The sequence below is a fragment of the Piscinibacter sp. HJYY11 genome (assembly GCF_016735515.1).
Taxonomy (GTDB): domain Bacteria; phylum Pseudomonadota; class Gammaproteobacteria; order Burkholderiales; family Burkholderiaceae_C; genus Rhizobacter.
In genome coordinates this window covers 4,284,511-4,395,869 of record NZ_JAERQZ010000001.1, presented here as the reverse complement: position 1 = coordinate 4,395,869, position 111,359 = coordinate 4,284,511, and the positions used below count along the sequence as shown (strand labels likewise).

The following is a 111,359-nucleotide window of genomic DNA, read 5'->3' as shown; positions in this document are numbered from 1 at the left end:
TGAATTTTCGGTAACCGATCACTACTAACGGGACGAGGACAAAAGTCTCCTCGCAAACACCATGGCAACTGCAGCAGCAACCGCAGCACGGAACGTCAAGGAATTTGTCTTCGAATGGGAAGGCAAGGACAAGAACGGGAAGGTGGTCCGCGGTGAGATTCGCGCAGGGGGCGAAGCCATGGTCAGCGCCAGCCTGCGCCGGCAAGGCATCCTGATCACCAAGGTGAAGAAGCGCCGCACGTCGGGCGGCAAGGCGATCAAGCAAAAAGACATCGCCATTTTCACGCGGCAGCTGTCGACCATGATGCGTGCGGGCGTGCCGCTGCTGCAGGCGTTCGACATCGTGGCGCGTGGGAGCACCAACGCAAAGTTGACCAAGCTTCTGCTGGACATTCGCAACGACGTGGAAACCGGTACTAGCCTGTCGGCTGCATTCCGCAAGCACCCGCTCTACTTCGACGCGCTCTACTGCAACTTGGTCGAGGCCGGAGAAGCTGGCGGTATCCTCGACACACTGCTGGACCGCCTGGCCATCTATCAAGAGAAGACGATGGCCATCAAGAACAAGATCAAGTCGGCCTTGATCTACCCGGTCGCAGTGATGGTCGTGGCCTTCGTGGTGCTGGCCATCATCATGCTGTTTGTGATTCCGGTCTTCAAGGATGTTTTCAAGTCCTTTGGAGCAGAGCTGCCGGCACCAACACTCTTTGTGATCGGGATGTCGGAGGTTTTCACAAAATACTGGTGGGCCATCTTCGGCTTTCTCGGCGGTGGCATCTATTTCTTCTTCGAATCTTGGAAGCGATCTGAAAAGATGCAGCGCACCATGGACCGCCTGCTCCTGAAGGTTCCCGTGTTTGGTGACCTCGTCAACAAATCGTCAGTGGCTCGTTGGACCCGCACCTTGTCCACCATGTTTGCAGCCGGCGTCCCGCTTGTGGAAGCGCTTGATTCAGTAGGCGGGGCATCAGGCAACGCGGTCTTCAAGGACGCGACTGACCAGATCCAGAAAGACGTGTCCACCGGCGCCAGCCTGACGGCATCGATGCAAACGACCGGCGTCTTTCCGACGATGGTGATCCAGATGTGTGCCATCGGTGAAGAATCCGGCTCACTCGATGCCATGCTGGGCAAGGCCGCGGAGTTTTACGAGGATGAAATCGACGAAGCCGTGAAGGGTCTGTCGGCTCTGATGGAGCCGTTCATCATCGTGATCCTGGGCACGCTGATCGGCGGCATCGTGGTCTCGATGTACCTGCCCATCTTCAAGCTCGGCGCGGTGGTCTGACGGCGTGGCCGGGGTGCTGTCGCTGTTCGGGGCGGAAGCATTCCTGTCGCCGTGGGTGCTTGGGCTGTTCGGGCTGTGCATCGGCAGTTTCCTCAATGTGGTGATCCACCGATTGCCGCTCATGATGGAGCGCGAGTGGTGGGAGGAGATCGCTCGCTTCCTGAGTGATCCAGCAACCCAGACCAGAGCGCTCGGCTCGGCCCCTGGGCTTTCTGCCGCGGAGTTGGCGAGTACCGGCAAATCGATCGAAGGAGCGCTCCAGGCACAACCTGCGCTCAACCTCTCGCGCCCTCGGTCGCGTTGCCCGTCCTGCGGTCACATGATCCGCTGGTACGAGAACATTCCCGTCCTCGGCTGGCTGCGCCTGAAAGGTCGCTGCAGCGCTTGTGGCACGCGAATCTCTTTCCGATACCCCGCGATCGAACTCCTCACCGGCGCCCTTTTCGCCGCGAGTGCCGTGAAGTTCGGCCCTGTCCCCGGCGCCCTCGTGTATTGCATTGCTTCCGCACTGTTGATCGCGATGGCGTTCATCGACCTCGATACGCAGCTTTTGCCCGACAAGCTCACCTTCCCGTTGGCAGGCCTCGGGTTGGCGGCGGCGGGAGCCGGGTGGACGGGGGTTTCGCTGCAGGCGTCGGCGTGGGGCTTGCTGGCAGGCTATCTTTCGCTCTGGTCGGTGAACTGGCTGTACAGGATCGTGCGCAAGACCGAAGGCATGGGCGAAGGTGACTTCAAACTCCTGGCCGGGCTCGGCGCCTTGATGGGCTGGCAGGTGTTGCCCTCGATCATCCTTCTGTCGTCCCTCGTGGGAGCTGTCGTCGGCGTCGGCCTGATGCTGTTCCGCGGGCATGACCGGAACGTGCCGATTCCGTTCGGCCCCTACCTCGTGGGCGGCGGGATCGCGGCCATGTTCTTCGGCCAGACCTTCACCCGCGCGCTGTGGTCGATGTCCTGATCCCGTTTCGCATCGGGCTCACCGGCGGCATCGGCAGCGGCAAGAGCACGGTTGCTCGCCTCTTGGTCGAGCGCGGCGCGGCACTGATCGACACAGACGCCATCGCGCGTGCGCTGGCATTGCCCGGTGGCGCAGCCATCGAGGCGATCCGCTTGGAGTTCGGCGCCAGCGTCATCGATCCTGAAGGCGGCCTCGACCGCGCCCGCATGCGCGAGTTGGTCTTCGCCGACGCCAACGCAAAGAGCCGCCTCGAAGCCATCCTTCACCCGATGATCGGCCTGGAGTGCAACCGGCAGGCCCTGGAAGCTGCCGGCAAGACCACCGTCTTCGACGTTCCGCTCCTGGTCGAGTCTTCGCACTGGCGCACGCGGGTCGACCGCGTCCTGGTGATCGATTGCTCGAACGAGACGCAAGTCGCCCGGGTGATGAGCCGCTCGGGCTGGTCGCGCGAGGCGGTACTCGCCGTCATCGGCCAGCAGGCCAGCCGCGAGCGCCGCCGAGCCTGCGCCGACGCCGTCATCCACAACGACGGCCTCACGCTCGACGAGCTTGCACAGCAAGTGGACATGCTGCTGGCCCGGTGGGCCCCTGTGGAACAATCCCGCCGGTCGAGCGGAGCGCGTCCAACTTGATCCTCTACGAGTACCCCTTCAACGAAAGCATCCGCACCATGCTGCGGCTCGAACACCTGTTCGACCGGCTGGGCCGCCTGATGCCGCGTGACGAGACGGTCGACCACCACTACGCGCTCGCCACGTTGTTCGAGATCATGGACGTCGCCTCGCGCGCCGATCTCAAATCCGATCTGCTCAAAGACCTCGAGCGCCAGCGCAGCCAGCTCAACAGCTACCGCGGCAACCCGTCCGTGTCCGACGCCATGCTCGATCAGGTCATCGGCACGATCGACCACGCCTTCAACGGTCTCAATCAACTGCCCGGCAAGGCCGGACACGCGCTCACCAGCAACGAATGGCTGATGAGCGTGCGCAGCCGCATCAGCATTCCCGGCGGCACCTGCGAGTTCGACCTGCCGGCCTACTACGCCTGGCAACAACAGCCCCCGGCCCGCCGCCGTGCCGACCTCAACCAGTGGGTGAGCACCTTGATGTCCCTGGCGGAAGCCTTGAAGGTCCTCCTGAGCCTGCTGCGTGACGCGGGCACGCCGCACAAGGTCGTGACGCAAGGCGGCCAGTTCCAGCAGAGCCTGCCTGCCGGCCGCGTGTTCAATCTGCTGCGCCTGCGCATCGATCCGGCTGCGCAGCTGATTCCCGAGATCAGCGGCCACCGCCTGATGGTGCTGGTGCGCCTGATGCGGCAGGACGCCGAAGGTCGCTTGAAACCCGCCGGCGTCGACACCAGCTTCGAACTCACCCTGTGCTCTTGAGCATCGAGAGATGAGTTCCGACACGCCTTCTTCTTCGGCGAAGCGCCGAATCGTCACCTGCCCGACCTGCGGCGGCGAAAGCGTCTATTCCCCTGAAAATGCCTACCGGCCTTTTTGCAGCGAGCGCTGCAAGAACGTCGACTTCGGCGCTTGGGCCAGCGAAAGCTACCGTGTGCCCGCCCGCCCGCCCGCGCCTGGTGAGCCGGGGGAGGACCTCCCGGCCGAACCCGGGGCGACGCCTCGCCTGCCCTCTTGAAAGCGCTTCGCGCGCCCCTATAATTCCGCCTGCTAGCACTCGACGAACTCGAGTGCTAACGAAATTGCCGATCCCGCCCCTGGCGGGCGCGCAGGCAAAGTACATGAGCACAAACTTCCGTGCTCATCCCATTCAGAACTCGGCTTTGAGTCCTCAAGGAGATGCTATGAAACTTCGTCCGTTGCACGATCGCGTGATCGTCAAGCGCCTGGAAAACGAAACCAAGACCGCCTCGGGCATCGTGATCCCCGACAACGCCGCCGAGAAGCCCGACCAGGGCGAAGTGCTGGCCGTCGGCCCCGGCAAGCGCAACGAGAAGGGCGACTTCGTGGCCCTGAACATCAAGGTGGGCGACCGCGTCCTGTTCGGCAAGTACAGCGGCCAGACCGTCAAGGTCGATGGCGACGAGCTCCTGGTGATGCGCGAGGAAGACCTCTTCGCCGTGGTCGAGAAGTAATCCTTCTCCCTGCACCAGCCCAACCAACATCCCAATTTCGGAGAGATAAAACATGGCAGCAAAAGACGTGGTCTTCGGCGGTGAAGCCCGTGCCCGCATGGTCGAAGGCGTGAACATCCTGGCCAACGCGGTCAAGGTGACCCTGGGCCCCAAGGGCCGCAACGTGGTGCTCGAGCGCTCCTTCGGCGCGCCCACCGTCACCAAGGACGGTGTGTCGGTCGCCAAGGAAATCGAGCTCAAGGACAAGCTTCAGAACATGGGCGCCCAGATGGTCAAGGAAGTCGCTTCCAAGACCAGCGACAACGCCGGTGACGGCACCACCACCGCGACCGTGCTGGCCCAGGCCATCGTGCGCGAAGGCATGAAGTACGTGGCCGCCGGCATGAACCCGATGGACCTGAAGCGCGGCATCGACAAGGCGGTGACCGCCCTGGTCGAGCAGCTGAAGAAGGCTTCGAAGGCCACCACCACCAGCAAGGAAATCGCCCAGGTCGGCTCGATCTCCGCCAACAGCGACGAGTCCATCGGCAAGATCATTGCCGACGCGATGGACAAGGTCGGCAAGGAAGGCGTGATCACGGTCGAAGACGGCAAGTCGCTCGACAGCGAACTCGAAGTCGTCGAAGGCATGCAGTTCGATCGCGGCTACCTGTCGCCCTACTTCATCAACAACCCCGAGAAGCAGGCCGCCCTGCTCGACAACCCCTTCGTCTTGCTCTACGACAAGAAGGTCAGCAACATCCGTGACCTGCTGCCCACGCTGGAGCAAGTCGCCAAGGCCGGCCGTCCGCTGCTGATCATTGCCGAAGAAGTCGAAGGCGAAGCGCTGGCCACCTTGGTGGTCAACACCATCCGCGGCATCCTGAAGGTCGTGGCCGTCAAGGCCCCTGGCTTCGGCGACCGCCGCAAGGCCATGCTGGAAGACATCGCCATCCTGACCGGCGGCAAGGTCATCGCCGAAGAAGTCGGCCTGACGCTTGAGAAGGTCACGCTGGCCGACCTCGGCCAGGCCAAGCGCGTCGAAGTGGGCAAGGAAAACACCACCATCATCGACGGCGCCGGCGCCCCTGCCGACATCGAAGCCCGCGTCAAGCAGATCCGCGTGCAGATCGAAGAAGCCACCAGCGACTACGACCGCGAGAAGCTGCAAGAGCGCGTCGCCAAGCTGGCTGGCGGTGTGGCCGTCATCAAGGTCGGTGCGGCCACCGAAGTCGAGATGAAGGAAAAGAAGGCCCGCGTCGAAGACGCCCTGCACGCCACCCGCGCTGCCGTGGAAGAAGGCATCGTCGCCGGTGGCGGCGTGGCCCTGCTGCGTGCTCGCCAGGCGGCCGGCACCATCAAGGGTGACAACGCCGACCAGGAAGCCGGCGTCAAGCTGATCCTGAAGGCCATCGAAGCCCCGCTTCGCGAGATCGTCGCCAACGCTGGTGGCGAGCCGAGCGTGGTGATCAATGCCGTGCTGAACGGCAAGGGCAACTACGGCTTCAATGCCGCCAACGACACCTACGGCGACATGATCGAGATGGGCATTCTCGACCCGACCAAGGTGACCCGCACTGCGCTGCAAAACGCCGCGTCGGTCGCTTCGCTGATGCTGACGACCGAAGCCATGGTCGCCGAGTCCCCGAAGGACGACGCACCGGCCGCCGGCGGTGGCATGGGCGGGATGGGTGGCATGGGCGGCATGGGCATGGACATGTAAGACGTCCAGGCCTGGCGGCTGCTCTTCAAGAGCAACGCCTCCTGCAAAGGGCTGCTTCGGCAGCCCTTTTTTCTTGGGCTGCAAGTTCGGGCAGTGGCACCGCTTGCAGCCGCGGAGGCGGCCCGGGTGCCGCACATGCCGCGTGCGGCACGCACAGGTCGATGCGGCGCAGGTTGGCCACGCGATCGTACGGCGCGGTCTCAAAACTCGGGGCGCAGCCGCCAGCGCTCACCTGCACCACCAGGTCCGGCGAGGTTTCGCCCCGCCGCTGGCGGAAGCGAAAGAGATACCGCCCCTGCGCGTCCGTCATCGCCTGTCCGAGTTGCTCGCGCAGACCCGTGCCGCGGTACGCCCCGCCGGCCGATTCGCTCGCACTGCGGTGGTAGCGCTCGAAGCGCAGCAGCACCGACGCGGCCGGCGCCGTGTCGCAGGTCTGCCGCATCAGCTGGTCGCGCAGCTGGGCGATGGCACCGAGCTCCGTACGGGTCAGGATGGTGGCGCCTGCCTCCATCGCATGCGCGTGAAAAGGCACCCGCCCCACCGACGCCTGCAGCATGCGCACTGCCGTCTCCTGGTCCGCCTCGCATCGGTCGGCATCGTCGAGCCGGGATTCGAAGCGCAGCCCGATCGCCGCGCCCGGCAGGCCGTTGGGCAGCACCAGGGGGCTCAGGTCGGCATGCAGGCCTGGCGTGTGCCGCCAGCGCTGCGGGTAGAGCTTGCCGATCACCGCCTCGAGCGCTGGGTAGCGCGCGCACACCGCGGGCACGTCGACCGGGGCATCGATCACCAGGTAGTCGTCGCGCCGCGGGTTGAAGGGCGTGGCCGCCTCGTGCGTCGTCACCTCGCCGTACACCACATGTTCGCAGCGACTGATCGGCATCGAGCAGTCGAGCACGAGGTCGTCATAACTTTCATCGAGCCCGCCGTCGTTGGAGCCGATCTCCACACGCAGCAGCCCGGCCTCGACATTCGGCAGGCCGAGCCGCAGCATCGACTCGCGCCAGCCCTGCCGCGTCGGACGGTGCTGCACCTGCAGCGTCCATTGCGCACCTCTCACATACAGGCGCTGCCCCACCACGCCGTCGTGCACGCCGTTGCCCACGTCCGCACCCTCGACGACGACGCGCTGCGCGTAGGCCGCGTCGCGCGCACGCACCCGCACCGTCCAGCTGCCTTGCATGGTGATGGCCATGTCTGAGTCCTCCTGAAGCTGACCTGAAGCACCGGATGGGCGTGCTCCAAAGACGCCCCACCCGGGGCTTGCACCATGGTCACGGGCCGCCACGGCCTTGTCCTTGAAGCGAGCTGAAACGTCCTGAATCGGCTCGGGACGGCCCGGGTTTGACAAGCACCCCCCGGGCCGCAAAATGGGACATGTCCGTCCCCCCGCTTCTCCAGCGCTTCGTCGACGACGAACTCCACCGCGCCGCGGACCTCATCTCCCGAACTTGCAGCGCCACGCTCGAGCAGCTGCGCCAGCCCCGCGACCACCTGCTCACCAGCAGCGAGCGGCAGCACTATTTCGAGCTGGTGCAGGTGCTGCAGTCGCAGCAAGGCGTCTACCAGAAGGCCTTCGTCGAAACCCTGCGCCGCCTGGTGCTGGCCGACATGGGGCCGGCGACGCAGGCCGAGGCCGGCAACGTCCGCCCCAGCGGGCTGCAGCTGATGGACGAGACCCGCGTCGAGTCCGACATCGAGATCTCGCGCGCCATCCAGCAGATCGACAGTGCCGCGGAATGGGAGCTGCGCGAGCTGCAGACCTTCACCTCCACGCTGCGCGGGCAGCCGCACGTCACGGCCGAGTCCAACCCCTTGCGGCCGCAGTCATATGCACGGGCCTTGTGGGAGGCGGGCACTGCGCTCCCGATCACGGCGGTGCAGCAGAGCATCCTGCTGCGGGTGGCCGCCACGGTCATGGGCGGACTGCTGCGCACCGCCTTTGCGGCCGCCAGCAGCCGGCTCGAAGCGCAAGGCATCGAGCCCGGCATCTACCGCACCGTGGTGATCGCGCCCGGCGCAGGCCGCGACGCACCGCCCGAGATGGACGTCACCCGCCCGGGCGCGCTCGACGGCCTCATGCGCAGCATGCCCGGTGGCGGTGACGCCGGCCCCATCACCGGCAACGAACCCAAGCGGCGCGTCCTGCCCACCACCACCCCGGCGCTCGAGCAGGCGCTGTTGCGGGTCGAGGAACTGCTGCGCCGCATGCCCACCGGCGACGCCGCCGCCGTGGCGGCCTCGCCGCCCCCGCTGCGCCTGGCCCAGCACCGCGCCGCGCTGATGGCCACGGCCGGCGAGACCGTCGACCGGCAGATCATCGAGCTGCTGTCGCGCCTGTTCGAGACCATCCTCTCCGACCGCAGCCTCTCCACGCCGCTGCAAGGTGCGATCGCCCGGCTGCAGGTGTCGGCCCTGCGGATCGCGCTGCTCGACCCGAGCATGCTCGACGCCTACGACCACCCGGTGTGGCAGCTGCTCGACCGCATCGTCACCGCGGCCACCACCTACCCGCACCCGTACGACACCCGCCTGATCGCGTTGCAGGACTTCTGCGACAAGCTGGTGCAGCAGATGGCCGCCGCACCCCAGCAGGACAGCGCCCTCTACCGCCACAGCCTGGGCCGGCTCGACGCCTTCCTCGCCGACCAGTTGCGCCGCCAGCAGCGCGATGCCGAGCCCAATGTCGAGGCCCTCGTGCGTGCCGAGCAGGCCGAGGCCTTGCAACGCACGCTCGCCGGCCGACTGGTCGAGCAGATGACCCAGGTGCCGGCGAGCCCGACGCTGCGCCGGTTCATCACGGGAACTTGGTCGCATGTGCTGACCCAATCGGTGCAACAGCACGGCGACCAGAGCCCGCAAACCACGGGTTACCTCAAGACCGTCGACGAGTTGCTGTGGAGCTTGAAGCTGCCCGACCACCCCAAAAGCCGCCAGCGCCTGCTCGAGCTGCTGCCTGGCCTGCTACAGCGCTTGCGCGACGGCATGGCCCTCGTGCAGCTGCCGCCGGCCGAGCAGCAGGCGGTGTTCGATGAGCTGATGAAGGTCCATTCCGAGGCCCTGCGGCCGGGCACACGCGCGGCGCAGGCGCGCAAGCCCGACGAGCAGCTGACGCCGGAAGAGATCGTGCAGCGCATGCGCGAGGAGCCGCAGCCGGAGCTGCCCGAGCCGGACCCGCTCGACGGCTCCGCCTTCAGCGACTCGCTGATCGACCTTGCTTCATTGGAAACCGTGCCCGCCGCGCTGATGGACAGCACCGAGCCCGGCTCCTCCGCCGACGAAGCCAGGCAATGGGTGCAGCGCATGGCGCTCGGCGAGCGCTACCGGCTCTTCCTCCACGGCGCCTGGACCTGCGTGCAGCTGCTCTGGCGCAGCGACCAGGGCCACTTCTTCCTCTTCGCGGGGGAGCTTCCGCAGCAGACGCATTCGGTCAGCCTGCGCGCGCTGGAGCGCCTGCGCGCCGAAAAGCTCTTGCGTCCGCTGCACGAGCAACCGCTGATCCAGCGCGCGGTCGACGGCCTTCTGCTCAACCTCGCACGGCCGATCTGAGCTGGGAAGCTCAGCCCGCGTCCACCCCGTCGTGCACCCAGTCGAAGAGAACGCAGGCCGCATCGCCCACGCCCGATTTCTTCAGCGCCGAGAAGAGCGACATGCTCACGTCGGCTTCGTCGGTGGAGATCTCGCCCAGCACCGCCTGCGCGGCGGCCAGGGCATCGTTGGCTTCGCGGCGATTGAGCTTGTCGGCCTTGGTCAGGAGCACCAGCAGCTTCACCGAGCCATTGCCCACGCGCGATGCGACGAACTCCAGCAGCTGGCGGTCGAGGTCGGTGAACCCGAGGCGCGAGTCGACCATCAGCACCACGCCGGAGAGGCTGCGCCGCAGCTCCAGGTAGTCGGCCATGACCTTCTGCCAGCGCCGTTTGGCGTCCTTGGCCACTGCGGCGTACCCATAGCCGGGCAGGTCGGCGAACAAGGCGTCGGGCGCCGTCTTCGGCCCCAGTTCGAAAAGATTGATGTGCTGCGTGCGGCCGGGCGTCTTGGAGGCAAACGCTAGCCGCTTCTGCTGCGTCAGCGTGTTGATCGCGGTCGACTTGCCGGCATTCGAGCGGCCGACGAAGGCGATCTCGGGCAGCTCGGTGGCGGGCAGCTGGTGCAGCTGGCTCGCGGTCGTGAGGAATCGAGCGGTGTGCGTCCAGGCCAGCGCGGCCTTTTCGGCGTCCTCGGGCGCGACGACCGAAGGGTTGGAATTGTTTTGTTCGGTCATGGCGGGGCCCAAAGCCCGGCATTGTAAAATCCCCGGGTTTTGCATCAAAAGACCGAGCCCATGAAGCCCTTCGCCACCTTGTCCTCGTTGCTGATTGCTTGTGCTGCCGTTGCCTCGTTTGCGCCCGCCCTGGCCGCGACCCCGGCAGCCCCTGCCAAGCCCGATATCGCCAAGGGCCAGGAGCTTTCCACCAAGGTCTGTGCCGCCTGCCACACCGCCGACGGCTCGCGCGGCGCCCCGGCCAACCCCATCATCAGCGGCCAGCACCCCGAATACATCGTCAAGCAGCTGGCCGAGTTCAAGGCCGGCAAGCGCGCCAACCCCGTGATGCAAGGCATGGCCGCCCCGCTGAGCGAAGCCGACATGAAGAACGTCGCCGCCTTCTATGCCGGCGTGCAGCCCAAGCCCGGTTTCGCCAAGAGCAAGGACACCGTCGCCCTGGGCGAGAAGATCTACCGCGGCGGCATCGCCGAGCGCAACGTGCCGGCCTGCTCGGGCTGCCACGGCCCCACGGGCAGCGGCATTCCGTCCACCTACCCGCGTCTGCGCGGTCAGCATGGCGACTACACCGAAGCCCAGCTCAAGGCCTTCCGTGACGGTGGCCGCAAAAACAGCCCCATCATGACAGGCGTGGTCGCAAAGATGAACGACAAGGAACTGAAGGCCGTGTCGGACTACATCGCCGGCATGCGCTGATCGCCGCTCACCGCCAGACGAAGGCCGGTCCATCGACCGGCCTTTTTGTTGGCCGTGCCATTTGCCGCGGCGCAGCACCTGTGCCTATAGTGTGGCCACCGACACTCCTGTCTGCGCCATGCCCTACATCCGCCGCGGCCCTGATGGTTCCATCGAAAGCCTGCACCGCCGCGACCACGGCGGCATGGAGTTCCTGCCCGAGGGCCACAGCGAGCTGATGGCCTTCGTGGGGCACAACACGCAGACCAACAGCGAGTTCGGCCGCCTCGACGCCGATTTCGTGCGTGTGATCGAAGACGTGATCGACACGCTCATCGTCAAGAACATCATCAACATCACCGATCTCCCCGGCGAGGCCCAGGCCAAGCTCTTCGCCCGCAAGAGCTTCCGAGAGCGGGTGTCGCGCAACTCCCTGCGGCTGTTTTCCGACACCCAGTTCGGCTCGGTGATCGACGACACCAACTTCAGCGATCTCTGAGTCGAGGCAAGGCCCGCCAGCGCCTTGTGTGAACCAGCTGTAAGCTCGACCGCTCCAAGAGCGACCGAGTTGCATCTGCACCAGGAGCTGACATGCATTTCCGCCCCGACCGAGGCTTCAACCACAAGATTGCCTCCGAGATCACCCCCCGTGACGTCTACGAGCGCCGCCGCGAGCTGCTCAAGCTGATCGCCATCGGCGGCGGCGGCATGGCGCTCGCCGCCTGGGCCGCACGCGACGCCCACGCCCAGACCGCGCGCCCCGGCAAGCTGGCCGCCCTGCCCGGCGCCCGCAGCACCATCGCCGGCGGCGTGACCATGGACAAGCTCACCCCCTACAACGACGTGACCAGCTACAACAACTTCTACGAGTTCGGCACGGGCAAGGGCGACCCGGTGAAAAACGCGCAGAAGTTCAAGACCCGCCCCTGGACGGTGGCCGTCGAAGGCGAGGTGAAGAAGCCCAAGGTCTATGACCTCGACGAGCTGCTCAAGCTCGCGCCGATGGAAGAGCGCATCTACCGCCTGCGCTGCGTCGAGGGCTGGTCGATGGTGATCCCGTGGGTGGGCTACTCGATGTCTGAGCTCATCAAGCGTGTGGAGCCCACCGGCAATGCGAAGTTTGTCGAGTTCACCACGCTCGCCGACGAGAAGCAGATGCCCTACCTCGGCTCCAACGTGCTCGCCTGGCCTTACGTCGAAGCCCTGCGCCTCGACGAAGCCATGCACCCGCTCACGCTGATGGCCTTCGGCCTCTACGGCGAGGTGCTGCCCAACCAGAACGGCGCCCCGCTGCGCATCGCGATTCCCTGGAAGTACGGCTTCAAGAGCGGCAAGTCCATCGTGAAGATCCGCTTCACCGAGAAGCAGCCCACCACCTCGTGGAACCTCGCCGCGGCGCAGGAGTACGGCTTCTATTCCAACGTGAACCCCAAGGTGGACCACCCGCGCTGGAGCCAGGCCACCGAGCGGCGCATCGGCGAAGACGGCGTGTTCGCTAAGAAGCGGCCGACGCTGATGTTCAACGGCTACGAAGCACAGGTGGGGCAGCTCTACGCCGGCATGAACCTGGTCAAGAACTACTGACCCTCGCATGCCCGCTGGTCGTTCACCCTGGCTGCACCCTGCAGCCAAGCCGCTGCTGTTCGTCGTCTGCGCCCTGCCCTTCGCCTGGCTGCTCTACGGCGCCTTCGCCAACACGCTCGGCCCCAACCCGGCCGAAGCACTGATCCGCGGCACCGGCGACTGGACGCTGCGCTTCCTGTGCATCACGCTGGCCGTCACGCCACTGCGTGTGATGACGAAGCAACCGGCGCTCGCGCGCTTTCGCCGCATGCTGGGGCTCTATGCCTTCTTCTACGGCGTGCTGCACTTCCTGTCGTACGGCTGGCTCGACATGGGCTTCGACGTCGAGGCGATCGCACGCGACATCCCCAAGCGCCCGTTCGCGCTCGTCGGCTTCCTCGCGCTCCTGCTGATGGTGCCGCTCGCCGCCACCTCGTTCAACCGTGCAATCAAGGCGCTGGGGGCGAAGCGCTGGCAATGGCTGCACAAGCTCGTCTATGGGGTCGTGCTGCTCGGGCTGCTGCACTTCTTCTGGATGCGGGCCTCGAAGAACAACCTCGCCGAGGTCGGCGTCTACGCCGTGGTCATCGCGCTGCTGCTCGGCTGGCGTGTCATCCACACGCTGGGGCGCAAAAAAGCGGGCTGATCACAGCCCGCAAACGCACACCTCTGACAAATCTCAGTACTTGCGGTTCGGGAATTCCTTGGCCGCCACCTCGGCGGGAAACACGCCCTCGATCGTCTTGATCCATCGCGGCAGCGGCTCGCCGGCCGCAGCCTTCTTCGCCGCTTCCATCAGCTGCGGGCCGAGCAGCGGGCTGCATTCCACGCTCACGTTCATCTTGCCGGCGATCATGGCCTCGAAGGCGCCCTTCACCGCGTCGACGCCGATCACGAGGATGTCCTTCGCGGGCTTGAGACCCGCTTCCTCGATGGCCTGGATGGCACCGATCGCCATGTCGTCGTTGTGCGCGTAGAGCACGTTGATCTTGCGCCCCTCCGCCTTCAGGAAGGCTTCCATCACCTCCTTGCCCTTGGCACGGGTGAAGTCGCCGGTCTGCGAACGGATGATCTTGTACCGCGGGTTGCCCTTGATCACCTCCTCGAAGCCCTTCTTGCGGTCGTTCGCCGGGTCGGAGCCCACCGTGCCCTGCAGCTCGACGATGTTGACGTCGCCCTGCGTCGACTTGGTGTGATCGAGCAGCCAGCGCGCCGCGCGGCGGCCCTCTTCCACGAAGTCGGATCCGACGAAGGTGGTCCAGGTGGAGGTGTCCTTCACCTCGACGTTGCGGCTTTCCAGGATCACCGGGATCTTGGCGCGCTTCGCCTCCATCAGCACCGTGTCCCACCCCGTGGTGACGAGCGGCGCGAGGATGATCACGTCAACCTTCTGCGCGATGAAGCTGCGCAGCGCCTTGATCTGGTTCTCCTGCTTCTGCTGCGCGTCCGAGAACTTGAGCTCCACGCCGGCGTCTTTCGCCGCCTGCTTGATGGACTCGGTGTTGGCCGTGCGCCATTCGCTCTCGGCGCCGGTCTGCGAGAAGCCGATCACGAGTTTCTTGGCCGCGAACGACACGCCGTGCGCGCCCAGGGCCAGGGTGGCCGCCATCGCCAGCATGGTGCGGCGATTCGGGTTCAAAGTCTCCATTTCCAGTCTCCTTCTGTCGTCTTGGGGATGAACACCTCATCCGGGGTACCACACCACACGCGGGTCGTCGGGTGAACGCTCGAAGGACCACGCCGCCTCGACCATGCGCGCCAAGTCGACTCTTGGCCGCCAGCCCAGCAGCAGCCGCGCCTTGCGGTTGTCGAGCCAGGTCGAGTGATAGGCCGTGCGGATGGGCACGAGCGGCAGGCCGCGCGTGCGCGCGAGGTAGTTGCCGAGCTCGCCGTAGTCGACCGGCTCGTCCATGCACACGTGCATGAGCTGCTGGTGCACGCGGGGGTTGTCGAGCGCGAGCAGCAGGGCCGACACCAGGTCGTCCACGTGCACGAAGTTGCGCTTCACCGGCCGGCCTTCGGCGTCGAGCATCACCGGCACCGCACCGGTCTGCCGATGGCGCTCGGCCTCGGCTTCGCCGACGAGCTCGCACCAGCGCGGCCCGCCGAACACGTCGTCGCCGAAGGAGAGCTGGTACTTGAAGTCGTCCTTCTCCATGATCCACGGCGCGCGCAGGCAGCAGCCATTGAGGCCGTACTGGATCTGGTATTGCTCGAGCATCACCTCCTCCAGCACCTTTGAGAGCGCATAACACCCGGGGTAGGCGCTGTGCGGTACCTCCTCGGTGACGGGAGTCCCGCGCGGGTAGAAGAAGTGTCCGATGGCGGCGTCGCCGCCCACCAGCACGAACTGCTTCAGGCTCGCACTCGTGCGCGCCGCCTCCAGCAGCCAGAACATGCCCTTCACCGCCACGTCCATCACCTCGTCGGGCGTTTCCTTCGAGGTGGCGAGGTGCAGCACGTGGGTCACTCCGTCCATCGCGCGGTTCACGTCGGCGCGCTCCTGCATCGCGCCCTTCACCACCTCCAGCCGCGGCTTCGGCGGCAGCGTGCGCCTGTGGCACAGCGCCCGCACGCGAAAGTGCGTGAAGGCGGGATCGTCCAACAGGCGTGCGATGAAGGCCTGGCCCACCTTGCCGGTCGCGCCGGTGACGAGCAGAAGAGATTCGGTGTGTGCCATCGCTCAGATCCGTTCGCCAGTGAGGGGGTCGAACACGCTTGCCCGCGCGGTGTCGACCACCATGCGCACGGTGTCACCCGGCAGGACCGGCGTGTTGGGGTGGGTGCGCGCCACCATGCGCACGCCGGCCCAGTCGAAGAAAACCATGGTGTCGGTGCCGGTGGGCTCCACCACGTCGACGCGGCACTCGAACTGCGCCGCATCGGCCTGCCCCGCCTCGGCCGGCGCCAGGTGCTCGGGCCGCAGGCCCAGCACCACCTCGCGACCCAGCCGGTCGGCGTGGCGGCCGTTGGGGCGCGGCAGCGGGAAGAAGGCACGCTCGCCGCCCTGCTCGCCGACGTGCACGCCCAGCGCATCGCCCTGCTGGATGAGCGTGGCCGGCAGGAAGTTCATCGCCGGCGAGCCGATGAAGTCGGCCACGAACATGTTGGCCGGCGTGTCGTAGACCGTCTTCGGGTCGGCGCACTGCTGCAGCACGCCGTCGCGCATCACCGCGATGCGGCTCGCAAGCGTCATCGCCTCGATCTGGTCGTGCGTCACGTACACGGCCGAGGTGCCCAGGCGCTGGTGCAGACGCTTGATCTCGGTGCGCATCTCCAGGCGCAGCTTGGCGTCGAGGTTCGACAGCGGCTCGTCGAAGAGAAAGATCGACGGGTCACGCACCATCGCGCGGCCCATCGCCACGCGCTGCCGCTGGCCGCCCGAGAGCTGCCCCGGCTTGCGGTCGAGCAGCTGCTCGATCTGCAGCAGCGAGGCCACGCGCTTGAGCGCCGCGTCACGCTCGGCCTTGGCGGCGCCGCGCATCTTCAAGCCGAAGGTGATGTTGCGCTCCACCGTCATGTTCGGATAGAGCGCGTACGACTGGAACACCATCGCGATGTCGCGGTCCTTGGGGTGCACGGCGTTGACGCTCTTGCGGTCGATGCGGATGTCGCCTTCGGTGATCGGCTCGAGGCCGGCGATCAGGTTGAGCAGCGTCGACTTGCCGCAGCCCGAAGGCCCGACCAGCACCAGGAATTCACCGTCGTCGACGTTGAGCGACACGTCCTTCACGATGGGCGTGCGCCCGAAGGACTTCGACACGTTCACGAGTTCGAGAGACGCCACCTTCAACCTTTCACAGCGCCTGCGGTGAGACCGCGGACGAAATACTTGCCAGCCAGGAAATAGACCACCAGCGTGGGCAGCCCGGTGATGACCGCCGCGGCCATGTCGACGTCGTAGCGCTTGGTCGCCTGCGAGGTCTTGACGAGGTTGTTGAGCGCGACCGTGATGGTCTGCCCCGGCCCGTCGGTCAGCGTGGCGGCGAAGAGGAAGTCGTTCCAGATCTGCGTGAACTGCCAGATCACGGTCACCACGAAGATGGGTGCCGAGATCGGCAGCAGGATGTGCCAGAACACGCCGAAGAAGCCCGCGCCATCGATGGTCGCCGCCTTCACCAGCTCGCGCGGCAGCGTCACGTAGTAGTTGCGGAAGAAGAGCGTGGTGAAGCCGAGGCCGTAGACGATGTAGGCCGTCATCACGCCCCAGCCCGTGCTGCTGCCCATGCCGACGGCCCCCAGCAGTTGCGCCAGCGGCAGGATCACCGCCTGGAAGGGGATGAAGCAGCTGAACAGCAGGAGGCCGAACAGCAGGTTCGCGCCGCGGAACGGCCACATGGTGAGCGCGTAGCCGTTGATCGCGCCGATCAGCGTGGAGATCACCACCGCCGGGATCACCACCGCGAGTGAGTTGGCGAAGTAGGGCTTCATGCCGCCGCAGTTCACGCTGATGCAGACCTCGCTCCAGGTCATGCGCCAGGTGTCCCACTGCAAGAGGCGCGGCAGCGCAAAGAGCGAGCTCTCGCGCATCTCGTCGGGCGGCTTGAACGAGGTGGCGAGCATCACGTAGAGCGGCGCCAGGTAGTAGGCCGCGAAGAGCAGCAGCAGCGCGTAGAGGCCGTAGCGGCCCAGCCTTCCGGCCGGCGTGGCGGCATACGTGGCACGGAACTCAGTCATGGCGCCTCCCCGGCCGCAGCTCCGAGTAGAGGTAGGGCACGACGATCGCCATCACCGTGCACAGCATCATCACCGCCGTGGCCGAGCCCACCGCGATGTTGTTGCGCTGGAAGCTCATCGCATACATGAAGATCGACGGCAGGTCGGTCGCATACCCCGGGCCGCCGTTGGTCATCGCGATCACGAGGTCGAAGCTCTTCACCGCCAGGTGCGCGAGGACCACCACCGCCGAGAAGAAGGCCGGCCGGATCGACGGGATGATGATCCCCCAGTAGATCTGCGGCATGGTCGCGCCGTCCATGTAGGCGGCCTTCACCACGTCTTGATCGACGCCGCGCAGCGCCGCAAGGAACATCGCCATGATGAGCCCCGAGGTCTGCCACACGCCGGCGATCACGATGGTGTAGATCGCGTAGTCGGGGTTGATGATCCAGTCGAACTTGAAGCCGGTCCACCCGAGCAGGTGCACCGAGCGCTCAAGCCCGAGGCCGGGGTTGAGCATCCACTTCCACACCGTGCCGGTGACGATGAAGCTCAGCGCCATTGGGTAGAGGAAGATCGCCCGCAGCGTGCCTTCGAAGCGGATGCGCTGGTCGAGCAGCACCGCGAGCAAGAGCCCGATGGCGAGGTTGAGCACCATGAAGAGCCCGCCGAACACCAGCAGGTTGCGGATCGAGACGCCCCAGCGCTCCATCTGCCACAACCGTGCATACGCGTCGAAGCCGATCAGCTCGTAGACCGGCATCATGCGCGAGCCGGTGAACGACATGTAGACCGTCCACGCGATGAAGCCGTAGACGAAGACCAGCGTCACCGCCGCAGTGGGCGCCATGATGAGCGCCGACAGGTTCTCTTGCAGCCAGCGGCGCGCAGTGGCCGGCAGCGACGGGCGCGGCCGTGCCAGGGCGTCGTTGGCCGCAAGAGACCGGTGGCCCTCGCTCCAGGGTGTCGACACGCGCTGCTTACTCCCGTGCGAGCTTGACGGCATCGGCCAGTCGCTTGGCGGCCTCGGCCGAGCTCATGTCGGAGTTGAAGTGCTTGGTGACCACGTCGGTCATCGCGCCCTTCACCGCCATCGGCACCGCCATGTCGTGGATGGCCGACGGCGCGAAGCCGCCCGACTTCACCGTCTTGGCCATGTGGTCGCTGGCGGCAAGCGCGCAACTGTCGAACTTGTCCAGCTTCATGTCGGTGCGCACCGGGATCGAACCCTTGGCCAGGTTGAAGTTTTCCTGGAAGCGCGGCTCCATCAGCAGCTTGGCGAAGAGCTTCTGTCCGGCCAGGCGGTCGGGGTCCTTGCTCTTGAACATCGCGAAGCTGTCGACGATGAAGAGGAAGGCGTTGTCGGTGCCGGGCGGGTTGGCGCAGAGGTAGTCCTTCCCCGCCTGCTTGCCGGCAGCGCTCATGTCGCCCTTCACCCAGTCGCCCATGATCTGGAAGCCGGCGGTGCCGTTCATGATCATCGCGGTGGCGAGGTTCCAGTCGCGGCCCGAGAAATTGGGGTCGACGTAGCCGCGCAGCTTGCGCATGCGATCGAACACCTTCTGCATCGTCTCGCCGCCGAGCGCCTTCGGGTCGAGCTCGACCAGCGCCTTCTGGTGGAAGGCCGGGCCGCCGACGCTGATCACGATCACCTCCCACAGCGATGCGTCCTGCCACGCCTGCCCGCCGTGCGCGAGGGGCGTGATGCCCGCCGCCTTGAGCTTGGCCGCGGCCGTGTCGAACTGCTCCCAGGTGGTGGGCATGGTGATGCCCACCTTCTTCAACACCGCCGGGTTCGCGTACATCCAGTCGAGCCGGTGCACGTTGACGGGTGCGGCCACCCACTGGCCCTTGTACTTCATGGTCGCGGCCACCGACTTGGGCAGCGCCTGCTCCCACTTGCCCGCCGCGGCCACGTCGTCGATGGGCTGCAGCACGCCCAAAGCACCCCACTCCTGGATCAGCGGGCCCTTGAGCTGCACCGACGATGGCGCGTCGCCACCCAGCACGCGTGCGCGCAGCTTGGTGAGCGCCTCTTCGCTGCTGCCGCCGCCCACCGGCGTGTCGATCCATTTGCCGCCTTGCGATTCCATGTCGTCCTTCAAGGACTTCATCGCCTTGGCCTGGCCGCCGGAGGTCATCCAGTGCAGCACCTCCACCGTGGGCGCGGCCCACACGTTCGTGCCTGCGAGGGAGAACCCGAGGGCGCACGCGGCGGCCCCGAGCAACTTGCTTGATTGACGCATCACCTTGTCTCCTGCGCGCTTGTTGACGTGGTCCAGTGCCTGGACTTAATGTGCGCAGCGCCATGGTGCATTCGCATGGCGTGGCCGTGAGAGCGGCGATGTAACGCCAGCGGCATGCCGGCCCGCGTTGCTACCCAGCGTTACAAAACAACGACGAAGAGACAAGCCCGATGGAGCGCACGCCCCACATCCTGGTCGTCGACGACGACATCGAGATCCAGAAGCTCACCAAGCGGCACCTGCAGGAGTTCGGCTTCCTCGTCACCGTAGCCGGCAACGGGCGCGAGATGTTCAAGGCGCTGAAGGAGTGGCGCATCGACCTCGTGGTGCTCGATGTGCTGATGCCGGGGCAGGACGGATTCGCGCTCTGCCGCGAGCTGCGCACCACGAGCCAGCTGCCGGTGATCATGGTGACGGCGCTGCGCGACGAGGCCGACCGCGTGATCGGCCTCGAACTCGGTGCCGACGACTACCTCGTCAAGCCCTTCGGCCCGCGCGAGTTGATGGCGCGCATCAAGGCCGTGCTGCGCCGCACGCAGAGCATCGGCAAGAGTTCGTCGGAGGCCGACGCGGCCGTCATCGCCTACAGCTTCGCGGGCTGGCGTCTCAACATGGTCGAACGCGAATTGCAATCGCGCGACGGCACCGTGGTGCCGCTGTCCACCCGCGAGTTCGCGCTGCTCACCACTTTCGTCGAACACCCGCAGCGCCCCTTGAGCCGCGAGCAGCTCGCCGACATGGTCGCCGGGCGCGACAGCGGCCCGTTCGACCGCAGCATCGACATCCTCGTCTCGCGCCTGCGCCGCAAGGTCGAAGACGGCAGCAAGGAGCCCACGCTCATCAAGACCGTGCGCGGCGAGGGCTACCAGCTCTGTGCCGAGGTGGTGAGGCACCACCGCCATGAGGCTGCGCTGGGCTGAGTGGCTGCCGCCCTCGCTGGGCGGGCGCATCCTCGCGCTGCAGGCGGCAGGCGTGGTGGCCGTGCTGGTGGTGGGCACACTCTGCGCGGTCGAGTGGACTCAGCGCGAGCGTGACGCCGCCCGCGCAGACCTCGCCGGCTGGGCGGTGCACGATGCGATGCTGCAGGCCCTCGACGGTCGTGCGCCCTCTGGCGAATTCGGCAGCTCGACGGTGGTGGTGCGACCCGGCCACGGCCCGCTGCCGGCCGGCTTCGCGGTGCAGCAGCGCCTGCCGGCGCCGCCCTCGCCACCGTCCACGTTGGTGCCGAGCGAAGTCACGCTGTGGCTCAAGGCCGGCGGCCTCGGCGAACGCGCCCTGGCGGCACTCGACGAGGCCGCCACCGCTCGCACCTATTTCACGCTCCTCTCTCGCGAGCAGGTAGCGCTCAACCGCGAGAGCCTGCTCGTGGTCACGCTGCCGCAAGGCCCCGGCGTGCTGCGCCGCGAGGTGATGGCGCTGCGCTTCGAGAGCCCCTCGCTCTGGCGCGACCGCATGCCACCGGTGAGCGTGCTGCTGGGCGCGCTCGCTGCGCTGGGTACGGTGTTCGTGGCGCTCGGTGTGGCCGCGCGCGCACTGGCCCAGCCCATCCACACGCTTGCGAGCTCCATCGACGCGCGCGGCGAAGACGTGCAAGTGCCGCTGCTGCCCGAAGCCGGCCCGGTGGAAGCGCGTGCGATGGCGCGCGCCGACAACCGCCTGCGCACCCGCCTCGCCTCGGTGCTGGCCGACCAGACGCGCATGCTCGCGGCCGTCTCGCACGACCTGCGCACGCCGAGCACGCGCCTGCGCCTGCGCGCCGAACTCGTCGCCGACGTCGAGCTGCGCGAGGCCATGCTGCGCGACCTGGACGACATGGACGCCATGCTCACCGAGGTGCTGGACTTCCTCTCTCACGAGGTACGCGAAGAGCCGGTGAAGGCGGTCGATCTCACCGCGCTGCTGCAATCGGTGTGCGACGACTATGCCGACCTGGGCCGGCCCGTGACCTTCTGCGAGCCGCCGCCGCTCACCTTCCACGGCGTGCCCACGCTCTTTGCCTCGACGCAGCAGACGCATGTGTTCCAGCACGAGCGCAAGGTGCGCCATAGCTGTCGGCCCAATGCGCTGCGGCGCGCGCTGTGCAACCTGATCGACAACGCCCTCAAGTACGGCCACCGCGCCGACGTGCGGCTCGACGCGGGCGGCGACGCGGTGCGCATCGCGGTGCACGACACCGGCCCCGGCATCCCCGAGGACGAGATGGAGAAGGTGTTCCTGCCGCTCTACCGGCTGGAGTCTTCGCGCCAGCGCAGCACCGGCGGCATCGGCCTGGGGTTGGCCATCGTGAAGGCGGTGGTCGCCGCGCACCACGGCCGCATCGAGCTGCGCAACCGGCCCGAGGGCGGACTGGTCGTCAGCCTAGAGTTGCCGCGTTCGCTGGCCTAAACAGGCTCCCAGCGGTTCGACTTCTCCGAGCGGAACATCGCCTCGATGATGCGCATGTTCTGCACCGCGTCGTCCACGCCATAGGGCAGCGGCATCTCGCCGCGCACCACCTTCGCGAAGGCATCGCCCTGCAGCGTGTACTGGTCGCAGGCGGGCAGCGTCTCGGCCACCGCGCTGGCGTCGGCGAGCTGGGCACCGTCGTCGAGGAAGATCTCGGTCGTCTCGCCCAGCGGTGCGTTGAACGGGATGCGGATCTCCAGCCGCTTCTTCGTGCCGATGAGCTGCAGGCGCTGGTAGGGCACGCTCTGAGTCGAGACGGTGAAGTCGAGCCGGCGGCCCTGGCCGAAATCGACGAGCGCGCTGGTCGTGCGGTCGGTGCCGAAGCGCGGGTCGCGGTCGACGAGCGCGATCACCCGCTCAGGCTCGCCTTCGAAGAAGAAGCGCCCGGCCACGATCGGGTAGCAGCCGATGTCGTAGAGCGCACCGCCGCCGATGTCGGCCATGTTGCGGATGTTGCCCGGGTCGTCGTTGAAGTACGAGAACGCCACCTGGACCGAGCGCAGCTCCCCGAGCGCACCGGTGCGCACCAGCTCGCGTGCGCGCAGCCACTGCAGGTGGAAGCGCACCATGAACGCTTCCATGATGTGCACCCGGCCCGCCACCTCCCGCAGCTGCGCGGCCTCGTCGGCGGTGATGGCGATCGGCTTCTCGCACAGCACGTGCTTGCCGGCGCGCGCGGCGGCCAGCGTGAGCGGCACGTGCAGGTGGTTGGGCAGCGGGTTGTAGACGGCCTCGATCGACGGGTCTTCGAGCAGCGCCTCGTAGCTGCCGTAGGCGAGCGGAATGCCCAGCTCCTGGGCGGCGGCGCGGGCGGTGGCATCGCTGCGCGACGCGATGGCGCGCACCTCGCACCAGGCACTCTTCTGCAGGCCGGGGATCACCTTCGCCGTGCCGATGCGGGCGGTGCTGAGCACGCCCCACTGGACCTTTTTCATCGCGCCGTCTCCGTCGTGTTCTTGGACGGCGCGCAGTATGCGCCCGGGCCGGTTTCAGGCCGGGTACGAAAAAGCGACGAGGGCGAAGGGGATCAGCGGCGCCGGCCGCGGGCCGAGGGCCGCACGCTCGGCCGAGGCACCGCCGGCAGCGGCGTCATCACCTCGGCGTTCATCTGCCACTCGGGCAAGAGGTGCGCGATGGTGCGGGCAGTGGTGGCATTCGCCTCCACCAGCAGCATGTCGGGCGCGTCGTCGATCACCTTGGCGCCGGCACGTGCCACCACCTCGGCCGTGTCCACCCCCGACTCGGCATGGCGAGGCGTGGTGCCGGCATAGCGCAAGACGTATCGGCTCATGGGCGTCGAGATGGAGGCGGGGCGGCGAAAGAGAAGAGCGCGTTCATGATACGCGCCGCCTTCTTTCCGCAGCATGACGCAGGTCAAGCGAGCAGTCGACTATTGCGCAAGCCCGGCGCCCTGCGCAAGGGGCGGCAGGCCCATGTCGCGCGCCGCCGCGAGCGCGAGCTTGACGATCGCATCGGCCCGGTCGCCGTCGCGCGGGAGGGCAAGCGTTGCAGCGTCGGCCGCGAGCCGGCGAGCGAGTGCTCCCGTCACCGCCGGGCAGGCCATCGAGGTGCCGTCCATCACGCCGAAACGGTCATGGGGGATGCAGGAGATCACGCCTACCCCCGGCCCGGCCAGGTCGATCTCGGGGCCGGTGTTGGAGAAGTCGGCGATGAAGCTCTGCTCCTTGCCGAGCGGCTCGGTGACCGTCTGCACCTGCATCGCACCCGCCGGCCAGGCGCCCTTGAAGCCGAGCGCGGAGATCGACACCGCCAGCGGGTGCCGCGCCGGCCACGCGACCGGCCCGCCCTCGTTGCCCGAGGCGATCACGCAGACCACGCCCTTGGCGCGGGCGGCCTTGATCGCATCGCTGGTCGTCGGGTCGTTGGGGCCGCCGCCCAGGCTCAGGTTGAGCAGGTCACAGCCGTCGGCCACCGCGCGGTCGATCGCCTTCGCGATGGCAAAGCTCGACGCACCTTCGGCGTTCTTGCCGAACACGCGGTAGGCGCGCAGCGTGACCGCGGGCGAGATGCCGAGGAAGCCGCCCACATTGCCATTCGCCGCGATGATCCCCGCCACATGCGTGCCGTGCACATGGCTGTCGGACCAGTCGGCCGGGTCTTCGCCCGTCACCGCGTTCATGCCGCCGGCGACCGTGAGCGCCGCATGGGGGCCGACGCCGGTGTCGATCACGCCCACCGTCACGCCTCGGCCATCGCCCGGATGACGCTTCGGGTAGGCCTTGGCCCGCGAGTCGATGAAATCGAGCGCGATCGCGGGCACCTCGATCGTGCCCGCCCGCAGCGGCCAGTGGTTCAGCAGCACCGGCCAGCCGGTGTGGGCCGGGTAGACGTAGACACGCTCCAGCACCTTCACCGAGCGCGGGAAGTCCAGGTTCACCTGGCCGCGCCCGTTGGTCGTGCCCTGCGCGCCCTTGCCGGCGGCCACGTCGCTGAAGGCGATGACATCGACGTCGCGCAGCGCCTGGCCGGTCTCCTTCAGCACCACCTTGAGCGTGTGCCGCTCCAGCACCGTGCGCGAGGCAAACATCTGCGCGCTCTCGATGATGCGCGGCCGCGGTGCCCGTGCCGGCGGGTAGAAGACCTCGGGTACCACGCGCAGCCCGGGCTGCTCGCGCTTCAGGCGCATCAGCGCCACGTCGGACATGGCCACGAGCTTGGCGCCATTGCTGTGGATCGAATCGAGCACGGTGAACCGGGCGGCCTTGGCCGACGGCGGGGCCGGCAGCCGGCGCGGCCCCGGGTCGGCCATGGTGGTGAGGAAGGTCTCGATCGCCGCGGCGTTGTGAGGCTCGTCGGTGGTGAAGCCGCGCGTGGGCAGCAGCACGAAGCGCATCATGCTCGGTCCTCCTCCTCGAACTGCAAGCCCTCGGCGGCCATCCATTCCTCGGCGGCGCGGAACGCGGCCGAGGTGACGGGCACGCCGGCATACGGTGCCACGTGCAGCAGCACCTCGCGCAGCTCGGCGAGCGTGGCGCCGTTGTTCATCGCGCCGCGCAGGTGGCCCTTGAGTTCGTGCGTGTGGCCGAGCGCGGCCAGCATCGCGACCGTGCACAGGCTGCGCTCCTTGAGCGAGAGGCCGCCGCGCAGCCAGGTCGAGCCCCAGGCCTGGTCGTTCACATGCGCCTGCAGCGGCTCCGTGAACGCACTGGCGTTGTTCAAGGCCCGGTCGACGAAGGCATCGCCCATCACCTGGCGGCGACGCTGTTCGCCGGGAGTCGGGGGCACGAAAGCGGTCATCTTGTTGTTCCTTTGCGATGAGATCGGCGCATTGTCATCTTCGCGGGTGGCAGGCCGGCACAGCCCGCGCTTCCAGCATGGCTGCTGCGCCGTGGGAGAAGCGCCGCATGGTGCACCCTCGCTGGCTCATCACACGAGCCGGTCAAGGCGCTGGCAGCTTGTCGAGATAGTGCTGCACGAGGCCGAGCGTGTAGCGGCTCGCCACCTCGGCCACGAAGCGGTTGAAGTCCACGTGCGCGTGATCGTCGGCCCGGTCCGACACGGTGCGCACCACGGCAAACGGCACGCCGAAATCGTGGCACACCTGCGCGAGCGCGGCGCCTTCCATTTCGACGGCCAGCGCGTCGGGCAGGCGCGCGCAGAGGGCGTCGTTCTCGGCGCGCTCGGAGACGAAGCGGTCGCCGCTCACGACGAGCCCGCAGTGCACGCGGGCCTGCGGCGCGCCCAGGTCGGCGAGCATCGTGCGCGAGGCCTGGGCGAGCCCGGCCGACATCGTGGCATCGGTCGCAAAGCGGGCCCGGCCATAGAGCGGCACCTCGTGGCGCGGAAAGAGCGGCGAGGCATCCATGTCGTGCTGCAGCAGCGCATCGGCCACCACCACGTCACCCACGTTCACCCCCGGTGCGAGGCCCCCGGCCGTGCCGGTGAAGACGATGCGCGACACGTCGAACTCGCTCAAGAGCAGCGCGGCCGTCGTCGCCGCCGCCACCTTGCCGATGCGCGACAGCACCACCACGACCTCTTGGCCTGCGAGGTGGCCCACCCAGAACTCGCGGCCCGCGCGCAGCACCGGCCGCTCGTCGGGCATGGCGTCGAGCAGGGCGCGCAGTTCCTCGTGCATGGCCCCCACGATGGCGATCCGTTTCATGTGCCCGATTGTCTGACACGCGTGTCGGAGATCGCCTGCGCACGAACAAGCCGTCAACCGCTTAACGCTGCCGCGACCGGCGCGGAGCATGGGTTCAACTTCAGGAGCCCCTCATGACCCATGAAAAGTCGCTCTGGATCCAGCGTTTCGCGATGCGCCTGATGGTGCTCGAGCCCACGGTTCAGACCGGGCTGTTGCCCGAGATCGCCGAGACCTTCTGGTACTACCAGCGCCACCGCGAGCCGGAAGAATGCGCCCAGGCGCGCGCCCAGGGCCGCCTGCGCATGCCCGGCCGCCGTGAAGCGTGGATCGAGGCCTGCGCCGCCGCCATCCGCGGGCTCGACCCCGAGCTCGGCGCGCAAGACACCGCGGCCCTGGCCACGAGCCTGTGGGAAGAAGACTGGGCCCGCACCGTCGACCCCTACCTCATGGCGCAAGCCTTGTGGGAGCAGGCGCTGCTGCTGGCAAGCCAGAGCGATGGCGAGTTGCCGCCGAGCCTGCACGCGGTCTTCCGCAATCCCGACCTGTGAGCGCCATGCGCACGCCGCATCGAGCGCATGACGTGCCGCCGGACCCACCGGTGGCACCCCCGCCCCCACCACCGCCTCCCTTGGTCGACCCACCGGTGGTCGACCCGCCGGTGCCCGGCCAGCAGTCGCCCGTGATCGACCCGCCGAAAACGATCCAGTGACAATGCGCCATGGCCGCACGCAGCGGCTCTGGAGTGCCCACGATGAGCATCGTCGTCTTCTGGCTCGAGCCCGGCGCGGGGCCGGCCCACCAGGAATTTGCGGCCAACGACCTGCTGGGCGCGCTCAAGTTCAGCGAAGCGCGCCGCCGTGAGGGCAAGCGCCACGTGAGCATCTCCACCGAGCTGCCCGACAGCGTGGGCCAGGGCGGCGTCAATTCGGTCGAAGGCGGCCGGCTGCCCGACGGCCATGTGTACGACTACAACAAGGCCCACCGCGGCGCTGGCCCTCAGTCGACCAAGTGAATGGTTGACGCATGCCGTGCCATGCGCCCACAATCCGCCCCGCTCCGGGGTGTGCCGGGCCGCAAGGCTCGAGGCGCTGAGATGGTGATGTCACCGAACCCGAGAACTTGATCCGGTTCATACCGGCGTAAGAAGAGCGCAACGAGCGGCCCGCGATGGGCCCGGCAGGCGAACACCAGGCCCTGCCCCCGTCGCACCCCACCGCCCGCGGACTTCTCCGGAGCAGACGACACCCCTGTTGCTGCCACTGGAGACCGCGATGACCACCCCTTCCCCCGCCGACTTTCACGAGCGCCTGGCGCTGGCCCGCGAGCCCTTCGCGTCTTCGCGCAAGGTCCACCTCGAAGGCCCGCTCACCGGCGTGCGCGTGCCCATGCGCGAGATCAGCCTCAGCAACGGCGAGCGCGTGATCGTGGACGACACCTCCGGCCCCTGCACCGACCCCACCGTCGCCTTCGACGTGAGAAAGGGGCTGCCCACGCCACGCGCCGCATGGATTGAAGCGCGCGGCGACACCGAGCCGTACCACGGCCGCACCTACTCCGCCCGCGACGACGGCCTGCGCCATGAGAGCGCCGACACACAGCTCGCCCGATTGCAGGCCGAAGCCGCTGCGTTGCAGCGCACGCCGCGCCGCGCGAAGAGCGGCGCCAACGTCACGCAGATGCACTACGCGCGCCGCGGGATCATCACGCCGGAGATGGAGTTCGTCGCCATCCGCGAGAACGACCGGCGCGAGTGGACGCGCGAGTACCTGGGCGATGCAGCGCGCGAACAGCGCCTCGCGGGCAATGCCCTCGGCACGCGCATGCCCGCCGAGATCACGCCCGAGTTCGTGCGCGACGAGGTGGCGCGCGGCCGCGCCATCATCCCCGCCAACATCAACCACCCGGAGCTCGAGCCGACCATCCTCGGCCGACATTTCAGGGTCAAGGTCAACGCCAACATCGGCAACTCGGCCGTCACCTCGAGCATCGAAGAGGAAGTGGAAAAACTCGTGTGGTCGACCCGCTGGGGCGCCGACACGGTGATGGACCTCTCCACCGGCCGCCACATCCACACCACGCGCGACTGGATCCTGCGCAACTCGCCGGTGCCCATCGGCACCGTGCCGCTGTACCAGGCACTCGAGAAGGTGGGCGGCGTGGCCGAGGAGCTCTCGTGGGCCATCTTCCGCGACACGCTGATCGAGCAGGCCGAGCAGGGCGTCGACTACTTCACCATCCACGCCGGCCTGCGCCTGCCCTTCATCCACCTCACGACGAAGCGCCGCACCGGCATCGTCTCGCGCGGCGGCTCCATCCTCGCCAAGTGGTGCATCACGCATCACCAGGAGAACTTCCTCTACACGCACTTCGAGGAAATCTGCGAGATCATGAAGGCCTACGACGTGAGCTTCTCGCTCGGCGACGGCCTGCGCCCCGGCAGTGGCGCCGATGCGAACGACGAGGCCCAGTTCGCCGAGCTGCGCACCCTCGGCGAGCTGACGCAGATCGCGTGGCAGCACGACGTGCAGACCATGATCGAAGGCCCGGGCCACGTGCCGATGCACCTGATCCAGGCCAACATGGACGAGCAGCTCAAGCACTGCCACGAGGCGCCCTTCTACACGCTGGGCCCGCTCACCATCGACATCGCGCCCGGCTACGACCACATCGCGAGTGCCATCGGCGCCGCGATGATCGGCTGGATGGGCACCTCGATGCTCTGCTACGTGACGCCGAAGGAACACCTGGGCCTGCCCGACCGCGACGACGTGAAGCAGGGTCTGATGGCCTACAAGATCGCCGCGCACGCGGCCGATGTAGCCAAGGGCCACCCGGGGGCGCGTGCGCGCGACGACGCGATGAGCAAGGCCCGCTTCGAGTTCCGCTGGAACGACCAGTTCGCCCTCGGCCTCGACCCGGACACGGCGCGCGAGTACCACGACGAGACGCTGCCGAAGGACTCGTCGAAGCACGCGCACTTCTGCTCGATGTGCGGGCCGAAGTTCTGCTCGATGAAGATCACTCAGGACGTGCGCGACTACGCCGCCGCGCGGGGCCTCGATGAAGGTGCCGCGCTCACGCAGGGCCTCGCCGAGAAGTCGGCCGAGTTCAAGGCCCGGGGCGGCGAGATCTACATCCCGGTGCACCCGGTATGAGCTCCATGCGCATCGCCATCGCCGGCGCGGGCGTGCTCGGCCGCCTGCTCGCCTGGAAGCTCTCTCGCCAGGGCCACGCGGTGCAGGTTGTCGACCCCGCTCCCGGCCCGGATGCGCCCCCTTTGGGCGCGACGCTCCCGCAAGCGGTGGCTGCCGGCTACACCGCCGCCGGGCTGCTGAGCCCGCTGGCCGAGCTCGACCATGCCGAACCCGAGTTGGCCGCGCTCGGCTGGCGCTCCATCGTGCTGTGGCGCGACGTGGCCTCGGCCCTCGCGCCGGACGCCCCGCAGACCCTGCTGCGCGTGCAGGGCAGCCTGCTCGTCGCGCACAACGCCGACATGGGCTCGGCGCTGCGCGTCATGGTCAAGCTGCGCAGCGCGTGCGAAGCCGATCCCGGCGCCTGGCCCGCGCCCGAGATCGTGCCGGCGAGCGAGCTGCGCGTGATGGAGCCCGAGCTGCTGCCCGGCCTGAGCGCGTGGTGGCTGCCCGGTGAAGGCCAGCTCGAACCGCGCCTGTTGCTGGAAGCCCTGGCCGCACACGCGACCGGCGTGCAATGGCACTGGGGCCAGCGCGTCACGCATGTGCAGCCCGGTTGCCTGCAACTCGAAGAAGGCCAGCGCATCGCCTGCGACCTGGCGATCGACGCGCGCGGGCTCGGTGCCCGCGACGACGTGCCCGGTCTGCGCGGCGTGCGTGGCGAGCTCGTGTGGCTGCACGCGCCGGGCGTGCACCTGCGCCACCCGGTGCGGCTGCTGCACCCGCGCCACCGCGTCTACATCGTGCCGCGTGCCGGCCAGCACATCGTGGTGGGCGCGAGCGAGATCGAGAGCGAAGACCGCTCACCCGTGAGCCTGCGCAGCGCCGTCGAGCTGATGGCCGCGGCGCACAGTGTGCTGCCCGGCCTGGCCGAAGCGCGCATCGTGCACCTCGACACCAACCTGCGCCCCGCCTGGCCCGACCATCAGCCGCGCATCGAGACCTCGCCCGGCCTGCTGCGCATCACCGGCCTCTACCGCCACGGCTGGCTGCTCGCGCCGGCGCTGGTCGACGATGCCTTGAAGCAGGTGCTGCCGGAGCCCGCCCATGCCTGATCTGGTGTACCTCAACGGCGATGCCAGGCCGTGGCGACCCGGCTTGAACCTGCTCGCGCTGTTGAAGGGCGAACCGCCGGCCGCGGAGACCGGCAAGGTGGCCACCGCGCTCAACGGCGAGTTCGTGCCCGAGGCGTTGCGCGCACACACGCTGCTGCAACCGGGCGACCAGGTGACTGTCTTCACTGCCATCGTCGGAGGCTGATGCGATGAACCCCACACCCTGGTCGGTCTACGACACCCCGCTCACCAGCCGCTTCTTCCTCGGCTCCTCCGGCTATCCCTCGCCTGCGGTGCTGCGCCAGTGCATCGAGGCCTCGGGCACGCAGGTGGTGACCGTCGGCCTGAGGCGCACGCTCGCCGGGGGTGGCGACAACGGCTTCGTGGCCGAGATCGTCTCCGCCCTGCGCGAGCGCGGTGGGCATCTGCTGCCCAACACCGCCGGCTGCCGCACCGCACGTGAAGCGATCAACCTCGCGCGCATGGCCCGCGAGCTCTACGACACGCCGTGGATCAAGCTCGAAGTGGTGGGCGACGAGCACACGCTGCAGCCCGACCCGTGGGAGCTGCTGCTCGCCGCCGAGGCGTTGTCGAAGGAAGGCTTCTGCGTCTTCCCCTACTGCACCGACGATCTCGTGACCTGCCGCCGACTGCTCGACGCTGGTTGCACGGTGCTGATGCCCTGGGGCGCGCCCATCGGCTCGGGCCAGGGCCTGCTCAACCCGCAAGCGCTGCGCACGCTGCGCGAGCGGCTGCCAGACGTGCCCTTGATCGTCGACGCCGGCCTCGGCACGCCGTCGCACGCGGTGCTCGCGCTGGAGCTCGGCCTCGATGGCGTGCTGCTCAACTCGGCCGTCTCCCAATCGGGCGACCCGGTGCGCATGGCCACGGCCTTCGCGCATGCGGTGCAGGCCGGGCGCCTGGCACGCGAGGCCGGCGCGATGGCCGCGCAGACGATGGCGGTGCCCACCACGCCGGTCACCGGCCGTCCCTTCCTGATCGACTGAGCGCCGCATGAAGACCCCCATCGTCTGGAGCATTTCCGGCCAGGACAGCGGCGGCGGTGCGGGCCTCAGCGCCGACCAGCGCGCCGCCGATGCCGCCGAGGTGCACCTGTGCCCCATCGTCGCCGCGCTCACCGCGCAGAGCAGCGTGGCCGTCGAGAGCGTGCACCCGGTGCCGCCCGAACAGCTGCACGCCCAGCTCGAAGCGTTGGCCGACGACCTCGCGCCGCGCGCCCTCAAGACCGGGCTGCTCGGCAGCGTGGCCAACGTGCGCGTGGTCGCGCAATGGGTGGACCGGCTGCGCCAGCGTGGGCCGCTCGCGCTCGTCGTCGACCCGGTGCTGCGCGCGAGCACGGGCGAGAGCTTTGCGAACGTCGCACTCGTCGAGGCCTACCGGCGCGAGTTGCTGCCTCGCGCGACCTTCGTCACGCCGAACCGGCGCGAAGCGGCGAGGCTGCTGCTGCGCCACGACCATGACGTGCCCGACCAGGCGCGCGACCTGCGCGCCCTCGGCACCGAGGCCGTGTGCATCACCGGCGGCGATGCCGAGGAACCTGCCGCGCGCGACCACTGGCACAGCGCGCACGCCACCGGCTGGCTCACCCTGCCGCGACGCACGGCATCCAACACGCACGGCACCGGCTGCACCTTCGCCACCGCGCTCGCCGCCGCCATCGCGCGCGGCTTCGTGCCGGCCGATGCCGCGGTGATCGCGAAGATGCTCACCACCTCGGGCCTGCACCCCGATGCGCTGAACCCGGGTCGTGGCGCCGGCCCGGTGCGCCCGCACCACGGCTTCATCACCGACCGCAGCCTGCTGCCCACCTTGAGCGACGACGAGCCGCTCGCGCCGCCGCCCGGCACGGCCGCACCGGTGCAGGGCCTCTACGCCATCACCGACCACGCAGCCCACGTGGAGACGCTGGTGGAGCACGGCGTGCGCACGGTGCAGTTGCGCCTCAAGCGCACCGAAGGAGAGCCCGATGCGGCCTGGCAGGCCCGCCTGCTCGGGCAGATCAGCCACGCGCGCGCCGCTGCCTTGGCCCACGGCGCCACGCTGATCGTCAACGACCACTGGCAACAGGCGGCCGCGCTCGGCGTCGACTTCGTGCACCTCGGCCAGGAAGACCTGCTCGCCCTCGGCCACGAAGAGCGTGACCAGCTCGCACGCGCGCGTGCCGCCGGCCTGCGCCTCGGCCTGAGCTCGCACAGCCTGTGGGAGCTGGCGCGCGCGGCCGCCTGGCAGCCCGACTACATCGCCTGCGGCCCGGTGTGGCCCACGCTCACGAAAGCCATGCCGTGGCGGCCGCAGGGCCTGCACAACCTCGCGTGGTGGGCCGCGATGTCACCGGCACCGGTGGTGGCGATCGGCGGCATCCTCGCGCCGGAGCAGCTCACGGCGGTGGCCAGGGCCGGCGCGAGCGCAGGCTGCGTGGTGCGGGGCCTGCAGGCGGACTCGCCGTACACGGCAAGCACCTGGCTCGAAGCGTGGCAGCACGGCGCAGGAACACGCCCTGGTGCGATTGGCTGGCCGCAGCCGTCGCTGGACGCCGCTTAAGCCGCCATCCGCACCGGGATGCGCCGGCGGCCGAAGCCGCGCTCGAAGGCCGTGGCGAAGCGCCCCGCGATGGGCGTGCCGCAATGGGGGCACGCGCCCTTCGCATCAAGCTCGTAGCGCAGCACCGCATGCCAGTCGCGCTCGATCAGTGCGGCCCGGCAACCCGGGCAATGCGTGGTGCCGCCTTCGGCGTCGTGCACGTTGCCGGTGTAGACGTTGTGCAGCCCGTTGGCCAGCGCGATCTCGCGCGAACGCGTCAGCGTCTCCATCGGGGTGCGCGGCCGGTCGCTCATCTTGTAGTCGGGGTGGAAGGCGGTGAAGTGCAGCGGCACGTCGGGGCCGAGGTGGTCGGCGAGCCAGCGCGTCATCTGCTCGATCTCGTCGGCGCTGTCGTTGAGGCCGGGGATCAGCAGCGTGGTGATCTCCAGCCAGCAAGCGGTCTCGTGGTGGAGGTACTGCAGCGTGTCGAGCACCGGCGCGAGGTGCGAGCCGGTCTGCTGCTGGTAGAAGCTTTCGGTGAAGGCCTTCAGGTCGACGTTGGCCGCGTCCATCTTGGCGTAGAACTCGCGGCGTGGTTCGGCGTGGATGTAGCCGGCGGTCACCGCGACCGTCTTCACGCCTTGCGCATGGCAGGCATCGGCCGTGTCCATCGCGTACTCGGCAAAGATCACCGGGTCGTTGTAGGTGAAGGCCACGCTCAGCGCGCCGCTGTCTTTCGCGGCGGCCGCGATGCGCTCGGGCGAGGCCTCGTCCATCAGGCGGTCCATCTCGCGGCTCTTGGAGATGTCCCAGTTCTGGCAGAACTTGCAGGCGAGGTTGCAGCCCGCGGTGCCGAACGAGAGCACGCCCGAGCCGGGGTAGAAGTGGTTGAGCGGCTTCTTCTCGATGGGGTCGATGCAGAAGCCGGAGCTGCGGCCGTAGGTGGTGAGCTGCATCTCGTCGCCCACCCGCTGGCGCACGAAGCACAGGCCGCGCTGGCCCTCGTGCAGCTTGCAGTCGCGCGGGCAGAGATCGCACTGGATGCGGCCATCGGGCAGGGCATGCCACCACCGCGCGTTCATGACAGCCCCTCGCCCGATGAGTACATCGGCCGATCGCCCGGGGGGATGGCGGGCCGGGTGGGGCGCGGCCCGGCGCTCGTGCCGCCGGTCATCTCACGTCCTCGAACTTGCGCACGCGGTAGCGCGACAGCGTCACGTCGTCAGACCAGAAGTCGGCCGCCAACCCGGCCTTGCGCTTGAGCGACGAGAGGAAGCTGCGCGCATCGGGCAGCTGCTCCCACACCTGCGGCAGGAAGGTCGCACGCCGGCCTTGCCATTCGAGGATCACGCCGTCTTCGCCGGGGCGCAGCGCGGCCAGGGCCTCGGCTTCGCCGTGCACTGGCATCGGCTGCGGCGCATCGAGCAGCGAGACCTCCACCCGCAGGCCCGGCCACTCGCTCGCCAGCAACGGCGGAAAGCGGTGGTCGTGGAAGGCGGCCGCGACCGCGTTGGCGCGCACATCGTCGAGCAGTGGGCGCGCCGCTTCCAGGCGGCCGACACAGCCGCGCAGCTCGCCCTCGCGGTCGTGCAGCGTCACGAAGGTCGCGCCGGGTTGGGCGAGCGCCGGGAGATCGGGCAGTGGCGAAGCAGGCGCCTCCAGGCCCAGCGCTTCGGCAATCGCCCGCCGCGCGATCGTGACCAGGGCCGGGCCCAGCGGGTCGGCCTGCGGCTGCGCCACCGGCAGGTCGAACGCCAGCGCGCCATAGCCGACCACCCGGTCCCGCCCTGCCCCCCCTGCCTTGGCATCGCCCGAGTTGCGCACGCCCAGCAGGCGCGGCACGAGCCCCTTCTCGCGGGCCAGTTTCAGCGCCCCGTTGAGCGGCGCGGCACCGCAGGCTTCGTCACCTTCGAGGTCGGTGGCGAAGTGCAGGATGCGGTCGACCGTCGCGCCATCGCGCGCCTGGGCGTGCGCATACGGCAGGTAGTGCGACAGGTCGGAGCTGATGACGATCAGCGTCTCGTCGCCCCCCCACAGCCGGGCCAGCACCTGCGCCACCTGGGCCGGGCTGGCATCGCCCACCGCCAGCGGCACAAGCTGGAAGCCATCGCCCAGCACCTGCTGCAGGAAGGGCAGCTGCACCTCGAGCGCATGCTCCATCGCATGGGGACGGTCGGCCTGAACCACCTGTGGCAGGTCGCGCAGCGCGTCCAGGGCCGAGCGGTCGACGGGCACCTCGCCCAGCGGCGTCTCGAACGCGTCGACGCTGGGCACGGCAAGGCCGCGCACGGGCACCCGGTGCACCGGCCCGAGCAGCACCACCCGCTCGATCTGCCCGCGCCACGGGGCGAGCTCGGCATAACCCAGCGCTGCCACGTCCCCCGAATAGACATAGCCCGCGTGCGGCACCACCAGCAGCTTGGGCGCCCGCGCGGAAGCGGCGGGTTCGCCCGCCTGGCGCAGGTGCGCCGCGAGCGCCGCGCGCAGGGCCGCGGGGTCGCCGGGATAGAAGCTGCCGGAGACGGCAGCCGGTCGTGTGGTGCTGGTGGGCATGGCGGGAGTCTCCAAACGGTGAAACCGAGGGCGTTGCCACTCACCTTCAACCCATCCGGCCCCATTCGCAAACGGTAACCCTTGCCTCGACGCGGGCAGGGTTGAAATGGGTAAAGTCACATGAAATGTGCAGAATGCACATTTACAAGACAGACAGCCAGGAGCAGCACCATGAAGCTTTGGACCCGACATTTCCGCATCGCCGCCGTGGCGGTGGCGGCCACCATCATTGGCGCCTGCGGCGGAGGCAGCGACAGCGGCGGCACCGGGGCCGGCAGCGGCACCTTGCGCGTCGCGCTGACCGATGCGCCTGCCTGCGGCTACGACCACGTGTACGTGACCGTCGACCGCGTGCGGGTGCACCAGAGCAGCACCGCCACCGACGCCGACGCCGGCTGGGCCGAGGTGGTGCTGCCCACGCCGCGCCGGATCGACCTGCTCTCGCTCACCAACGGCGTGCTCGACGAACTGGGCCAGACGCCCCTGCCCGCCGGCCGCTACACCCAGCTGCGCCTGGTGCTGGCGCCCAACGGCAATGGCAACGCCACGCCGATCGCCAACGCCATCCGCCTCACCGGCGACACGCAGGACACCCCGCTCGTCACCCCCAGCGGCCAGCAGAGCGGCCTGAAGATGAACGTCAACATCGACGTCGCCGCCAACCAGATGGTCGACGCGGTGCTCGACTTCGACGCCTGCAAGTCCATCGTGCGCGCCGGCAACTCGGGCCGCTGGCTGCTGAAGCCGGTGATCCGCGTGATCCCGCGCTACATCTCCGGCGTGCTGGGCCATGTGGACCTGTCGCTCGTCGGCCCGGGCACCACCGTCTCGCTGCAACAGGCGGGCGTGGTGGTCCGCTCGACCGTGCCCGATGCGACCGGCCGCTTCCTGCTGCAACCGGTGGCCCCCGGCACCTACGACCTGGTGTTGAGCGCGCCTGGCCGCACCACCACCGTGATCACCGGCGTGCCCGTCACCGCCGACACGGTGCTGAGCCTCAACACCGCCGCCGCCGCGCTGGTGTCGGCCCCTTCGCCCAACGGCGTGGCGAGCGGCTCCATCACCGTCACGCCCGCCGGCCCGCTGGATGCGAACGTGCGCGCCCTGCAGGCCGTGGGCGCCGCCACGGTCGAAGTCGCCAGCACGCTGGCCGACGAGGGCACCGGCCTCTACAGCCTGACGCTGCCAACCGCCGCCCCGCTGATGACGAGCTACGCCGTGCCGCTGCCGCCGGCCACGCCGGCCAGCGCCTCGGCCGGCCGCTACACGCTGCAGGCCACGCTCGGTGGCGTGACCAAGGCGACGGCCGCGCCCGTCGCGGTGTCGGCCAGCGCGCCGGTGGTGACCGGCTTCTCGTTCCCGTAAGCCTGACCGGCGTCGTCAGCCGGCGGGGTGGCCCCGGATCGGCAGCGTCGAAGATTTTTCGGCAGCATGTCGGTCCGCGGCCGGCCCGTTCGCCATGCAAGGGTCTGCCATCCTCTTGTTCATGGAGACCCGCATGTCCGACGCGAGTGGGATCCGCTTCGTCCCGTTGCACGCCGAGCACCTGCCGCTGCTGCACACCTGGCTCACCCGGCCGCACGCGGCGCAATGGTGGCAGCCCACGCCCAGCATCGAGGAGCTGCATGCCGACTACATCGCCGTGGGGGGCGAGCCGAATGCGACCCGCGCCTACCTGGCCTTCGAGCACGACACGCCCATCGGCTTCATCCAGTGCTACGTGGTCATGGGCTCGGGCGGCGGCTGGTGGGAAGAGGAGACCGACCCCGGGGCGCGCGGCATCGACCAGTTCCTCGCCGACGAAACGCGCCTGAGCCAGGGACTCGGGCGCCGCATGATCCGCGCCTTCGTCGAGCGCCTGTTCCAAGACCCGGCGGTGACCGTGGTACAGACCGACCCGTCCCCGCACAACCTCCGTGCCATCCGCTGCTACCGCGCAGCCGGTTTCCAGGACGTGGGCGAGGTGATGACGCCCGACGGCCCGGCGCTCCTCATGCGCTGCCACCGATCCTAGGGACGCCCAGCGGACGCACGCCCTGCACAATCGGCGCATGGCCCTCAAGCAGGAAGTCCGCTTCTGCACCGCGCCCGATGGCACGCGCATCGCGGTGGCCTCCGTCGGCTCGGGGCCGCCGCTGGTGCGCGCCTCGCACTGGCTCAGCCATGTGGAGCACGACCTCGCGAGCCCCGTGTGGCGGCCCTGGCTCGAAGCGCTGTCATGCCACCACACCTACCACCGCTACGACCAGCGTGGCTGCGGCCTGTCCGACCGCTCCTTCGCCGGGCTCTCGCTCGACGTCTGGGTGCGCGACCTGGAAGCCGTGGTCGACTACCTCGGGCTGGAGCGCTTCCCGCTGATCGGCATGTCGCAAGGCGGGGCGATCGCGATCAGCTATGCGCAACGCCACCCCGAGCGGGTGTCGCGCCTCGTGCTGGTGGGCGCCTATGCGCAAGGGGTGCTCGAGCGTGAAGGTGCCGAGAAGGCCCGTCTCGAAGCCGAGACCATGGTCAACATGATGCGGGTCGGCTGGGGCAGCGACAACGATGCCTTCCGCCAGGTCTTCACCAACCAGTTCATCCCCGGCGGCACACCGGAGCAGCTGCGCTGGTGGACCGACCTGCAGCGCCGCACCGCCAGCGCCGAAGGGGCGGCCCGCACGCTGGAAGTCTTCCACCACGTCGACGTGGTGAAGCTCGCCGCCTCGCTCGACGTCCCCACGCTCGTGATGCACTCGCGAGGCGACGCGCGTGTGCCCTTCGACGAAGGCCGCCGACTGGCTGCGCTGATCCCCGGGGCACGCTTCGTCGCGCTCGACTCCGACAACCACGTGCTGCTCGAAGGCGAGCCCGCGTGGCCGCGGTTCCTCGACGAACTGCGCGGCTTCCTGGCCCCAGACTCCGAGGCCGCGCCCGCGGGCACGGCCAGCCTCACCGCCGCCGAAGCCGCGGTGCTGGAGCTGCTGGCGCGCGGCCTCTCCAACCAGGCCATCGCGACCCAGCTCGGCAAGACCGAGAAGACGGTGCGCAACCAGCTCTCGGTGATCTTCGACAAGCTCGGCGTCAAGAGCCGGGCCGAAGCCATCGTGCACGCGCTGCGGCACCCCTAGCCTTTGGGGGGCGTGGGACAGATGCCCCACGCCTTGCCGCCGTCGGCGCATCACCAGGCCCCGGAACGGGACGATCGCCTCATGCCCATCGCGGCGCCTCCGCGAATCATCGTCGCCACGTCATGTGACGCAACTACCGATTCAAGGAGGCGCTATGCAAGCCCACATTTCCCACACCACCGACCCGCGCTACGCCAAGACCATCGAAGCCTCGAAGAAAGTCCGCTGGGACATCGAGCGCGACATCATCCGCGGCAGGCGTTTCGACCTCTCGCAGAAGTTCCTGCCCGACGGCCTGTCGATGGCGAGCGAGCTGGCCGACGTGCTCGACGCCAGGCAGCTGCGCTTCTTCGGCCAGGTGCAGGGCCGCACCTACGCCAACATGTTCGGACTGGTCGAGCGCTTCATCTGCGCCAAGATCCTCGAGCTGAGCCGCGAGCACTGGCTGGGCGACCAGACGGCACTGGAAGCGCTGGTGCGCTTCAGCGACGAGGAGCTCAAGCACCAGGCGCTCTTCCGCCGGGTCGAGGGCCTGGTGGCCGAGGGCATGCCCGCGGGCTACGAGTTCGCCGTGTCGCCCAACGACGTGGCGAGCTTCGTGCTCGGCAAGGGCACCTGGGCCGTGCTCGCCCTCACCTGCCACATCGAGCTCTTCTCGCAAGCCCACTACCGCCAGAGCATCGACCCGGCCGAAGGCCTGTCGGAGCTCTTCAAGGACATCTTCCTCTTCCACTGGAAAGAGGAATCGCAGCACGCCATCCTCGACGAGCTGGAGTGGCTGCGCGAAGACGCGAAGCTCCCGTCCGACACGGCGCGTGACACCGCGGTGGGCGAGCTGATCGAACTGGTCGGCGGCGTCGATGGCATCCTGCAGGCGCAGGCCAAGGCGGACACGCGCTACTTCCTGCGCACGATGACGCTGGCAGAGACCGGCCCGATCGCCGAGCGGGTGGGGGCGACCGTCCTCAAGGCCTACCGCTGGCAGTACATCGTCTCGGGCGCGCTGCACCCGCACTTCCAGAAGGTGCTGGGCTCGCTGGTCAACGAGGTGCAGATGGGGCGCATCCAGGCCGCGCTCGCGCCGCTGACCTACGCAGTGCCGGCCGACAGGATGGCGAAGGCGGCCTAAGCCTTGTCGGGCAGCGACGGCAACGCGCGCACCACATCGCCCACGCGAATCGCCCCGCTGGTGAGAACGCGCGCCGTCATGCCGCCATGGCCGCGCATCGCGGCGTAGGCGCCGGGGCCGACTTCCTCTTCCATGCGCGAGCACGGCGCACACGGGCCGACGATCTGCAGCACCGCGTCGCCCACCTGCAGCTTCGCGTTCTTGAGCGCAAGCAGGTTGATGCCCGAGACCACGAGGTTGCGGCGCAGCTTCACCGGGTCGACCTCGGCCACGCGCGCGAGCTGTGCGATCACCGGCAGGTGCTCCAGCTGGACCAGCGTGACCTGGCGCGTGGAAAGCTCGGCCTCGCCACGCTGGCCGAGGCGGTCGTCGGCGAGGCCGATGCCGGCCAGCGCCACCGTCGCCTCGATGCGGCGCGCCGGGGCCCGCGGATAGCCGCGCACGATGATGGCCTCGATGCGGCCTACGACATGCGGCGGGGCGTTCAGGTCACGGATGGTCTTCATGGCCCGGCCATTGTCATGGCCTTGCCGGAACCTCACGCCCGCGAGGACACTCCGAAGCACATGCACACGCCCGACAACGCCACCCGACGCCGCCTGCTCCAGTTCACCGGCGCGGCCAGCATGCTGGCCCTGCCCTCGCTTGCGCGCGCAGCCCTGCCGGCCATGACCGAAGGGCCGTTCTACCCGTCGATCGAGTGGCGCGCACGCCAGCTCGACTGGGACGCCGACCTCACCCGCGTCACCCGCTCGGCCGGCGCCGAGGCACCGCGTGCCAGCGGCGAGTGGCTCGACTTCGGTGGCGCGGTGGTCGACGTCAAGGGCCGCCCGATCGACGGCGCCGACGTCGAGGTCTGGCAGTGCGACGTGCACGGCAGCTACCGCCACCCCAACGGCGCCGGCGAGAAGGTCGACGAGGGCTTCCAGGGCTTCGGCAGCACCCGCAGCGACGCACGCGGGCTCTATCGCTTCCGCACCATCCGGCCAGTGCCCTACCCCGGCCGCACGCCGCACATCCACGTGCGGGTGCGCCACCGCAGCTTCGGCGAGCTGACCTCGCAACTCTTCGTCGCCGGTGATGCGGGCAATGCGCGCGACTTCATCTACCGCAGCCTGTCGGATGCCGAACGCGCGCAGGTCGACATGCGCCTGGAGCGGGCCGCCGCCGGTGCACCGACGCGCTGGGTGGCCCAGCGCTCGCTCGTCGTCGGCGTGTAGCGCCTCGGCTCAAGCCTGCACGAGGTGGGCATCGATGCCGCGGCGCGGCGCGGGCTCGATGGCGGTGGCGTGGCCGAGGCGTGTCCACATCTGCACCGTGGCACCACCCGTCGCACCGAGGAGCGAGTGGATCTCGCGGTAGGGCTCGGCCATTTCCGGGTACTCCTGCAGCGCCTGCGACAGCGGGTGCATCGACAGCCCCTGCGCCGTGGCCGCGAGCTGCGCGCGCACATAGGCGCGCCCGGCATTGACCTGCGTGATGCGATCGTTGCCCGGCGTCACCAGCCAGAAGAACGCCGGCGTGGCGGCCATCAGCGTGTCGAAGCCCTCGATCTGCCGCTCCACGTTCGCATCGCCTGGCGGCGGTGCGGTCTTGCGATCGAAGAGGCCGACCGCATCGGCGAAGCGCACCATCGGCTGGTTGAGCGAGATGCCGTCACGGTGGGCTGCGATCTCGCGCGGCCCGATGCGCAGCCAGCCATAGGACTCCATCAGCGTGCGCGGCGTGCGCAGCTCGATGCGCCAGGCGCGGCGCGCGATCTCGCGCTGCTGCGCAAGCTGCGTTGCATCGCTCCCGCCGGCAAAGCCCACCCGCACCGGAAACGCCTGCGCCGCCTGCTCGATCGCGCGCAGGGCCTCGGCCTGCGGCGCCCGCATCTCGTACGCGCCGCGGTGCGTGCGCCGCGTCAGCACCTGCGCGAACAGCCGGTCGCGCGGCACGGCGGCATCGGCCGTGAGGCGCACGCGTGCCACCGGACGTGCATCGGGCTTGCCGGGGCCAAACACGCCCTGCGGGAAGAGCGTGGTCTGTGGCCGCAGGCCACGCTCGCGCAACGCCATCTCCAGCACTTCGAGAAAGGTGCCCTGGCTCATCAGGATCTGGCGCGACAGCGGGTCGGTCTCGGGCAGCAGGCGGCTGAGGTCGCAGTAGAGCGTGATCTCGTCCGGCTGCCGCAGGTCCACCCGCCACGACTGCAGGTTGTGCGAGTGCGGCGCAAGCAGCGCATGGGCCACGGCCCAGCGCCGCGCGTCGGTCTCGCGGGCGGCGTCGCGCCAGGCGGCGGTGGCGGTGTCGGGCAGGGCCGAGCTGCAGCCGCTTGCGGCGAGGATGGCGCCGCCGCCGGCGAGTGCGATGAAGGCTCTTCGTTGCATGGCAGTCACTCCGTGAGGGGTCGATGCGCCATTGTGGAAACGCGCACCCCGCAACACAATTGCATGCACCGACATAGCAGCCATGCACTGATGAATAGCAACTTCGACTGGAGCCTGGTGCGCTCGTTCATCGCCGCACTCGAGCACGGCAGCCTGATGGGTGCCGCGCGTGCGATCGGCGCCAGCCAGCCCACGCTCAGCCGCCACATCGCCGAGCTCGAATCGCAGCTCGGGGCCGTGCTCTTCGAGCGCACCGGGCGCGGCCTGCAGCCCACGAGCGCCGCGCTGCGCCTGGCCGATGCCGCACGCGTGATGCAGGGCGGCGCCGACCAGCTGAGCCGCGCGCTCGCCGCCGACGAGGCCGACGAGCGGGGCACGGTGCGCCTGAGCGCGAGCCAGCCGGTCGCCTGCTTCCTGCTGCCGCCGCTGCTCGCACAGATGCGGCTGGCCCTGCCGCAGGTGCAGGTGGCGCTCGTGTCGAGCAACTCGGTGAGCAACCTGCTGCGCCGCGAGGCCGACATCGCGCTGCGCATGGTGCAGCCGGAACAGGCCTCGCTCATCGCCAAGCGCGTGGGCCGCGTGACGCTCGGCGCCTATGCACACCGCGACTACCTGGCACGGCGCGGCACGCCCCGGCAGCCGGGCGACCTGCAGCACCACGACCTGATCGCCGGCGACCAGGACGAGCAGGTCCTGCAGGGCCTGCGCGGCGCCGGGCTCGACGTCGACAAGGTGGTCTTCGCGCTGCGCAGCGACGACCTGGTGGTGCACTGGCAGGCCGTGCGCGCCGGGCTCGGCGTGGGCTTCGTGGCCGACTACGTGGCCGCGACCGACGCGGCCGTGACGCCACTGCTGCCCATGCTGCGTGTGCCGCCGCTGCCGCTGTGGCTGGTGGTGCACCGCGAGATCCGCAGCAACCGGCGCATCCGCGCCGTCTACGACTTCCTGGCTCAGGCGCTCGCGCGGGCGCTCTGACGGGGGTCAGGGCGTCGGCGCGATGAGCGTCGGCGCCAGCTCCGACACCAGGCGCGCGGTGAAGTCGGCGGCCGGCATCGGGCGGCCGAAGTGGAAGCCCTGCGCCATGTCGCACGACAGCGCCTGCAGGAAGCCCTGCTGCTGCTCGGTCTCCACGCCTTCGGCGACCACGCGCAGCTCGAGGCCGCGGGCCATCGCGACGATGGCCGTGACGATCGCCGCATCGTCCTTGTCGGCGTGCAGGTCCTTGATGAAGGAGCGGTCGATCTTCAGCGAATGGATCGGGAAGCGCTTCAGGTAGGCGAGGCTCGAGTAGCCGGTGCCGAAGTCGTCGATCGCGAGGTGCACGCCCATGGCACCGAGCTGGGTGAGCGTCTGCACCGTGTCGTCGGCGTGGTGCAGCAGCATGCCCTCGGTGAGCTCGAGCTCGAGCAGGTGCGGCGCGAGGCCCGAGTCACGCAGCGCCTGCGCGACCGTGCTCACCAGGTGCTTCTGGCGGAACTGGCGCGGCGACAGGTTCACCGCGATGCGCAGCCCCGGTAACTGAGCCTGCCACGCCTTCGCCTGCACGCAGGCCTGGCGCAACACCCATTCACCGAGCGGCACGATGAGGCCGGTGTCTTCGGCCACCGGGATGAAATCGGCCGGCGACACCAGGCGCTGGTCGGGCTGCGGCCAGCGCAACAGGGCCTCGGCGCCGACCACGCGGCCGCTGGCCAGGTCGATCAGCGGCTGGTAGTGCAGCACGAACTCGTCCTGCTCCAGGGCGCGGCGCATCGCCGTCTCGGTGGAGAGGCGGTGGCTCACCCGCTCGTTCATCTGCGGGCTGAAGAACTGGTAGTTGCCGCGGCCCGACTCCTTCGCGTGGTACATCGCGGTGTCGGCGTTGCGCAGCAGGGTCTGCGCGTTGTCGCCGTCCTCCGGGTAGAGCGAGATGCCGATGCTCGCGGCGGCGGGGAGGTGCTGGCCGGCCACTTCGAGCGGTCGCGCCAGCTCGGCGAGGATGCGCTGCGCCACGCGCGCCGGCTCGGCGCCGTCGCTCACGCCGGGCAGGCTGATGATGAACTCGTCGCCGCCCAGTCGCGCCGCGGTGTCTTCGGCACGCAGGCAGGTCTTGAGCCGCGCGGCCACCGCCTGCAGCAGCTGGTCGCCGATGCCGTGGCCCAGCGAGTCGTTGATGTTCTTGAAGCGGTCGAGGTCGAGGAAGAGCAGCGCCACCCTGTTGTGGGCACGGGCCGCGTGGGCGATGGCCTGCTCCACGCGGTCGGTCATCAGCGAACGGTTGGGCAGGCCGGTGAGCGCGTCGTGGTGCGCCATGTGCACCACGCGCTGGTCGGCCAGGCGCCGCTCCACGATCTCGGCCTCGAGCTCCTCGTTGGCGCGGCCGAGCTCCATGGTGCGCTCCGCCACGCGGCGCTCCAGCAGCTCGTTCGCCTCCTTCAGCTCGGCCTGCGCCTGCTCGCGCTCTGCGTGCTGCCGGCGGATCACGCCATCGGCATGGCGCACGATGAAGAAGAGCGCGCCATACAGCAGGAGCAGCAGCCCCACCACGCCCAGCACCACCTGCTGCTGGGTGCTGGTGATGTGCGCGAGAAAGGGCGTCACGTCGTCGTACACCTCGAACACCGCCACGATGGGCTCGCCCGGCGCTTGCCGCACCGGGATGTAGGTCGACAGCATGTCGCGGTGCTCGACCACGCCCTCGAAGGCGCTGAACTGGTTGCGGTGCGTGAGCTCGCTCAGCACCCGGCCTTCGCGCGCGCCCACGAAGCCGGCGTTGCCGCTCTTGTCCTCGCCGATCTGCTTGGCCTCCGACGAGAAGACGGTGCGGCCCTGGAGGTCGTAGACCTTCACCTTCGCGACCGAGAGGCCCTTCACGTGTTCGACGAGCGCGGCCGCGAAGCCGGCACGGTCGGGGTGCTGGCGCAGCGCCTCGGGCGTGGGCATGCGCTCGGCAGCGGCCAGGTAGGGCATGAGCCGAGGCCACATCGAGTTGGCCAGCACCGTGGTGAGGGCGCGGTTGTTCGATTCGCCCATCGCCACCAGCGAGCGCACCGCGATCTCGCGGTACAGGTAGCCGAGCGCGGCGCCGACGAGCGCGATCGACACCAGGCTCGTCAGGGAGAAATAACGCAGGAGCCTAAACACGGCACGCCACCATCTTCAGGCTGTGGAACTTGCGGGCGATCATCAGCCGATATCGGCCGATGTGCGCACCGGGCGGCACCCCGGCGCGTGAAGGATTGCGCTACCTCCGGGAGCGTTACGTCAGCTCCTGGCGCCCTTGCCCGCCGGGCGGCCCAGGTTGGCCGCGACGAGCGCGGCCGCCAGCGTGACGAGCCACGACACGTAGACCCACAGCAGGAAAGCCGGCAGCACCGCGAAGGCGCCGTACACCGCCTTGTATGTGGGCAGCTTGAGCAGGTAGGCCGTGAACCCGCGCTTGCACAGCTCGATGGCGGCGCTGCCCAGCACGCCGCCCACGATGGCCTGCGCCCAGCCCACGCGGGTGTGGGGTACCACGCGGAAGAGGACTGCCAGCGCCAGCGCGCCCAGCAGCGCCGGCGTGAAGTTCACCAGCACGTGCGCCGATGGCGGCAGCGCGTCGAGCCAGCCCATCGACATGCCGAGCACGTACGACGAGGCCCACAGGCTCACGCCCAGCACCGGCGGGCCGATCGTGAGCATCACGAGGTAGAGGCCCAGGCGCTTGAGGAAGGGGCGGTTGCGCTTCACGCCCCAGATCTGGTTGAGCGCGTTTTCCACCGTCAGCAGCAGCGCAAGCGAGGTCGCCAGCAGGAAGAGCGAGCCCGCCCAGGTGAGCCCACCGGCGTTGGCGGCGAACTGGTTGAGGTAGCGCAGCACCGGCTGCGCGATGTCGGCCGGCAGCAGGTTCTTCAGGAGCAGCGCGTCGATCGCATCCTTGAAGCGCTTGAAGAGCGCCGGGAAGCGGCTGAAGAGCGCGAAGCAGATCGCCAGGAACGGCACCACCGACAGCACTGTCGTGAAGGTGAGGCTGCCGGCGATCTGCGGCAGGCGCTCCTTGCGGGCGCGCTGGAAGGTCTGGCGGAAGAACTGCAGCATCAGTGCGTGCGCGTCACTTCGTGAACGCCTTGCGCGAGCCGTCTTCGAACACCGCGTCGTCGCGCTCCACCTTGCCGCTCTCGTCGAACTCGCGCTCGCGCTGGATGCGGCCGCGCTCGTCGTAGTGGCGCTCCAGGCGCAGCTTGCCGTCGACATCAAAGCTCCTGTGCACGCCGCGCGGCCGCTCGTCGTAGCGGCTGGCCAGCAGCCACCGGCCTTCGAACGATGCGCGCCCGTTGTCGTGATACCGCGTCTCCTGGCGCAGCAGCTGCTCGCCGTCGCGTTCGTAGGCCTGCTTCGAGCGCAGCTGGCCGTTCAGGTACCACTGCTGCTCCAGCACCAGCTCGCTGCCGCGATCCCCCGGCTTCCACTGGCGCTCTCGCGTGAGCGTGCCGCTTTCGTGGTACTCGCGTTCCAGCGTCGTGACGCGGCGGTTGTCGCGCATCACCCACTGGCGCTCGCGCCGCTTGGTGCCGCTGTCGGAGAAGCTGCGCTCGGTGCCCCCTTCGGCCGTGCTCTCGACCTGCTCGCTCGGCTTGCCGTTCGCATGCAGGTGTTCGCTGCGACGGCGCTCGCCGCGCTCGTGCACCAGGCTGCCCGTCACGCGGCCGTCTTCGGCATGGAGCGTCACCGTGCCCGCGCCACGCTGGTGGCCGCACCACGCGGCATCGTCGGCAAACGGTGCGAGCTGCGGCTGGGGCGCGCAGCGCAGTTGCCGCAGCTTGCCTTGCGAGGTGAACTCGGCGTAGGCCTGCTCGCGGCCGTCGTCGCCGTAGAAGGTCACGCGCTGCAGCGTGCCTCTTGCATCCCAGCGTCGCGACAGGCCGGTGTTGCTGCCGTTGCGCAGGTTCTCTTCGAGCACCAGTTGCTTGCCGCTGAACTCGCGCGCCACGCCGTCACGGTTGCCGCGCTCGTTGCGGCTGTGCTCGCGCTTGAGCTCGCCCTTGTCGTCGTAGAAGCGCACGAGGCCGACGAACTTGCCGTCTCGCAGCTCCTCCTCGCGCACGAGCCGGCCAGTGTCGCGGTCCCGGCAGCGCATCAGGCCGGTCTTGCCGGCGGTGGTGTGGCCGTTGTTCGGGTTGACCGACTGGCCGCCGATGTCGCAGTCTTCGACACGGGCGAAGGCCAGGGTGGGCACAGCGCACAGCGCCAGCAGGGTGAGGAGGAAGCGTCGCATATGCGAATGCTACGCAAGCGGCCGATGCCTATAGTGGGCCGCTCATCCAACAGCAGGGAGGAACCACCATGCCAGCCCTCGACGCGGACCTGCAGGCCGCCTACGTCTACACCTTCCCCTACTACGAGATGGCGCGCCAGCGCTTCATCTCGTCGGAGGTGCAGCGCACGCCCGTCAACACCTTCGGACACCGCCGCACGCTCGCCGACCACACGGCCCGCGCCGTCACGACGCCCAACAACGACACGCTGTACTCCAGCGCCTGGCTCGACCTCTCGGCCGGCCCGCTCGAGCTGACCGTTCCGCGCATGCCCGCGGGTCGCTACTGGTCGATGCAGTTCATGGACGCGACCACCAGCACCGTGGCCCTCCTCGGATCGCGCCACGAGGGCGAAGGCGACTTCAAGGTCTGGATCGCCCGCGAAGGCGACACCACCGAGGCCCCGGCCGGCATGCGCGTGCTGCGCCTGGCCACGCGCGACGTGTGGATGCTCGGCCGCATCGTCGTCGACGGCCCCCACGACCTGCCGGCCGTGCAGGCGCTGCAGGATGGCTTCAGGCTGCGCGCGGTGAAAGCCGGCAGCGCCCCCGCCGGCCCGGTGGCGCCGACCGCGCCGCGCGGCTCGCCGACCGACGGCGCCAACTACCTCGCCGTGGTCAACGACATGCTGCAACGCAGTGGCGTGCCGGCGGCCGACCAGGAGAAGCTCAAGCGCTGGTCGGCCTTCGGCATCGGCAGCGCCGCCCCCACGCCGGAGCAGGGCGCCGCCTTGACGGCCGCCCTGCCCGAGCTCAACGCACAGCTTCGCAACGGCGCACAGCGCGCCATGAACGCGAGCTTGGTCCGGCAGTGGAGCTACCCCAACCCCGCGATCGGCACCTTCGGCTCCGATGTTGCCTTGAGGGCCACCGTGGCCCTGGTCGGGCTGGCGGCACTGCCGCCCAGCGAGGCGATCTACCTCGGCGCCGTCGCGAGCCACAGCGACAAGCCCTTCCATGGCAGCCAGCGCTACCGCGTGCGCGTGCCGGCCCAGGGCCTCGAGGCCCAGGCGTTCTGGTCGCTCTCGATGTACCAGGTCGAGCCCGATGGCCGGCTCTTCTTTGTCGACAACCCGATCAAGCGCTACGCCGTCGGCAACCGCACGCCCGGCCTCGTGAAGAACGCCGACGGCTCGCTCGACTTCTACGTGCAGGCGCAGGAGCCCGCCGACGCCACGCAAAAGGCGAATTGGCTGCCCGCACCGTCCGGCCCCTTCCGCATGACGCTGCGCGCGTACTTGCCCTCGCCAGCGATGCTCAAGGGCGAGGCGCCGCTGCCGGTGGTCGAAGCGCTGCCTTGAGCGCAGCGCTCAGGCGTCGTTCGGGTTGGTGATGGCCCGCAGGCTCATGCGCCGGTAGGCCTCGATCAGCGCCTTCGCTTCGCCGCGCCTGGCCGAAAGCGCGAGGCGCATGGTCTCTTCGCCGAGCTGCCACACAAGGAAGGCGAGCGTGCCGACCTTCTTTGCATCGGCCTTTGGAAACACGCGCATCATCGCCGCCGCCAGCAGCGCGCCGGCGGCGCGGCTCTCGTCGAGCTGCAGCTCGGCGAGCAGCTTGTCGGCCTGCATGCCGGCGTGCAGGTCGCGCATCACCGGGTTGCTGTCCATCATCTGCTCGTAAAGGTCGAGCAGGCTGGAGAACGCGGCCGACAGGCCGGCCTTGTCGCGCACTTCGGCGAGCTCGGCCTCGATGTGCGTGCGGCACTCCAGCGCGTACTTCTCGGCCAGCGTGCGGATCACGGCGCGCTTGTCGGGGAAGTACTGGTACAGCGAGCCGATCGAGATGCCGGCTTCCTGCGCCACGTCGCTCATCTTCAGCGGCTCGCTGCCCTTCTGCGCAATCAGCGCCTCGGCCACCGCGAGGATGCGGTCGCGGCGCTCCTGGCTGCGCGCCTGCAAGGGCTGGCGGCGGGCGGTCGGCAAGTCTTCGGGCAGCGGTGGGGACATGGCGTGAAAGGGATTTGGAGAACGGGCTTGACAGACAAATGTGAGTATCTATCATCTTTGAACGTGAGCAACACTCACGTTTTGAGAACCTCACACCCAACCGGAGCCCGCCATGCAGACCTCATCCACTTCTTCCGACACCCGACCCATCCTCGTCACCGGTGCCACCGGCAAGACCGGCAGCCGCATCGCCGCTCGCCTGCGCGCGATGGGCGTGCCCGTGCGTGCAGGCTCGCGCAGCGCCTCGCCTGCCTTCGACTGGGAAGCACCGGCCACCTGGCGCGCGGCCCTGCAGGGCACACGGGCGGTGTACGTGTGCTACCAGCCCGACCTGGCCGTGCCCGCGGCGCTGGCCACGGTCACGGCCTTCTTCACGCTGGCACGTGAACTGGGGGTGAACAAGCTCGTGCTGCTCTCGGGCCGCGGCGAGCGCGAAGCCGAGCAGGCCGAGGACGCGCTGCGCGCCAGCGGCGTCGACTGGACCATCATCCGCGCCGCCTGGTTTGCGCAGAACTTCAGCGAGGGCCTGATGCTCGAGCCGCTGCTCGAAGGCGAGCTCGCCCTGCCGGTGGCCGGCGTGCGCGAGCCCTTCATCGACGTGGAAGACATCGCCGAGATCGCCGTGGCCGCGCTCACCACCGAGCGCCACCGCCACCAGCTCTACGAGGTGACTGGCCCGCGCAGCATGAGCTTCGCTGAAGCCGTGCAGGAGATCGCGCAGGCGAGCGGCCAGCCAATGCGCTACACCACCGTGCCCAACGAGGCCTACCGCGCCGCACTCGCTGCCGCGCAGACGCCGCCCGAGGTGACGGGCCTGGTGATGTACCTCTTCGAGACCCTGCTCGACGGCCGCAACGAGCGTTTGACCGACGGTGTGCAGCGCGCGCTTGGCCGCCCGGCGCGCGACTTCAGCGACTTCGCGCGCCAGGCCGCGGCGGCTGGCGCCTGGAAGGCACGCCTGGCCGCCTGAGGACGATCAGCAGCCCGTCACTGCACCGCCGCCGCGAGCCCGGTGCGCACGGTGGCCGTGGGCGTGGGCCCCACTTCGACGAAGGTGTCGTTGGCCACCGTGTAGGCCGGCCAGCTCACACCGCCGGCGCTCGGGTTGCCGGTGCGCGCGAAGTTGGTCCACATCGTCATCAGGAGGTCGACCGTGGTCACGTCGTCTGCGCCCCATTGCATGGAGGCGTAGACGTCGGCACTGTCACCCGCGGTGCCGGTGATGCCATTGCCGTTCAGGTCGCCGATGGGCGGGCGGGTGCCGTTGGGCAGCAGCACGAGATTGAGGCTGTAGTTGCTCACGTGGCCCATCGGGAAGTTGAAGAGATACGGCAACTCCCCGCCGTGCGCGCTCAGCAGGCCCATTGCCGCCCAGCCATCGGGCACGCGACTGAACTTGTAGACGTACTGCGGCGACTGGTAGGTCGGCGTGCGCTGCGTCAGGAAGATCGGCAGCGCGCCGCGCAGCGTGCTGTAGTCGCCCGAGGTCACGCCCACCATCAGCGGCACGTCGCTCGGCATGCCGTCGGTCACGTTCTGCGCATAGGTCTTGGGCAGGTAGTGGTAGTCGGCGTTGGGGCGGTAGGTCTCGCGCGGGATGGCGTTGTCGATGTCGGCCTGCACGATGGCCTGCCACGGCAGGGCGCGGGCCTGTGCGAGCGTGGTCACGTTGTTGCGCGCGAAGAGCGCGGTGCCGATGGCCTCGTTGGCCGCGAGCGAGGTGGCCACCGTGCCGGTGGTCGCAATCGGGCTCGCACCGCTCTGCACGATGGCCTTGTGGAAGAGGCCGGTGGCCTGCGGCGAGTTCATCAGCGAGTAGGTCTTGCCGCCGCCACCCGACTGGCCGAAGAGCGTGACGTTGCCCGGGTTGCCGCCGAAGGCCGCGATGTTGTCGCGCACCCATTGCAGCGCCATCACCAGGTCCATCTGGCCGTAGTTGCCCGAGCCGTTGTAACCGCTTTCGGCGCTGAGCAGCGGGTGCGACAGGTAGCCGAACGGCCCGAGCCGGTGGTTCACCGTCACCAGCACCACGCCCTTGGTGGTGAGGCTCTCCGGGTTGTTGTACTGCTTGGAGTTGCCGGTGAGGATGGCGAAGGCGCCGCCGTGGAACCACACCATCACCGGCAGGTTGGCCGCGTTCTTCGGTGCGGTGATGTTGAGGTACAGCGAGTCTTCGCTCATGCCGCCTTCGCCGATGGCTTCGAGCCGGGTGTCCTGCGCCGACTGGTTGGCCCAGGCGGTGGCGTGGCGCACGCCGGTCCAGGCGGGGGCCGGTTGCGGCGGGCGCCAGCGCAGGTCGCCGACCGGCGGGCGCGCATACGGCACGCCGAGGAATTGCCAGGTGTTGGCGTTGGCCTCGAAGCCGCTCAGCTGGCCGCCGGTGGTCGTGACCACATGGCGTGGGCTCGTCGAGCGGGCGAAGTGATCGAGCGCGGCCATGGCCGTGCGGGCCGAGCGAGGCCGCGGGTCGAGGTCGGTGAAGACGTTGGCCGCGTTCAGCGCCGACAGCAGCGGCCCGAGGCTGGTGCGGAAGGCGGTGGTGGTCTGGTCGAAGTTGATCGTCGCCGCCTGCGCCGAGACGACGCTGCGGATCGCATCGGTGATCTGGATGCCGTTGTTCAGGTCGCCGTCGGCGTCGAGCGTCTGCAGCAGGATGAGCTTGTTGGCCACGCGCGGATCGCTCGCCGCCGTGGCGCCGCCGGTGATCGACAGCGGCGTGAGCGTGCCGGCGCCAGGCGCCGAGCCGAGCGTGAGATTGCCGATGGCAAAGGTGAGGGTCTCGCCCGTCTGGTAGCTGAAGCGGCCCTGCGCATCGGTGCTGCGCGCACCGAGCTGCGGGCCCTGCACGCTGAGGCCCGAGACCGGGCTGTCGATGAAGGTGCCGGTGAGGGTGGCCGGGCCTTCGTCACCGGAGCCGCAGGCGGCCACCGACATCAGCGCCGCCATGGCCGCGCCCAGCGCCCGCGGGCGCCCGATCTTCTGGAACATCGTGTTCTCCTCGTGAGTGTCGTCGTCATGGAAAGACTGTCGAGAGCCCGTGCGCGCCTGCGGTTCTTTGGGTGGTGACGCGCGCCCCGCCCTGGGTGGGGCGGGGCGCGACGCGATCAGCGCGGAATCGGGGCGATGCGCGCTTCGGCCAGGGCCTTTGCGTGGTCGGCGGGCAGCAGGTAGCCCGCCTGCAGCGCGCGATCGGCAGCGGCCTTGTACTTGTTGTAGTAGTCGTCGCGGCTCGAGTAGAGCGAGCTCAGGCGCGTGGCGGTGAAAGGCGTGGTGCTGCCGCAGGTGGTGCAGGCGAAACGGTCGAGGAACTCGCTGGAGCTCGTCGAGTTGTCGAGGCCGTAGGTGGCAATCGGCACGTCGATCTCGGGCAGGCGCAGGCCGCCGAGGGCGTTGCCGTAGCTGTCACGCTGGATGCGGCCGAGCAGCGTGCTGCGCGTGATGCGCGGCGCGGTGGGCGGCAGCACGCCGTTGACCGACCAGCGCACGAGGTGGCTGTAGACGGCGTTCTGCACGCGATAGAACGGCATGCGGTTGGCCGGCTTGTCGCACACGACGCGCGGCCGCGTGCTCACTTCCTGCAGGCTGGTCAGCATGTACTCGTCGGTGTGCGTGGAGCCGGCCACTTCCCAGTAGCGGACCTTGGGGCCATCGACCGCCTTGGAGGTCTCGGACTGCGAATTGACGTCCATCTCGGCCTGCAGCTGGAACACCGGGTGCGAGGCATCGGCGCGGATCACGGTGCTCGACGGCGTGTCGCGGAAGTCACCCGACGAGAGCTTGAAGCCAGAGTTGCCGCGGCCGTGGATCACGAAGCCGTCGATCACGCGCTCGAGCGGCTGGATCGCATTGGCATACGTGACGAGCCGGATCGCCGACTGCGAGTGCCCCGTGGCGAAGATCTTGTTGGGCACGAGGCCGCCGAGCAGCACGCCGTACTGGTCGCGGATGGCCTTGGCCGTCTGCGAGAGGATGTCGTAGGAGATGTCGTCGTTGGGCAGGTTGCCTTGCGCATAGCGCGAGGGGTTCTTCTCCTTCGAGCCTTCGAGGCCGGTCTTCTGGTTGGTGAGGCCCACGTAGGCGTAACCCTGGCGGATGAACTCCTCGCGCGAGTTGGCCCAGTCGATGTCGAGCACGTAGCCCGAGCTGACGTTGAGCCACTCGAGGATCACGATGCCGTTGAACCTGGCCGGGTCGCTCGGGCGGCGCACCAGCAGCGGCGTGTTGTACGGCGTGCTGCTCGAGTAGACGTAGGCGCTCCACCTGCCGTCGGAGCGCAAGGTGCTCGACGCACGGTAGGTGCGGGCCAAGCCCGAGATCCAGAACTCGCGGTCGGTGTAGCCCTGCGGGTTGAGGGCGGCGCTGCGGTCGAGGAAGTGGCCGCCGACGGGGGCGGGCTGGATGGCCGCCTGCGGCACGGCGGCCAGCGCCGATGCGGCGCCCGCTGCAAGGCATGCGGCCGCCAGCGCACGCTGTGCGCGGTGGATGAAAGTCTTCATGAAGTCTCCTGGTGGATCGAGATAGGCGGTGCTGTCGCGCGTGCGCGAACACCGCGGCTCGCCCACACGCACGCTCTCGCGCACGCTCTGTGGCGTGCTGATGAACGTGCGAAGCAGTCTAGGGAGCGAAGCCGACCCTGATGGCGTCATCCGTGACGATCACGGGTTAGTCGCTACGCCATCCGTACAAGAAGCGCTCGCTCCGGTGTCAGGCGTGCAACGGATCGACCGTCACGTATTCATGACCCGAGAACATGCGGTTGGGCGGCAGCCCGTAGTGCTGCTTCCACATCTTGGAGAAATGCGCCGAATCGGCGAAGCCCGCAATGGCCGCGACCTGGGTCATGCTCACGCCGCGGTTCACGAACGCGGCGGCGGCATGCAGCTTGATCGTCTGCTCGTACTTGCGCAGCGAGATGCCGGCCTCGCGCTGGAAGAGATGCACCAGCCAGTCCTTCGACAGGCACACCGCCTCGGCCAGCTCGTCCAGCGAGCGACGGCGGTTCTCGCGCAGGAGCTTCATCACCTCGCGCACGCGCGGGTCGACCGGCCGCGTGGCCGGCAGTCGCTTCACGGCCAGCGCCACCATCTGCGCGTAGAGACGATCGGCCTCGTCCACCCGCATGCGGCCGGCGCGGAACTCGTGCAGCGCCGGCATCAGCGGCTCGAAATGCTCACGCGGCCAGGGCGCTGCCGATTCGCTCGCCGCTTGCGCAAACGCCGGGTAGTCGGGGTGGGTGGGCGAGACGTCGAGCACCGCCAACTGCGGCCGCCCGAGGATGCGCTTGCGCACGCCCGGGCCGACGAGGGCGGCCGAGGCGCGCAGCGTGCCGCCGCCGGTCTCGATGCCGAACTCGCGCTCGTCGAGCGCGACGTAGAGCAGCACCGAGTGGCGCTGGCTGGCGATCTCGGCGATCAGGCCGGCATACAGAAAACCTTCGCGCTGCATGTGCATGCGACCGAAGCGTGAGGCGGAAGCGGCAGCTGAAGAAGAGGCAGCAGAAGACGAGGGGGAGGGCCCGGCATGGGGCTCGAACTGCAAGTCCATGGTGACTGGGGCCAGACGGGAGGAGGCATCGATGATTCGACACGACCGCCGACTCGGTCTTGTACCGGATGGTCGCCGTGCTGCGGGTTAACCCGCGAGGCCTTTCAGGAAGTCGACCAGCAGTGCATTGACCTCGGGCGCCCGCTCGCGCTGGATCCAGTGCCCTGCGCCCGGCAGGATGTGGCAGCCACGGAGGCCGGGCAGTGTCTTCGGGTAGGCCTCGACCTGCGCCTTCGACGCCGGGAAGCGCAGCACGCCATCACGTTCGCCGGCGATGAAGAGCGAGGGCTGGCGAATCGGGCAGCCGCGCCAGGGCATCGTCAGCTCCCAGTTGCGGCGCAGGTTGCGGTACCAGTTGAGGCCGCCGCGGAAGCCGGCACGTGTGAACTCGCCGGTGTAGTGGTCGAGGTCGGCCTCGTCGAGCCAGGGGAGCGGCCGGTCGGGCGGGACGGTGTTGTCGAGCAGCCCCTTGCCAGGGGCCAGCACGCTGAAGCCCTTGCCTTCGGGCCCGTCGCCCGAGGCGCTGAAGTACACCCGGCGCAGGCTCTCGCGCACGTCGCGCTCCAGCTCGGCCTCGGCCACGCCGGGCGCCTGGAAGTACTGCATGTAGAAGGTCTTGATGCCGCCCTTGTCGAGCGAGCTCAGCAGGTCGATGCGGCCCGGCGGCGCATAGGGCACGCTCATCCCGGCGACGGCACGGAACAGGTCGGGCCGCAGCAGCGCGCAGTGCCACGCCACCACCGCGCCCCAGTCGTGGCCCACCACCACCGCCTGCTTGTCGCCGAGCGTGTGCACCAGCTCGACGATGTCGCCCACCAGGTGGAGGATGGTGTAGGCCGAGACGTCGGCCGGCGCCTCGGTGTCGCCGTAGCCGCGCATGTCGGGCGCGACCGCGCGGTAGCCGGCCGCGGCCACGGCCTCCAGCTGGTGACGCCACGAGTACCAGCTCTCCGGCCAGCCATGGGTGAAGACCACCAGCGGCCCGCTGCCCTTCTCGGCCACGCGCATGCGGATGCCGTTGACCTGGTGGTGCGAGAAGGTGATCGTCATGCGCCGCTCCTGAAGGGATGCGCGCACTCTAGGCGATGGCCGGAGGCCCTCTTGTCACCTTGGCGGCTGCCGCCTCACGGGGCACTCGACAGCCCGAACAGCTCGGCCATGGCCTGCCGGTATTGCGCCTGCCCCACCAGGTTGGTGTTGTGGTGCGAGCCGCCTTCCACCAGCACGAAGCGCTTGGGCTCGCGGGCCTTCTCGTAAAGCGTCTGCCCGAGCTTGGACGGGATGAGCGAATCGTTGCTGCCATGCACGATCAGCAGCGGCGAGCCGACCTCGGCCACGCGCGCCGCCGAGTCGAAGCGCTGGGTGATGAACGCCGACACCGGCAGCCAGCCCCAGCGGAAGGTGCTCACCACGTCGGGGATGGAGGTGAAGCTGCCTTCGACGATGAGGCCGGCCTCGTCGCGCACCTCGGCCGCGAGCTGCACGCCGATCGCGCCGCCCAGCGAGTGGCCGAAGATGAAGCGGCGTGCCTGCGGGTGCTGGGTGGCCAGCCAGTCCCAGGCGGCGCGGGCATCCTCGGCGGCCATCTGCTCCGACGGCAGGCCCTTGCTGCTGCGGCCGAAGCCGCGGTAGTCGACGCCGAGCACCGAGAACCCGAGCTCGTGCATGCGGCGCATGCGCGGCGCACTGCCGCGCACGTCGTAGCGCGCGCCGTGCAGGTAGAGCAGCACGGGCGCCTTGGGGTCGTCTTGCGGCAGCCACAGGCCGTGCAGCTTCACCGGCTGGGGCCGGCCTTCGAGCTTGGAGTCGTAGGCGATCCACACGTCGTGCATGCCCTCGGCGGCGGCCAGGCCGCCCGACCAGGTGCGGTCGCTCGGCTGGAAGATCCAGCCGCGCTGGCGTTCGTCGAGGGTGGCGCAACCCATCTGCAGGCCGAGGGCGACCAGCACGACCGAGGCCAGGGCGGCGATGCGGCGAAAGGAAAGACGGGCAGGCATGGGCGACGCGTGAGAAAACGAGGACCGTGTTTCGGACATCGTCGCCCGAGCCAAGTTCCGCCACAAGCCCCTCAACTAAGGCAACTTCCACACACCGCCGTCGCCGACGACGAACACCTGCTGCTCGTCGGCCGCTTCGACCTCCCATCCGCCGGTGAACTCGCCGAAGGCAGGCAGCAGCAGTTGCCGTGAATCGAGCACGAAGCACGGCAGGCGCAGCCGGTCGCGGCCGCGGCCGTACAGCCGCACCGAGGGGTGCACATGGCCGACGAGGGCCAGCGCCCCCGCGACGGCCTGCGGGTGGTGGCAGGCGGCCCACGGGCCGATGCGCCACGGCTCGTCGACCACCGTCACACCGGCCGCGGCGGGCGGGTCGCCGGCGCGGCGGTCGTGGTTGCCGCGCACGAGCGTCGCGCGCAGCAGGGGGAATTCGGTGCGCCAGTCGGCAAGCGCGGCCTCGACCGACGGCGTCACGGCTTCAGGCGCATGGAGAAAGTCGCCCAGCACCACCAGCTCGTCGGGCTGGTGCCGGCGCAACAAGGCCGAGAGCCGTTCGAGGTTGCCCCGCGTGGTGCCGGCCGGCACCGGGTGGCCCTGGGCACGAAACGCGGCCGCCTTGCCCAGGTGCAGGTCGGCGATGAAGAGCATGCGCCGCGCGGGCCACCACAGCGCACGCTCGGGCAGCAGCCAGAGCGTTTCGCCGGCGATGTCGAGGCTCAGGTGCCCTCTCATCGCCGCACCCGCCGGCGCGCACGAGGCGCACTCTTCTGGGGTGCCGCAGCGCCAAAGCCCAGGCGCTCGCGCACCTCGTCGACGGGCGCCGCCTCGGCGCCGCCGGCGGCCTTCTCCAGCTGCGCCACCATGCGCGAGATGCGGTCGGCCACGCTCTCGTTCGACAGCTGCTCGCGGAAGCGCTCCACCATCAGCGGGAAGGCAAACGGCGTCGGCCGCGCCGGGTGCGTGAGCACGAGCCGCTGCCGTGCCATGCGTTCGAGGCTCGCGCGCAGGCGGCCGATCTCGAGCTCCTGCGCGAGCACCTCGGCCTCGGCCTGCTGCAGGAGGCGGTTCGCCGGGTCGTACTTGCGAAACACCTCCCAGAAAAGCGACGACGAGGCCTGCAGCTGCTTGGCGCTGCGCTTCTCGCCGGGGAAGCTCTGGAAGATGAGGCCCGACACCCGCGCGATCTCGCGGAAGCGGCGGCGCGCCAGCTCGCTCGCGTTCAGGCTGGCCAGCACCTCGTGCAGCAGCGCGGCTTCGTCGGCGGCCGGCTGCAGCACCTGCGGCAGCAGCTCGTCCCACACCAGCGGGTCGGCGCACAGCAGCTCCAGCCCGTAGTCGTTGAACGCCATCGAGAAGGTGCGCGGGCTGTGCTGCGCCACCCGCCACGCGATCAGGCTCGCCAGGCCCAGGTGCACATGCCGGCCGGCGAAGGGGTAGAGGAAGAGGTGCGTGCCCTCGCGCGTGGCGATGTGCTCGGCCAGCAGCGTGCCCGGCGTGGGCAGGGCCGACCATTCGTGCTGCAGGTCGAGCAGCGGCTTGGCGCACTGCAGCTCGGGGCTCTCGAAACGGCCGGCGTCGGCCAGCGCGAGCTGCTGCACCACCGCGTCGGCCAGCGTGGTCGAGAGCGGCATGCGGCCGCCGTTCCAGCGCGGCACGGCGGGCTTGCGGCCGGTGGCGCGGCGCACGAAGGCGGTCATCTCGTGGGTGCGCACCAGCTCGAGCTGCCGCCCGGCGAAGAGGAACACGTCGCCGGGTTTGAGCCGCGCGACGAAGCTCTCTTCCACACTGCCTAGCTTGGCACCCCCCAGGTACTGCACCGTCATGCTGGCGTCGCTGACGATGGTGCCGATGTTGGCGCGGTGGCGGCGCGCGAGGCGGGCATCGGGCACGCGCCACACGCCATCCTCATCGGGCACGGCGCGGCGGTAGTCCGGGTAGGCGGTGAGCGACGGCCCGCCCTGCTGCACGAAGGCCAGGCACCACGCCCAGCTCTCGCGCGAGAGCTGCGCATAGGCCGCGGTGCCGCGCACCTCGTCGTAGAGCTCGTCGGCGACGAAGCCGCCGCCGAGCGCCACCGTCACCAGGTGCTGCACCAGCACGTCGAGCGGCTGCTGGGGCGAATGGCGCGATTCGATCTGCCCCGAGGCCACCGCCGCGCGTGCCGCGGCCCCTTCCACCAGCTCGATGCTGTGCGTGGGCACGAGCGTCACGCGGGAGCTGCGCCCCGGCGCGTGGCCGGAGCGGCCGGCACGCTGGAGCAGGCGCGCCACGCCTTTCGGCGAGCCGATCTGCAGCACGCGCTCGACCGGCAGGAAGTCGACCCCGAGGTCGAGGCTTGCGGTGCACACCACCGCGCGCAGCTCGCCGTTCTTGAGGCCGAGCTCCACCCATTCGCGCACCGCGCGGTCGAGCGAGCCGTGGTGCAGCGCGATCAGCCCGGCCCATTCGGGCCGCGCTTCGAGGATCGCGTGGTACCAGATCTCGGACTGCGAGCGGGTGTTGGTGAAGACCAGCGTGCTGCCGCTGGCCGCGATCTCGTCGACCACCTGCGGCAGCATCGTGAGCCCGAGGTGGCCGGCCCAGGGGAAGCGGTCGGCGCGCGGCGGCAGCAGCGAGTCGATCACGAGCGCCTTGTCGAGGCGGCCGCGCACCAGCCGGCCGGCCGTGTGGCCCAGCAGCGTGTGCATCGCGTCTTCCAGGTTGCCGAGCGTGGCCGACATGCCCCACACCACGAGCGATGGCGACCAGCGCTTGAGCCGCGCCAGCGCCAGCTGCACCTGCACGCCGCGCTTGTTGCCGAGCAGCTCATGCCACTCGTCGACCACCACCATGCGCACGCTGCCGAGCACCTCGCGCGCATCGGCACGTGCGAGCAGCAGCGAGAGGCTTTCGGGCGTGGTGACGAGCGCCGTGGGCAGCCGCCGGTTCTGTGCGCTGCGCTCGCCGGCGGTGGTGTCGCCGCTGCGCGCACCCACGGTCCACGGCGCCATGCCGCTGAACCCGGCGAGCGGCGGCTCCAGCGAACGCAAGGTGTCGGCGGCCAGCGCCCGCATCGGCGTGATCCACAGCACGGTGAGCGCATCGGCCTTTTTTGCCGGCCGCATGTACGCCATCAACGCGCCCAGCCACACCGCGTAAGTTTTACCGGCCCCGGTGGTGGCATGGAGCAGGCCCGACTCGCCGGCCGCCACCGCGCCCCACACCTCGCGCTGGAAGTCGAACGGCACCCAGCCGCGAGCGGACATCCAGGCCAGCAGTTGCATTTCGACCGAAGGCGGCCTTGTGCCAGCCGGGCCTTTGGCCCTTGCCGCACAATCACGCCCGCCTTCACGCGCGGGTCTCACCATGCAAGTCCTCAAACGTCACAACGTTCACGTCATTGGCGACGGCCCCATGACCGTCATGTTTGCCCATGGCTTCGGTTGCGACCAGAGCATGTGGCGTCTGTTGGCTCCCGACTATGCGAAGCGCTTCCGGGTCGTGCTGTTCGACCTGATGGGCATGGGAGGTTCCGACCTCGCGCTCTACGATCGCCGCAAGTACGACAGCCTGCAAGGCCACGCCGAGGATGTCCTCGACATCCTGGACACGACCGAGTCGCGCGACGTCGTCTTCGTCGGGCATTCTGTCAGCGCCATGATCGGCATGCTGGCCGACCTGAAAGCCCCCGGACGTTTCAAGGGGCACGTCATGGTGGGGCCGTCGCCGTGCTACATCAACGATGGCGATTACATCGGCGGCTTCGAGCGCAGCGACATCGAGTCCCTGCTGGAGACGCTGGAGAGCAACTACCTCGGCTGGTCGAGCAACATGGCGCCGGCCATCATGGGCGCACCCGACCAGCCCGAGCTGGGCTCGGAGCTCACCAACAGCTTCTGCCGCACGGACCCCGACATTGCCAAGCACTTCGCCCGCGTGACCTTCATGTCGGACAACCGCCGCGACCTGCCCGCGTTCAAGTCGCCGGCGCTCATCATCCAGTCGCGAGACGACCTGATCGCGCCGCTGGCGGTGGGCGACTACCTGCACCGCCAGTGGCCGCAGAGCATGCTGCGCGTGGTCGACAACGTGGGCCACTGCCCGCACCTGAGCGCCCCTGGCCCGTGTGCGGATGCGATGGACGAGTTCCTCGTCTCACTCGGCCACTGAGGGGCCATGCGACCACCATGGAAGACGACGGCGCGGCACTTCCGAGCGACTCTCAGCTCTCGGAATTCGCCTCGTGCGGGCTGCTGCTGACACGTCCCGACGGCGCGATCGTCAAGGCCAACACGACCTTCTGCCGGTGGCTTGGCTATGACGCCGCGGAGCTGGTAGGCAGGCGACGCCTGCAAGACCTGCTGACGATGGGTGGGCGCATCTTTCACCAGACCCATTGGGCGCCGCTCATGCAGATACAGGGGTCGGTGGCCGAGGTGAAAGTCGAAATGTGCCGGCGCGATGGCCATCGACTCCCGATGATGATGAACGCACTGCGGATCGAGCATGCAGGCCGCACGTACCACCAGGTCTCCGTCTTCGTCGCCGAAGACCGGCACCGCTACGAACACGAGCTGCTGCTCGCCCGGCAGAAGGCCGAAGTCCTGCTGCAGAAGGAGCGCGAGGTGGCACTCTTCGCCGAGCAGATGATCGGCATCGTGAGCCACGACCTGCGCAATCCGCTGACGGCGATCGAGGTCGGTGCGCATCTGCTGCGCCGCGGTGAGCTCACCCCGCAGCAGCAGTCGGTGCTCGGCCGCATCGTCAACTCTTCGCACCGTGCCCACCGCCTCATCGCCGACCTGCTCGACTTCACCGCCGCCCGTGTGGGCCGTGGCCTCGCCATGCACCCGGCATCGGTCGACCTGCACGAGCTGGTGGGCGAGCATCTCGTCGAACTGTCGACGAGCTTTCCGGACATACGCCTGGTCCACCAGAAGGAGGGCGAAGGCCGTGCCGACGTCGACGCCGATCGCCTGGCCCAACTGATCGGCAACCTGGTCGGCAATGCGGTGGTCTATGGCGACCCGGCCCAGCCGGTGACCGCCACGTCGATCGTGAGGCCAGACGAGGTCGCCGTGTGCGTCCACAACTTCGGCACGCCCATCCCCGAGGACCTGCAGCAGCGCCTGTTCGAGCCGATGGTGCGCGGCACCTCGGCGACCCGCACTCAACGCAGCGTGGGCCTCGGCCTCTTCATCGTGCGCGAGATCGCCCGCGGCCATGGGGGCGACATTCGCGTCAGCTCGTCCGCTGTGGAAGGCACCACCTTCTGCGCAACGTTTCCGCGCTACGCCGCCGCCGACCGCGTGCGCCAGCCCCAGCAACCGTGACGCACAGCTCAAGACCCCGGATCGACACCCAATCGCTGGCTTCATCGCAGGCGGCGGGCAACGAAATGCCGGCCCGCACGCGCGACTTCGCGTGGGAACGCACCCCACTCGGGCCGGCCGAGCGCTGGCCGCTCGGACTGAAGACCGCGGTGGCGCTGGTGCTCGACTGCCAGTTGCCGATGTACCTCGCCTGGGGCCCTGAATTCATCCAGATCTACAACGACGCCTACAAGCCGATCCTCGGAGCGAAGCATCCTGCCGCCTTGGGCCAGCCGGCCGCCGAAACGTGGAACGAGATCTGGCCGAAGATCGGGCCGATGTGGCAGGACGTGTTGCACGGCCGCGCGATCGGCTTCGATGACTTCAAGCTCACCATCGAGCGCTACGGCTACCCCGAAGACTGCTACTTCAACTTCTCGTACAGCGCGGTTCACGACGACGACGGCCGCCCGGGCGGCGTGCTCGTGACCTTCGCAGAGACCACGAAGCGCGTGCTGGCGGAACGCCGCTACCGCTTCCTCGACGAGTTGTCGCAAGCCACGCGCGCGCTCTCCGAGCCGGCCGCTGCGATGAAGCTCACCGCCGAGATGCTGGGCCGCTACCTCGGCGTAAGCCGTTGCGCCTATGCGCAGGTGCTCGACGACCAGGACACCTTCGACCTCATCGGCGACCACAACGACGGCGTCGACAGCATCGTGGGCCGCTACCGCTTCACGAACTTCGGCCACGAAGTCCGGCGGCTGATGCAGGCCAACGAGCCGTACGTGAACCACGATGTCGACACCGATCCCGTCACGGCTGGCACCGACCTGTCGGCCTACCGCCTCACGAAGATCCAGGCGGTGATCTGCGTGCCGCTGCACAAGCGCGGCCGCTTCGTCGCGGCGATGGCGGTGCACCAGTCGGTGCCGCGCCACTGGACCGAGGACGAGATCGCCCTGGTGCGCACCGTCGTCGACCGCTGCTGGGACACGCTCGAGCGGCTGCGCTCGGATGCAGCGCTGCGCGACGAGGCGCGCTCGCTCGAGATCCTCAACCGCACAGGCGCGGCGCTCTCCGCAGAGCTCGACCTGCCAGCACTCGTACAGCGTGTCACCGACGCGGCCACCGAGCTCACGGGCGCGAAGTTCGGTTCATTCTTCTACAACGGCGTCGACGAGCGCGGCGAGGCGCTGATGCTCTTCGCGCTCTCGGGTGCTCCGCGGGAAGCTTTCGAGAAACTCGGCCATCCGCGCCCCACCGCCCTCTTCGGCCCGACCTTCCGCGGCGAGGCGCCCATCCGCATTGCCGACGTGCGCCAGGACGCGCGCTATGGGCATTTCGATCCGCATCGCGGCATGCCGGCGGGCCACCTGCCGGTGCGCAGCTACCTCGCGGCGCCGGTGATCGCCCGCTCGGGCGAAGTGATCGGCGGCCTCTTTTTCGGCCACCCCGAGCCGGGCGTGTTCACCGAACGCAGCGAGCGTCTTGCGGTCGGCATTGCCAGCCAGGCCGCCATCGCGATCGACAACGCCCGCCTCTACGCTCGCGCGCAGCAGGCGGCGCAAGAGCGCACCATGCTGCTCGACAGCGAGCGCAACGCGCGCCTGGAGGCCGAGCGCGCCAGCACCATCAAAGACCAGTTCCTCGCCACGCTGTCGCACGAGCTGCGCACGCCACTGAGCGCCATCCGCGGCTGGGTGCACATCCTGCGGCGCAAGCTCGCCGGCGCCGATGCCGAGCTGCGCAAGGGCCTGGACGTCATCGAGCGCAGCACCAACACCCAGGTGCAGCTGATCGACGACCTGCTCGACATGAGCCGCATCTCGGCCGGCAAGCTGGTGCTCGACCTGCAGGCGGTGGAGGCGTCTGCCTTCGTCACCGCGGCGGTCGAGGCCATCGCGCCGAGTGCGCGCTCGGCCGGCGTCGAGCTCGAGCTGCAGGCCAGCGCCGGGACGGGCCAGGTGCGCGGCGATGCCAACCGCCTTCAGCAGGTGGTGTGGAATCTGGTGGCCAATGCCATCAAGTTCACGCCACGCGGCGGCCGTGTGCGCGTGACCCTGTACCACGACGACAGCCACGCCGTCATCGACGTCGCCGACACCGGCGTGGGCATCGCGCCCGACGCACTTCCGCATGTCTTCGAACGCTTCCGCCAGGCCGATGGGTCCATCACCCGCCGCTTCGGCGGCCTGGGGCTGGGTCTTTCGATCGTGCGCCACCTCGTCGAGCAGCACGGCGGCAGTGTCACTGCGCACAGCGAAGGGGAGGGCCTGGGCGCGACCTTCCGCGTGCGCCTGCCGCTGCTGGATGTGCAGGAGGCGCTGGGGTCGGCCGACACCCTCGGGGCGGCCGACCAGGACGAGCGCCTGCAGGGCACACGGGTGCTGGTGGTCGACGACGACGCCGACTCGCGCGACCTGATCCGCCGCCTGCTGGAGGAGAGCGGCGCGCAGGTCGACGAAGCCGACAACGCCGACGCCGCACTGCGGGCCATCGAGCACGGTCGCTATCGGCTGGTGGTCTCCGACATCGGCATGCCAGGCACCGACGGCTACCAGCTGCTGCGCCAGCTGCGCCGCCTGCCGCCGGAGAAAGGCGGCCGGGTGCCGGCGATCGCGCTCACCGCGTTCGCGCGCGAGGAAGACCGGGTGCGTGCGCTGGCGGCGGGGTTCGACCGGCATTGCGCCAAGCCCATCGACCCGCCCTCGCTGCTGGCCACGGCCGCCCAGTTGGTCGAGCGGCGCGGCGCGCCCCCGGGCTGACTGCCTGGGCCGCCCGGCTCAGGCGGCCGAGGCGGCCGAGCCGGCCGCGCGGTCCTGTACGCGGTCCTGTACCGCACGCTGCAAGGCAGCGAGCAAGTCGTCGAGGCTGTAGGGCTTGCGCAGCTCCTGCACGTCGGCGCGCGTCTCCCGTGTGTTGTAGCCGGTGGCGACCACGGCTGCCATCGCTGGCAGGTGCACGCGGCACCAGTCGACGAGGTCCAGGCCCGAGAGCTTGCCGGGCATGACGACGTCGGTGAAGAGCACGTCGAAGTCGGTGCGACCGGTGAGCACCGCCTGCGCCTGGTCGGCCGAGCTGCTGTGGGTGACCTCGTGCCCCGCGTCGCGCAAGGCGGGCACCACCACCGACGACACCAGCGAGTCGTCTTCGATCATCAGGATGCTCAACGCGCGGCCGGCTTCCCGTGCCGTCGCTTCCGGCTCGACCGCCAACTCGGCCTGGTGCGTCACCGGCAACAGCAGCGTCACGCGCGTGCCGACGCCAGCCATGCTGTCCAGGCGCGCGTCGCCGTTCGACTGGCGCGCGAACGCGAGCACCTGGGCCAGGCCAAGACCTGTGCCGGCGCCGATCGGCTTGGTGGTGAAGTAGGGATCGAACGCCCGCTCCCGGGTCTCGGGGCTCATGCCGGCGCCGTTGTCGCTGACCTGCAGGCACACATGCTGTTTGCCGCCGAGCGGTGCGCTTTCTTCGCTGTTCGCCATGCGGGCGCTGATCCGGATGGCGCCGCCCTCGGGCATCGCATCGCGGGCGTTGAAGATGAGGTTGAGCAGGGCCAGCTCCAGCTGCGCCGGGTCGACCAGCACGGCCGGCAGCGCCGGCTCGATCTCGGCCGTGAGCTGCACCCGCTCGCCCACCGCCTTCCGGGTGAGCTCCTGCGTCTGCAGCACGAAGTTGAGCAGCTTGACCGGCTGCGGCCTGAGCGGCTGCGCGCGGCCGAAGGTCATCATCTGCTTCACGAGATCGGCCGCCTTGCCGGTGGCGCGCATCGCCGCCTCGAGGAAGCGCCGGTGCGGCACCTCGTCGCCGGTCTGCCGGTCGACCACGTGCAGGCCGGTGCTGATGGTCTGCAGCAGGTTGTTGAAGTCGTGCGCGAGGCCGCCGGTGAGGCGCCCGATGGCTTCGCGCTTCTGGCCCTCGAGCAGGGCGGCCTGGGCCTTGCGCGCCTCGTCGACGGCGAGCGCCACTTCCTTCTGCAGGGTGAGCGTGGCCTCGTGCGAGCGGCGGCCGGCCTGCTCGAGCGTGCGGCTGACCTCGTCGAGCTCGGCCACGCCGGTCGAGAGGGCCGTGGGCACCTCGTCGCGGCCCAGCTGCAGCGCCGCTTCGTGCAGCTGCACGATGGGCTGGCCGATCTTGCGCGTGACCGCGATGGCGATGCCCAGGCCGATGAGCAGCAAGGCGCCGGCCGCCGCCAGCGTCTGCGCGGTGAGGCGCTGCGCCGACTGGGTGAGTGCCTCCTGCGGCAGCGCGAGCACCACGTTCCACCCGTGGCGGTTGGCAGACGAGACATAGGTGAGCGACGGCACGCCGTCCAGCGTGACGGTTTCGCCGTAGCTGCTCGTGCCCGTCTTCGCACGTCGCTGGACCTCGGCGCCGGCCGGCTGGCCCACCCACTTCTGCGGATCCCGGTTGCGCGCCACGATGAGCTGCTCGGCGTTGAGCACGGCGGCCAGGCTGCCGAAGGGCGCGGTCTTGTCGATCAGCCGTTGCACCACCGCGGGCGAGAACGCCACGCCCACGTTGTAGCGGACCGGCTCGCGGCGCTCGGCGGCATAGGCCACGAGCACCGGGTCCTTCGCGAGCAGGCTCTGCACCGAGAAGGTCACGCGTGGCGCGGCCGTCACGAAGGTCGAGCCCGGCGGCCGATCGGTCGGCGTGTAGCCGTCGTAGGGCACCTGCGTGTTGAGCAGCAGCCGCTCGCGGTCGACGAGCATCACCCAGTCACCCGAATCCCGCATGGCCGCGCCGGCTTCTTCGTGGAAGCGGCGCAACGGCGCTTCGAGCAGGGTGCGCGACGCACCGAGCGTCGACGCGATGGCCACCCGCTTGTCGAGCTCGCCCTCGACCAGGGAACTGAGGCTTTGCGCGAACCGCTCGATGTCCTGCCGGGCGTCATCGGCCTCGCGCAGGTAGGTCGTACGCGCGAGCAGCGCGAAACCCGCCACCGCCGGCAACCACACCGCGAGCACCAACAGCAGGAGAAGCGTGCGAATGCTCAAGCGAAATCGCGGCCGGTTGATTTAAACCCCGAGACGCTATCAGAGTTTTCAAGGGGGCGCCGCCGTGCGCTCTTCGACCGGGCAGGCGCTCGAGCCCGGCCCGCGTCAGCGATGCGTGGCGCACCACGCCGCCATCGTGTCGGCCAGCGAAGCCAGCACCTGTGGGTCGGTGCGGCCGCTGCGCACGCGCACATGGAAGGCGTGGTCGGCATCGTCCTCCACGGCGAGGGTGGCGCGCGGGCCGAGCGGCGCGAGCACCTCGCGCAGGAGCGTGAGGTCGGCCAGCGCATCGCGCGTGCCCTGCAGGAAGAGCATCGGCACCCGCACCTGCGCGAGATGCGCCGCCCGCGTCACGCTCGGCTTGCCGGCCAGGTGCAGCGGGAAGCCGACGAACACGAGGCCACGCACCTCGGCCAGCGGCGAGGCGGCCTGCGCCTGCGAGCTCATGCGCCCGCCGAAGGACTTGCCGCCGGCGAAGAGCGGCAGAGCCGGCCACTGGCGGCGCGCCTCGGCCACGGCCGCGCGCACGGCGGCCTGTGCCACCGCGGGCGTGTCGGGCCGTCTGCTGCCCTGCTGCATGAACGGGAACTGGAAGCGAAAGCTCGCGACCCGGCGCTGCGCGAGCTCGTCGGACAGCAGGGACATGAACGCATGGTCCATCCCGGCACCGGCGCCGTGGGCGAACACGTAGCCGGCGATGGGGTCGGCGGGCGTCATGGACAGCGCCGCCACCGCGCCGCTGCCGGGCACGTCGAAGCTCAGGGGCTGGGGCGAGGTCATGCCGGCGAGCATCGCACGCCCACAAGACCCCGATGTCGCACGGGGCGCGCGGCCTCGATACGCTGCGCCTCGCAGCCCTTCCCGCCGGCTGCGGGAGCGACGCATGCAACGACGAGCACTGCTGATCACCGCCAGCGTGTGGCCCTGGCCAGCGCGCGCCGACGACCCAGTCGCCGCGCGGCTCGCGGCCGGCGGTGTGGTGATAGCCTTCCGTCACTCGCTGGCCCCCGGCACCTACGACCCGCCCGGCTTCCGGCTCGACGACTGCAGCACCCAGCGCAACCTCAACGACGAAGGCCGCGAGCAGGCGCAGCGCATCGGCGCCTGGTTCCGTGAGCGCCAGCTCGCACCGGCCGTGGTGCGCAGCAGCCCGTGGTGCCGCTGTGTCGACACGGCCCGCCTGGCGTTCAACCGCGCCGAGACCTGGCCCGCGCTCGGCTCGCCCCGGGCGGGCACGGAGGCGGTCAACGACGCGGCGCTGCAGGAGTTGCGCGCGGCGCTGGCGGCGGTGCCCCGCCAGCGGGGCCGCTTCGAGGTGTGGGTGACGCACCAGTTCGTGCTGACCGCCCTGGTCGGTGGCGGTGTCGCCTCGGGCGAAGGGCTGCTGCTGCAGGCGGGCGCCGACCGGAAGCCGACGCTCGGAGGGCGCCTGATGGTGGCGTAGACGCTCAGCCGAGCAGCTTGTAGAGGTAGGAGCGCGAGATGCCGAGCTGCTCGGCGGCGCGCTTCTTGTTGCCACCGCATTCCTCGAGCACGCGGCGGGCGGCGGCGCGTTCGTGGTCTTTCAAGCGCGGTGCGGCGGGCGCCGCCGGTGGGGGGCGAAGGCCGGGTGATGAGCCGATGACCATCGGCTGCCCACGCGCTGCGTCGTTGCGCGTGAAAGCCTCCAGCGTCAGCAGCTCGTGCGACGAGAACACCAGCGCCTCCTCGATGCGGTGGCGCAGCTGCCGCAGGTTGCCGGGCCAGGGCTGGTCGGCGAGGTAGCGGGCCACGCCGGGCTCGACTTTCGGCACCGGCAGGCCGTTGCGGTCGCAGAAGGCCTTCACGAAATGCGCGAGCAGCGCGGGGATGTCTTCGAGCCGCTGGCGCAGCGGCGGCACGCGCAGCGTCACGCCGCTGATGCGGTAGAAGAGGTCGTGGCGGAAAGCACCGCTCTCGATCAGCTCGTCGATGTCGCGGTGCGTGGCCGACACCAGGCGGAAGGTCATCTTCTTGCCGGCGTGGCTGCCCAGCCGCTCGACCACGCGCTCCTCGAGCACGCGCAGAAGCTTGATCTGCACGTCCATCGGGATGTCGCCCACTTCATCGAGGAAGAGCGTGCCCTCGTTCGCCATCTCGAACTTGCCGGCGCGGCCCTGCTTCGCACTGCCGGTGAAGGCACCGGCGGTGTGGCCGAAGAGCTCCGACTCGATCAGGCTGGCCGGCAGCGCGGCGAGGTTCAGGCTCACCATCTCGTGCGCGCCGCGGCCGAGCTTGTGGATGGCGCGGGCAACGAGCTCCTTGCCGGTGCCGCTTTCGCCGAGGATCAAGACCGGCACGTCGAGCCGCGCAACGGTCGCCACCTCGTGCCGCAGGCGCTGCATCGCCTGGCTGTCGCCGACGAGCTCCGCCGTCGCCTCGCGCGTCTCGCGCAAGCCATCGAGCTCGCGCCGGTAGAACTCGAGCTGCGAGCGCAGCTGGTTCATCTCGGCGGCCATCTGCGACACCGCCTCGGCGTCGCGGAACATCACCTGCCCCACCGCGCCGACGATGCGGCCATCCTTGCGGATCGGCCTGCGGTTGACGACACGCGTCACGCCTTCGCCGAAGCTCTGCGGCTTGCCGATCTCGGCCTTGCCCGACTCGATGACCGCGCGCAGCCGCGAATTCGGGATCGCCTCCTCGGCCGACTTGCCAATGCCACCGCCATACGAGAGCCCGAGAAACTTCTCGTGCACCGGGCTGATGTAGCGGATGGTGCCGGTGTGGTCGGCGACCGTGATGCCCTGGTAGGGGTCGTTGAGGATCTGTTCGAGGATGTCGAAGGCGAAGGGCACGGCGACCACGAAGTCGAGCAGCGTGCGGCCTTCGGTGCCGGTGGGTCGCACGATCGCGATCTCGGTGTCGTGCGCATGCAGCGCCACGCCGACCACCGGGCCATCGGGCAGGTGGGCTTCGAAGAGGCTGCGATCGGGTGCGAGGTGCATCGCCGACACGAGCGATGCCTGCACCGCCGCGTCGGCCGCCAGGCCCAGGGCCGCCACCACCTCGCCGCCGCGCCGGACCAGCACGCCGAGCGATGTGTCGACCTCGGAAAAGTGTTGTTCAGACATGCACAACGACACCGGAGAAAACACCGAGTGTAGTCAGCGACGACAAAACCGGGTCTCAAAAGCCTTCCGGCGCGTGGCACAGGCTGTGCACTAAGGCACACCCATGAAGACCGACCTCCCGCCCGGCCTGGGCCCTTACTTCGGCATCGACGTGCCCTTCATGGAACACATCGGCCTGAAGCCGGTGTCGCTGGACGAGCGCTGCTGCAAGACGCAGCTCGAATGGAACCCGCGGCTCGTGAACAGCCGCGGCGACATCCACGGCGGCACCTTGATGAGCGCCTTCGATTTCACGCTCAGCGCCGCGGCGCGTGCGCACGACCCGCTGCGCTACGGCGCGATCACGGTCGACCTCACCACGCATTTTCTCGAGGCCTCGCGCAGCGAGTTGATGGTCATCGGGCGCTGCACCAAGCGCGGCAAGTCGATGGCCTTCTGCGAAGGCGAGATCGTGAACCCCGAAGGCACCGTCGTCGCCGTGGCGCGCGGTGTCTTCAAGCTGATCCTCAGAGAGAACACATGACCCACGGGCGACAGACAAGCCCGACCACCGGCTCCATCGTGGGCCGACACGACGACACCGGAGACATCTCTTGAAAAAGCTGCTGATCGCCAACCGAGGAGAGATCGCCCTGCGTGTGCAACGCGCGGCACGCGATCTCGGCATCGCCACCGTCGCGGTGTATTCGCAGGACGATGCGAACTCGCGCCACCGCCTGCTCGCCGACGAGGCCCATGCGCTGGACGCAAGCGGCCCCGCGGCCTACATCGACATCGCCGCCGTCATCGCCGCCGCGAAAGCCACCGGCTGCGACGCCGTGCATCCTGGCTACGGCTTCCTGAGCGAGCGCGCCGATTTCGCGCAGACGTGTGCCGAGGTGGGCATCACCTTCGTTGGCCCCACCGTCGAGCAGCTCGCGCTCTTCGGCGACAAGGGCCGCGCGATCAAGCTCGCGATCGACTGCCAGGTGCCGGTGATGCCCTCGACCGCGGGCAATGCCTCGCTCGACACCATCACCCGGTTCTTCGACGAGCAAGTGTCACAGGCGAAGAGCGATGCCGGCATCGTCATCAAGGCCGTCGGCGGCGGTGGTGGCCGCGGCATGCGCGTGGTGCGCAAGCGCGAAGACCTGGCCGAGGCCTACGCCCGCTGCCGCTCCGAAGCGGCCAGCGCCTTCGGCGTCGACGCGGTCTACGCCGAGCGCCTGGTCGCCCGCGCCCGCCACATCGAAGTGCAGATCGCCGGCGACGGCAAGCAGGTGATCGCGCTCGGCGAGCGCGACTGCACGCTGCAGCGCCGCTTCCAGAAGCTGATCGAGATCGCACCCAGCCCGATGCTGAGCACCGAGCTGCGCGAGCGCATCCTGGGCAGTGCGCGCAAGCTGGCGCAGAAGGTGAACTACAAGAGCCTCGGCACCTTCGAGTTCCTGGTCGAGGAGACGGCCGCCGGCGAGCAGAAGGACTTCGTCTTCATCGAGGCCAACCCGCGCCTGCAGGTCGAGCACACCATCACCGAGCAGGTGACGGGCGTCGACCTCGTGGCCTTGCAGCTCGGCCTCGCGAGCGGCCGCGACCTGCAGGACCTCGGCCTCGACCCGGCGTGGCCGCCGCCGCTGCGCGGCTTTGCCATCCAGGCACGCATCAATGCGGAGGCGATGGACGCGAGCGGCCTCGCCAAGCCCGCGCACGGCCGGCTCGAACGATTCGACCCGCCCACCGGCCCCGACGTGCGCGTCGACACCCACGGCTACACCGGCTACGCGCCCTCGCCCCACTTCGACACGCTGCTGGCCAAGCTGATCGTCACCAGCACCACGCCGCGCTTCGGCGATGCGGTGCGGCGGCTGCAGCGCGCGCTCGGCGAGTTCCGCATCGTCGGCGTGCCGACCAACCTCGACGTGCTGCGTGCGCTGGTGCAACGCGACGACTTCGCGGTGCAGGACGTGCACACGCGGCACTTCGAATCCATCGTGCCGGCGCTGGTGGAGGCGGCTGCGGCCATCGCCCAGGCCGAGCACGCCCGCGACGCACTGCTCGGCGATTCGGTGCGCCACTCGGTGCCCCTGGCGCCTGGTGCGGCCGACCTCGACGAGACCGTGGGTGAAGGCGCCGTCGCCATCCGCACACCGCTCGCCGGCCGCCTGGTCGAGCTTTCGGTGAAGGTCGACGACCTCGTGCAGCCTGGCCAGACGATTGCCGTGCTCGACGCCATGAAGATGGAGCACACCATCTCCGCCGAGCAGGGCGGGCGGGTGATCGACCTGCGCCTCGCGGCCGGCGAGCAGGTACAGGAGCACCAGATCCTCATCGTGCTGGAGCCGGCCGATGCCGACGCCGCCGCGCAGAGCGCCGCGCAGTCGCACGACCCCGATGCGATCCGCCCCGACCTGCAGCGTGTGCTCGACCGCCAGGCGCACCTTTTCGACGAGAACCGGCCCGATGCCGTGGCCCGCCGCCACGCACGCGGCCAGCGCACCGCCCGCGAGAACGTGGCCGACCTCTGCGACGCCGGCACCTTCGTCGAATACGGCGGCCTCGCGATCGCCGCGCAGGCGAGCCGCCGCAGCCTCGACGACCTGATCGCCAACACGCCGGCCGACGGCCTCGTCACCGGCATCGGCGACATCAACGGTGCGCTCGTCGGCAAGGCGAATGCGCGCAGCGCCGTGATGGCCTACGACGCCACCGTGCTCGCCGGCACGCAAGGCAAGCGCAACCACGTGAAGACCGATCGCATCGTCGACGTGGCGCTGCGCGACGAGCTGCCGCTGGTGCTCTTCGCCGAAGGCGGCGGCGGCCGGCCGGGCGACGTCGACATCCCGTCGATCTCGGGCCTCATCCAGCCCTCCTTCGCGGCCTTCGCCGAACTGAGCGGCGAGGTGCCGGTGCTGGGCATCGTCTCGGGCCGCTGCTTCGCGGGCAACGCGGCCTTCCTCGGCTGCTGCGACGTGATCATTTCCGACAAGAGCGCCAACATCGGCATGGCCGGCCCCGCCATGATCGAAGGCGGCGGGCTCGGCGTCTTCCGTCCCGAAGACGTGGGCCCGGCCTCGGTGCAGTACGCCAACGGCGTGATCGACATCCTGGTCGACAACGAAGCGCAGGCGGTGCGGGCGGCCAAGCACTACCTGTCGATGTTCCAGGGGCCGGTGAGCGAGTGGACGGCGCCCGACGTGCGCGCCTTGCGCCACGTGGTGCCGGAGAACCGGCTGCGCGTGTACGACACCCGCAAGGCGATCGAAGGCATCGCCGACGTCGGCAGCGTGCTCATGCTGCGCAGCGGCTTCGGCGCCGGCATCCACACCGCGCTTGCGCGCATCGAAGGCCGGCCGGTCGGCATCATGGCCAACAACCCGCACCACCTCGGCGGCGCCATCGATGCCGACGCGGCCGACAAGGCGGCGCGCTTCATGCAGCTCTGCGACGCGCACGCGTTGCCCATCGTGTCGCTGATCGACACCCCGGGCTTCATGGTCGGCCCCGAGGTCGAGGCCAAGGCCCAGGTGCGCCACGTCTCGCGCATGTTCCTCGCCGGCGCCAAGCTGCGGGTGTCGCTGCTGGCGGTGGCGCTGCGCAAGGGCTACGGCCTGGGCGCGATGGCGATGGCCGGTGGCGGCTTCCGCTCGGCCGACTTCAGCGTCTCGTGGCCCACCGGCGAGTTCGGCCCGATGGGGCTGGAAGGCGCGGTGCGCCTCGGTTTCAAGAAGGAGCTCGAGGCCCTGCCCGACGGCCCCGAGCGCCGCGCGCTCTACGACAAGCTCGTGGCCGAGTCCTACCAGCGCGGCCATGCCATCAGCGTGGGCCACGCGGCCGAGGTCGACGCGGTGATCGACCCGGCGCACACGCGCCAGTGGATCGCCCAGGGCATCACCGCCAGCGCCTTGCGCGCGCAGCGGCCGCGCCGTGGCTTCGTGGACGCGTGGTGATGGCGATGTCTGAACTCGCACTGCACGGCCTGCGTGTGCTGGAGGTCGGCACCGGCCCCGCACTCGCGTATGCGGGCAAGCTTTTCGCCGACTTCGGCGCCGAGGTCATCAAGGCCGAAGCACCTGACGGTGATGCGTGGCGGCAGATGCCGCCGCTCGTGGGCGGCGAGAGCGCCCTCTTCGCCTGGCTCAACACCCACAAGCGCAGCGTGCTGGCCCGCCCCAGCGCCATCGACGGCGCGTGGCTGGCGCGCCTCGCGCGCAGCTGCGACGTGGTGCTCGATGCCCGCGCGCTCACCCACGGCGTGGGGGTGCTCGCGCAGCCGGTGTGGGCGGCCGTGCCGGGCGAGCACACGCCGATCGCCGTCGACATCACCTGGTTCGGCGAGAGCGGCCCGTATGCCCGCTTCAACGGCAGCGAGGCCATCTGTCGCGCGCTATCGGGCGCCGCGCACGCGAGCGGCCCGAAGGACGGCCCGCCGCACCTGCCGCACGACGTGCAGACCGGCATCGTGGGCGGGCTCATCGCCTTCTCGGCGGCCGTCGGTGCCCTCATCGGCCGCACGGACGGCAGCCGCCGCTACACCGTGAGCCTGCACGAGGCCGCCTTCGGCACCGTGGAGATGGAAGCCGGCATCGTGCAGGACAAGCGCCACCCCGGCCGCCTGGGCGTGAACCGCTTCTGCGCCACGCACCCGACCGGCATCTTCGAGACGGCCGACGGCTGGATCGGCATCTTCAGCCACACGCTGCCGCAGTGGACGACGCTGTGCGAGACGCTCGGCCGCCCCGAGTGGGCGCGCGACCCGCGTTTCGCCAACGGGCAGGCGCGCATGGCGCATGCCGACGAGATCGACGCGTGGCTGATCGAGGCGTTCAAGACCAAGACTGCCGCACACTGGTTCCAGGTGCTCGGCGCGCAGAAGTTGCCGGCCGTCTTCGTGCCGACGATGGACGAGCTGCTGCAGCAGGCGGTGCACCGCGAGCGAGGGGCCTTCGTGCCGGTCCAATTCGGCGAACACACGGTCGAAGGCCCGGTCGTGCCGCTGCGCCTCGACACCGCCGGCCCGCTGCCGGGCGGCCGTGCGCCCTCGCTCGGCGAGCACGACGCGCACTACCGAGGCAGCGGCCTGCAGCACAGCCCGCAGAAACTCACCCCCGCGCCGAAGCAACGCCTGCCGCTCGAAGGCATCCGCATCGTCGACCTCACCATGGGCTGGGCCGGGCCGCTGGCCTCGCGCACCGCGGCCGACCTCGGCGCCGAGGTGATCAAGGTCGAGAGCACCGTCTACCCCGACTGGTGGCGCGGCACGAACTTCACCGACGAGTTCTACCGCGATCGCCTGTACGAGAAGAACAGCAACTTCAACCTGCTCAACCGCAACAAGCTCGGGGTCACGCTCGACCTGACACACCCCGACGGCAAGTCGCTGATGCTGCAACTGGTGGCTGGCGCCGATGCGGTGATCGAGAACTACTCGGCCGAGGTGCTGCCCAAGCTCGGGCTCGACTACGCGGCGCTGAAGCAGATCAACGAGCGGCTGGTGATGGTCTCGATGCCCGCCTTCGGCCTGCACAACGAATGGAGCGACACGCGCGCCTACGGCGGCACTCTGGAGCAGGCGAGCGGCCTGCCGCTCTACACCGGCCACCCCGAGGGCCCGCCGGCGATGACCTCGTATGCGTATGGTGACCCGACCGGCGGCTTCAACGCGGGCGCCGCGCTGCTGCTGGCGCTGTGGGCGCAGCAACGCACCGGCCAGGGCCGGCACCTCAACCTCTCGCAGGTGGAAGCGATGCTGCCCAACACCGCGCCCTACCTGCTGGAGCAGTCGGCGCACGGTGCGGTGTCAGCGCGCGAGAACAACCGCCACCCGGTGCATGCACCGCACGGTGTCTACCGCTGCGCGGGCGACGATGCCTGGCTGCTCGTCAGCGCCACGGGCGATGCCGCGTGGCAGTCGCTGTGCCGCGTGATCGGCCGGGCCGATCTCGGAGCCGACGCGACGCTCGCGACCGCCGCCGGCCGGCGCGCCGCGCACGACCGGCTCGATGACGCCATCGCCGCCTGGGCACGCAGCCGCAACGCGCACGACGCGATGCACACGCTGCAGCACGCGGGCGTGGCCGCCGGCGCAGTCGCTTCCATGGCCGAGGTGCTGCGCGACCCGCACCTGCGTGAGCGCGGCTTCTTCCAGCCGGTGGAACGTGCCCACGTGGGCACCTATCTCGCCACCACGCCCTACTTCCGCCCTGGCCCCGACGCCCTGCCGTTGCGCCGCGTGTCACCCACGCTCGGCGAACACACACGAGAGGTGCTCTCGCGCGTGCTCGGCGTCAACCCCGACCGCCTCGCCACGCTCGACGCGCTGGGCATCACCGGCACCGCCGCGCGGCCCAAGGCCCCCAAGACCACCCCCCGCCACACCCCAGATCAAAAGGAGACAAGATGAAGCCCGCATCCCTCAGCCGCCGCCTGGCCCTGGCCTCGGCGCTCGTGTTCGGCGCCAGCCTTGCGGCACCGGCCGTCGCGCAAGACAACTGGCCCAGCAAGCCGATCAAGATCATCGTGCCCTTCCCCGCAGGCTCGTTCACCGACACGGTGGCCCGCGTGATCTCCGACCACATGGCCAAGGCCCTCAACCAGACCGTGATCGTGGAGAACCTGGCCGGCGCCAACGGCGTGCTCGGCCTGTCGACCGCCGCACGCCTGCCCGGCGACGGCTACACCTTCGTCATCACCAACTCCAGCAGCATCACGATCAACCCGCAGATCTACAAGAAGATCTCGTACAAGACCAGCGACTTCACGCCGGTGACGATGGTGCTCGACGCGCCCTTCATCGTCGTGGCCAACCCCGAGTGGGCGCAGAAGCACAACGTGCAGTCGCTGAAGGACGTCGTGGCCTATGCGAAGAAGAACGAAGGCAAGCTCAGCTATGGCTCGGCCGGCCCGGGCAACATCGGCCACCTGTCGATGGCCATGCTCTCCAACAAGGCCGAGGTGAAGACCACGCACATCCCCTACAAGAGCGCGGCGGCGGCGCAGCTCGCCACGATGAGCGGCGAGATCGACCTGCTCTTCGACACCTGGGCCGGCGTGCCGCACATCAAAGCCGGCAAGCTCAAGCCGATTGCCGTGACGGCCACCAAGCGCATGGCGCAGCTGCCCGAGGTGCCCACCGTGGTGGAAGCCGGCTACCCCGACGTGGTGGTGACCTTCTGGACCGGCATGCTGGCGCCGGCCGGTACGCCGCCGCAGATCGTGCAGAAGGTCCACGCCGTCGCGCAGGCCGTGCTCAAGGACGAGAAGGCCCGCGCCGTGCTCGCCGCCAGTGGCGATCCGCTGATGTCGGACCCGGCCACCTTCGGCAAGCGCATCGAGCGCGAAGTGGCTTCCTGGGGTGCGGTCATTCAGCGCGAGGCCGTCTCTCTGGAGTGAATCGGGCTATGGTGATGTGCATGACGAAGCACATCACCCTCCCCGGCGGCGACCGTGTCGCCGCGCTCGGCCAAGGCACTTGGAACATCGGCGACGACCCGCGGCGCCGCGCCGACGAGATCGCCAGCCTGAGACGTGGCCTCGACCTCGGCCTCACGCTGATCGACACCGCCGAGATGTATGGCGACGGCCGCTCCGAAAGCCTCATCGGCGAGGCCATCGCCGGGCGGCGCGACGAGGTCTTCCTGGTCAGCAAGGTCTACCCGCACAACGCGTCGAAGCGCGCGATGCCGGCCTCGTGCGAGGCGAGCTTGAAGCGCCTGGGCACCGACCGCATCGACCTCTACCTGCTGCACTGGCCCGGCAGCGTGCCGCTCGCCGAGACGGTGCAGGCCTTCGAGGCTCTGCAGCGCGACGGCAAGATCCGCCACTGGGGCGTGAGCAACTTCGACCTGCGCAAGATGAAGCAGTTGCACGCGCTGGCCGGCGGCGCTGCGGTGCAGACCAACCAGGTGCTCTACCACCTGGGCGAGCGCGGCATCGAGTGGGACCTCGTGCCCTGGCAGCGCGAGCACGGCCTCCCGGTGATGGCCTATTCGCCCACCGACCAGGGCCGCCTGCTGCGCGACCCGGGCCTCGGGGCCTTCGCCCTGCGCACCGGCCGCACGCCGGCGCAGGTGGCGCTCGCCTGGCTGCTCGCGCGCGACGCGATCGTGATCCCCAAGACCAGCCATCCCGCGCGTGTGGAGGAAAACGCCGGGGCGCTCGACAAGCCGCTCACGCCCGACGAGCTGCACGAGCTCGACGCGCTCTTCCCGCCACCCGAAGGAGCGAGCTCCCTCGCCATGCTTTAGCGCATCACTGCAGGCCAATCTCGAGGTAGCCGCCTGCGCCCACCACCACCGACAGCGGGCCGCCCTGCATCACGAGAAGCGACACGCCGTCGCTCGATCGCACACCACTGCGGATGCCAGCCGGCTGATCCGCGTTGAGCGCCGACAAGACTGCTCCGTCGTTGAAGTTGGCGCCATTGGCGCGCAGGCCGGCAATGTCGTAGCTGCCTGCCGTCAGGGTCGTGGTCGCCCAGTTGCCCACGTTGCTGGCCCCGATGAAGGTCCCGCCCGCCAAGCCCGCAGCCTCAGGCAAGCCGATGCGGAAGGCCGGCACACCGCCGCTGGGCGTCTCGGCGCGCAGGTAGACCAGGGTGCTGCCCGAGCGCGCCACGCGGAAGCGGATCGTGGCATTGGCGTGCCCTGCGTCGACGCCCGTGATGTCGCTGCCGTTGAACGTCAGCGCGTAGGTGTAGACCGATCCCGCTGGGCAGGCGGCGATCGTGTAGATCGTGGCGTCGGTGCAGGTCTGTAGGGTGCTGCCGGAGGCAAAGCGAGAAGAAGCGCCGCCGGCGGTATGGGGGGTGCCGAGGTTGATGCCGAACTCGTTGAAGGTGTACGGCGTGAGACCGGCCGCCGAGGTGACGAACTGGCGCGCCGCGATGAAGCTCGTGACGCCGCTGCCGAAGTTGAAGCCGCCGGCCACCAGATCGGTGGCGGTGCGGAAGCGGGCGTTGCCGCCGATGATGTACGAGCCGCCGCCGGCCGTGAAGCTGCCCTGCGCATCGATGCCGTTGCCGGCCATGCGGTAGGTGCCGCTGTCGAAGTTGACGGTGAAGTCATAGATGCGGCCGTTCGCCGCATAGGCGAGGTAGGTGCCGTTTCGCGGGTCGCCGAAACCCGGGCCCGAGCCGCCACCGGCATCGCCGCCACCACCACACCCGGCCAGAGCCAGCACGACACAAGCACCCACCCATCGCATCCACTTCGTCACGCACAGCTCCTCGGTTGATCACGGTCATCGGGCCGGTCGGCCCGCAGCCGCCGGAGTCTACTGGGGCCACCGCACAGCCCTGCGCGCCCGGGAACGGTGGTTGCCGCACCGGCAGGGCCCGCCATTCGACAGGAGTTTGCCCATGCCTGCAGCCCTCACGCCCGCAGCCGAGCTGGCCCGCCATGCCAAGACCCCCTTCCCCGGCGCTTCGCCCGAGTACGACGACGCACGGCGCAAGCTGCTGCAGGAGGAGATCGAGTTCCGCCGCCACATGACGCGGCTCACCGAGCAGCGCCGCGCCCTGCCGCCCGGCCCGGTGATCAGCAAGGACTACCGCTTCAAGGACGAGCAGGGCTTCGAGTGCAAGCTCATCGATCTCTTCGGCGACAAGGACACGCTCGTCACCTACTACTGGATGTACGGTCCCGAGCGTGAGCGCCCCTGCCCGATGTGCACCAACTGGCTCGGCGCGGTGAACGGCAACGCCGCCGACATCAAGCAGCGCGTCGCGCTGAAGATCCTCAGCCGCTCGCCGGTGGGCCGGCAATACGCCTTCGCGCAGGAGCGAGGGTGGCGCGACCTCAACTTCGTGCAGACCGTGGGCGACGACTACGCGAAGGATCTCGGCCTGCTGCAGCCCGACGGCGAGTACCCGGCGCTCACCGTCTTCCAGCGCGACGGCGACCAGGTGCGACTCTTCTGGGCCAGCGAGATGACGAAGGAGATGGCCGACCCCGGCCAGGACCCGCGCGACGCGCCCGACATCGCTTCCCTCTGGTCCGTCCTCGACCTCACGCCAGGCGGCCGCGGCACCGACTGGTACCCGAAGCTGCAGTACTGAGCCCAGGGCCAGGCACACCGAGGCACATGGCGTGAAGTACGAAATCACCCAGCAGGGCGTGCGGGTCGAGGCCATCGGCGCGCACGGCGGCCACCGCGTGCGGCTCTCCACCGTGGCCCACTCGCCGCTGGGCTTGTGGCCGGTGAGCGTGCACGTGCGCGGCTCGGAGAGCGAAGACGAGGTGGCCGTCGACGTGCCGGACCGCCACCACGCGAGCGCCACGGACGCGCTCGACTTCGGCTACCACTGCGCCGTGCTGTGGATCGACGCGCGCGACGACCGGCTCACGCGTCGCGATTAGGGCCTCAGGAACGCGTCGCGCGCCTGCCGGCCGAGGAAGGGGTGGTCGGTGAAGAAGCCGTCGATCCCGAGCCGGAGGAAGGCACGCACCTGGCCGTCGAGCTGGCCGAGCGCGTTGGGGTCGGTGCCGACGTCGAAGTCGTTGGGCAGGAAGACGTTTTCGGCGCGGAAGGTCCAGCCGTGCACGATGAGGCCGGCCTTGTGCGCATCATCGACCAGCGTGGTCGGCGTGCCCAGGCGGCCGCCCACCAGCGGGATCATCAGGTTGGTGTTGGCGCCGATGCCTTGCGCGTAGCTGGCGATGTCGGCCAGGCCGGCGGGCTTGGCGAGGTCGGCATAGGTGCGGGGGTCACCGCTCACCACGAAGTCGTAGGGGCGGCCCGAGCCGTTGAGCAGCTGCACCAGCGGCAGCTGGGTCATGCGGCGCAGCTTGCGCAGGTTGGCCGTCTCGAAGGACTGGATGAACACCGCTGCGTGCCGGCCCTCGTGGCCGTGGCGGCGCAACGTGCGCACCAGCGGCTCTTCGAGCGGCAGGCCGATGGTCTGGAAGTAGGTCGGGTGCTTGGTCTCGGGGTAGACGCCGATCGGGCGCACGTCGGCGTGGCCCTTGTGGCCCTTGCCGTCGCGCTCGTCGCGGGCTTCCCTGCGGCGGCGCTCGTTGGCGGCCTTCACGAGCTCGAGCACCTCGTCGAGCGTGGGCACCTCGAACATGCCGTCGAAGCGCGTGTTGGCCACGCGCACCTGCGGCAGCCGCTCGCGGGCGCGCAGCGTCTTCAGCTCGGCAAGCGTGAAGTCTTCGGTGAACCAGCCGGTGATGCTCGTGCCGTCGATCAGCTTGGTGGTCTTGCGCGAGGCGAACTCGGGGCGCTCGTGCACGTCGGTGGTGGCTTCGCGCAGCGAGCCGTCGGCGTTGAGGATCGCGATCGCGTTCTCGTGGCGGGCGACCAGCACGCCGTCCTTGGTGATCACGAGGTCGGGCTCGATGTAATCGGCGCCCTGCTCGATGGCCAGCCAGTAGGCGGCGAGCGTGTGCTCGGGCACGTAGCCGCTGGCGCCGCGGTGGGCGATCACGATGGGGGCTGCGTCCGCCCCCGGCCCGCGCGGCGGGGTGGCGTGGGCGACGGTGGTGAGGTGGGCAGCGAGGATCAGGGCAGCGGCCAGGCCGCAGCGGCGCAAGAGGGTCATCGGCACGTCAGGCTCCATGGGGGCGAAGCGCCCGACTCTAGGCAGCGCACATGACCACGGCGTGACCGTGGGCACCCTTCGCCGCCTCAGGCCTGGGCGCTCGGCCGCGCCGACACGCGCGCATGCCAGGCGTGCAGGTGCGGCGTGTCGGCCGGCATGTCGAGGCCGATGAATCTGGCGAAGTCGACCGTCGTCAGGCCGATGATGTCGGCCATCGTGTACTCGCGTCCTGTCACGAACTCGCGGCCTTCCAGCTCGCGGTCCAGCCACTGCAGGGCCTTCGCATAACGCTCGCGGTTGGATTCGCCGTAGTCCTTGTACTGCGTGCCCAGGCGCGCGGTGAACGGGTGGGTGTGCACCCAGACCGCGCCCACCGCCGTCATCACTGTCAGCTCGATGCGGCGGATCCACATGTCGACCGTCGCGCGCTCGAGCGCCGTGCGGCCGAAGAGCGGCGGCGACGGGTGCAGCTCTTCGAGGTAGCGGCAGATGGCCACGCTCTCGCACAGGTGGCTGCCGTCGTCGAGCTCGAGCACCGGGAGCTGGCCGAGGCTGTTCTTCTGGCGGAACTCGGGCGACTTGTGCGCGCGGTCGCGGATCGACACGTCTTCGAGCGGCAGGCTCAGGCCCTTCTCGGCGAGGAAGATGCGCACGCGGCGCGGGTTGGGCGCGGGGATGGGGGCGTTGTAAAGCTTCATGCGTGTGTCTCCCGGTGTTGGCGTGGTGCAGGGCCGGGCCATGCTTGCAGCAAGCGGCTGCAGGCGCTGTCGCCGACGCGATGCGCGACACCCGTGCAACCCCCTACAAACGAAACACACCCCGCCTGCCCGAGAAACGCCGACGAAACGGCCGCCGCCCAGACTGCCGGCATGTCTACCCTTCCTGCCCTCCCCCTGTCGCCGGCCTATCCCGTGCGCCGCCTGGGCATGGTCTGCTGTGCGTACCTCGTGGTGTTCGCCGGCGCCGTGCTGGCCTGGCTCGCGTTCACCGGCATCCCCCTCAACCTCGAAGCCCTGGGCGCCTGCGCGCTGGTGCCGCTGGCAGGCCTGGCCCTGCTGTGGCGCGACATCGGCGATGCGCGCCGCTACACGCTGCACATGCTGGCCGCCACGCTCGCCTGCCCCATCGTGCTGCTCTTCTGGGCCGGCTCGATCGACCCACACGCCGAGCCGCCGCGGCCCGAGCGCCCCGTGCTCGATGCACAGCGCCTCGTGCGTGGCGCGGCCGACGTGCAGGACGCGCCGCTGCAAGGCGCCGGCATCGTGTTCGTGCGCTCGGCCCGTTTCAACGACCACACCGAACTGCGCCTCACCCGCTTCGACGACACCGAGGCGGCCGAGCGCTACCTCTCGATGCTCACGCAGGGCATCCCGTCCGAGCCCTTCTTCGAAGCCGGGCGCCGCGGCCGGCGGCTGGTGGGCGTCGGCTCGACCTTCGTGCTGCTCGAGCTGCACGGCCCCGACCTCCTGGACCTGCGTGCCCGCGACATGGCCAGCGGCCTCGCGCGCCTGGCGGCCCAGCAGGTGCCCGCACCGGCCGATCGCTACACCCGGGCCCCGGCCGAGCCCGCGCCGCGCTGGCCGTTCTTTGCTGTGATGGCGCTCCTGCACGGCGCGGTCTTCGTCGCGCTCATCGCCTGGGGCAGCGTGCACACCACCCGCGTGCCGGCACAGCGCGGCGCGCCGGTGGCCACGCCCGAGCAGCTTCAGGCCCGCCTGCTGTCGCTCGGCCGCCCCGGCGGGCCGTTCGAGATCAGCGAGGTGGCAGTGGCCGATGGTGCGCCGGCCCTGCGTGTCGACGCCTCGCCCGACCCGCACCGCACGCACCAGATCACCCTGCGCCTCGACCCCACCCGCGGCTGCGTGCACGTGCACGAGAAGCTGCGCGTGAACGGCGACGCACCGCGTGACGAGGACGAAGCCACCATGGCCTCCGTCGGCGAATCGAGCGACTGGCACAGCGCGGCCGGCCCCGATGCGCAGTACGTGTGGACCGCCACCTGGCAGGCCACCATGATCGAACCCCGACGACTGAACGCCGTGCCGCTGATGCTGCACGCGCACCACGCCGAGCTGCCGCGCCGCCATGCCGCCACGCTCGACGGCGAAGGCGTGCTCACCGTGCTGTGCGCGCTGGTCACCCGCTCGGGCTGGCACTGGCAGCCGAAACTCTGGGGCAGCCCGGCCTGAGGCCTGTCAATCGGCGGGGTCGCCGAAGGCCGCCACGAAGGCCTCGACGAATCGGGCCGAGCCGGTCAGGGTCAGCGTCACGCTGTGCCACGCCTTGCCATCGCGGCCGGCCTCTACCTGCACCTGCAGGTCGTGGTCCCAGTCCATGCCGTCGTCGGCCGCGCCGTGCGTGTGCGGGAACTCGCGCCACGCCCAGTCGAGCACCTGCTGCACCTCGGCCATCACCGCCTCGTGCTGCGCTGCCGGTGTGGAGGCCAGGGCTTCGAGCGTGGTCACGCCCTCGTCGTTGTCGCTCAGGTCGAAGGTGAGGTAGTGCATCGCGGTGGGGTGGAACGATCGGGTTGCAGCAGCGCCGGAATTGCGGCATGTTCCCTCAAGTGACCATTTCCGCCTTCTCCCACCACCGCGACCTGCCACGCAACGACGCGCTGCGTTCGCTGATCGAGCAGCACCTGCTGAGCTTCGAGCTGATGGCCGCAAGCGCCGAGACGCCACTGCACACCGCGGCGGTGGCGCTGGCGATCGTGGACGAAGGCCTGGGCGCCGAGTTGCGCGGCCTGCCGCGGCCCGACACCTGGAGCGAGCAGGCCGCCCTGCTGCTGACGCGCCGGTCGATGCAGCTGCGCCGGCATGCCGGCCAGTGGGCGCTGCCGGGCGGGCGCATCGACGCCGGCGAGTCGCCTGAAGAAGCCGCGCTGCGCGAGATGGCCGAAGAAGTGAACCTGCGGCTCGACGCGAGCGCCGTGCTGGGCCGCCTCGACGACTACGTCACGCGATCGGGCTTCGTCATCACGCCGGTGGTGGTGTGGGCGGGCGCGGCCCGCGAGCTCGTGCCCAACCCGCAGGAAGTGGCCAGCGTGCACCGCATCCGCATCGATGAATTCCTGCGCCCCGATGCGCCGCTGCTCGACCGCACCGACCACGGCGAGCACGTCGTGCTGCGCATGCCGGTGGGCACCGACTGGATCGCCGCGCCCACCGCGGCACTGCTGTACCAGTTCCGCGAGGTGTGCCTCGAAGGCCGCGCCACCCGCGTGGCGCATTTCGACCAGCCGATGTTCGCCTGGAAGTGACGCGCGGCCTCAGCCTTGCGCGGGCGGCTGCATCAGGTCGGCATCGAAATTCATCAGCACGCTCGCCAGCTCCAGCCGGCGCCAGAGGGCCGGCCGCATCTGCATGATGGCCTCGGGCGTCTTGGCCTGCGCCACCCACGCGTGGATCTCGGCGTGCTGGTCCGCCGTGAGCAGGTGCAGGGCCAACATCTCGTCCAGTGTCTGCATGGTGTGCCTCCTGACAACGGGTACAGCAAATCTCGGGCCTGCCGCATTTTGCGGTCGCGCCTGAAAGGGTGCAGAAGTACCGCTATTCGACGCATCGTCCGGCGACAGGCGCGTGAAGATTCACAGCATGGGGTTCCTCACCCGCCGACCACCGGAGATGTGCAGTGTTTCGCGAGCAAGCCCGACTTCGTGACCAGATCGTGTTCCTGGAAGTGGCCGAAGGCCACCACGTCGAGATGAACGCCTGGCGTTACCTGTGGGCCGCCCGCACGGCCCGCGTGATCGTCTCGCGCGAGCTGGGCGAAGTGCAGATGCGCAAGTTCGTGCTGCCGGCGCTGCCTGCGCTGCAGACCACCGCCGAGAACATCTACTTCGAGAGCTACGGCTGCTTCGCCGACCTCGACGGCAGCGGCCATGCCGCCGTCGCCGCGCAGCAGGCCGAGCGCCTGCTCGAGCGGCTGCGGGGCAACGCACACTCGCGCTGACCGGCCCTCAGGCCGCGACGGGATCGCCCGGCTCGGGCTGCGTCGCGTCGTTGGCCGCCTGCACCTGGTTGCGGCCGGCGCGCTTGGCGCGGTAGAGCGCCTCGTCGGCGCGCATCAGGAGGCGCGACGGCTCCTCGCTCGGCCCTTTCCATTCCGCCACGCCGAAACTCGCCGACAGGGCGAGCGGCTCGCCTTCGCGCGGCATCTGCTGCCCCGCCAGGCGCGAGCGCAGCGCCTCGGCCACCTGCGCCGCCTGCGCGAGCCCCACGCCGGGCAGCAGCACGATGAACTCCTCGCCGCCGAAGCGGCCCACGCGGTCGACCGAGCGCACGTGCGTCTGCAGCAGGGCCGCGGTGTGCTTCAGGGCCTGGTCGCCGGCGGCATGGCCGTGCTGGTCGTTGATGGACTTGAAGTGGTCGATGTCGACCATCACCACCGCGAAGGTGTCGCCGGCGCGGCGGCTGCGGTGCAGTTGCTCGTCGATGGCTTCCTGCATCGCACGGCGGTTCAGCAGGCCGGTCAGCCCGTCGTGCCGCGCGCGCCAGTGCAGCTGCTGGATCAGGCGCGCCACCACCAGCGCCATCAGCGTGGCGTGCAGCATCGTGATCATCGCCACCACCGCCATCGCGGTGCCGACGTTGAGCGAGCTGTGCGAGGCGATCTCGGTCGCCAGCGCCTCGGGCTTGAGCGCAGTGCGCAGCGCACGCCCGCCCGAGTTGAGCCCCGCCAGCAGCAGCGGCACCGTCATCAGGATGGGAAAGCGCACCTTCAGTGTGCCGCGCGCATAGCGGTAGAGGTCGACCGCGGTCCACAGGTAGAGCGTGGTCATCAGCGTGTAGTGCACCACCGCCTGCGCGCGGCGCCAGGCCGGGTCTTCGCCGACCCACGAGGCAAGCGCCGCCACCACCAGCATGGCCGCATGGGGCGCGAAGCGGCGCACCTGGCCGGTGAAGTGCCACACGCCATGCTGCAGCAGCATGAGCCCGACCATGCCGAGCAGCACGCCCGCCATGGGCAAGGCCTGCAGGTGCGTGCCGAGGTAGAGGAAGGTGGCGGCGCTGCAGGCCGCGTAGCCGGCCCAGTGGGCCGCGGCCGCACGCGCTTCGCGGAACCAACAGGCACCGATGCCCCACACCACCGCCGCGACGGCCTGCACCATCGCGAGCATCAGGAACGCAATTTCCGAAGGCGACAAACTGGACATGCCGCGTCACTCCCACCGACCCATGTTTCTGGGTGGCGGTATATCACGCAGCGCGGCCGGCTTCTAGCGCTCGGCCAATAGCGCGCGGATCACGGCTTCGGTGCGCTCGTACTCACCTTCGCCGAAGTGCTTGTAGCGGATGCGCCCCTTGGCATCGACGAGGTAGGTGGCCGGCCAGTACTGGTTGGCATAGGCCTTCCAGGTGGCGAAGCGGTTGTCCTGCGCGACCGGGTGGCGGATGCCCATGCGCTTCATCGCGGCGATCACGTTGTCGGCCGAGCGCTCGAAGGGGAACTCGGGCGTGTGCACGCCCACGAGCGTGAGCCCCTGTGGCGTGTAGGTCTCGGCCCAGCGGTTGACGTGCGGCATGGTGCGCTGGCAGTTGATGCAGGCGAAGGTCCAGAAGTCGATCATCACCACACGGCCGCGCAGGCCGGCCATGGTGAGCGCGCTGGAGTTGAGCCAGCGCTCGATGCCGGCAAATTCGGGCGCAGCGCCGAAGTCGGGGAGCTGCGCGGCCGAGACGGCGGCACGCGCAGGCAGCGTGGCGCCTGCCACGGCGCCGGCCATCGCGTGCAACACGTGGCGGCGGGAGAGTCGGAGGTTCATGTCATCTTCCTTTCGTTCGATTGATCAAAGCCCGGTGGCGAGGCTTGGGTAGAGATCGGCGAGCCACACCGTCAGTGCGCCATCCAGGTGGAACAGCAGCGCGAGCGCCACGACCATCACCACCACGCCGAAGCCCTGCTGCAGCCGCTGCAGGCCACCGGCCATGCGGCGCACCCAGCCGCTCGCCACCTGGCCGCCGTAGGCGATCAGCAGCATCGGCAGCGCAGCGCCGAGCGAATAGGTGACGAGCAGCAGCGCCGCACGGCCCGAGGCCGGCTCGGTGGCGATGAGGGTGAGGATGGACGCGAGCACCGGGCCGGCGCAGGGCGTCCACACCACGCCGAGGCTCGCGCCGAGCAGCAGGCCGCCGAGCGCGCTGTCGCGCACGCGCTCCGACGGCTGCCAGCCGGCGACCCCACTCAGCGCACCGCTCGCCTGGAGGCTGATGCGGTGATACAGCGACGGCCACACCATCAGCAGGCCGAAGCCGAGCAGCAGCACCGCCGCCACGTTGCGCAAGGTGTCGTGCGACAGGCCCAGCACGCGGGTGAAGCTCGAGAACAGCAGCACCACCGCCGCAAACGCGAGCGCGAAGCCAAGCGCGATGAAGAGCGGCCGCGTGCGCTGCTGCGAGCCGAGCGACGCGCCCAGCACGACCGGCAGCATGGGCAGCACGCAGGGCGCCGCGATCGTCAGCACGCCAGCCGAGAAGGCGAGCAGCGGCGAGCTCACCGCGCAGCCCCCGAGGCGGCCTCGGCCGGGGCGGCGGCTTCCGGCGCGGGCCGGCGCCACACCTGCGTCTTGCCGAAGAGCGGCAGGCCCACATAGCCGCGCACCAACAGCTGGGCCGGCTCGGCGGGCGTGAGCTTCACGCGGTAGTGCTTGGCGCTCTCGCGGTTGTAGATCGTGCCCTTGTAGGCGCCCTCACCCGCTGGCTGCAGACCCGTCAGCAGCGTCATGCCCAGCGCGGGTCGTGTGTCGGCCGGCTGCATCTCCTGGCCGGCGGCGCTCATCGAGCGGTTGGCCAGCACGCGCACCACCTTGCCGCACAGCGGGCCGGCCGGCGGCTCGGCACAGGGTGCGATCTCGATCTCCAGGTTGCCGCTCTCGGTGATCCAGCGGCCGAGCGGCGCAGCGGGTTGCGCCAGCGCGGGGCCGGCCAGGGTCAAGAGGAGGAGGGGATGGAGCTTCATGGGCGGGCCTCGTAGGTCGTGAGGGAGGAAGCCGCATTACAGGAAGCGCGCTTGTCGGCGGTGTGTTCGGAGGGCGGCTTTTTGTCGCGTCAGGTGTCGGCCGCGGGGCCAGACAAACTGGGATACAAACCAGCGCGCCCGCCCCCCGCGCCACCTGCCCACAATCCACGCCATGACAGAAGCTGCCGCCGACCACGTGCTCATCGTCGACGACGACGCCGACATCCGCGAGCTCACCGCCGAGTACATGCGCCGCCAGGGCCTGCAGGCGAGCGTGGCCGCCGATGCCCGCGAGATGCGCGCCGTGCTCGCCTCAAGCCGCATCGACCTCGTGGTGCTCGACCTGATGCTGCCGGGCACCGACGGCATCACGCTGTGCCGCGAGCTGCGCGCGCCCGGCCAGCCGCACCTGCCGATCGTGATGCTCACCGCGCGCAGCGACGAGGCCGACCGCATCCTCGGCCTGGAACTCGGCGCCGACGACTACCTCACCAAGCCTTTCGCGGCGCGCGAGTTGCTCGCCCGCATCCGCTCGGTGCTGCGCCGCACCCGCATGCTGCCGCCCAACCTGGCCGCGCAGGAGCCGGCGCGCGTGCTCGCATTCGGCGACTGGCGGCTCGACACCACCGCGCGCCACCTGCTGGATGCGAGCGGCGCCATCGTCGCCCTCTCGGGCGCGGAGTACCGGCTGCTGCGCGTGCTGCTGTCGCACCCGCAACGCGTTCTCACACGCGACCAGTTGCTCAACCTCACCCAAGGCCGCGAGGCCGAGGTGTTCGACCGCTCGATCGACCTGCTCGTCAGCCGCCTGCGCCAGCGCCTGGGCGACGGCGTGCGCGAGCCGCGCTACATCAAGACGGTGCGCAACGAGGGCTATGTGTTCAGTGAAGCGGTGACGCCGGCATGAGGCGGTGGTCGCTGCACGCGCGCATCCTGGCCGTGCTGCTCACGGGGCTGCTGCTCGCGCACGGGCTCACCTTCGCCTGGGTGCTGCTCGAGCGCAGCATGGTGATGCGCGGAATGATGGTGAGCTACCTGGCGAGCGACATCGCGAGCTCGGTCGCGGTGCTGGAGCGGCTGCCGGCCGATGAGCGCGGGCAGTGGCTGCAGCGCCTGTCGCGGCGCAACTACCGGCTGACCTTCGAGGCCTCGGCATCGGCCGCAGCGCCGGCGTCGTCGGCCCTCGCGCAGTCGGTGGCACGCGAACTCTCGCAGGCGCTTGGGCCCAGCCGGCCGCTCACCGTCGTCGAAGGCAACACCCCCGGCGCCGCGCTGCGCGTGCTGCTGCCGCTCGCCGGCGGCCCGCCGCTCGTGATCGAGCTCGACGAGCCGCGCCTGCGCATCTCGCCCTGGGCCTGGGCCGCGCTCGCGCTGCAGCTCGCGCTGCTCGCCGGCCTGAGCGTGTGGGCCGTGCGCACCGCCACCCGGCCGCTGCAGAAGCTCGCCGACGCGGCCGACCAGTTGCAGCCCGAGCAGCCCGCCACGCCGCTCGCCGAAGACGGCCCGAGCGAAGTGGCGCGCGCCGCCGCGGCCTTCAACCGCATGCAGCAGCGCATCGAGGCGCACCTGCAGGAGCGCATGCACATCCTCGCGGCCGTCTCGCACGACCTGCAGACGCCCATCACCCGCATGCGCCTGCGCGCCGACCTGCAGGCCGACGCCGCGCTGCGCAACAAGCTGCACGCCGACCTGGCCGAGATGCAATCGATGGTGGAAGAAGGCATTGCCTACGCGCGCTCGGCCCAGGCCGCGCACGAAGCACCGCAGCGCACCGACCTGCAGGCGCTGGTGCAGAGCATCGTGCTCGACTACGCCGATGCAGGCCGGCCCGTCGCGTTGCTTGCGGCGGCGCCACTGCACGCCCCCACCCGCCCGCAGGCGCTGCGCCGGCTGCTGTGCAATCTCATCGACAACGCGCTCAAGTTCGCCGGCAGCGCCGAGGTGCAGCTCACCGCACAGGCCGACGGCTGGACGCTCCAGGTGCTCGACCGCGGCCCCGGCATCCCCGCCGACCAGCTCGAGCGCGTGATGCAACCCTTCGTGCGCCTCGAGGATTCACGCCACCGCAGCACCGGCGGCACCGGCCTCGGCCTCGCCATCGCACACCAGCTCGCCCAGGGGCTCGGTGGGCGACTCGTGCTCGGCCCACGCGACGGCGGCGGGCTCGACGCACGCTTCGACAGCCGCGCCTGACGGGAGCGCGCGGGAGCAATCGGCGTTCCACGCTGCGCGCATGCCTTTTCCATTCCGTGTGGAGAGCCATGCGCCTATAAACAGCCCACGACCCACTACACGCATGGAGACCTGCATGCCCACCCCTTCCACCTCGTCGTCCTCCAAGCTGCGGCAGGTCACCGCTCCGCAGAGCGCGTCGTCCCCTGTCGTGCGCGCGATCGACGTGGGCTTCGGGCTCGTCAAGCTCACGGTGAACGACGACGATGGCGTCAACATCGTCCACTTTCCTTCGATGGCGATCCCGGCCGATGCGAGCGCGGTTCGCACGCTCGGCACGCGCCGCCGCGACACCTACGACGTGCCGGTCAACGGCGCGCTCTTCGAAGTGGGCCGCGACGTCGGCCTTGCGCAGGCCGGCGGCAGCTTCGGCCGCGACGTGACCGACGAGTTCTACCGCGGCACCATCTACGAGGCCCTCACCAAGGGCGCGCTGCGCTACATGGCCGAGGCCGGCGACACGCGCATCGACCTGCTGGTGCTCGGCCTGCCGGTCAACCAGTACAACGACGCCACGCGGCGCGACTACCTGCGCCAGCACTACGAAGGCGAGATCGACGTCGGCGACGGCCGGACGGTCACCGTGCGCAAGGTCATCGTGCAGGCGCAGCCCATGGGCGGCTATGCCGCCATCGGCGAAGAGCTCGAGGAGCTCAACACGGTGATCCGGCAGACCGGCGGCGCGCTCGAGCCGCTGGAGAGTGCCGACGACCTGGACGATCTCTCGGTGCTGATGGTCGACCCCGGCGAGCACACGCTCGACTGGCTGCTGATCCAGCAGGGCTCGATCAACCCGCGTGCGAGCGGCGCCGCCTCCGACGCCGGCCGCCACCGCGTGGTGCGCGCGGTGCAGGAGTCGCTCGCCGCCGAGGTGGGCCGCCCGCTCGGGCCCGCGGTGATGCCGCGCATCAACGAAGCGCTGCGCGCCGGCAAGCCGGTCAAGCTCTCGGGCACCGCGCACGACCTCGGCCGCTTCGAGCCGGTGGTGATGAGCGTGGTCGAGGATTCGATCAACCGCATGGTCGACGGCCTGCGCGATGCGCACGAGATCGTCGACCTGATCGTGCTGGTCGGGGGCCACCCGGAGCGCTACCGCGACGTGCTGCAGAAGCGCTTCCCAGCGATCCCGGTGTTCGTGATGCCGGAGTCGATGGCGGCCAACGTGCGGGGCTTCCAGATGATCGGCGAGGCGCTTGCCGAGAGCTGAGCGCCACCCCATGCGCCTGGAATTCGAGATCGACAGCGAGGTCTACCCCGAGCTCTACGCCGCCCTCTCTGCATTGAAGAGCACCCGCGCCCGCGCCGAGCGCCTGCGGCAGCTGGCCGCGGCCGGGCTCGTGTGGGAGAAGGTGCGCATCCACGGCGCGAGCGCCATGGCCCCGGCCCCGGTGGAGACACGGGCGGACCTCGTCACGCGGCAAGACGTCGTGCCGCCGCCACCGCCGGACACCGAGCCGCTGCCCGCACTCGCGCGGCGCGCCAAGCGTGCCCGCGCCGTGCCCGAGAAGCGCGTCGAGGCCGACTTCGTCGACCTTGCGATCAACGCCGAACCGGTGCCCGTGCCGCCCACGCGGCCCGAGCGCCGCAGCGGGCGCCCGAGCCGGCACGACCTGGAGCAGGTGATGCGCGAACTGCCGGTGTTGATGGATGTGGTGGCCGATGTGGACGTTGTGGCCGACGTCACGCCGCTGCGCGAGACCGCAGACGACGTGCACGACGAGCCCGCGCCATGGGCCGCGATGAACGCATACCCGGACGACACCCCTGCCGCACCGCACCACGACACCGACGACGATGAGGGCGACCTGCCCGAGGCCACGCTGCACGTGACCGCGCTGTCGCACAAGCCCGCCACCCGCTCGCGCCTGATGCGCATGAAGGAGCGCGGCCTGTTCAAGAACGGTTGAACCCCGCTTGTGGGCCTAGGCTGACGTGGACGGGTCCGCATCGCCTGCAAGGCAATCAGACCAGGGGGGATGGTCGATCGTCGGCCCGATTCCTAAGCTGGAGGCTCGTTCATCACTGAAGGAGTTGTCCATGTTGAACACCAACAAGACTACCGGCAAGACCTCTCATCCCGCGGCCACCGGCACGGGCGCCGTCGTCGGCGGCGTGGCGGGTGGCGTGGCGGGCGGTGCCGCCGCGGGCGCAGCCGTCGGCGGCATGACCGGCCCGGTCGGCGCGGCCGTCGGCGCCGTCGCCGGTGCCGTGGTCGGTGCCCTGTCTGGCAAGGCCGTGGCACGTGCGGTTGACCCCGCGGCAGAAGACACGTTCTGGCGCGACAACTACGCCGACCGTCCCTACGTCGACCGCGATGCGGCGTACGACGAGTACCAGCCGGCCTACGGCTACGGCGTCGACGCGTACAGCCGATACCCCGGCCGCACCTTCGACGAGGTGGAGCCCGAGCTCGGCCGCGGCTGGAGCGCACGCCGCGGCAAGTCGTCCCTGGAGTGGGACAACGCCAAGCACGCCTCGCGCGATGCGTGGCACCGTTTGAGCAACACGGTGGAAAACGTGATCCCGGGCGATTCCGATCGCGACGGCCACTGATCCTTCGTGCTGTTCATCCAGAAGGGGCGCTGCGGCGCCCCTTCTTCTTTGTCCGGCCATCCGGACTAGCCCCGGGAATTCCGGCAGGCGCGCTCGCTTGTTCACTGCGCGACAGCGGCCATCGACATTTGTGGTCATCATGGGTTGGCACTCCCTCCAACCGTTCTGCCAGAGGCAACACCCATGACTTCTTCGAACCGACAGGCCGTCATCGTTTCCTATGCCCGCACCGGTCTTGCCAAGGCCGCACGCGGCGGCTTCAACATCACGCCGAGCATGACGATGCTGGGCCATGCGATCCAGCACGCGGTCGACCGCTCGAAGGTCGACCCGAAGGAAGTGGAAGACGTGATCGCCGGCCAGGTGGCCGCCTCGGGCAACGTGGCGCGCGCCGCAGGCCTGCTCGCCGGCCTGCCGGTCACGACCAGCGGCATGACGCTCAACCGCGCCTGCTCGTCGGGCCTGAATGCGATTGCAGTGGCGGCCAACTACATCCTCCACGACGGCGCCAACATCATGGTGGCGGGCGGTGTCGATTCGATCAGCCACCAGGGCGGCGGTGGTGGCGGGCAGGACCCGACGCTCACCGACCTGCACCCCGCGATCTGGATGCCGATGATCGACACGGCCGACATCGTCGCGCAGCGTTACGGCATCAGCCGTGACTATCAAGACGAATACTCGCTGCGCTCGCAGCAGCTGATGGCCGCGGCACAGAAGGCCGGCAAGTTCAAGGACGAGATCATTTCGGTGAAGACCAAGATGAAGCTCGTCGACAAGGTGACCAAGGCCGAGACCATCGTCGACACCGTGGTCGACCGCGACGAGTGCAACCGCCCCGACACCACGCTCGAAGGCCTGGCCAAGCTCGAGCCGGTGCGTGGGCCGGGCAAATTCATCACCGCGGGCAACGCGAGCCAGCTCAGCGATGGCGCCGCCGCCGTGGTGCTGATGGAAGCGAAGGAAGCCGAGAAGCGGGGCCTGCAGCCGCTGGGGGCTTTCAAGGGCTGGGCCGTCGCCGGCTGCGAGCCCGACGAGATGGGCATCGGCCCGGTCTTCGCCATCCCGCGCCTGCTGGAGCGCCACGGTCTGAAGATCGACGACATCGACCTGTGGGAGCTGAACGAAGCCTTCGCGAGCCAGTGCCTCTACAGCCGCGACAAGCTCGGCATCAACCCCGACATCTACAACGTCAACGGCGGCTCCATCGCCATCGGCCACCCCTTCGGCATGACGGGCGCGCGCCTCACCGGCCACGCGCTGATGGAAGGCAAGCGCCGTGGCGCGAAGCACGTGGTCGTGTCGATGTGCATCGGCGGCGGCATGGGCGGCGCGGGCCTCTTCGAAGTGTTCTGACCCATTCCACCAACAGGACGGAGACAAACACATGACGATCACCAACAACGGCGCAATCAGCGACACCAGCGGCGCCGGCACCTTCACGGTCGAAGGCGACATCGGCATCCTCACCATCGACTACCCGCCAGTCAATGCGCTCTCGAAGGCGACGCGCCAAGGCATCGTGTCGGGCATGCAGGCCGCGGCCGCCAACCCCGACGTGAAGGCCGTGGTGCTGATCTGCGCCGGCCGCACCTTTCTCGCCGGCGCCGACATCACCGAGTTCGGCAAGCCACCGAAAGCCCCGAGCCTGCGCGAGGCGCAGGACCTGATCGAGAACTCGCCCAAGCCGGTGATTGCCGCCATTCACGGCACCGCGCTCGGCGGTGGGCTCGAAGTGGCGATGTGCTGCCACTACCGCGTGGGGGTGCCCAGCGCCAAGTGCGGCCTGCCCGAGGTGCTGATCGGCGTGCTGCCGGGCGCCGGTGGCACGCAGCGCCTGCCGCGCATCGTGGGCGTGGAGAAAGGCCTCGACATGATCGTCAACGGCACGCACGTGCCGGCGAAGGAATGCTTGGAGATGGGCCTGCTCGACGCGCTGGTGCCCGAAGGCGAGCTGCGGTCGAGCGCCATCGCGTTCGCGAAGAAGGTGCTGGCCGAGAAGCGCCCGCTGCGCAAGGTGCGCGACAACGACGACAAGCTTGCTGCCGCGCGCGGCAAGCCCGAGATCTTCGCGGCCGTGCGCAAGGCCAACGCGAAGAAGTTCCGTGGCCTGCCGGCGCCCGAGGCCTGCATCCAGTGCGTGGAAGCGGCGGTCAACGGTTCCTTCGAAGACGGCCTCGCCACCGAGCGGCGCCTCTTCCAGCAGCTCGTCACCGGCACCGAGTCGATCGCGCAACGCTACGCCTTCTTCGCGCAGCGCGAGGCCGCCAAGATTCCCGGCATCCCGGCTGACACGCCGCTCGTCGACGTGAAGAAGGTCGGCATCATCGGCGCCGGCACCATGGGCGGCGGCATCGCGATGAACTTCGCCAACGTCGGCGTTCCGGTCACCGTCGTCGAGACGGCCCAGGCCGCGCTGGACCGGGGCCTCGGCGTCATCCGCAAGAACTACGACAACTCGGCGAAGAAAGGCCGCTTCACGCAGGAGGAAGTCGAGAAGCGCATGGCCCTCATCACCGGCACGCTCGAGATGGAACAGCTCGCCGACTGCGACCTGGTGATCGAAGCCGTGTTCGAGAACATGGCGGTGAAGAAAGAGATCTTCGGCAAGCTCGACCGCATCGTGAAGCGCGGTGCCGTGCTCGCCACCAACACCTCGGCGCTCGACGTCAACGAGATCGCCTCGGCCGCCACCTCACGGCCCGAGGCGGTGGTCGGCATGCATTTCTTCTCGCCGGCCAACGTGATGAAACTGCTGGAAGTGGTGCGCGGCGAGAAGACCTCCGACACCGCGCTTGCCACCGCCATGCACGTCGGCAAGAAGATCGGCAAGGTGGCCGCCATCTCCGGCGTGTGCCCCGGCTTCATCGGCAACCGCATCCTCGCCGCGCGCTCGCAGCAGGCGCTGGCGATGCTGATGGAAGGCGCGATGCCCTGGGACATCGACCAGGTGCTCTACGACTTCGGCATGCCGATGGGCCCGTATGCGATGAGCGACCTGGCCGGCCTGGACCTCGGCTGGAGCAAGGACAAGAGCAGGAGCGCCACCATCCGCGAAGTGCTGTGCGAGATGGACCGCCGTGGCCAGAAGACCAGCGCCGGCTACTACGACTACGACGAACACCGCAACGCCAGGCCGAGCGAGGTCACGAAGAAGGTGATCCTCGACTTCATGGCCAAGGAAGGCCGCACGCCGCGCGAGATCGGCAAGGACGAGATCCTCGAGCGCTGCACCTACGCCATGGTCAACGAGGGCGCCAAGATCCTGGAAGAAGGCATCGCGCTCAGGGCTTCCGACATCGACGTGGTGTGGCTCAACGGCTATGGTTGGCCGGTGTACCGCGGTGGCCCGATGTTCTACGGCGACACCGTGGGGCTCGACAAGGTGGCGGCGAAACTGAAGGAATATGGCCCGCGCATGGGCGCCAACTTCAAGCTCTCGCCGCTGCTCGAGAAGATGGCCGCCGAAGGCCAGAAATTCGTGCGCACCTGAGACCACAAGGAGACAACGCAATGGACCTGAGCTACTCCCCCGAAGAGCTGGCCTTCCGCGACGAAGTGCGAACCTGGCTCGACACGAACCTGCCTGCCGACATCCGCGACAAGGTGCGCGAGCACCGCGAGCTCAGCAAGGACGACGTCATGCGTTGGCACCGCATCCTCGCGAAGAAGGGCTGGTCGGTGCCGCACTGGCCCGAGGAATGGGGCGGCACCGGCTGGAACATCACCCAGCGCTACCTCTATCAAGAGCAGTTCGGCCTCTCGGGCGCACCGGGACTGCCGGCCTTCGGCCCCAACATGTGCGCCTCGGTGCTGATGCGCTTTGGCACGCCGGGGCAGAAAGACTTCTTCCTGCCGCGCATCCGCGATGGCGTCGACTTCTGGGTGCAGGGCTATTCCGAGCCCGGCGCCGGCTCCGACCTCGCTGCGGTGAAGACGCGCGCCGAGCGCAAAGGCGACCACTACGTCGTCAACGGCCAGAAGATCTGGACCACGCTCGGCCACTGGGGCGACTGGATCTTCTGCCTGGTGCGCACCGACCCCACCGCCGAGAAGCGGCAGGAGGGCATCAGCTTCCTGCTGATCGACATGAAGACACCCGGCATCACCGTGCGCCCGCTGATCCTGATGGACGGCGGCCACGAGGTGAACGAAGTCTTCTTCGACGACGTGAAGGTGCCGGTGGAGAACCTGGTGTTCGAAGAGAACAAGGGCTGGACGGTCGCGAAATACCTGCTCGGCCACGAGCGCATGGGCTCGGGCAACGTGGGCGGCAGCAAGCGCATGCTGGTCGAGCTGAAGGAAATCGCCGCGCGCGAGCTGAAGAACGGCAAGCCCCTCCTCGACGACCTGCGCTTCCGCGACAAGCTCAGCCGCATCGAGATCGACCTGCAGGCGCTCGAGCTCACCTCGATGCGCTTCCTCGACAAGATGCGCCGCAGCGGCCAGCCACCCGGGGCCGACGTGTCGATGCTGAAGATCCGCGGCACCGAGATCGCGCAGGCCATCACCCTGCTCACCTCCGAAGCCCTGGGCCCGAACGCACAGCCCTTCCGGTCGACCGACGGCGAGGAGCTCGACCCGGTCGCGACCAGCGTCACGCCGCGCTACTTCAACTACCGCAAGGTCAGCATCTACGCCGGCTCGAACGAAGTGCAACGCAACATCATCGCCAAGGCCACGCTCGGCCTGTGAGGAGACAAGAACATGAACTTCGAACTCACCGACGAACAACAGCAGCTGGCCGACTCGCTGCGCAAGTACCTCGGCAACGCCTACGACTTCGAGAAGCGCAAGGCCATCCTCAACTCACCGAGCGGCGTGGGCGACACGGTGTGGGCCACCTTCGCCGAGCTCGGCCTCACCGCGATGACGCTGCCCGAGGCCGACGGCGGCTTCGGCGGTGGCGCGGTCGACCTGATGGCCGTGATGCAGGCCTGCGGCGAAGCGCTGGTGGTCGAGCCCCTGCTCGACAACATCGGCCTTGCCGGCCGCCTGCTCGCCAAGGCCGGCAACGAGGCACAACGCGGCGCCTGGCTGCCGGGTCTCGCCGATGGCTCGGTGCAGCTGGCCTTCGCCGGCACCGAGCGCGGCCACCGCTACGAGCTGGTGCCGCAGACGACCACGGCCACGGGCAACGCCGACGGCTGGCTGCTCAACGGCGAAAAGATCGTGGTGATCGGGGCCCCGACCGCCACGCGGCTGATCGTCTCGGCCCACAACGGCAACGGCGCGAGCCTCTTCCTCGTCGACCCGAAGGCCGCGGGCGTCACGCTCAAGGCCTACCGCACGGTCGATGGGATCCGCGCCGCCGACGTCAGCTTCAGCCACGTGAAGCTCGGCCCCGATGCGCTGCTCGGCACCGCCGGTGAGGCGCTGCCGCTGATTGAAGAAGCGGTCGACTTCGCCACCGCCCTGCTCTGCGCCGAGGCCGTGGGCGCGATGCAGTTCGCCTGCGATGCCACGCTCGAGTACCTGAAGACGCGCAAGCAGTTCGGCGTGGCGATTGGCTCGTTCCAGGCGCTGCAGCACCGCATGGTCGACATGGTGGTCGCGACCGAAGAGGCGCGCTCGATGGCCATCCTCGCCGCCGCCAAGGCCGACGACGCGAGCCTCACGCCGACCGAGCGCGCACGTGCCATCTCGGCCGCGAAGGTGAAGATCGCCGAGGCCGCGAAGCTCGTGCGCGAGGAGTCGGTGCAGTTGCACGGCGGCATGGGCATGACCGAGGAGCTCAAGGTGTCGCACACCTTCCGCCGGCTCACCATGGCCTCGCAGCGCTTCGGCGATGTGGACCATCACCTGGAGCGTTACGCGGCTTTGGCGTGAAGGCGTACCATCGGGCGGCACTCCACGAGCAAGACAGAGTGACACGCGACCAGGCCCCGAGCCTGTGACGACACCACCGCGGCCCTGCCGCGGTTTTTTATTTCTGGAGATTGCTCGATGAGAAACATGCAAGAGGCCACCGAGAGGATCTGCGAGCTCAAGGGCAACCTGGTCGCGCTCGAAGCGCTGGTGACGGCCATGATGAAGGTGATGCCCGCCGACGCGCAGGAAGAACTGAAGGGCGTGTTCGAGCAGCACGCCGAGGTGGCGCGCACCGTGCTGCTGCACGTGCCGATCTCCGAACACTCGATCAGCGCCTTCGAGGCCGACGTGGGCCGCACCGGCCGCCTCATCGAACGCGCCGAGACCGCACCCGCCGGTGGCTGCGACCCGGTGCTGCTCACCGTCGCGCGCGTGCTCACGTTCAACGGCACTTCAGCGCTCACGGCCGCCACCGGCTTCTTTTTCGAGACCGACGAGCGGCTGTACCTGGTGTCGAGCCGGCATGTGTTCATCGACGCGCCGAGCGGCCACCACCCCGATCGCATCGAGATCGAGCTGCACACCGATGCGGGCAACCTGACGCAGATGCAAAGGTTGTCGATCCCGCTCTACCGCAATGGCCTGGCCACCTGGCGCGAGACGCACGACTCCGCCGGCGTGGTCGACGTGGCCGTGATCGAAATCGACCCGCGCGTCATTCCGCCCGATTGCGCGCTGCAGGCATGGACACCCGCGCACATCGAGGACAAGCCGTCGAACGTGCCGGTGGGCTCGTCGCTCGTGGTGGTCGGGTTCCCGCTCGGCTTTCACGACACGCTGCACCACCTGCCGGTGATCCGCCAGGGGCAGGTGGCGTCATCGTTCGGGCTGCGCTTCCAGGGCCAGGGCTACTTCCTGACGGACGCGCGAACGCACAGGGGCACCAGCGGCGCGCCTGTGTTGAGTCACCAGCACGGAGGCTGGAAGCTTCTGGGGATTCACGCCGCGCGGCTCGACATGTCGGCGCGCGACCAGGGCGAAGACGAATCGCTCGGCCTGAACTCGGCCTGGTACGCCGACGTGCTGGCCCGGCTCACGGCGCACTGAGGCGCCGCGCTCCGCTCCGGCTAGCCGCTAGGTCATGCCGGCGGTCAACTGCTTGCACATGTTGTCGCCCACCTCCGTCAGACGGAGGCTGCCGCCATTCCACTCCAGCCAATTGAGGGCGACATAGGCATCGATGTCGCCTTCGGGCACCTCGGCCGCCCGGCACCTGCGCAGCAGGTCCACGGTGGCGAGCAAGGTGTCCCGCAGGGCTTCACGTCGTGAGGCGCTCAGCAGCGCGTGAGGAGCAACCATGGTGTGTGTCTCCTTGCGGCGGGCGTGTGCGGTGGGGTCAGATGCCGCGGATGCGCGACGCTTGCGGGCCCTTCTGGCCTTGGGTCACTTCGAACTGCACACGCTGGTTTTCGGTCAGCGTCTTGAAGCCGTCGCCCTGGATTTCCTTGAAGTGGGCGAAGAGGTCCTTGCCGCCGCTGTCGGGAGCGATGAAGCCAAAGCCCTTGCCTTCGTTGAACCATTTCACGGTTCCGGTTTCGATCGTCATGTTGAGTTTCCTTGTGGTGGGGAGAGAAATGCTCCAGCTGTGGCTGGTGCGTGCAAGCAGCGTCCGGAAGTGGGCGCTGAATTCTTGTGTCGTCATTCAGTGAGGGTCAGCGGCGCCCGAAGCGCGGCGCACCGGCGCCAGACCGCGCGGGCCCGGGGGTGCTGCGGCGTTCGAGGTGCCGGAAAGTGATGCGCCCCTTGCTCAGGTCGTAGGGCGAGAGTTCGAGCGACACGCTGTCGCCCGCGAGGATGCGGATGTGATGCTTGCGCATCTTGCCGCCGGTGTAGGCGATGAGCTGGTGCCCATTTTCGAGGGTCACGCGGAACCGCGAGTCCGGGAGGATCTCGTTGACGGTGCCGTTCATTTCAATCAGTTCTTCCTTGGCCATGAATGCTCTTGTGCAAGGGGTTGCAGGAGGTCGCACCACGGGCTTCATGCGCCGCAGTGCTGACGGAGGGAGAGGAAGGCGTGCTGCAGCGGCAGCGGCCGGGGTGTGGAGGGGAACGTGCCAGAGGCCCGTCAGCGGCGGATGAACTCGATCCCGCGGGTGGCTGGCAGGGGTAGATGCTGCGCGCCAGGAGCTGCCAGGGTGCCGGGATTGCGGGAAAGTCCGCGCAACGAGGTCTGGCCAGGAGGAGATCACTCGGATCTCAGCGCAGCGCAGAAGCTCTTGGGAGGAGCGTCACGATCGCCGCGGCGAGCCCGCAGTGTAGTCGCATGCGCAAAGACCTTTGCTTTTGAACGGCATGTACCCAAGCGCAGATGCAGTCGCTCCCAACTCTTGCTGTTCATGGCACGCACTTGCGGCAATCCACAAACCGCGAGCGATCGACGAGCGCCGAGGGCGCCTCGGCACGCGCATGGCCGGGTTCCAAGACCTACGATGCCTTCGTGAAGGACCTGAGATATTTCGACCCGCACCGGCACGCGACCTGGCTGGAGCTCTTCTTCGACCTGATCTTCGTCGTGGCCTTGCGCGACGTCGGCGAGATCCTGGCGGAAGCGCACGACGGCCACATCGCGCCACAGCAGTTCCTGCAGTTCGTGCTGGTGTTCCTGCCGGTGTGGTGGATCTGGGCAGGCCACACGATCTACGCCAATCGCTTCGACACCGACAGCCGCCAGCACAGGCTGTCGACGCTGCTCATGATGTTCCTGCTGGTCGTCATCTCGGCGCAGGTCTCGCACGCCACCCAGGACGCCGGCACGTACACGCTGGCCGTGGCCTGCTACTGCGGCGCGCGGCTGATCATCGCCGCGATGTACTTCGTCTCCAAGCGCAAGCACCACGACCGGGGCGGCATCGCGACGACGGTGGGCACCGTCTTCGCCATCGGCGCCGCGGTGAGCCTGTCCTCGGTCCTGCTGCCGCCTCCCTGGAGCTATGGGGTCTTCTACGCCGGGATCCTGTTCGACATGGCGGCCCTGGTGGTGCTCAACCGGCGCCTGCATGTGGTGCCCGCGCACACGTCGCACCTGGTCGAGCGGGTCGGCCTGCTGACCATCATCATGCTGGGCGAATCGGTGATCAGCATCTCCGCGGCCCTGGCGGACATCACCTGGAACCGCTCCAACGTCATGGCCGCCATCAGCGGATTCGTCATGGTGTCGGCGATCTGGTGGATCTACTACGACAGCTTCCACCTGCTGGAGCGTCGCAAGTTGACGACCGGACACTCGATCCTCTACTCGCACTTCTTCCTGTTCATCGGGCTGGCGATCCAGGCCTCGCTGATCCGGCACGCGATCCTGGGCGGGCTCGACCCGCATGATTTCCGCCTGCTCGCCGCCGTCGGCACCGTGCTGTTCTTCCTGGGCAAGCAGTACGGCTACTACAAGGAGGTGCCGGAACTGCGGCCCTACCTGCTGACCAACACGGCGGCGGTGTTCGCCCTGACGGCACTCGTGCTGATGTTGCCGCTGGGGCTCGAAGGCATGCTGGTGGGCATGACGGCGACGATGATCTGCTATGTGCTGCTCAACCTGCGCTACCGCCATCTGGTGCGCTCCGCCCACCTGGCCGCCTGAGCCTCGACCCTCGAGCCGCGCGGCCGTGCTCATCGCACCGCCACCCTGCGCCACGGACCGCAAGCGGATGGAAGTTCAGCGCGCGAGGGGCGCCTATGCTGGAACGAACAAGGAGCCGCCATGGACGCCTATCGCTCGATCCTGGTCCACATGGACGCGTCGCCGCGCTGCGCCATGCGGCTCGCGCTGGCGCGACAACTCGCGCGCGAACACGATGCCGCCGCGCTGCTGGCCCTGCTTGCGCTCGAGCCGGTTTCCTTCCCCGAGCCCGTGCCCGTGGACCTGGGAATGCCCGTCTTCCGCGATGAAGTCGATCCCGAACACCGCCGCCGCGCCCGCGAGACCTTCGACGCCGCGCTGGCGACAGGCGATCCCACCATGACCTGGGTCGAAGCGCCGCCGATGCCGCCCGCGTGGGGAATGTCGCAGGCTTCGCACTACGTCGACCTCGTGGTGCTCGGCCAGCGCGATCCCGAGGACCCGCTGACCGCCGACGTGCCACGCGACTTCGTCGAGTCGGTCGTGATGGCCAGCGGCAAGCCGGCGCTCGTCATTCCGTATGCAGGCCGCTTCGACAGCATCGGCCGCAACGTGCTGATTGCCTGGCGACCGACTCGCGAATGCGCGCGTGCCGTGGAGGCGGCCCTGCCGCTGCTGCAGCGTGCCGCCCGGGTGCACGTGGTGTGCTGGGGCGAGGACAGCTTCGGCCCCGCGGAGACCACCTTCGGCATCGTGCGCGCGCTGCGCTGGCACGGTGTCGAGTGCACGGCCCACCGCTACCCCAAGGAGCCCGAAAAGCTCGGGGAGGTGCTGCTCTCCACCGCCGCCGCGCAGGACAGCGAGTTGCTGGTGATGGGGGCCTATGGGCACCACCGCCTGCGCGAGCTGCTGCTCGGCGGCACGACACGCACCCTCTTGCGCTCGATGACGCTGCCGGTGCTCATGGCCCACTGAAGCAGGCCCTGGTCTCAGGACGCGGTCGCTGCGACCAGCAAGATCGCGGTGCGCAGGGAAGCGTGGTCGTGCCCGCCCCGGTAGCGCACGCCGTTGATGAAGAAGGTCGGCGTTCCCTGCACGCCGCTTCGCAGCCCGCCGTTCATGTCGCCGACGACCTTGGGCAGGAGCGCGTGGCCGGAGAGGTCGCTGGCGAAGCGCTTCGGGTCCAGGTGCAGGGCGATGGCGTACTTCAGCAGGTCGGTGGGCGCCAGTGCGTCCTGGTGCTCGTAGAGCATGTCGTGCATGTTCCAGAACCGGCCCTGGGCCCCTGCCGCTTCCGCCGCCTCGGCCGCGAGTTCCGCGTGCGGGTGCACGTTGACCAGCGGGAAATGGCGGAAGACGACGGCCAGCGTGTCCGGCATCTCCTTCTCCAGCTTCTTCAGGACCGGGTAGGCCGCACCGCAGTAAGGGCACTCGAAATCGCCGTATTCGATCGGCACCACCGGAGCGTCCGGTGAACCGCGCCGATGGTCGCGCTCGTGGAGGGGAACGGTCAGTGTGTTCATGGACCGACATTAGCCGCGCACCGCCATCGCTTCTTGCGGCTTCCTGCGGTTCCTGACGCAGGCCGGCTGACTCACGCGAGCTGCAGCACGACCTGCCTCCCACGTGGTGAGCGACGACGGCATCGACGCGACACCATGCTGCTCTGCTGTCGCTGCATTCCTGCGGCGGCATGACAGGAATCTGCGGCCAATGCGCGCGCCCGTGCTCGGGGACGGCCTGCGCAGTTCACCATGGCAACTTCAAGCCGGCTGGCGCTCCGCCGATGCCCGCAACAAGGAGATCACCATGTCCGCCACCCTCGAGTTGCCCGCCGCGACAAACCCTGCTTCCGAGTCCCGGCCCACGGAGCAACGGCTGCTGTTCCAGCCCATCAAAGTCGGGCGCTTCGAGTTGCCGCACCGCATCGTGATGGCGCCCCTCACGCGCTCGCGCGCGCGCCAACCGGGCAACGTGCCGTCGGCGTTGAACGCCTGCTACTACCAGCAGCGCGCCTCGGCCGCGCTGATCGTTTCCGAGGCGACGCAGATCTCGATGCAAGGCCAGGGCTACGCCTGGACCCCCGGCATCCACAGCCGTGAGCAGGTGGAGGGTTGGCGCCTGGTCACCGACGCCGTGCACGAAGCCGGCGGCCGCATCGTGCTGCAGATGTGGCACGTGGGCCGGATCTCCCATCCGGCGCTGCAACCCGATGGCATGCCGCCGGTCGCGCCCTCGCCCATCCGGCCCGAGAGCATGGCCTTCATCGAGAACGAGAAGGGCGAAGGCGAGCTGGCGCCCTTCGTGACGCCACGCGCGCTGCAGCCCGAGGAAATGCCTTACCTCGTGGCCCAGTACGAGCGCGCGGCGCGCCATGCGATCAAGGCAGGGTTCGACGGCGTGGAGGTCCACGGCGCCAACGGCTACCTGCTCGACCAGTTCCTGTGCACCGGCACCAACCGCCGGACCGACGCGTACGGGGGGCCGGTGGAGAACCGCGTGCGGCTCCTGCTGGAAGTCGTCGACGCCGTCACGAAGGTCTGGGACGCCGAAGCGGTGGGCGTGCGCCTGTCGCCGATGGGCGCGGCCAACGACATCCGGGACGACGATCCCCTCACCACCTTCACCCATGCCACGCGAGAGCTCAACGCGCGCAAGCTGGCCTACCTGCACGTTGTCAACCCGGCGATGGGCGCACTGGAAAACAAGACGACTCCCGACGCGGCGGCGATGCAGATGCTGCAGCGCATTCGCGAGGCCTGGCACGGCCCGCTCATGCTCGCAGGCGGCTTCGATGCCGACACGGCCGAACAATGGCTGAGGGAGGGCCGCGCCGACCTCGTCGCCATCGGCCGCAAGTTCATCGCCAACCCGGACCTGCCGGAACGGCTGCGCACGCACGCGCCACTGAATGCAGACGACGCGGCCACCTACTACGGCGGCGGCGAGAAGGGTTACACCGACTACCCGAGCCTGGCCCAGGAGCGCGGCCAGGCGCCCAAGGCTTGCGTGGACGAGAGCTGGCGTTAGCCTGAAGCGAGCGCCAGCGTGAAGCGCCACCCCGGCGGAACGTCGTTTGCCGGAGGCTGGCCATACAAGGAGCCATCACATGCTCAAGTGGGCCATCATCTTCTTCATCATCTCGCTCGTCGCCGGCTACTTCGGCTTCACCGGCGTCGCCTCGGGCTCGCGCAAGATCGCCAAGGTGCTGTTCGCGATTGCGCTGGTCATCTTCCTGATCGTGCTGATCTTTGGCGTGATGCTGGGAACGCTGGTCTTCTGAGCTGATCGTCGGCGCTCTGCCAACTTGTGCGCGCTTCGTCGCGCCAGGGGGCTTCGTGTTGCACCGCGATGGCCGATAGTGGGAGTGACGCCGCCGCTGTCTTCACCATGTCCATCGTCCAGGTCTTCTACATCAGCCGCTGTGACCACAGCGTCACGCCCACCGACGTGCACCGCATCGTCGGCAGCTCGCAGGTGCGCAACCGCCGCCGCCAGGTGACGGGCTTGCTGGCCTACAGCGGCCAGCATTTCGCCCAGGTGGTGGAAGGCAGCGCGGCCGAGGTCGACGGGCTGCTCGACAGCATCTCCGGCGACCCGCGGCACCAGCAGATGAAGGTGCTGCAGCGCCTGGAAGGCGTGCCGCGCCGTTTCGGCAACTGGTCGATGCACCTGGTCGACAGCGTGGCGCGCTCGGACGAGATCGAGAAGCTCTTCAACACGCCCGACGACAGCGTGCCCGCCGCGACGGCCGCGCAGCTGCTGGACGCGATCGCCGCCGACGTGCACTGGCACCACGCCGACGACCTGGCGCCCGAGGAGCGCAGCAGGTCGTGACCGGGTCGCGCGCCCTGCCCGGCGTGAAAGCCGGGCAGGCCCGCCACGCTCACAGCAGGTCGTAGCGGTCGAGGTTCATCACCTTCACCCACGACTTCACGAAGTCGCGCACCAGCACCTGCTGGCCGTCGTCGGCCGACGCATACACCTCCGCCAGCGCACGCAGCTGCGCGTTGGAGCCGAACACCAGGTCGACGGCGGTGGCCGTCCACTTGAGCTGGCCGGTCTTGCGGTCACGGCCTTCGAGCACGCCGTCGCCGCTCTCCGCCTTGGCCCACTGGGTGCGCATGTCGAGCAGGTTGACGAAGAAGTCGTTGCTCAGCGTGTCGCTCTTGGTGGTGAAGACCCCGTGCTTCGCCTGCCCGTGGCTGGCACCGAGCACCCGCAGGCCGCCGATGAGCGCCGTCATTTCCGGCGCACTGAGCGTGAGCATCTGGGCCTTGTCGATCAGCAGCTCGGCCACCGAGCCTTCGAGGCCCTTGCCCTTCTTCACGTAGTTGCGGAAGCCGTCGGCGATGGGCTCCAGGTACTGCATGGAGTCGACGTCGGTCTGGTCCTGCGATGCATCGGTGCGGCCCGGCGAGAAAGGCACGGTGAGCTTGACGCCCGCGTTCCTGGCAGCGGCTTCGACGGCAGCGGTGCCGCCCAGCACGATCATGTCGGCGATCGAGATCTTCTTGCCATCCTTCTGCGCGTCGTTGAACTCCTTGCGCACGGCCTCGAGCTTCGCCAGCACACGGCCGAGCTCGGCGGGCTGGTTCACTTCCCACTCCTTCTGCGGCGCCAGGCGGATGCGCGCGCCGTTGGCGCCGCCGCGCTTGTCGCCACCGCGGAAGGTGGAGGCCGAGGCCCAGGCCGTCGTCACGAGCTGCGAGATGCTCAGGCCCGAGGCGAGCACCTTGGCCTTGAGCGCGGTCACGTCTTCATCGCTGACCAGCGGGTGGTCGACCTCGGGCACCGGGTCCTGCCACAGCAGCACTTCCTTCGGCACGAGCTTGCCGAGGTAGCGCGAGCGCGGGCCCATGTCGCGGTGGGTCAGCTTGTACCAGGCGCGGGCGAAGGCGTCGGCGAGCTGGTCGGGGTTCTGCAGGAAGCGGCGCGAGATCTTCTCGTAGGCCGGGTCGAAGCGCAGGGCCAGGTCGGCGGTGGTCATCATCGGCGCGTGGCGCTTCGTGGGGTCGTGTGCGTCGGGCACGGTGCCGGCACCGGCGCCGCCCTTGGGCGTCCACTGGTGGGCGCCGGCGGGGCTCTTGGTCAGCTCCCATTCGTAGCCGAAGAGGGTCTCGAAGTAGCTGTTGTCCCACTTCGTCGGCGTCGGCGTCCACGCGCCTTCGATGCCGCTCGTGATGGTGTAGATGCCCATGCCGTTGCCGAAGGCGTTCTTCCAGCCCAGGCCCTGGTCTTCGACGGCGCCGCCTTCGGGGTCGCAGCCCACGTGCTTGGCCTCGCCGGCACCGTGTGCCTTGCCGAAGGTGTGGCCGCCGGCGACGAGCGCGACGGTCTCTTCGTCGTTCATCGCCATGCGCTTGAAGGTCTCGCGGATGTCGCGCGCCGATGCCAGCGGGTCGGGCTTGCCGTTCGGGCCTTCGGGGTTGACGTAGATGAGGCCCATCTGCACCGCCGCCAGCGGGTTGGCGAGGTCGCGATCACCGGCGTAGCGCTCGTCGCCGAGCCAGGTGGTCTCGGGGCCCCAGTAGATGTCGGTCTCGGGCTCCCAGATGTCGGCGCGGCCGCCGGCAAAGCCGAAGGTCTTGAAGCCCATCGATTCGAGGGCCACGTTGCCGGCGAGGATCATCAGGTCGGCCCACGAGAGCTTCTTGCCGTACTTCTGCTTGATGGGCCAGAGCAGGCGGCGCGCCTTGTCGAGGTTGCCGTTGTCGGGCCAGCTGTTGAGCGGGGCGAAGCGCTGCGCGCCGGTGCCGGCGCCGCCGCGGCCGTCCTGCACGCGGTAGGTGCCGGCCGAGTGCCACGCCATGCGGATGAAGAAGGGGCCGTAGTGGCCGTAGTCAGCCGGCCACCAGTCCTGCGAATCGGTCATCAGGGCGTTGAGGTCGCGGACGACGGCATCGAGGTCGAGCGTCTGGAACTCACGCGCGTACTTGAAGTCCTCGCCCATCGGATTGGCCTTGTCCGAATGCAGGTGGAGGATGGCGAGGTTGAGCTGGTCGGGCCACCAGTCACGGTTGCCCTTGGCGCCGGCGGCGGTGTGCTTGCGTTGCGGTTGTTGTTGAGCGCCCGAGAACGGGCATTTGGCTTCGGTCGACATGCTTGCCTCCTGTGTGAATCGACGACTGCGGGGTGAGCGGCTGTGATGGTCGGCGCCCGGCCCTCGGTCGGTCAATTTGGAGGTGGCAATGGGCTCGATAGCAGCCCTTGCAATGGGGCCGATAGGCAAAGGCCTCTCAGTGAGAACCCGTGGCGAGCGCTTCTTCGAGCAGCTGCAGCGCCGTCATCGCAAAGACGACCATGTTGGCCGCACGCTCAGCGCTGCCGGTGCGCAGCAGGCGGTCGAGCTGGACGGGGCCGTCGACCGCAATGCAGCAGTGGCCGGCCGGGTCGCCATAGGGGTTGCCGTCGGGCCCGGCGGCGCCGGTCTCGGCGATGCCCCAGCTCGCGCGAAAGCGCTCACGCTGATGGCGGGCCATGAGCTGCGCATAGGGCACGGTCGATGAACGCAGGCCAGCCATGTCATCGGCCGTCAGCGTGGTGAAGCGGCGGAAGGCGCGGCGCGTGTAGACCACCGCGCCGCCGAGGTAATACGCGGAGGCCCCGGCGCGCGACAGCAGCGCCGCCGAGATCAGCCCGCCGGCCGACGACTCGGCCACGGCGATGGTCTCGCCGCGCGCGACGAGCGCATCGCCGATGCGGGCGCCGAGGGCGAAGAGCTCGGGGAAGCTCACGGCCTCGGCGGATTCACTTACTTCGAGGCCGCCGGCGCAGCAGCCGACGCCGTTGCGGCCGGAGCCGAGGCGGCCGCCGCGATTTCGATCTTGGCTGCAGCCTTCAGGGCGTCGACGTGCTTCTTGATGTTCTGCTGCTGCAGCTGCTGGCTGAGCTGCGGCTTCACCGATTCCATCGGCGGCGGTTCGATCGGGCGCGAGTCTTCGAGCAGGATGACGTGGTAGCCGAACTGCGTCTTCACCGGCTCTTCGGTGAACTTGCCCTTCTCCAGCTTGCTCACCGCGGCGCCGAACTCCGGCACCATGCGCTGCGTGTCGAACCAGCCGAGGTCACCGCCGGTGGCCTTGGAGCCGGGGTCCTTGCTCTTTTCCTTGGCGAGCTTGTCGAAGGCGGCCGGCGTCTTCTTCAGCGTGGCGATGATGGCCTTGGCGTCGGCTTCCTTCTCGACCAGGATGTGCCGGGCCTTGAATTCGGTGCCGGCCGAGGCGGCCTTCAGGCGGTCGTATTCGGCCTTCAGCATCTCGTCGGTGACCGGGTTCTTCTTGATCCAGTCTTCGATGTAGGCATTGGCCAGCGCCGACTGGCGCACGGTCTCCATCTGGTTCACGAAGTCGGGCGACTTCTCCAGGCCCTGCTTCGCACCTTCCTGCGCGACCACCGCCTGCAGCACCAGGTTGTCGATGAGCGCCTTGCGCGCCTCGGGCGGCACCGGCTGGCCGCCGCTGCGCTGCTTGATGACGAGGTCGACCTGCCCTTGCGAGATCACGGCACCGTTGACGGTGGCCTCGGCGGGGCCGGTGGCAGCGGCGGGTTTGTCGTCCTTCTTGGCGGTGCATGCACCAAGGGCCAGGAGGGAGGCGGCGCTCAGCAGAAGGATGCCGGATCGGAAGGTACGCATGGGGTCTAGTCGGAGGTTGGAACAGCCTCGCAGTATCGCAAGTGTTCAGCGGTCCACACCGACCACCCTGCGGAACGCGACCTCGGGGTTTCCCCCTCAGATTTCGACGGAATCCTGCGCCGCCGCCCGGGTTTCCGGTGGCCCGGCAAGCGCCGCGGCCGGTTGCACCCGGTTGCGCCCCTCGCGCTTGGCCTGGTAGAGCGCCGCATCCGCGCGCCCCAGCAGTTCTTCCAGCGACTCGTCGCCCGCGCCCAGGCTGGCCACGCCGATGCTCGCGGTGACGGCGACCGTCGTGCCATCGTCCGCCGGCACGACCACCGAGGCCACGGCCTCGCGCACACGCTCGGCGACGACGAGCGCCGCGTCGAGCCCGGTCTCCGGGAGCAGGGCGATGAACTCCTCGCCGCCCCAGCGGCCGAAGCTGTCGATCTCGCGCAGGTGCGCGCGGCAGGCGGCCGACACCTGCTGCAGCACGCGGTCGCCGGCCTGGTGGCCATGGGTGTCGTTCACGCGCTTGAAGTGGTCGACGTCGAGCAGCAGGACGGCGAAGGGCTTGTGGCTGCGGCGGGCGCGTCGCAGCTCTGCCTGCGCGCTCTCGCTCACCGCGCGGCGGTTCAGCGCGCCGGTCAGCGGGTCGGTGGTGGCCAGGGCTTCGAGCTGGTCGCGGGTCTGCTTGAGCGCGCTCACGTCGGTCAGGCTGCACAGCCACGCGGGCTCTTCGTCGTGCAACGCCGGCACGCATCGCACCAGCAACCACAAGGGCGAGCCGTCGGCACGCTGCAGCGGGAGCTGCGCCATGGCGTCGACGTCGCTCAGCGTCTGCTCGGTGAGCGTCTGGATCAACTCGCGCAACTGGCGGTGCGCGATCTCGGCCACCGCCACGGGGTCGGCGCGGGTGGGCGAATCGAACAGGTGCATCAGCGCCTCGTTGGCCACGAGGATGG

The 111,359-nt window shown here is 69.3% G+C and carries 107 protein-coding genes and 1 riboswitch (1 of these 108 running past the window's edge); of the genes, 59 read left to right on the top strand and 48 right to left on the bottom strand.

What is annotated here, in order from left to right:
* Positions 1 to 61 precede the first annotated feature (61 nt).
* The 7 genes from JI745_RS20615 to groL all read left to right on the top strand — a co-directional run bounded on the left by JI745_RS20615 (position 62) and on the right by groL (position 6,042).
* Positions 62 to 1,288, top strand: coding sequence for a type II secretion system F family protein (locus JI745_RS20615; RefSeq protein ID WP_201811302.1), 1,227 nt, complete (start codon positions 62 to 64; stop codon positions 1,286 to 1,288).
* Between the two features lie 4 nt (positions 1,289 to 1,292).
* Positions 1,293 to 2,243, top strand: a complete 951-nt coding sequence (locus JI745_RS20610; RefSeq protein WP_310738717.1) for an A24 family peptidase — start codon at positions 1,293 to 1,295, stop codon at positions 2,241 to 2,243.
* Positions 2,228 to 2,875: a dephospho-CoA kinase gene (gene coaE / locus JI745_RS20605; protein WP_310738716.1), complete on the top strand. Its 648-nt coding sequence runs from the start codon at positions 2,228 to 2,230 to the stop codon at positions 2,873 to 2,875. The genes JI745_RS20610 and coaE overlap by 16 nt, the downstream gene beginning before the upstream one ends.
* On the top strand, positions 2,872 to 3,627 hold the full coding sequence (zapD, locus tag JI745_RS20600; RefSeq protein ID WP_201811301.1) for a cell division protein ZapD: 756 nt from the start codon (positions 2,872 to 2,874) through the stop codon (positions 3,625 to 3,627). Before coaE ends, zapD begins: the two co-directional genes overlap by 4 nt.
* A gap of 10 nt (positions 3,628 to 3,637) precedes the next feature.
* On the top strand, positions 3,638 to 3,883 hold the full coding sequence (locus JI745_RS20595; protein ID WP_201811299.1) for a DNA gyrase inhibitor YacG: 246 nt from the start codon (positions 3,638 to 3,640) through the stop codon (positions 3,881 to 3,883).
* A gap of 166 nt (positions 3,884 to 4,049) precedes the next feature.
* Positions 4,050 to 4,340 carry a co-chaperone GroES gene (groES, locus tag JI745_RS20590; protein ID WP_104303545.1) on the top strand — a complete coding sequence of 97 codons (291 nt, stop codon included), beginning with the start codon at positions 4,050 to 4,052 and terminating at the stop codon, positions 4,338 to 4,340.
* A gap of 52 nt (positions 4,341 to 4,392) precedes the next feature.
* On the top strand, positions 4,393 to 6,042 hold the full coding sequence (groL, locus tag JI745_RS20585; protein ID WP_201811297.1) for a chaperonin GroEL: 1,650 nt from the start codon (positions 4,393 to 4,395) through the stop codon (positions 6,040 to 6,042).
* A 25-nt stretch (positions 6,043 to 6,067) separates the two neighbouring features.
* Here the strand turns inward: groL and JI745_RS20580 are convergent, their stop codons facing one another.
* A complete protein-coding gene (locus JI745_RS20580; RefSeq protein ID WP_201811295.1) occupies positions 6,068 to 7,234 on the bottom strand; it encodes a hypothetical protein in 1,167 nt (388 codons plus the stop codon).
* A gap of 182 nt (positions 7,235 to 7,416) precedes the next feature.
* Between JI745_RS20580 and JI745_RS20575 the strand changes: the two genes are divergently transcribed.
* Positions 7,417 to 9,588, top strand: coding sequence for a DUF1631 family protein (locus JI745_RS20575; protein ID WP_201811293.1), 2,172 nt, complete (start codon positions 7,417 to 7,419; stop codon positions 9,586 to 9,588).
* Between the two features lie 10 nt (positions 9,589 to 9,598).
* On the opposite strand, the gene yihA is transcribed toward JI745_RS20575, so the two are convergent.
* Entirely contained in the window at positions 9,599 to 10,303 is a 705-nt protein-coding gene (yihA, locus tag JI745_RS20570; protein WP_201811291.1) for a ribosome biogenesis GTP-binding protein YihA/YsxC, read from the bottom strand.
* Positions 10,304 to 10,363: 60 nt separating this feature from the next.
* Between yihA and JI745_RS20565 the strand changes: the two genes are divergently transcribed.
* The 4 genes from JI745_RS20565 to JI745_RS20550 all read left to right on the top strand — a co-directional run bounded on the left by JI745_RS20565 (position 10,364) and on the right by JI745_RS20550 (position 13,187).
* Positions 10,364 to 10,999, top strand: a complete 636-nt coding sequence (locus JI745_RS20565; RefSeq protein ID WP_201811290.1) for a cytochrome c — start codon at positions 10,364 to 10,366, stop codon at positions 10,997 to 10,999.
* Positions 11,000 to 11,117: 118 nt separating this feature from the next.
* A complete protein-coding gene (locus JI745_RS20560) occupies positions 11,118 to 11,477 on the top strand; it encodes a hypothetical protein (RefSeq protein ID WP_236675070.1) in 360 nt (119 codons plus the stop codon).
* A 92-nt stretch (positions 11,478 to 11,569) separates the two neighbouring features.
* Positions 11,570 to 12,562: a protein-methionine-sulfoxide reductase catalytic subunit MsrP gene (gene msrP, locus JI745_RS20555; RefSeq protein ID WP_201811288.1), complete on the top strand. Its 993-nt coding sequence runs from the start codon at positions 11,570 to 11,572 to the stop codon at positions 12,560 to 12,562.
* A gap of 7 nt (positions 12,563 to 12,569) precedes the next feature.
* Positions 12,570 to 13,187, top strand: coding sequence for a sulfite oxidase heme-binding subunit YedZ (locus JI745_RS20550; protein ID WP_201811286.1), 618 nt, complete (start codon positions 12,570 to 12,572; stop codon positions 13,185 to 13,187).
* 33 nt (positions 13,188 to 13,220) lie between these two features.
* Here JI745_RS20550 and JI745_RS20545 read toward each other — a convergent pair whose 3' ends face one another.
* The 6 genes from JI745_RS20545 to JI745_RS20520 are packed head-to-tail and all read right to left on the bottom strand — an operon-like array spanning position 13,221 to position 19,446.
* A complete protein-coding gene (locus JI745_RS20545; RefSeq protein ID WP_201812699.1) occupies positions 13,221 to 14,180 on the bottom strand; it encodes an ABC transporter substrate-binding protein in 960 nt (319 codons plus the stop codon).
* A gap of 45 nt (positions 14,181 to 14,225) precedes the next feature.
* On the bottom strand, positions 14,226 to 15,221 hold the full coding sequence (locus JI745_RS20540) for an NAD(P)-dependent oxidoreductase (protein WP_201811283.1): 996 nt from the start codon (positions 15,219 to 15,221) through the stop codon (positions 14,226 to 14,228).
* A gap of 3 nt (positions 15,222 to 15,224) precedes the next feature.
* Entirely contained in the window at positions 15,225 to 16,328 is a 1,104-nt protein-coding gene (locus tag JI745_RS20535; RefSeq protein WP_201811281.1) for an ABC transporter ATP-binding protein, read from the bottom strand.
* Between the two features lie 2 nt (positions 16,329 to 16,330).
* Positions 16,331 to 17,218 (bottom strand): carbohydrate ABC transporter permease, encoded by an 888-nt coding sequence (locus tag JI745_RS20530; RefSeq protein ID WP_201811279.1) that lies wholly within the window; start codon positions 17,216 to 17,218, stop codon positions 16,331 to 16,333.
* The gene (locus tag JI745_RS20525; protein WP_404932827.1) at positions 17,211 to 18,173 is read right to left on the bottom strand and encodes a carbohydrate ABC transporter permease; all 963 of its coding nucleotides are present in this window, start codon (positions 18,171 to 18,173) and stop codon (positions 17,211 to 17,213) included. Before JI745_RS20525 ends, JI745_RS20530 begins: the two co-directional genes overlap by 8 nt.
* A 7-nt stretch (positions 18,174 to 18,180) precedes the next feature.
* The gene (locus tag JI745_RS20520; protein WP_201811275.1) at positions 18,181 to 19,446 is read right to left on the bottom strand and encodes an ABC transporter substrate-binding protein; all 1,266 of its coding nucleotides are present in this window, start codon (positions 19,444 to 19,446) and stop codon (positions 18,181 to 18,183) included.
* 170 nt (positions 19,447 to 19,616) lie between these two features.
* On the opposite strand from JI745_RS20520, the gene JI745_RS20515 reads away from it, so the two are divergent.
* Complete coding sequence (locus JI745_RS20515) at positions 19,617 to 20,366, top strand: response regulator (RefSeq protein WP_201811272.1); 750 nt, start codon at positions 19,617 to 19,619, stop codon at positions 20,364 to 20,366.
* Positions 20,347 to 21,831 (top strand): cell wall metabolism sensor histidine kinase WalK, encoded by a 1,485-nt coding sequence (locus JI745_RS20510; protein WP_201811270.1) that lies wholly within the window; start codon positions 20,347 to 20,349, stop codon positions 21,829 to 21,831. Before JI745_RS20515 ends, JI745_RS20510 begins: the two co-directional genes overlap by 20 nt.
* Here JI745_RS20510 and JI745_RS20505 read toward each other — a convergent pair.
* From JI745_RS20505 to JI745_RS20485, 5 genes are all read right to left on the bottom strand, one after another.
* Positions 21,828 to 22,826, bottom strand: a complete 999-nt coding sequence (locus JI745_RS20505) for a Gfo/Idh/MocA family protein (RefSeq protein WP_201811268.1) — start codon at positions 22,824 to 22,826, stop codon at positions 21,828 to 21,830. The genes JI745_RS20510 and JI745_RS20505 overlap by 4 nt on opposite strands.
* A 92-nt stretch (positions 22,827 to 22,918) precedes the next feature.
* Positions 22,919 to 23,182, bottom strand: a complete 264-nt coding sequence (locus tag JI745_RS20500) for a hypothetical protein (protein ID WP_201811266.1) — start codon at positions 23,180 to 23,182, stop codon at positions 22,919 to 22,921.
* 99 nt (positions 23,183 to 23,281) lie between these two features.
* Entirely contained in the window at positions 23,282 to 24,748 is a 1,467-nt protein-coding gene (locus JI745_RS20495; protein ID WP_201811264.1) for a S8 family serine peptidase, read from the bottom strand.
* Positions 24,745 to 25,149: a carboxymuconolactone decarboxylase family protein gene (locus tag JI745_RS20490; RefSeq protein WP_201811262.1), complete on the bottom strand. Its 405-nt coding sequence runs from the start codon at positions 25,147 to 25,149 to the stop codon at positions 24,745 to 24,747. Before JI745_RS20490 ends, JI745_RS20495 begins: the two co-directional genes overlap by 4 nt.
* A gap of 142 nt (positions 25,150 to 25,291) precedes the next feature.
* Complete coding sequence (locus JI745_RS20485; RefSeq protein WP_201811259.1) at positions 25,292 to 26,017, bottom strand: 5'-methylthioadenosine/adenosylhomocysteine nucleosidase; 726 nt, start codon at positions 26,015 to 26,017, stop codon at positions 25,292 to 25,294.
* 113 nt (positions 26,018 to 26,130) lie between these two features.
* Between JI745_RS20485 and JI745_RS20480 the strand changes: the two genes are divergently transcribed.
* The 8 genes from JI745_RS20480 (at position 26,131) to JI745_RS20445 (ending at position 32,807) form a co-directional block, all read left to right on the top strand.
* Entirely contained in the window at positions 26,131 to 26,547 is a 417-nt protein-coding gene (locus tag JI745_RS20480; RefSeq protein WP_201811257.1) for a hypothetical protein, read from the top strand.
* Between the two features lie 5 nt (positions 26,548 to 26,552).
* A complete protein-coding gene (locus JI745_RS20475) occupies positions 26,553 to 26,708 on the top strand; it encodes a hypothetical protein (RefSeq protein ID WP_201811255.1) in 156 nt (51 codons plus the stop codon).
* Positions 26,709 to 26,750: 42 nt separating this feature from the next.
* On the top strand, positions 26,751 to 27,011 hold the full coding sequence (locus JI745_RS20470) for a hypothetical protein (RefSeq protein ID WP_201811252.1): 261 nt from the start codon (positions 26,751 to 26,753) through the stop codon (positions 27,009 to 27,011).
* A gap of 35 nt (positions 27,012 to 27,046) precedes the next feature.
* Positions 27,047 to 27,162, top strand: a riboswitch (TPP riboswitch).
* A 108-nt stretch (positions 27,163 to 27,270) separates the two neighbouring features.
* On the top strand, positions 27,271 to 29,154 hold the full coding sequence (gene thiC, locus JI745_RS20465) for a phosphomethylpyrimidine synthase ThiC (protein WP_201811250.1): 1,884 nt from the start codon (positions 27,271 to 27,273) through the stop codon (positions 29,152 to 29,154).
* Complete coding sequence (locus JI745_RS20460; RefSeq protein WP_201811248.1) at positions 29,151 to 30,245, top strand: FAD-dependent oxidoreductase; 1,095 nt, start codon at positions 29,151 to 29,153, stop codon at positions 30,243 to 30,245. The genes thiC and JI745_RS20460 overlap by 4 nt, the downstream gene beginning before the upstream one ends.
* Positions 30,238 to 30,450 carry a sulfur carrier protein ThiS gene (gene thiS, locus JI745_RS20455; protein WP_201811246.1) on the top strand — a complete coding sequence of 71 codons (213 nt, stop codon included), beginning with the start codon at positions 30,238 to 30,240 and terminating at the stop codon, positions 30,448 to 30,450. The genes JI745_RS20460 and thiS overlap by 8 nt, the downstream gene beginning before the upstream one ends.
* Positions 30,451 to 30,454: 4 nt before the next feature.
* On the top strand, positions 30,455 to 31,252 hold the full coding sequence (locus JI745_RS20450) for a thiazole synthase (protein WP_201811244.1): 798 nt from the start codon (positions 30,455 to 30,457) through the stop codon (positions 31,250 to 31,252).
* A 7-nt stretch (positions 31,253 to 31,259) separates the two neighbouring features.
* Complete coding sequence (locus JI745_RS20445) at positions 31,260 to 32,807, top strand: PfkB family carbohydrate kinase (RefSeq protein WP_201811243.1); 1,548 nt, start codon at positions 31,260 to 31,262, stop codon at positions 32,805 to 32,807.
* Here the strand turns inward: JI745_RS20445 and amrS are convergent.
* Both amrS and amrB read right to left on the bottom strand, forming a co-directional pair.
* Entirely contained in the window at positions 32,804 to 33,868 is a 1,065-nt protein-coding gene (gene amrS, locus JI745_RS20440; RefSeq protein WP_201811241.1) for an AmmeMemoRadiSam system radical SAM enzyme, read from the bottom strand. The genes JI745_RS20445 and amrS overlap by 4 nt on opposite strands.
* A gap of 88 nt (positions 33,869 to 33,956) precedes the next feature.
* Complete coding sequence (gene amrB, locus JI745_RS20435; RefSeq protein ID WP_201811239.1) at positions 33,957 to 35,339, bottom strand: AmmeMemoRadiSam system protein B; 1,383 nt, start codon at positions 35,337 to 35,339, stop codon at positions 33,957 to 33,959.
* Between the two features lie 171 nt (positions 35,340 to 35,510).
* On the opposite strand from amrB, the gene JI745_RS20430 reads away from it, so the two are divergent.
* The 4 genes from JI745_RS20430 to JI745_RS20415 all read left to right on the top strand — a co-directional run bounded on the left by JI745_RS20430 (position 35,511) and on the right by JI745_RS20415 (position 39,575).
* Entirely contained in the window at positions 35,511 to 36,704 is a 1,194-nt protein-coding gene (locus tag JI745_RS20430; RefSeq protein WP_201811237.1) for a DUF4382 domain-containing protein, read from the top strand.
* A gap of 133 nt (positions 36,705 to 36,837) precedes the next feature.
* Positions 36,838 to 37,353, top strand: coding sequence for a GNAT family N-acetyltransferase (locus JI745_RS20425; protein WP_236675068.1), 516 nt, complete (start codon positions 36,838 to 36,840; stop codon positions 37,351 to 37,353).
* A 37-nt stretch (positions 37,354 to 37,390) separates the two neighbouring features.
* On the top strand, positions 37,391 to 38,446 hold the full coding sequence (locus JI745_RS20420) for an alpha/beta fold hydrolase (protein WP_201811236.1): 1,056 nt from the start codon (positions 37,391 to 37,393) through the stop codon (positions 38,444 to 38,446).
* A gap of 154 nt (positions 38,447 to 38,600) precedes the next feature.
* Positions 38,601 to 39,575, top strand: coding sequence for a hypothetical protein (locus JI745_RS20415; RefSeq protein WP_201811234.1), 975 nt, complete (start codon positions 38,601 to 38,603; stop codon positions 39,573 to 39,575).
* Here the strand turns inward: JI745_RS20415 and JI745_RS20410 are convergent.
* Complete coding sequence (locus tag JI745_RS20410; RefSeq protein WP_201811232.1) at positions 39,572 to 40,081, bottom strand: MOSC domain-containing protein; 510 nt, start codon at positions 40,079 to 40,081, stop codon at positions 39,572 to 39,574. The two genes, JI745_RS20415 and JI745_RS20410, sit on opposite strands and share 4 nt — an antisense overlap.
* A 60-nt stretch (positions 40,082 to 40,141) precedes the next feature.
* Here JI745_RS20410 and JI745_RS20405 point away from each other — a divergent pair, with 60 nt between their 5' ends.
* Positions 40,142 to 40,795 (top strand): intradiol ring-cleavage dioxygenase, encoded by a 654-nt coding sequence (locus JI745_RS20405; RefSeq protein WP_201811230.1) that lies wholly within the window; start codon positions 40,142 to 40,144, stop codon positions 40,793 to 40,795.
* A gap of 9 nt (positions 40,796 to 40,804) precedes the next feature.
* Here JI745_RS20405 and JI745_RS20400 read toward each other — a convergent pair whose 3' ends face one another.
* On the bottom strand, positions 40,805 to 41,947 hold the full coding sequence (locus JI745_RS20400) for an Acg family FMN-binding oxidoreductase (RefSeq protein WP_201811229.1): 1,143 nt from the start codon (positions 41,945 to 41,947) through the stop codon (positions 40,805 to 40,807).
* A 90-nt stretch (positions 41,948 to 42,037) separates the two neighbouring features.
* On the opposite strand from JI745_RS20400, the gene JI745_RS20395 reads away from it, so the two are divergent.
* Positions 42,038 to 42,922 (top strand): LysR family transcriptional regulator, encoded by an 885-nt coding sequence (locus tag JI745_RS20395; RefSeq protein WP_201811227.1) that lies wholly within the window; start codon positions 42,038 to 42,040, stop codon positions 42,920 to 42,922.
* A gap of 6 nt (positions 42,923 to 42,928) precedes the next feature.
* Here the strand turns inward: JI745_RS20395 and JI745_RS26830 are convergent, their stop codons facing one another.
* The 3 genes from JI745_RS26830 to JI745_RS20380 form a co-directional block, all read right to left on the bottom strand.
* Positions 42,929 to 45,070: a bifunctional diguanylate cyclase/phosphodiesterase gene (locus JI745_RS26830; protein WP_201811225.1), complete on the bottom strand. Its 2,142-nt coding sequence runs from the start codon at positions 45,068 to 45,070 to the stop codon at positions 42,929 to 42,931.
* A 120-nt stretch (positions 45,071 to 45,190) separates the two neighbouring features.
* Entirely contained in the window at positions 45,191 to 46,006 is an 816-nt protein-coding gene (locus JI745_RS20385; protein ID WP_201811223.1) for a YihY family inner membrane protein, read from the bottom strand.
* A 13-nt stretch (positions 46,007 to 46,019) separates the two neighbouring features.
* A complete protein-coding gene (locus JI745_RS20380) occupies positions 46,020 to 47,183 on the bottom strand; it encodes a toxin-antitoxin system YwqK family antitoxin (protein ID WP_201811221.1) in 1,164 nt (387 codons plus the stop codon).
* Positions 47,184 to 47,251: 68 nt separating this feature from the next.
* Between JI745_RS20380 and JI745_RS20375 the strand changes: the two genes are divergently transcribed.
* A complete protein-coding gene (locus JI745_RS20375; RefSeq protein ID WP_201811219.1) occupies positions 47,252 to 48,523 on the top strand; it encodes a DUF1254 domain-containing protein in 1,272 nt (423 codons plus the stop codon).
* Between the two features lie 9 nt (positions 48,524 to 48,532).
* Here JI745_RS20375 and JI745_RS20370 read toward each other — a convergent pair whose 3' ends face one another.
* Entirely contained in the window at positions 48,533 to 49,168 is a 636-nt protein-coding gene (locus tag JI745_RS20370) for a TetR/AcrR family transcriptional regulator (protein WP_201811218.1), read from the bottom strand.
* Positions 49,169 to 49,280: 112 nt separating this feature from the next.
* On the opposite strand from JI745_RS20370, the gene JI745_RS20365 reads away from it, so the two are divergent.
* Positions 49,281 to 50,138 (top strand): NAD(P)H-binding protein, encoded by an 858-nt coding sequence (locus tag JI745_RS20365; RefSeq protein WP_201811216.1) that lies wholly within the window; start codon positions 49,281 to 49,283, stop codon positions 50,136 to 50,138.
* Between the two features lie 17 nt (positions 50,139 to 50,155).
* Here JI745_RS20365 and JI745_RS20360 read toward each other — a convergent pair whose 3' ends face one another.
* The 7 genes from JI745_RS20360 to JI745_RS20330 form a co-directional block, all read right to left on the bottom strand.
* Positions 50,156 to 52,156, bottom strand: a complete 2,001-nt coding sequence (locus tag JI745_RS20360; protein ID WP_201811214.1) for a carboxylesterase/lipase family protein — start codon at positions 52,154 to 52,156, stop codon at positions 50,156 to 50,158.
* A gap of 116 nt (positions 52,157 to 52,272) precedes the next feature.
* Positions 52,273 to 53,664, bottom strand: coding sequence for an alpha/beta hydrolase domain-containing protein (locus JI745_RS20355; protein ID WP_201811212.1), 1,392 nt, complete (start codon positions 53,662 to 53,664; stop codon positions 52,273 to 52,275).
* A gap of 208 nt (positions 53,665 to 53,872) precedes the next feature.
* Positions 53,873 to 54,619 (bottom strand): AraC family transcriptional regulator, encoded by a 747-nt coding sequence (locus JI745_RS20350; protein WP_201811210.1) that lies wholly within the window; start codon positions 54,617 to 54,619, stop codon positions 53,873 to 53,875.
* Between the two features lie 180 nt (positions 54,620 to 54,799).
* On the bottom strand, positions 54,800 to 55,762 hold the full coding sequence (locus tag JI745_RS20345) for an alpha/beta fold hydrolase (RefSeq protein WP_201811208.1): 963 nt from the start codon (positions 55,760 to 55,762) through the stop codon (positions 54,800 to 54,802).
* 74 nt (positions 55,763 to 55,836) lie between these two features.
* On the bottom strand, positions 55,837 to 56,709 hold the full coding sequence (locus tag JI745_RS20340) for an alpha/beta hydrolase (protein WP_201811206.1): 873 nt from the start codon (positions 56,707 to 56,709) through the stop codon (positions 55,837 to 55,839).
* A 75-nt stretch (positions 56,710 to 56,784) separates the two neighbouring features.
* Positions 56,785 to 57,441 (bottom strand): ligase-associated DNA damage response endonuclease PdeM, encoded by a 657-nt coding sequence (gene pdeM / locus JI745_RS20335; protein WP_201811204.1) that lies wholly within the window; start codon positions 57,439 to 57,441, stop codon positions 56,785 to 56,787.
* Positions 57,438 to 59,972, bottom strand: coding sequence for a ligase-associated DNA damage response DEXH box helicase (locus tag JI745_RS20330; RefSeq protein WP_201811202.1), 2,535 nt, complete (start codon positions 59,970 to 59,972; stop codon positions 57,438 to 57,440). Before JI745_RS20330 ends, pdeM begins: the two co-directional genes overlap by 4 nt.
* A gap of 82 nt (positions 59,973 to 60,054) precedes the next feature.
* Here JI745_RS20330 and JI745_RS20325 point away from each other — a divergent pair, with 82 nt between their 5' ends.
* From JI745_RS20325 to JI745_RS20315, 3 genes are all read left to right on the top strand, one after another.
* Positions 60,055 to 60,858, top strand: coding sequence for an alpha/beta fold hydrolase (locus tag JI745_RS20325; RefSeq protein WP_201811200.1), 804 nt, complete (start codon positions 60,055 to 60,057; stop codon positions 60,856 to 60,858).
* A 17-nt stretch (positions 60,859 to 60,875) separates the two neighbouring features.
* Positions 60,876 to 62,021 carry a PAS domain-containing sensor histidine kinase gene (locus JI745_RS20320; protein ID WP_201811199.1) on the top strand — a complete coding sequence of 382 codons (1,146 nt, stop codon included), beginning with the start codon at positions 60,876 to 60,878 and terminating at the stop codon, positions 62,019 to 62,021.
* Positions 62,022 to 62,086: 65 nt separating this feature from the next.
* Positions 62,087 to 64,765 carry an ATP-binding protein gene (locus JI745_RS20315; RefSeq protein ID WP_201811197.1) on the top strand — a complete coding sequence of 893 codons (2,679 nt, stop codon included), beginning with the start codon at positions 62,087 to 62,089 and terminating at the stop codon, positions 64,763 to 64,765.
* A gap of 18 nt (positions 64,766 to 64,783) precedes the next feature.
* On the opposite strand, the gene JI745_RS20310 is transcribed toward JI745_RS20315, so the two are convergent.
* Complete coding sequence (locus JI745_RS20310) at positions 64,784 to 67,000, bottom strand: ATP-binding protein (protein ID WP_201811196.1); 2,217 nt, start codon at positions 66,998 to 67,000, stop codon at positions 64,784 to 64,786.
* 105 nt (positions 67,001 to 67,105) lie between these two features.
* Entirely contained in the window at positions 67,106 to 67,780 is a 675-nt protein-coding gene (locus JI745_RS20305; protein WP_201811194.1) for an alpha/beta family hydrolase, read from the bottom strand.
* Between the two features lie 103 nt (positions 67,781 to 67,883).
* On the opposite strand from JI745_RS20305, the gene JI745_RS20300 reads away from it, so the two are divergent.
* Positions 67,884 to 68,444, top strand: coding sequence for a histidine phosphatase family protein (locus JI745_RS20300; RefSeq protein ID WP_201811192.1), 561 nt, complete (start codon positions 67,884 to 67,886; stop codon positions 68,442 to 68,444).
* 4 nt (positions 68,445 to 68,448) lie between these two features.
* On the opposite strand, the gene JI745_RS20295 is transcribed toward JI745_RS20300, so the two are convergent.
* A complete protein-coding gene (locus JI745_RS20295; protein WP_201811190.1) occupies positions 68,449 to 70,092 on the bottom strand; it encodes a sigma-54-dependent Fis family transcriptional regulator in 1,644 nt (547 codons plus the stop codon).
* 103 nt (positions 70,093 to 70,195) lie between these two features.
* Between JI745_RS20295 and JI745_RS20290 the strand changes: the two genes are divergently transcribed.
* From JI745_RS20290 to JI745_RS20270, 5 genes are all read left to right on the top strand, one after another.
* On the top strand, positions 70,196 to 70,615 hold the full coding sequence (locus tag JI745_RS20290) for a PaaI family thioesterase (protein ID WP_236675067.1): 420 nt from the start codon (positions 70,196 to 70,198) through the stop codon (positions 70,613 to 70,615).
* A 70-nt stretch (positions 70,616 to 70,685) separates the two neighbouring features.
* Positions 70,686 to 74,018, top strand: coding sequence for a carboxyl transferase domain-containing protein (locus tag JI745_RS20285; RefSeq protein WP_201811188.1), 3,333 nt, complete (start codon positions 70,686 to 70,688; stop codon positions 74,016 to 74,018).
* A gap of 5 nt (positions 74,019 to 74,023) precedes the next feature.
* The gene (locus tag JI745_RS20280; protein WP_236675066.1) at positions 74,024 to 76,471 is read left to right on the top strand and encodes a CaiB/BaiF CoA-transferase family protein; all 2,448 of its coding nucleotides are present in this window, start codon (positions 74,024 to 74,026) and stop codon (positions 76,469 to 76,471) included.
* Positions 76,468 to 77,460, top strand: coding sequence for a tripartite tricarboxylate transporter substrate binding protein (locus JI745_RS20275; protein ID WP_201811184.1), 993 nt, complete (start codon positions 76,468 to 76,470; stop codon positions 77,458 to 77,460). Before JI745_RS20280 ends, JI745_RS20275 begins: the two co-directional genes overlap by 4 nt.
* Before the next feature lie 14 nt (positions 77,461 to 77,474).
* Positions 77,475 to 78,314, top strand: coding sequence for an aldo/keto reductase (locus tag JI745_RS20270; protein WP_201811181.1), 840 nt, complete (start codon positions 77,475 to 77,477; stop codon positions 78,312 to 78,314).
* 4 nt (positions 78,315 to 78,318) lie between these two features.
* Here the strand turns inward: JI745_RS20270 and JI745_RS20265 are convergent, their stop codons facing one another.
* The gene (locus tag JI745_RS20265) at positions 78,319 to 79,284 is read right to left on the bottom strand and encodes a hypothetical protein (protein WP_201811179.1); all 966 of its coding nucleotides are present in this window, start codon (positions 79,282 to 79,284) and stop codon (positions 78,319 to 78,321) included.
* 142 nt (positions 79,285 to 79,426) lie between these two features.
* Between JI745_RS20265 and JI745_RS20260 the strand changes: the two genes are divergently transcribed.
* Both JI745_RS20260 and JI745_RS20255 read left to right on the top strand, forming a co-directional pair.
* Complete coding sequence (locus JI745_RS20260) at positions 79,427 to 80,125, top strand: DUF899 family protein (protein WP_201811177.1); 699 nt, start codon at positions 79,427 to 79,429, stop codon at positions 80,123 to 80,125.
* Between the two features lie 31 nt (positions 80,126 to 80,156).
* Positions 80,157 to 80,426 (top strand): hypothetical protein, encoded by a 270-nt coding sequence (locus tag JI745_RS20255; RefSeq protein WP_201811175.1) that lies wholly within the window; start codon positions 80,157 to 80,159, stop codon positions 80,424 to 80,426.
* Here JI745_RS20255 and JI745_RS20250 read toward each other — a convergent pair.
* Both JI745_RS20250 and JI745_RS20245 read right to left on the bottom strand, forming a co-directional pair.
* Positions 80,423 to 81,610 carry a glycerophosphodiester phosphodiesterase gene (locus tag JI745_RS20250; RefSeq protein ID WP_201812693.1) on the bottom strand — a complete coding sequence of 396 codons (1,188 nt, stop codon included), beginning with the start codon at positions 81,608 to 81,610 and terminating at the stop codon, positions 80,423 to 80,425. The genes JI745_RS20255 and JI745_RS20250 overlap by 4 nt on opposite strands.
* Positions 81,611 to 81,696: 86 nt before the next feature.
* Positions 81,697 to 82,308: a glutathione S-transferase family protein gene (locus tag JI745_RS20245; protein WP_201811174.1), complete on the bottom strand. Its 612-nt coding sequence runs from the start codon at positions 82,306 to 82,308 to the stop codon at positions 81,697 to 81,699.
* A 171-nt stretch (positions 82,309 to 82,479) separates the two neighbouring features.
* Between JI745_RS20245 and JI745_RS20240 the strand changes: the two genes are divergently transcribed.
* A complete protein-coding gene (locus JI745_RS20240) occupies positions 82,480 to 83,799 on the top strand; it encodes a hypothetical protein (protein WP_201811171.1) in 1,320 nt (439 codons plus the stop codon).
* A gap of 6 nt (positions 83,800 to 83,805) precedes the next feature.
* Here the strand turns inward: JI745_RS20240 and JI745_RS20235 are convergent, their stop codons facing one another.
* A complete protein-coding gene (locus tag JI745_RS20235; protein ID WP_201811169.1) occupies positions 83,806 to 84,117 on the bottom strand; it encodes a hypothetical protein in 312 nt (103 codons plus the stop codon).
* Positions 84,118 to 84,164: 47 nt separating this feature from the next.
* Here JI745_RS20235 and JI745_RS20230 point away from each other — a divergent pair, with 47 nt between their 5' ends.
* The gene (locus JI745_RS20230; protein WP_201811167.1) at positions 84,165 to 84,872 is read left to right on the top strand and encodes a CoA pyrophosphatase; all 708 of its coding nucleotides are present in this window, start codon (positions 84,165 to 84,167) and stop codon (positions 84,870 to 84,872) included.
* Between the two features lie 9 nt (positions 84,873 to 84,881).
* On the opposite strand, the gene JI745_RS20225 is transcribed toward JI745_RS20230, so the two are convergent.
* Positions 84,882 to 85,079 carry a hypothetical protein gene (locus tag JI745_RS20225; protein WP_201811164.1) on the bottom strand — a complete coding sequence of 66 codons (198 nt, stop codon included), beginning with the start codon at positions 85,077 to 85,079 and terminating at the stop codon, positions 84,882 to 84,884.
* 164 nt (positions 85,080 to 85,243) lie between these two features.
* Here JI745_RS20225 and JI745_RS20220 point away from each other — a divergent pair, with 164 nt between their 5' ends.
* Positions 85,244 to 85,564, top strand: a complete 321-nt coding sequence (locus JI745_RS20220) for a hypothetical protein (RefSeq protein ID WP_201811162.1) — start codon at positions 85,244 to 85,246, stop codon at positions 85,562 to 85,564.
* Between the two features lie 7 nt (positions 85,565 to 85,571).
* On the opposite strand, the gene JI745_RS20215 is transcribed toward JI745_RS20220, so the two are convergent.
* From JI745_RS20215 to JI745_RS20200, 4 genes are all read right to left on the bottom strand, one after another.
* Positions 85,572 to 86,768: a GGDEF domain-containing protein gene (locus tag JI745_RS20215; protein ID WP_201811160.1), complete on the bottom strand. Its 1,197-nt coding sequence runs from the start codon at positions 86,766 to 86,768 to the stop codon at positions 85,572 to 85,574.
* A gap of 63 nt (positions 86,769 to 86,831) precedes the next feature.
* The gene (locus tag JI745_RS20210; protein WP_404932825.1) at positions 86,832 to 87,377 is read right to left on the bottom strand and encodes a thioredoxin family protein; all 546 of its coding nucleotides are present in this window, start codon (positions 87,375 to 87,377) and stop codon (positions 86,832 to 86,834) included.
* 24 nt (positions 87,378 to 87,401) lie between these two features.
* Complete coding sequence (locus JI745_RS20205) at positions 87,402 to 88,109, bottom strand: cytochrome c biogenesis protein CcdA (RefSeq protein WP_201811158.1); 708 nt, start codon at positions 88,107 to 88,109, stop codon at positions 87,402 to 87,404.
* Entirely contained in the window at positions 88,106 to 88,570 is a 465-nt protein-coding gene (locus JI745_RS20200) for a DUF2147 domain-containing protein (protein WP_201811156.1), read from the bottom strand. The genes JI745_RS20205 and JI745_RS20200 overlap by 4 nt, the downstream gene beginning before the upstream one ends.
* Positions 88,571 to 88,742: 172 nt before the next feature.
* Here JI745_RS20200 and JI745_RS20195 point away from each other — a divergent pair, with 172 nt between their 5' ends.
* The 10 genes from JI745_RS20195 (at position 88,743) to JI745_RS20150 (ending at position 100,273) form a co-directional block, all read left to right on the top strand.
* Entirely contained in the window at positions 88,743 to 89,477 is a 735-nt protein-coding gene (locus JI745_RS20195; protein WP_201811154.1) for a response regulator, read from the top strand.
* Complete coding sequence (locus tag JI745_RS20190) at positions 89,474 to 90,763, top strand: ATP-binding protein (protein WP_201811152.1); 1,290 nt, start codon at positions 89,474 to 89,476, stop codon at positions 90,761 to 90,763. The genes JI745_RS20195 and JI745_RS20190 overlap by 4 nt, the downstream gene beginning before the upstream one ends.
* A gap of 115 nt (positions 90,764 to 90,878) precedes the next feature.
* The gene (locus JI745_RS20185; protein ID WP_201811149.1) at positions 90,879 to 92,009 is read left to right on the top strand and encodes a hypothetical protein; all 1,131 of its coding nucleotides are present in this window, start codon (positions 90,879 to 90,881) and stop codon (positions 92,007 to 92,009) included.
* Positions 92,010 to 92,019: 10 nt separating this feature from the next.
* Positions 92,020 to 92,709, top strand: coding sequence for a hypothetical protein (locus JI745_RS20180; protein WP_201811146.1), 690 nt, complete (start codon positions 92,020 to 92,022; stop codon positions 92,707 to 92,709).
* A gap of 130 nt (positions 92,710 to 92,839) precedes the next feature.
* Complete coding sequence (locus JI745_RS20175; RefSeq protein WP_201811144.1) at positions 92,840 to 93,355, top strand: hypothetical protein; 516 nt, start codon at positions 92,840 to 92,842, stop codon at positions 93,353 to 93,355.
* Positions 93,356 to 93,538: 183 nt separating this feature from the next.
* Positions 93,539 to 94,711: an acetyl-CoA C-acyltransferase gene (locus JI745_RS20170; protein WP_201811142.1), complete on the top strand. Its 1,173-nt coding sequence runs from the start codon at positions 93,539 to 93,541 to the stop codon at positions 94,709 to 94,711.
* Between the two features lie 31 nt (positions 94,712 to 94,742).
* Complete coding sequence (locus JI745_RS20165) at positions 94,743 to 96,848, top strand: 3-hydroxyacyl-CoA dehydrogenase NAD-binding domain-containing protein (RefSeq protein WP_201811140.1); 2,106 nt, start codon at positions 94,743 to 94,745, stop codon at positions 96,846 to 96,848.
* Positions 96,849 to 96,868: 20 nt separating this feature from the next.
* Entirely contained in the window at positions 96,869 to 98,050 is a 1,182-nt protein-coding gene (locus JI745_RS20160) for an acyl-CoA dehydrogenase family protein (protein ID WP_201811138.1), read from the top strand.
* Between the two features lie 12 nt (positions 98,051 to 98,062).
* Entirely contained in the window at positions 98,063 to 99,184 is a 1,122-nt protein-coding gene (locus tag JI745_RS20155) for an acyl-CoA dehydrogenase family protein (protein ID WP_201811136.1), read from the top strand.
* Between the two features lie 117 nt (positions 99,185 to 99,301).
* The gene (locus JI745_RS20150) at positions 99,302 to 100,273 is read left to right on the top strand and encodes a serine protease (protein ID WP_201811134.1); all 972 of its coding nucleotides are present in this window, start codon (positions 99,302 to 99,304) and stop codon (positions 100,271 to 100,273) included.
* Positions 100,274 to 100,300: 27 nt separating this feature from the next.
* On the opposite strand, the gene JI745_RS20145 is transcribed toward JI745_RS20150, so the two are convergent.
* The 3 genes from JI745_RS20145 to infA all read right to left on the bottom strand — a co-directional run bounded on the left by JI745_RS20145 (position 100,301) and on the right by infA (position 101,160).
* Complete coding sequence (locus JI745_RS20145) at positions 100,301 to 100,525, bottom strand: hypothetical protein (protein WP_201811132.1); 225 nt, start codon at positions 100,523 to 100,525, stop codon at positions 100,301 to 100,303.
* A gap of 37 nt (positions 100,526 to 100,562) precedes the next feature.
* Positions 100,563 to 100,772, bottom strand: coding sequence for a cold-shock protein (locus JI745_RS20140; RefSeq protein ID WP_236675064.1), 210 nt, complete (start codon positions 100,770 to 100,772; stop codon positions 100,563 to 100,565).
* 106 nt (positions 100,773 to 100,878) lie between these two features.
* Positions 100,879 to 101,160, bottom strand: a complete 282-nt coding sequence (gene infA, locus JI745_RS20135; protein WP_201811130.1) for a translation initiation factor IF-1 — start codon at positions 101,158 to 101,160, stop codon at positions 100,879 to 100,881.
* Between the two features lie 503 nt (positions 101,161 to 101,663).
* Here infA and JI745_RS20130 point away from each other — a divergent pair.
* Both JI745_RS20130 and JI745_RS20125 read left to right on the top strand, forming a co-directional pair.
* Positions 101,664 to 102,800, top strand: a complete 1,137-nt coding sequence (locus JI745_RS20130) for a low temperature requirement protein A (RefSeq protein ID WP_201811128.1) — start codon at positions 101,664 to 101,666, stop codon at positions 102,798 to 102,800.
* A 120-nt stretch (positions 102,801 to 102,920) separates the two neighbouring features.
* Positions 102,921 to 103,754 (top strand): universal stress protein, encoded by an 834-nt coding sequence (locus JI745_RS20125; protein WP_201811126.1) that lies wholly within the window; start codon positions 102,921 to 102,923, stop codon positions 103,752 to 103,754.
* A gap of 14 nt (positions 103,755 to 103,768) precedes the next feature.
* Here the strand turns inward: JI745_RS20125 and JI745_RS20120 are convergent, their stop codons facing one another.
* The gene (locus JI745_RS20120) at positions 103,769 to 104,302 is read right to left on the bottom strand and encodes a thioredoxin domain-containing protein (RefSeq protein ID WP_201811125.1); all 534 of its coding nucleotides are present in this window, start codon (positions 104,300 to 104,302) and stop codon (positions 103,769 to 103,771) included.
* 286 nt (positions 104,303 to 104,588) lie between these two features.
* Between JI745_RS20120 and JI745_RS20115 the strand changes: the two genes are divergently transcribed.
* The 3 genes from JI745_RS20115 to JI745_RS20105 all read left to right on the top strand — a co-directional run bounded on the left by JI745_RS20115 (position 104,589) and on the right by JI745_RS20105 (position 106,616).
* Complete coding sequence (locus JI745_RS20115; protein ID WP_201811123.1) at positions 104,589 to 105,809, top strand: alkene reductase; 1,221 nt, start codon at positions 104,589 to 104,591, stop codon at positions 105,807 to 105,809.
* 79 nt (positions 105,810 to 105,888) lie between these two features.
* Positions 105,889 to 106,062 (top strand): DUF1328 domain-containing protein, encoded by a 174-nt coding sequence (locus JI745_RS20110; RefSeq protein WP_201811121.1) that lies wholly within the window; start codon positions 105,889 to 105,891, stop codon positions 106,060 to 106,062.
* Between the two features lie 107 nt (positions 106,063 to 106,169).
* Complete coding sequence (locus tag JI745_RS20105; protein ID WP_201811119.1) at positions 106,170 to 106,616, top strand: BLUF domain-containing protein; 447 nt, start codon at positions 106,170 to 106,172, stop codon at positions 106,614 to 106,616.
* 49 nt (positions 106,617 to 106,665) lie between these two features.
* Here the strand turns inward: JI745_RS20105 and katG are convergent, their stop codons facing one another.
* The 4 genes from katG to JI745_RS26825 all read right to left on the bottom strand — a co-directional run.
* Positions 106,666 to 108,882 carry a catalase/peroxidase HPI gene (gene katG, locus JI745_RS20100; RefSeq protein ID WP_201811117.1) on the bottom strand — a complete coding sequence of 739 codons (2,217 nt, stop codon included), beginning with the start codon at positions 108,880 to 108,882 and terminating at the stop codon, positions 106,666 to 106,668.
* Between the two features lie 136 nt (positions 108,883 to 109,018).
* A complete protein-coding gene (locus JI745_RS20095) occupies positions 109,019 to 109,516 on the bottom strand; it encodes a CinA family protein (protein ID WP_201811115.1) in 498 nt (165 codons plus the stop codon).
* Between the two features lie 17 nt (positions 109,517 to 109,533).
* Positions 109,534 to 110,415 (bottom strand): peptidylprolyl isomerase, encoded by an 882-nt coding sequence (locus tag JI745_RS20090; RefSeq protein ID WP_201811113.1) that lies wholly within the window; start codon positions 110,413 to 110,415, stop codon positions 109,534 to 109,536.
* A gap of 96 nt (positions 110,416 to 110,511) precedes the next feature.
* Positions 110,512 to 111,359 carry the 3' end of a diguanylate cyclase gene (locus JI745_RS26825; protein ID WP_201811111.1) on the bottom strand. It continues 1,216 nt past the right edge of the window, so the window shows 848 of its 2,064 coding nt (coding positions 1,217-2,064); the start codon falls outside the window, past its right edge; its stop codon occupies positions 110,512 to 110,514.

Excerpts from the sequence above, each read along its gene's own strand:
- JI745_RS20615 (WP_201811302.1), top strand. The coding sequence starts at position 62 with ATGGCAACTGCAGCAGCAACCGCAGCACGGAACGTCAAGGAATTTGTC.
- JI745_RS20595 (WP_201811299.1), top strand. The coding sequence starts at position 3,638 with ATGAGTTCCGACACGCCTTCTTCTTCGGCGAAGCGCCGAATCGTCACC.
- groES (WP_104303545.1), top strand. The coding sequence starts at position 4,050 with ATGAAACTTCGTCCGTTGCACGATCGCGTGATCGTCAAGCGCCTGGAA.
- groL (WP_201811297.1), top strand. The coding sequence starts at position 4,393 with ATGGCAGCAAAAGACGTGGTCTTCGGCGGTGAAGCCCGTGCCCGCATG.
- JI745_RS20580 (WP_201811295.1), bottom strand. The coding sequence starts at position 7,234 with ATGGCCATCACCATGCAAGGCAGCTGGACGGTGCGGGTGCGTGCGCGC.
- JI745_RS20575 (WP_201811293.1), top strand. The coding sequence starts at position 7,417 with ATGTCCGTCCCCCCGCTTCTCCAGCGCTTCGTCGACGACGAACTCCAC.
- yihA (WP_201811291.1), bottom strand. The coding sequence starts at position 10,303 with ATGACCGAACAAAACAATTCCAACCCTTCGGTCGTCGCGCCCGAGGAC.
- JI745_RS20565 (WP_201811290.1), top strand. The coding sequence starts at position 10,364 with ATGAAGCCCTTCGCCACCTTGTCCTCGTTGCTGATTGCTTGTGCTGCC.
- JI745_RS20560 (WP_236675070.1), top strand. The coding sequence starts at position 11,118 with ATGCCCTACATCCGCCGCGGCCCTGATGGTTCCATCGAAAGCCTGCAC.
- msrP (WP_201811288.1), top strand. The coding sequence starts at position 11,570 with ATGCATTTCCGCCCCGACCGAGGCTTCAACCACAAGATTGCCTCCGAG.
- JI745_RS20550 (WP_201811286.1), top strand. The coding sequence starts at position 12,570 with ATGCCCGCTGGTCGTTCACCCTGGCTGCACCCTGCAGCCAAGCCGCTG.
- JI745_RS20540 (WP_201811283.1), bottom strand. The coding sequence starts at position 15,221 with ATGGCACACACCGAATCTCTTCTGCTCGTCACCGGCGCGACCGGCAAG.
- JI745_RS20530 (WP_201811279.1), bottom strand. The coding sequence starts at position 17,218 with ATGACTGAGTTCCGTGCCACGTATGCCGCCACGCCGGCCGGAAGGCTG.
- JI745_RS20520 (WP_201811275.1), bottom strand. The coding sequence starts at position 19,446 with ATGCGTCAATCAAGCAAGTTGCTCGGGGCCGCCGCGTGCGCCCTCGGG.
- JI745_RS20515 (WP_201811272.1), top strand. The coding sequence starts at position 19,617 with ATGGAGCGCACGCCCCACATCCTGGTCGTCGACGACGACATCGAGATC.
- JI745_RS20510 (WP_201811270.1), top strand. The coding sequence starts at position 20,347 with ATGAGGCTGCGCTGGGCTGAGTGGCTGCCGCCCTCGCTGGGCGGGCGC.
- JI745_RS20505 (WP_201811268.1), bottom strand. The coding sequence starts at position 22,826 with ATGAAAAAGGTCCAGTGGGGCGTGCTCAGCACCGCCCGCATCGGCACG.
- JI745_RS20500 (WP_201811266.1), bottom strand. The coding sequence starts at position 23,182 with ATGAGCCGATACGTCTTGCGCTATGCCGGCACCACGCCTCGCCATGCC.
- JI745_RS20495 (WP_201811264.1), bottom strand. The coding sequence starts at position 24,748 with ATGATGCGCTTCGTGCTGCTGCCCACGCGCGGCTTCACCACCGACGAG.
- JI745_RS20490 (WP_201811262.1), bottom strand. The coding sequence starts at position 25,149 with ATGACCGCTTTCGTGCCCCCGACTCCCGGCGAACAGCGTCGCCGCCAG.
- JI745_RS20485 (WP_201811259.1), bottom strand. The coding sequence starts at position 26,017 with ATGAAACGGATCGCCATCGTGGGGGCCATGCACGAGGAACTGCGCGCC.
- JI745_RS20480 (WP_201811257.1), top strand. The coding sequence starts at position 26,131 with ATGACCCATGAAAAGTCGCTCTGGATCCAGCGTTTCGCGATGCGCCTG.
- JI745_RS20475 (WP_201811255.1), top strand. The coding sequence starts at position 26,553 with ATGCGCACGCCGCATCGAGCGCATGACGTGCCGCCGGACCCACCGGTG.
- JI745_RS20470 (WP_201811252.1), top strand. The coding sequence starts at position 26,751 with ATGAGCATCGTCGTCTTCTGGCTCGAGCCCGGCGCGGGGCCGGCCCAC.
- thiC (WP_201811250.1), top strand. The coding sequence starts at position 27,271 with ATGACCACCCCTTCCCCCGCCGACTTTCACGAGCGCCTGGCGCTGGCC.
- JI745_RS20460 (WP_201811248.1), top strand. The coding sequence starts at position 29,151 with ATGAGCTCCATGCGCATCGCCATCGCCGGCGCGGGCGTGCTCGGCCGC.
- thiS (WP_201811246.1), top strand. The coding sequence starts at position 30,238 with ATGCCTGATCTGGTGTACCTCAACGGCGATGCCAGGCCGTGGCGACCC.
- JI745_RS20450 (WP_201811244.1), top strand. The coding sequence starts at position 30,455 with ATGAACCCCACACCCTGGTCGGTCTACGACACCCCGCTCACCAGCCGC.
- JI745_RS20445 (WP_201811243.1), top strand. The coding sequence starts at position 31,260 with ATGAAGACCCCCATCGTCTGGAGCATTTCCGGCCAGGACAGCGGCGGC.
- amrS (WP_201811241.1), bottom strand. The coding sequence starts at position 33,868 with ATGAACGCGCGGTGGTGGCATGCCCTGCCCGATGGCCGCATCCAGTGC.
- amrB (WP_201811239.1), bottom strand. The coding sequence starts at position 35,339 with ATGCCCACCAGCACCACACGACCGGCTGCCGTCTCCGGCAGCTTCTAT.
- JI745_RS20430 (WP_201811237.1), top strand. The coding sequence starts at position 35,511 with ATGAAGCTTTGGACCCGACATTTCCGCATCGCCGCCGTGGCGGTGGCG.
- JI745_RS20425 (WP_236675068.1), top strand. The coding sequence starts at position 36,838 with ATGTCCGACGCGAGTGGGATCCGCTTCGTCCCGTTGCACGCCGAGCAC.
- JI745_RS20420 (WP_201811236.1), top strand. The coding sequence starts at position 37,391 with ATGGCCCTCAAGCAGGAAGTCCGCTTCTGCACCGCGCCCGATGGCACG.
- JI745_RS20415 (WP_201811234.1), top strand. The coding sequence starts at position 38,601 with ATGCAAGCCCACATTTCCCACACCACCGACCCGCGCTACGCCAAGACC.
- JI745_RS20410 (WP_201811232.1), bottom strand. The coding sequence starts at position 40,081 with ATGAAGACCATCCGTGACCTGAACGCCCCGCCGCATGTCGTAGGCCGC.
- JI745_RS20405 (WP_201811230.1), top strand. The coding sequence starts at position 40,142 with ATGCACACGCCCGACAACGCCACCCGACGCCGCCTGCTCCAGTTCACC.
- JI745_RS20400 (WP_201811229.1), bottom strand. The coding sequence starts at position 41,947 with ATGCAACGAAGAGCCTTCATCGCACTCGCCGGCGGCGGCGCCATCCTC.
- JI745_RS20395 (WP_201811227.1), top strand. The coding sequence starts at position 42,038 with ATGAATAGCAACTTCGACTGGAGCCTGGTGCGCTCGTTCATCGCCGCA.
- JI745_RS20385 (WP_201811223.1), bottom strand. The coding sequence starts at position 46,006 with ATGCTGCAGTTCTTCCGCCAGACCTTCCAGCGCGCCCGCAAGGAGCGC.
- JI745_RS20380 (WP_201811221.1), bottom strand. The coding sequence starts at position 47,183 with ATGCGACGCTTCCTCCTCACCCTGCTGGCGCTGTGCGCTGTGCCCACC.
- JI745_RS20375 (WP_201811219.1), top strand. The coding sequence starts at position 47,252 with ATGCCAGCCCTCGACGCGGACCTGCAGGCCGCCTACGTCTACACCTTC.
- JI745_RS20370 (WP_201811218.1), bottom strand. The coding sequence starts at position 49,168 with ATGTCCCCACCGCTGCCCGAAGACTTGCCGACCGCCCGCCGCCAGCCC.
- JI745_RS20365 (WP_201811216.1), top strand. The coding sequence starts at position 49,281 with ATGCAGACCTCATCCACTTCTTCCGACACCCGACCCATCCTCGTCACC.
- JI745_RS20360 (WP_201811214.1), bottom strand. The coding sequence starts at position 52,156 with ATGTTCCAGAAGATCGGGCGCCCGCGGGCGCTGGGCGCGGCCATGGCG.
- JI745_RS20355 (WP_201811212.1), bottom strand. The coding sequence starts at position 53,664 with ATGAAGACTTTCATCCACCGCGCACAGCGTGCGCTGGCGGCCGCATGC.
- JI745_RS20350 (WP_201811210.1), bottom strand. The coding sequence starts at position 54,619 with ATGCACATGCAGCGCGAAGGTTTTCTGTATGCCGGCCTGATCGCCGAG.
- JI745_RS20345 (WP_201811208.1), bottom strand. The coding sequence starts at position 55,762 with ATGACGATCACCTTCTCGCACCACCAGGTCAACGGCATCCGCATGCGC.
- JI745_RS20340 (WP_201811206.1), bottom strand. The coding sequence starts at position 56,709 with ATGCCTGCCCGTCTTTCCTTTCGCCGCATCGCCGCCCTGGCCTCGGTC.
- pdeM (WP_201811204.1), bottom strand. The coding sequence starts at position 57,441 with ATGAGAGGGCACCTGAGCCTCGACATCGCCGGCGAAACGCTCTGGCTG.
- JI745_RS20330 (WP_201811202.1), bottom strand. The coding sequence starts at position 59,972 with ATGCAACTGCTGGCCTGGATGTCCGCTCGCGGCTGGGTGCCGTTCGAC.
- JI745_RS20325 (WP_201811200.1), top strand. The coding sequence starts at position 60,055 with ATGCAAGTCCTCAAACGTCACAACGTTCACGTCATTGGCGACGGCCCC.
- JI745_RS20320 (WP_201811199.1), top strand. The coding sequence starts at position 60,876 with ATGGAAGACGACGGCGCGGCACTTCCGAGCGACTCTCAGCTCTCGGAA.
- JI745_RS20315 (WP_201811197.1), top strand. The coding sequence starts at position 62,087 with ATGCCGGCCCGCACGCGCGACTTCGCGTGGGAACGCACCCCACTCGGG.
- JI745_RS20305 (WP_201811194.1), bottom strand. The coding sequence starts at position 67,780 with ATGACCTCGCCCCAGCCCCTGAGCTTCGACGTGCCCGGCAGCGGCGCG.
- JI745_RS20300 (WP_201811192.1), top strand. The coding sequence starts at position 67,884 with ATGCAACGACGAGCACTGCTGATCACCGCCAGCGTGTGGCCCTGGCCA.
- JI745_RS20295 (WP_201811190.1), bottom strand. The coding sequence starts at position 70,092 with ATGTCTGAACAACACTTTTCCGAGGTCGACACATCGCTCGGCGTGCTG.
- JI745_RS20290 (WP_236675067.1), top strand. The coding sequence starts at position 70,196 with ATGAAGACCGACCTCCCGCCCGGCCTGGGCCCTTACTTCGGCATCGAC.
- JI745_RS20280 (WP_236675066.1), top strand. The coding sequence starts at position 74,024 with ATGTCTGAACTCGCACTGCACGGCCTGCGTGTGCTGGAGGTCGGCACC.
- JI745_RS20275 (WP_201811184.1), top strand. The coding sequence starts at position 76,468 with ATGAAGCCCGCATCCCTCAGCCGCCGCCTGGCCCTGGCCTCGGCGCTC.
- JI745_RS20270 (WP_201811181.1), top strand. The coding sequence starts at position 77,475 with ATGTGCATGACGAAGCACATCACCCTCCCCGGCGGCGACCGTGTCGCC.
- JI745_RS20260 (WP_201811177.1), top strand. The coding sequence starts at position 79,427 with ATGCCTGCAGCCCTCACGCCCGCAGCCGAGCTGGCCCGCCATGCCAAG.
- JI745_RS20250 (WP_201812693.1), bottom strand. The coding sequence starts at position 81,610 with ATGACCCTCTTGCGCCGCTGCGGCCTGGCCGCTGCCCTGATCCTCGCT.
- JI745_RS20245 (WP_201811174.1), bottom strand. The coding sequence starts at position 82,308 with ATGAAGCTTTACAACGCCCCCATCCCCGCGCCCAACCCGCGCCGCGTG.
- JI745_RS20240 (WP_201811171.1), top strand. The coding sequence starts at position 82,480 with ATGTCTACCCTTCCTGCCCTCCCCCTGTCGCCGGCCTATCCCGTGCGC.
- JI745_RS20235 (WP_201811169.1), bottom strand. The coding sequence starts at position 84,117 with ATGCACTACCTCACCTTCGACCTGAGCGACAACGACGAGGGCGTGACC.
- JI745_RS20230 (WP_201811167.1), top strand. The coding sequence starts at position 84,165 with ATGTTCCCTCAAGTGACCATTTCCGCCTTCTCCCACCACCGCGACCTG.
- JI745_RS20225 (WP_201811164.1), bottom strand. The coding sequence starts at position 85,079 with ATGCAGACACTGGACGAGATGTTGGCCCTGCACCTGCTCACGGCGGAC.
- JI745_RS20215 (WP_201811160.1), bottom strand. The coding sequence starts at position 86,768 with ATGTCCAGTTTGTCGCCTTCGGAAATTGCGTTCCTGATGCTCGCGATG.
- JI745_RS20210 (WP_404932825.1), bottom strand. The coding sequence starts at position 87,377 with ATGAACCTCCGACTCTCCCGCCGCCACGTGTTGCACGCGATGGCCGGC.
- JI745_RS20200 (WP_201811156.1), bottom strand. The coding sequence starts at position 88,570 with ATGAAGCTCCATCCCCTCCTCCTCTTGACCCTGGCCGGCCCCGCGCTG.
- JI745_RS20195 (WP_201811154.1), top strand. The coding sequence starts at position 88,743 with ATGACAGAAGCTGCCGCCGACCACGTGCTCATCGTCGACGACGACGCC.
- JI745_RS20190 (WP_201811152.1), top strand. The coding sequence starts at position 89,474 with ATGAGGCGGTGGTCGCTGCACGCGCGCATCCTGGCCGTGCTGCTCACG.
- JI745_RS20185 (WP_201811149.1), top strand. The coding sequence starts at position 90,879 with ATGCCCACCCCTTCCACCTCGTCGTCCTCCAAGCTGCGGCAGGTCACC.
- JI745_RS20180 (WP_201811146.1), top strand. The coding sequence starts at position 92,020 with ATGCGCCTGGAATTCGAGATCGACAGCGAGGTCTACCCCGAGCTCTAC.
- JI745_RS20175 (WP_201811144.1), top strand. The coding sequence starts at position 92,840 with ATGTTGAACACCAACAAGACTACCGGCAAGACCTCTCATCCCGCGGCC.
- JI745_RS20170 (WP_201811142.1), top strand. The coding sequence starts at position 93,539 with ATGACTTCTTCGAACCGACAGGCCGTCATCGTTTCCTATGCCCGCACC.
- JI745_RS20165 (WP_201811140.1), top strand. The coding sequence starts at position 94,743 with ATGACGATCACCAACAACGGCGCAATCAGCGACACCAGCGGCGCCGGC.
- JI745_RS20160 (WP_201811138.1), top strand. The coding sequence starts at position 96,869 with ATGGACCTGAGCTACTCCCCCGAAGAGCTGGCCTTCCGCGACGAAGTG.
- JI745_RS20155 (WP_201811136.1), top strand. The coding sequence starts at position 98,063 with ATGAACTTCGAACTCACCGACGAACAACAGCAGCTGGCCGACTCGCTG.
- JI745_RS20150 (WP_201811134.1), top strand. The coding sequence starts at position 99,302 with ATGAGAAACATGCAAGAGGCCACCGAGAGGATCTGCGAGCTCAAGGGC.
- JI745_RS20145 (WP_201811132.1), bottom strand. The coding sequence starts at position 100,525 with ATGGTTGCTCCTCACGCGCTGCTGAGCGCCTCACGACGTGAAGCCCTG.
- JI745_RS20140 (WP_236675064.1), bottom strand. The coding sequence starts at position 100,772 with ATGACGATCGAAACCGGAACCGTGAAATGGTTCAACGAAGGCAAGGGC.
- infA (WP_201811130.1), bottom strand. The coding sequence starts at position 101,160 with ATGGCCAAGGAAGAACTGATTGAAATGAACGGCACCGTCAACGAGATC.
- JI745_RS20125 (WP_201811126.1), top strand. The coding sequence starts at position 102,921 with ATGGACGCCTATCGCTCGATCCTGGTCCACATGGACGCGTCGCCGCGC.
- JI745_RS20120 (WP_201811125.1), bottom strand. The coding sequence starts at position 104,302 with ATGAACACACTGACCGTTCCCCTCCACGAGCGCGACCATCGGCGCGGT.
- JI745_RS20115 (WP_201811123.1), top strand. The coding sequence starts at position 104,589 with ATGTCCGCCACCCTCGAGTTGCCCGCCGCGACAAACCCTGCTTCCGAG.
- JI745_RS20110 (WP_201811121.1), top strand. The coding sequence starts at position 105,889 with ATGCTCAAGTGGGCCATCATCTTCTTCATCATCTCGCTCGTCGCCGGC.
- JI745_RS20105 (WP_201811119.1), top strand. The coding sequence starts at position 106,170 with ATGTCCATCGTCCAGGTCTTCTACATCAGCCGCTGTGACCACAGCGTC.
- katG (WP_201811117.1), bottom strand. The coding sequence starts at position 108,882 with ATGTCGACCGAAGCCAAATGCCCGTTCTCGGGCGCTCAACAACAACCG.
- JI745_RS20090 (WP_201811113.1), bottom strand. The coding sequence starts at position 110,415 with ATGCGTACCTTCCGATCCGGCATCCTTCTGCTGAGCGCCGCCTCCCTC.